The organism is Stenotrophomonas sp. STEN013, assembly GCF_056760355.1.
Genome location: NZ_JBRREO010000007.1, coordinates 1 through 103,726, shown reverse-complemented (window position 1 = coordinate 103,726; position 103,726 = coordinate 1). Strand labels below are relative to the sequence as shown.

The 103,726-nt window shown below is 67.1% G+C and carries 100 protein-coding genes, 1 other RNA gene, 3 pseudogenes and 2 riboswitches; of the genes and pseudogenes, 41 read left to right on the top strand and 63 right to left on the bottom strand.

Annotated elements, in window-relative coordinates:
• The first annotated feature begins 160 nt into the window (after positions 1–160).
• The 3 genes from ACVOMH_RS13690 to ACVOMH_RS13680 all read left to right on the top strand — a co-directional run bounded on the left by ACVOMH_RS13690 (position 161) and on the right by ACVOMH_RS13680 (position 2,673).
• Positions 161–1,075 carry a LysR substrate-binding domain-containing protein gene (locus tag ACVOMH_RS13690; protein WP_481552309.1) on the top strand — a complete coding sequence of 305 codons (915 nt, stop codon included), beginning with the start codon at positions 161–163 and terminating at the stop codon, positions 1,073–1,075.
• A gap of 170 nt (positions 1,076–1,245) precedes the next feature.
• Positions 1,246–1,671, top strand: coding sequence for a nucleoside diphosphate kinase regulator (rnk, locus tag ACVOMH_RS13685; RefSeq protein WP_054660658.1), 426 nt, complete (start codon positions 1,246–1,248; stop codon positions 1,669–1,671).
• 36 nt (positions 1,672–1,707) lie between these two features.
• The gene (locus tag ACVOMH_RS13680; protein WP_481552308.1) at positions 1,708–2,673 is read left to right on the top strand and encodes a transaldolase; all 966 of its coding nucleotides are present in this window, start codon (positions 1,708–1,710) and stop codon (positions 2,671–2,673) included.
• Between the two features lie 93 nt (positions 2,674–2,766).
• On the opposite strand, the gene ACVOMH_RS13675 is transcribed toward ACVOMH_RS13680, so the two are convergent.
• Genes ACVOMH_RS13675 through ACVOMH_RS13660 form a run of 4 tightly spaced genes read right to left on the bottom strand, consistent with a single transcriptional unit; the run spans position 2,767 to position 4,461 of the window.
• Complete coding sequence (locus tag ACVOMH_RS13675; RefSeq protein ID WP_481552307.1) at positions 2,767–3,276, bottom strand: flavodoxin family protein; 510 nt, start codon at positions 3,274–3,276, stop codon at positions 2,767–2,769.
• Between the two features lie 4 nt (positions 3,277–3,280).
• Positions 3,281–3,931, bottom strand: coding sequence for a peptide-methionine (S)-S-oxide reductase MsrA (gene msrA / locus ACVOMH_RS13670; protein ID WP_481552314.1), 651 nt, complete (start codon positions 3,929–3,931; stop codon positions 3,281–3,283).
• A 30-nt stretch (positions 3,932–3,961) separates the two neighbouring features.
• Positions 3,962–4,228 (bottom strand): putative signal transducing protein, encoded by a 267-nt coding sequence (locus ACVOMH_RS13665; RefSeq protein WP_481552306.1) that lies wholly within the window; start codon positions 4,226–4,228, stop codon positions 3,962–3,964.
• Positions 4,219–4,461, bottom strand: coding sequence for a hypothetical protein (locus tag ACVOMH_RS13660; protein ID WP_481552305.1), 243 nt, complete (start codon positions 4,459–4,461; stop codon positions 4,219–4,221). The genes ACVOMH_RS13665 and ACVOMH_RS13660 overlap by 10 nt, the downstream gene beginning before the upstream one ends.
• 100 nt (positions 4,462–4,561) lie before the next feature.
• Between ACVOMH_RS13660 and ACVOMH_RS13655 the strand changes: the two genes are divergently transcribed.
• The 7 genes from ACVOMH_RS13655 (at position 4,562) to ACVOMH_RS13625 (ending at position 11,108) form a co-directional block, all read left to right on the top strand.
• A complete protein-coding gene (locus ACVOMH_RS13655) occupies positions 4,562–6,319 on the top strand; it encodes a glutamine--tRNA ligase/YqeY domain fusion protein (RefSeq protein ID WP_481552304.1) in 1,758 nt (585 codons plus the stop codon).
• Between the two features lie 91 nt (positions 6,320–6,410).
• Positions 6,411–6,797 (top strand): hypothetical protein, encoded by a 387-nt coding sequence (locus ACVOMH_RS13650; protein WP_481552303.1) that lies wholly within the window; start codon positions 6,411–6,413, stop codon positions 6,795–6,797.
• A complete protein-coding gene (locus ACVOMH_RS13645; RefSeq protein WP_481552302.1) occupies positions 6,797–7,357 on the top strand; it encodes a nucleoside deaminase in 561 nt (186 codons plus the stop codon). Before ACVOMH_RS13650 ends, ACVOMH_RS13645 begins: the two co-directional genes overlap by 1 nt.
• A gap of 71 nt (positions 7,358–7,428) precedes the next feature.
• Positions 7,429–8,481, top strand: coding sequence for a 23S rRNA (cytidine(2498)-2'-O)-methyltransferase RlmM (gene rlmM / locus ACVOMH_RS13640; protein WP_481552301.1), 1,053 nt, complete (start codon positions 7,429–7,431; stop codon positions 8,479–8,481).
• Positions 8,482–8,584: 103 nt separating this feature from the next.
• Entirely contained in the window at positions 8,585–9,505 is a 921-nt protein-coding gene (locus ACVOMH_RS13635) for an SMP-30/gluconolactonase/LRE family protein (RefSeq protein WP_481552313.1), read from the top strand.
• 64 nt (positions 9,506–9,569) lie between these two features.
• Positions 9,570–10,292, top strand: coding sequence for a hypothetical protein (locus tag ACVOMH_RS13630; RefSeq protein WP_481552300.1), 723 nt, complete (start codon positions 9,570–9,572; stop codon positions 10,290–10,292).
• Between the two features lie 420 nt (positions 10,293–10,712).
• Positions 10,713–11,108, top strand: coding sequence for an EF-hand domain-containing protein (locus tag ACVOMH_RS13625; protein ID WP_481552299.1), 396 nt, complete (start codon positions 10,713–10,715; stop codon positions 11,106–11,108).
• Positions 11,109–11,241: 133 nt separating this feature from the next.
• Here the strand turns inward: ACVOMH_RS13625 and ACVOMH_RS13620 are convergent, their stop codons facing one another.
• The gene (locus ACVOMH_RS13620; protein WP_481552298.1) at positions 11,242–12,420 is read right to left on the bottom strand and encodes a UbiH/UbiF family hydroxylase; all 1,179 of its coding nucleotides are present in this window, start codon (positions 12,418–12,420) and stop codon (positions 11,242–11,244) included.
• The gene (gene ubiH / locus ACVOMH_RS13615) at positions 12,417–13,628 is read right to left on the bottom strand and encodes a 2-octaprenyl-6-methoxyphenyl hydroxylase (RefSeq protein ID WP_481552297.1); all 1,212 of its coding nucleotides are present in this window, start codon (positions 13,626–13,628) and stop codon (positions 12,417–12,419) included. Before ubiH ends, ACVOMH_RS13620 begins: the two co-directional genes overlap by 4 nt.
• 117 nt (positions 13,629–13,745) lie before the next feature.
• Here ubiH and ACVOMH_RS13610 point away from each other — a divergent pair, with 117 nt between their 5' ends.
• The 9 genes from ACVOMH_RS13610 (at position 13,746) to ACVOMH_RS13570 (ending at position 22,919) form a co-directional block, all read left to right on the top strand.
• Positions 13,746–14,327: a hypothetical protein gene (locus ACVOMH_RS13610; RefSeq protein ID WP_054659135.1), complete on the top strand. Its 582-nt coding sequence runs from the start codon at positions 13,746–13,748 to the stop codon at positions 14,325–14,327.
• Between the two features lie 12 nt (positions 14,328–14,339).
• Entirely contained in the window at positions 14,340–14,894 is a 555-nt protein-coding gene (locus ACVOMH_RS13605) for a cob(I)yrinic acid a,c-diamide adenosyltransferase (protein ID WP_054659133.1), read from the top strand.
• 59 nt (positions 14,895–14,953) lie between these two features.
• Positions 14,954–15,874 (top strand): histone deacetylase family protein, encoded by a 921-nt coding sequence (locus ACVOMH_RS13600; RefSeq protein WP_481552296.1) that lies wholly within the window; start codon positions 14,954–14,956, stop codon positions 15,872–15,874.
• A 99-nt stretch (positions 15,875–15,973) separates the two neighbouring features.
• Positions 15,974–18,352, top strand: a complete 2,379-nt coding sequence (lptD, locus tag ACVOMH_RS13595) for an LPS-assembly protein LptD (protein WP_481552295.1) — start codon at positions 15,974–15,976, stop codon at positions 18,350–18,352.
• On the top strand, positions 18,349–19,686 hold the full coding sequence (locus ACVOMH_RS13590) for a peptidylprolyl isomerase (protein ID WP_481552294.1): 1,338 nt from the start codon (positions 18,349–18,351) through the stop codon (positions 19,684–19,686). Before lptD ends, ACVOMH_RS13590 begins: the two co-directional genes overlap by 4 nt.
• 3 nt (positions 19,687–19,689) lie before the next feature.
• The gene (pdxA, locus tag ACVOMH_RS13585) at positions 19,690–20,670 is read left to right on the top strand and encodes a 4-hydroxythreonine-4-phosphate dehydrogenase PdxA (RefSeq protein ID WP_481552293.1); all 981 of its coding nucleotides are present in this window, start codon (positions 19,690–19,692) and stop codon (positions 20,668–20,670) included.
• Positions 20,667–21,479 carry a 16S rRNA (adenine(1518)-N(6)/adenine(1519)-N(6))-dimethyltransferase RsmA gene (gene rsmA / locus ACVOMH_RS13580; RefSeq protein WP_481522778.1) on the top strand — a complete coding sequence of 271 codons (813 nt, stop codon included), beginning with the start codon at positions 20,667–20,669 and terminating at the stop codon, positions 21,477–21,479. The genes pdxA and rsmA overlap by 4 nt, the downstream gene beginning before the upstream one ends.
• 49 nt (positions 21,480–21,528) lie before the next feature.
• On the top strand, positions 21,529–21,912 hold the full coding sequence (apaG, locus tag ACVOMH_RS13575) for a Co2+/Mg2+ efflux protein ApaG (RefSeq protein ID WP_054660314.1): 384 nt from the start codon (positions 21,529–21,531) through the stop codon (positions 21,910–21,912).
• Positions 21,912–22,919 (top strand): symmetrical bis(5'-nucleosyl)-tetraphosphatase, encoded by a 1,008-nt coding sequence (locus tag ACVOMH_RS13570; protein WP_481522777.1) that lies wholly within the window; start codon positions 21,912–21,914, stop codon positions 22,917–22,919. The genes apaG and ACVOMH_RS13570 overlap by 1 nt, the downstream gene beginning before the upstream one ends.
• Positions 22,920–22,987: 68 nt before the next feature.
• Here ACVOMH_RS13570 and ACVOMH_RS13565 read toward each other — a convergent pair whose 3' ends face one another.
• The 10 genes from ACVOMH_RS13565 to ACVOMH_RS13520 all read right to left on the bottom strand — a co-directional run bounded on the left by ACVOMH_RS13565 (position 22,988) and on the right by ACVOMH_RS13520 (position 30,878).
• A complete protein-coding gene (locus ACVOMH_RS13565; RefSeq protein WP_481552312.1) occupies positions 22,988–23,479 on the bottom strand; it encodes a dihydrofolate reductase in 492 nt (163 codons plus the stop codon).
• Between the two features lie 8 nt (positions 23,480–23,487).
• Complete coding sequence (locus tag ACVOMH_RS13560; protein ID WP_481552292.1) at positions 23,488–24,282, bottom strand: thymidylate synthase; 795 nt, start codon at positions 24,280–24,282, stop codon at positions 23,488–23,490.
• Positions 24,279–25,181, bottom strand: coding sequence for a prolipoprotein diacylglyceryl transferase (gene lgt / locus ACVOMH_RS13555; RefSeq protein ID WP_481552291.1), 903 nt, complete (start codon positions 25,179–25,181; stop codon positions 24,279–24,281). Before lgt ends, ACVOMH_RS13560 begins: the two co-directional genes overlap by 4 nt.
• A gap of 64 nt (positions 25,182–25,245) precedes the next feature.
• Complete coding sequence (locus ACVOMH_RS13550) at positions 25,246–25,737, bottom strand: TPM domain-containing protein (protein ID WP_481522775.1); 492 nt, start codon at positions 25,735–25,737, stop codon at positions 25,246–25,248.
• The gene (locus ACVOMH_RS13545) at positions 25,737–26,627 is read right to left on the bottom strand and encodes a TPM domain-containing protein (protein WP_481552290.1); all 891 of its coding nucleotides are present in this window, start codon (positions 26,625–26,627) and stop codon (positions 25,737–25,739) included. Before ACVOMH_RS13545 ends, ACVOMH_RS13550 begins: the two co-directional genes overlap by 1 nt.
• Before the next feature lie 10 nt (positions 26,628–26,637).
• Positions 26,638–27,270, bottom strand: coding sequence for a LemA family protein (locus ACVOMH_RS13540; protein WP_054658090.1), 633 nt, complete (start codon positions 27,268–27,270; stop codon positions 26,638–26,640).
• Between the two features lie 149 nt (positions 27,271–27,419).
• On the bottom strand, positions 27,420–28,169 hold the full coding sequence (locus ACVOMH_RS13535; RefSeq protein WP_054658088.1) for a TerC family protein: 750 nt from the start codon (positions 28,167–28,169) through the stop codon (positions 27,420–27,422).
• Positions 28,170–28,223: 54 nt separating this feature from the next.
• Positions 28,224–28,604 (bottom strand): diacylglycerol kinase, encoded by a 381-nt coding sequence (locus ACVOMH_RS13530; RefSeq protein ID WP_057505922.1) that lies wholly within the window; start codon positions 28,602–28,604, stop codon positions 28,224–28,226.
• A 144-nt stretch (positions 28,605–28,748) separates the two neighbouring features.
• Positions 28,749–30,023: a sensor histidine kinase gene (locus tag ACVOMH_RS13525; RefSeq protein ID WP_054658086.1), complete on the bottom strand. Its 1,275-nt coding sequence runs from the start codon at positions 30,021–30,023 to the stop codon at positions 28,749–28,751.
• 141 nt (positions 30,024–30,164) lie between these two features.
• Positions 30,165–30,878, bottom strand: a complete 714-nt coding sequence (locus tag ACVOMH_RS13520; protein ID WP_481522771.1) for a response regulator transcription factor — start codon at positions 30,876–30,878, stop codon at positions 30,165–30,167.
• 175 nt (positions 30,879–31,053) lie between these two features.
• Here ACVOMH_RS13520 and ACVOMH_RS13515 point away from each other — a divergent pair, with 175 nt between their 5' ends.
• The gene (locus ACVOMH_RS13515) at positions 31,054–31,407 is read left to right on the top strand and encodes a DMT family protein (RefSeq protein ID WP_054658082.1); all 354 of its coding nucleotides are present in this window, start codon (positions 31,054–31,056) and stop codon (positions 31,405–31,407) included.
• Between the two features lie 52 nt (positions 31,408–31,459).
• On the opposite strand, the gene ACVOMH_RS13510 is transcribed toward ACVOMH_RS13515, so the two are convergent.
• The 4 genes from ACVOMH_RS13510 to ACVOMH_RS13495 all read right to left on the bottom strand — a co-directional run bounded on the left by ACVOMH_RS13510 (position 31,460) and on the right by ACVOMH_RS13495 (position 36,148).
• Complete coding sequence (locus tag ACVOMH_RS13510) at positions 31,460–32,392, bottom strand: DUF6607 family protein (RefSeq protein WP_481552289.1); 933 nt, start codon at positions 32,390–32,392, stop codon at positions 31,460–31,462.
• A gap of 107 nt (positions 32,393–32,499) precedes the next feature.
• The gene (locus ACVOMH_RS13505; protein WP_481552288.1) at positions 32,500–34,683 is read right to left on the bottom strand and encodes a TonB-dependent hemoglobin/transferrin/lactoferrin family receptor; all 2,184 of its coding nucleotides are present in this window, start codon (positions 34,681–34,683) and stop codon (positions 32,500–32,502) included.
• A 147-nt stretch (positions 34,684–34,830) separates the two neighbouring features.
• Positions 34,831–35,025, bottom strand: a complete 195-nt coding sequence (hemP, locus tag ACVOMH_RS13500; protein WP_054658092.1) for a hemin uptake protein HemP — start codon at positions 35,023–35,025, stop codon at positions 34,831–34,833.
• Between the two features lie 151 nt (positions 35,026–35,176).
• Positions 35,177–36,148: a potassium channel beta subunit family protein gene (locus ACVOMH_RS13495; protein ID WP_481552287.1), complete on the bottom strand. Its 972-nt coding sequence runs from the start codon at positions 36,146–36,148 to the stop codon at positions 35,177–35,179.
• A gap of 201 nt (positions 36,149–36,349) precedes the next feature.
• On the opposite strand from ACVOMH_RS13495, the gene ACVOMH_RS13490 reads away from it, so the two are divergent.
• From ACVOMH_RS13490 to dusB, 3 genes are all read left to right on the top strand, one after another.
• Positions 36,350–37,648 (top strand): NupC/NupG family nucleoside CNT transporter, encoded by a 1,299-nt coding sequence (locus tag ACVOMH_RS13490; RefSeq protein WP_481522766.1) that lies wholly within the window; start codon positions 36,350–36,352, stop codon positions 37,646–37,648.
• A 29-nt stretch (positions 37,649–37,677) separates the two neighbouring features.
• Positions 37,678–38,628, top strand: a complete 951-nt coding sequence (locus ACVOMH_RS13485) for a ribokinase (RefSeq protein WP_481552286.1) — start codon at positions 37,678–37,680, stop codon at positions 38,626–38,628.
• Positions 38,629–38,730: 102 nt separating this feature from the next.
• The gene (gene dusB, locus ACVOMH_RS13480; RefSeq protein WP_481552285.1) at positions 38,731–39,729 is read left to right on the top strand and encodes a tRNA dihydrouridine synthase DusB; all 999 of its coding nucleotides are present in this window, start codon (positions 38,731–38,733) and stop codon (positions 39,727–39,729) included.
• Positions 39,730–39,852: 123 nt separating this feature from the next.
• Here dusB and ACVOMH_RS13475 read toward each other — a convergent pair whose 3' ends face one another.
• The 8 genes and pseudogenes from ACVOMH_RS13475 to ACVOMH_RS13440 all read right to left on the bottom strand — a co-directional run.
• The gene (locus ACVOMH_RS13475; RefSeq protein WP_481552284.1) at positions 39,853–40,452 is read right to left on the bottom strand and encodes a nitroreductase family protein; all 600 of its coding nucleotides are present in this window, start codon (positions 40,450–40,452) and stop codon (positions 39,853–39,855) included.
• Between the two features lie 140 nt (positions 40,453–40,592).
• Positions 40,593–41,666, bottom strand: coding sequence for a metal-dependent hydrolase (locus ACVOMH_RS13470; protein WP_481552283.1), 1,074 nt, complete (start codon positions 41,664–41,666; stop codon positions 40,593–40,595).
• A 28-nt stretch (positions 41,667–41,694) separates the two neighbouring features.
• Positions 41,695–42,807, bottom strand: a complete 1,113-nt coding sequence (locus ACVOMH_RS13465) for an ABC transporter permease (protein WP_481552282.1) — start codon at positions 42,805–42,807, stop codon at positions 41,695–41,697.
• The gene (locus tag ACVOMH_RS13460; RefSeq protein WP_481552281.1) at positions 42,804–43,967 is read right to left on the bottom strand and encodes an ABC transporter permease; all 1,164 of its coding nucleotides are present in this window, start codon (positions 43,965–43,967) and stop codon (positions 42,804–42,806) included. Before ACVOMH_RS13460 ends, ACVOMH_RS13465 begins: the two co-directional genes overlap by 4 nt.
• A complete protein-coding gene (locus tag ACVOMH_RS13455) occupies positions 43,952–44,962 on the bottom strand; it encodes an HlyD family secretion protein (RefSeq protein ID WP_481552280.1) in 1,011 nt (336 codons plus the stop codon). The genes ACVOMH_RS13460 and ACVOMH_RS13455 overlap by 16 nt, the downstream gene beginning before the upstream one ends.
• On the bottom strand, positions 44,959–46,290 hold the full coding sequence (locus ACVOMH_RS13450; protein ID WP_481552279.1) for a TolC family protein: 1,332 nt from the start codon (positions 46,288–46,290) through the stop codon (positions 44,959–44,961). Before ACVOMH_RS13450 ends, ACVOMH_RS13455 begins: the two co-directional genes overlap by 4 nt.
• 123 nt (positions 46,291–46,413) lie before the next feature.
• Positions 46,414–46,743, bottom strand: a pseudogene (locus ACVOMH_RS13445) (UDP-2,3-diacylglucosamine diphosphatase); the annotation flags it as partial.
• A gap of 110 nt (positions 46,744–46,853) precedes the next feature.
• Positions 46,854–47,087: pseudogene (locus ACVOMH_RS13440) on the bottom strand (bifunctional ornithine lipid synthase OlsF); the annotation flags it as partial.
• Positions 47,088–47,574: 487 nt separating this feature from the next.
• Here ACVOMH_RS13440 and metK point away from each other — a divergent pair.
• The 4 genes from metK to ACVOMH_RS13420 all read left to right on the top strand — a co-directional run bounded on the left by metK (position 47,575) and on the right by ACVOMH_RS13420 (position 51,389).
• The gene (gene metK / locus ACVOMH_RS13435; RefSeq protein WP_481552278.1) at positions 47,575–48,810 is read left to right on the top strand and encodes a methionine adenosyltransferase; all 1,236 of its coding nucleotides are present in this window, start codon (positions 47,575–47,577) and stop codon (positions 48,808–48,810) included.
• 126 nt (positions 48,811–48,936) lie between these two features.
• Positions 48,937–50,496 (top strand): SDR family NAD(P)-dependent oxidoreductase, encoded by a 1,560-nt coding sequence (locus ACVOMH_RS13430; RefSeq protein WP_481552311.1) that lies wholly within the window; start codon positions 48,937–48,939, stop codon positions 50,494–50,496.
• A gap of 18 nt (positions 50,497–50,514) precedes the next feature.
• Positions 50,515–50,757, top strand: a complete 243-nt coding sequence (locus tag ACVOMH_RS13425) for a phosphatidate cytidylyltransferase (RefSeq protein WP_481522760.1) — start codon at positions 50,515–50,517, stop codon at positions 50,755–50,757.
• A gap of 113 nt (positions 50,758–50,870) precedes the next feature.
• Positions 50,871–51,389, top strand: a complete 519-nt coding sequence (locus ACVOMH_RS13420; protein WP_481552277.1) for an acyl-CoA thioesterase — start codon at positions 50,871–50,873, stop codon at positions 51,387–51,389.
• Between the two features lie 53 nt (positions 51,390–51,442).
• On the opposite strand, the gene ppc is transcribed toward ACVOMH_RS13420, so the two are convergent.
• Together ppc and ACVOMH_RS13410 are read right to left on the bottom strand one after the other, a co-directional pair.
• Positions 51,443–54,154: a phosphoenolpyruvate carboxylase gene (ppc, locus tag ACVOMH_RS13415; protein ID WP_481552276.1), complete on the bottom strand. Its 2,712-nt coding sequence runs from the start codon at positions 54,152–54,154 to the stop codon at positions 51,443–51,445.
• 177 nt (positions 54,155–54,331) lie between these two features.
• Positions 54,332–56,842, bottom strand: a complete 2,511-nt coding sequence (locus ACVOMH_RS13410; RefSeq protein ID WP_481552275.1) for an alpha/beta hydrolase family protein — start codon at positions 56,840–56,842, stop codon at positions 54,332–54,334.
• A 114-nt stretch (positions 56,843–56,956) separates the two neighbouring features.
• Positions 56,957–57,051, top strand: a riboswitch (S-adenosyl-L-homocysteine riboswitch).
• A 32-nt stretch (positions 57,052–57,083) separates the two neighbouring features.
• Between ACVOMH_RS13410 and ahcY the strand changes: the two genes are divergently transcribed.
• The 3 genes from ahcY (at position 57,084) to ACVOMH_RS13395 (ending at position 59,474) form a co-directional block, all read left to right on the top strand.
• Positions 57,084–58,532 carry an adenosylhomocysteinase gene (ahcY, locus tag ACVOMH_RS13405; protein WP_057506081.1) on the top strand — a complete coding sequence of 483 codons (1,449 nt, stop codon included), beginning with the start codon at positions 57,084–57,086 and terminating at the stop codon, positions 58,530–58,532.
• 184 nt (positions 58,533–58,716) lie between these two features.
• On the top strand, positions 58,717–59,076 hold the full coding sequence (locus tag ACVOMH_RS13400) for a hypothetical protein (RefSeq protein WP_481552274.1): 360 nt from the start codon (positions 58,717–58,719) through the stop codon (positions 59,074–59,076).
• A 44-nt stretch (positions 59,077–59,120) separates the two neighbouring features.
• Entirely contained in the window at positions 59,121–59,474 is a 354-nt protein-coding gene (locus tag ACVOMH_RS13395) for a TfoX/Sxy family protein (RefSeq protein ID WP_054659659.1), read from the top strand.
• A 59-nt stretch (positions 59,475–59,533) separates the two neighbouring features.
• Here the strand turns inward: ACVOMH_RS13395 and ACVOMH_RS13390 are convergent, their stop codons facing one another.
• Both ACVOMH_RS13390 and ACVOMH_RS13385 read right to left on the bottom strand, forming a co-directional pair.
• Positions 59,534–59,941, bottom strand: coding sequence for a ribosomal maturation YjgA family protein (locus tag ACVOMH_RS13390; RefSeq protein ID WP_481552273.1), 408 nt, complete (start codon positions 59,939–59,941; stop codon positions 59,534–59,536).
• Positions 59,938–60,492, bottom strand: coding sequence for a DUF3228 family protein (locus ACVOMH_RS13385; protein WP_481552272.1), 555 nt, complete (start codon positions 60,490–60,492; stop codon positions 59,938–59,940). The genes ACVOMH_RS13390 and ACVOMH_RS13385 overlap by 4 nt, the downstream gene beginning before the upstream one ends.
• Before the next feature lie 579 nt (positions 60,493–61,071).
• On the opposite strand from ACVOMH_RS13385, the gene ACVOMH_RS13380 reads away from it, so the two are divergent.
• The 3 genes and pseudogenes from ACVOMH_RS13380 to ACVOMH_RS13370 all read left to right on the top strand — a co-directional run bounded on the left by ACVOMH_RS13380 (position 61,072) and on the right by ACVOMH_RS13370 (position 63,497).
• Positions 61,072–61,836, top strand: coding sequence for a COG4705 family protein (locus tag ACVOMH_RS13380; protein WP_481552271.1), 765 nt, complete (start codon positions 61,072–61,074; stop codon positions 61,834–61,836).
• A gap of 142 nt (positions 61,837–61,978) precedes the next feature.
• Positions 61,979–62,821, top strand: a pseudogene (metF, locus tag ACVOMH_RS13375) (methylenetetrahydrofolate reductase [NAD(P)H]); the annotation flags it as partial.
• Positions 62,822–62,885: 64 nt separating this feature from the next.
• The gene (locus ACVOMH_RS13370; RefSeq protein WP_481522749.1) at positions 62,886–63,497 is read left to right on the top strand and encodes a DUF4124 domain-containing protein; all 612 of its coding nucleotides are present in this window, start codon (positions 62,886–62,888) and stop codon (positions 63,495–63,497) included.
• Here the strand turns inward: ACVOMH_RS13370 and ACVOMH_RS13365 are convergent.
• The 3 genes from ACVOMH_RS13365 to ACVOMH_RS13355 form a co-directional block, all read right to left on the bottom strand.
• Positions 63,487–64,440: a Nudix family hydrolase gene (locus tag ACVOMH_RS13365; RefSeq protein WP_481552270.1), complete on the bottom strand. Its 954-nt coding sequence runs from the start codon at positions 64,438–64,440 to the stop codon at positions 63,487–63,489. The two genes, ACVOMH_RS13370 and ACVOMH_RS13365, sit on opposite strands and share 11 nt — an antisense overlap.
• A gap of 119 nt (positions 64,441–64,559) precedes the next feature.
• Entirely contained in the window at positions 64,560–67,295 is a 2,736-nt protein-coding gene (secA, locus tag ACVOMH_RS13360) for a preprotein translocase subunit SecA (protein WP_054657655.1), read from the bottom strand.
• Between the two features lie 155 nt (positions 67,296–67,450).
• The gene (locus ACVOMH_RS13355) at positions 67,451–68,401 is read right to left on the bottom strand and encodes a M23 family metallopeptidase (RefSeq protein WP_481552269.1); all 951 of its coding nucleotides are present in this window, start codon (positions 68,399–68,401) and stop codon (positions 67,451–67,453) included.
• A gap of 12 nt (positions 68,402–68,413) precedes the next feature.
• Here ACVOMH_RS13355 and ACVOMH_RS13350 point away from each other — a divergent pair, with 12 nt between their 5' ends.
• Positions 68,414–68,848 carry a DciA family protein gene (locus ACVOMH_RS13350; protein WP_057506083.1) on the top strand — a complete coding sequence of 145 codons (435 nt, stop codon included), beginning with the start codon at positions 68,414–68,416 and terminating at the stop codon, positions 68,846–68,848.
• Between the two features lie 228 nt (positions 68,849–69,076).
• On the opposite strand, the gene lpxC is transcribed toward ACVOMH_RS13350, so the two are convergent.
• The 15 genes from lpxC to ACVOMH_RS13275 all read right to left on the bottom strand — a co-directional run bounded on the left by lpxC (position 69,077) and on the right by ACVOMH_RS13275 (position 85,593).
• Positions 69,077–69,988 carry a UDP-3-O-acyl-N-acetylglucosamine deacetylase gene (lpxC, locus tag ACVOMH_RS13345; RefSeq protein ID WP_054657659.1) on the bottom strand — a complete coding sequence of 304 codons (912 nt, stop codon included), beginning with the start codon at positions 69,986–69,988 and terminating at the stop codon, positions 69,077–69,079.
• A 278-nt stretch (positions 69,989–70,266) separates the two neighbouring features.
• Positions 70,267–71,496, bottom strand: a complete 1,230-nt coding sequence (ftsZ, locus tag ACVOMH_RS13340; RefSeq protein ID WP_054657673.1) for a cell division protein FtsZ — start codon at positions 71,494–71,496, stop codon at positions 70,267–70,269.
• A gap of 207 nt (positions 71,497–71,703) precedes the next feature.
• Positions 71,704–72,939 carry a cell division protein FtsA gene (gene ftsA / locus ACVOMH_RS13335; RefSeq protein WP_054657661.1) on the bottom strand — a complete coding sequence of 412 codons (1,236 nt, stop codon included), beginning with the start codon at positions 72,937–72,939 and terminating at the stop codon, positions 71,704–71,706.
• Positions 72,936–73,664, bottom strand: coding sequence for a cell division protein FtsQ/DivIB (locus ACVOMH_RS13330; protein WP_481522746.1), 729 nt, complete (start codon positions 73,662–73,664; stop codon positions 72,936–72,938). The genes ftsA and ACVOMH_RS13330 overlap by 4 nt, the downstream gene beginning before the upstream one ends.
• Before the next feature lie 91 nt (positions 73,665–73,755).
• On the bottom strand, positions 73,756–75,192 hold the full coding sequence (gene murC / locus ACVOMH_RS13325) for a UDP-N-acetylmuramate--L-alanine ligase (RefSeq protein WP_481552268.1): 1,437 nt from the start codon (positions 75,190–75,192) through the stop codon (positions 73,756–73,758).
• A 43-nt stretch (positions 75,193–75,235) separates the two neighbouring features.
• Positions 75,236–76,333 carry an undecaprenyldiphospho-muramoylpentapeptide beta-N-acetylglucosaminyltransferase gene (murG, locus tag ACVOMH_RS13320; protein WP_481552267.1) on the bottom strand — a complete coding sequence of 366 codons (1,098 nt, stop codon included), beginning with the start codon at positions 76,331–76,333 and terminating at the stop codon, positions 75,236–75,238.
• The gene (gene ftsW / locus ACVOMH_RS13315; RefSeq protein WP_481552266.1) at positions 76,333–77,640 is read right to left on the bottom strand and encodes a putative lipid II flippase FtsW; all 1,308 of its coding nucleotides are present in this window, start codon (positions 77,638–77,640) and stop codon (positions 76,333–76,335) included. Before ftsW ends, murG begins: the two co-directional genes overlap by 1 nt.
• Complete coding sequence (gene mraY / locus ACVOMH_RS13310) at positions 77,640–78,725, bottom strand: phospho-N-acetylmuramoyl-pentapeptide-transferase (RefSeq protein WP_481522743.1); 1,086 nt, start codon at positions 78,723–78,725, stop codon at positions 77,640–77,642. Before mraY ends, ftsW begins: the two co-directional genes overlap by 1 nt.
• Positions 78,715–80,109, bottom strand: coding sequence for a UDP-N-acetylmuramoyl-tripeptide--D-alanyl-D-alanine ligase (locus ACVOMH_RS13305; protein WP_481522742.1), 1,395 nt, complete (start codon positions 80,107–80,109; stop codon positions 78,715–78,717). The genes mraY and ACVOMH_RS13305 overlap by 11 nt, the downstream gene beginning before the upstream one ends.
• A complete protein-coding gene (locus ACVOMH_RS13300; protein WP_481552265.1) occupies positions 80,106–81,641 on the bottom strand; it encodes a UDP-N-acetylmuramoyl-L-alanyl-D-glutamate--2,6-diaminopimelate ligase in 1,536 nt (511 codons plus the stop codon). The genes ACVOMH_RS13305 and ACVOMH_RS13300 overlap by 4 nt, the downstream gene beginning before the upstream one ends.
• Positions 81,638–83,500 (bottom strand): peptidoglycan D,D-transpeptidase FtsI family protein, encoded by a 1,863-nt coding sequence (locus ACVOMH_RS13295; RefSeq protein ID WP_481552264.1) that lies wholly within the window; start codon positions 83,498–83,500, stop codon positions 81,638–81,640. The genes ACVOMH_RS13300 and ACVOMH_RS13295 overlap by 4 nt, the downstream gene beginning before the upstream one ends.
• Complete coding sequence (gene ftsL, locus ACVOMH_RS13290) at positions 83,497–83,760, bottom strand: cell division protein FtsL (RefSeq protein WP_054658861.1); 264 nt, start codon at positions 83,758–83,760, stop codon at positions 83,497–83,499. Before ftsL ends, ACVOMH_RS13295 begins: the two co-directional genes overlap by 4 nt.
• Positions 83,757–84,725: a 16S rRNA (cytosine(1402)-N(4))-methyltransferase RsmH gene (rsmH, locus tag ACVOMH_RS13285; RefSeq protein WP_481552310.1), complete on the bottom strand. Its 969-nt coding sequence runs from the start codon at positions 84,723–84,725 to the stop codon at positions 83,757–83,759. Before rsmH ends, ftsL begins: the two co-directional genes overlap by 4 nt.
• A gap of 14 nt (positions 84,726–84,739) precedes the next feature.
• Positions 84,740–85,186, bottom strand: a complete 447-nt coding sequence (gene mraZ, locus ACVOMH_RS13280; protein WP_054658865.1) for a division/cell wall cluster transcriptional repressor MraZ — start codon at positions 85,184–85,186, stop codon at positions 84,740–84,742.
• A 209-nt stretch (positions 85,187–85,395) separates the two neighbouring features.
• A complete protein-coding gene (locus ACVOMH_RS13275) occupies positions 85,396–85,593 on the bottom strand; it encodes a hypothetical protein (RefSeq protein ID WP_481552315.1) in 198 nt (65 codons plus the stop codon).
• Between ACVOMH_RS13275 and ACVOMH_RS13270 the strand changes: the two genes are divergently transcribed.
• Positions 85,516–86,286 carry an NRDE family protein gene (locus tag ACVOMH_RS13270; protein ID WP_481552263.1) on the top strand — a complete coding sequence of 257 codons (771 nt, stop codon included), beginning with the start codon at positions 85,516–85,518 and terminating at the stop codon, positions 86,284–86,286. The genes ACVOMH_RS13275 and ACVOMH_RS13270 overlap by 78 nt on opposite strands.
• Positions 86,287–86,484: 198 nt before the next feature.
• Here the strand turns inward: ACVOMH_RS13270 and rnpB are convergent.
• From rnpB to rsmI, 3 genes are all read right to left on the bottom strand, one after another.
• An RNA gene (gene rnpB, locus ACVOMH_RS13265) (RNase P RNA component class A) lies at positions 86,485–86,837 on the bottom strand.
• A gap of 60 nt (positions 86,838–86,897) precedes the next feature.
• Positions 86,898–87,620, bottom strand: coding sequence for a hypothetical protein (locus ACVOMH_RS13260; RefSeq protein WP_481552262.1), 723 nt, complete (start codon positions 87,618–87,620; stop codon positions 86,898–86,900).
• A complete protein-coding gene (gene rsmI / locus ACVOMH_RS13255) occupies positions 87,613–88,449 on the bottom strand; it encodes a 16S rRNA (cytidine(1402)-2'-O)-methyltransferase (RefSeq protein WP_481552261.1) in 837 nt (278 codons plus the stop codon). Before rsmI ends, ACVOMH_RS13260 begins: the two co-directional genes overlap by 8 nt.
• 82 nt (positions 88,450–88,531) lie before the next feature.
• On the opposite strand from rsmI, the gene ACVOMH_RS13250 reads away from it, so the two are divergent.
• The 4 genes from ACVOMH_RS13250 to ACVOMH_RS13235 are packed head-to-tail and all read left to right on the top strand — an operon-like array spanning position 88,532 to position 92,535.
• The gene (locus ACVOMH_RS13250) at positions 88,532–90,256 is read left to right on the top strand and encodes a penicillin-binding protein activator (RefSeq protein ID WP_481552260.1); all 1,725 of its coding nucleotides are present in this window, start codon (positions 88,532–88,534) and stop codon (positions 90,254–90,256) included.
• Positions 90,246–90,620: a YraN family protein gene (locus ACVOMH_RS13245; protein WP_481552259.1), complete on the top strand. Its 375-nt coding sequence runs from the start codon at positions 90,246–90,248 to the stop codon at positions 90,618–90,620. The genes ACVOMH_RS13250 and ACVOMH_RS13245 overlap by 11 nt, the downstream gene beginning before the upstream one ends.
• On the top strand, positions 90,620–91,162 hold the full coding sequence (locus tag ACVOMH_RS13240; protein ID WP_481552258.1) for a metal-dependent hydrolase: 543 nt from the start codon (positions 90,620–90,622) through the stop codon (positions 91,160–91,162). Before ACVOMH_RS13245 ends, ACVOMH_RS13240 begins: the two co-directional genes overlap by 1 nt.
• A complete protein-coding gene (locus ACVOMH_RS13235; protein WP_481552257.1) occupies positions 91,159–92,535 on the top strand; it encodes an FAD-binding oxidoreductase in 1,377 nt (458 codons plus the stop codon). The genes ACVOMH_RS13240 and ACVOMH_RS13235 overlap by 4 nt, the downstream gene beginning before the upstream one ends.
• A gap of 18 nt (positions 92,536–92,553) precedes the next feature.
• Here ACVOMH_RS13235 and thiL read toward each other — a convergent pair whose 3' ends face one another.
• The 5 genes from thiL to ACVOMH_RS13210 all read right to left on the bottom strand — a co-directional run bounded on the left by thiL (position 92,554) and on the right by ACVOMH_RS13210 (position 96,322).
• Positions 92,554–93,528 (bottom strand): thiamine-phosphate kinase, encoded by a 975-nt coding sequence (gene thiL, locus ACVOMH_RS13230; protein WP_481552256.1) that lies wholly within the window; start codon positions 93,526–93,528, stop codon positions 92,554–92,556.
• An 89-nt stretch (positions 93,529–93,617) separates the two neighbouring features.
• Positions 93,618–94,097, bottom strand: coding sequence for a transcription antitermination factor NusB (gene nusB / locus ACVOMH_RS13225; RefSeq protein WP_481552255.1), 480 nt, complete (start codon positions 94,095–94,097; stop codon positions 93,618–93,620).
• Positions 94,094–94,561 carry a 6,7-dimethyl-8-ribityllumazine synthase gene (gene ribH, locus ACVOMH_RS13220; protein WP_481522732.1) on the bottom strand — a complete coding sequence of 156 codons (468 nt, stop codon included), beginning with the start codon at positions 94,559–94,561 and terminating at the stop codon, positions 94,094–94,096. The genes nusB and ribH overlap by 4 nt, the downstream gene beginning before the upstream one ends.
• Positions 94,562–94,619: 58 nt before the next feature.
• The gene (gene ribB, locus ACVOMH_RS13215; RefSeq protein ID WP_057506092.1) at positions 94,620–95,723 is read right to left on the bottom strand and encodes a 3,4-dihydroxy-2-butanone-4-phosphate synthase; all 1,104 of its coding nucleotides are present in this window, start codon (positions 95,721–95,723) and stop codon (positions 94,620–94,622) included.
• The gene (locus tag ACVOMH_RS13210; RefSeq protein WP_481522730.1) at positions 95,720–96,322 is read right to left on the bottom strand and encodes a riboflavin synthase; all 603 of its coding nucleotides are present in this window, start codon (positions 96,320–96,322) and stop codon (positions 95,720–95,722) included. The genes ribB and ACVOMH_RS13210 overlap by 4 nt, the downstream gene beginning before the upstream one ends.
• A 73-nt stretch (positions 96,323–96,395) precedes the next feature.
• A riboswitch (FMN riboswitch) is annotated at positions 96,396–96,558 on the bottom strand.
• Positions 96,559–96,716: 158 nt separating this feature from the next.
• Here ACVOMH_RS13210 and ACVOMH_RS13205 point away from each other — a divergent pair.
• Positions 96,717–97,337, top strand: a complete 621-nt coding sequence (locus ACVOMH_RS13205; protein ID WP_481552254.1) for an outer membrane beta-barrel protein — start codon at positions 96,717–96,719, stop codon at positions 97,335–97,337.
• 81 nt (positions 97,338–97,418) lie between these two features.
• Here the strand turns inward: ACVOMH_RS13205 and ribD are convergent, their stop codons facing one another.
• The 5 genes from ribD to ACVOMH_RS13180 all read right to left on the bottom strand — a co-directional run bounded on the left by ribD (position 97,419) and on the right by ACVOMH_RS13180 (position 101,728).
• Positions 97,419–98,507: a bifunctional diaminohydroxyphosphoribosylaminopyrimidine deaminase/5-amino-6-(5-phosphoribosylamino)uracil reductase RibD gene (gene ribD, locus ACVOMH_RS13200; RefSeq protein WP_481552253.1), complete on the bottom strand. Its 1,089-nt coding sequence runs from the start codon at positions 98,505–98,507 to the stop codon at positions 97,419–97,421.
• A gap of 96 nt (positions 98,508–98,603) precedes the next feature.
• Positions 98,604–99,071 (bottom strand): GNAT family N-acetyltransferase, encoded by a 468-nt coding sequence (locus tag ACVOMH_RS13195; RefSeq protein WP_481552252.1) that lies wholly within the window; start codon positions 99,069–99,071, stop codon positions 98,604–98,606.
• 67 nt (positions 99,072–99,138) lie between these two features.
• Positions 99,139–99,672, bottom strand: coding sequence for a transcriptional regulator NrdR (gene nrdR / locus ACVOMH_RS13190; protein WP_054658776.1), 534 nt, complete (start codon positions 99,670–99,672; stop codon positions 99,139–99,141).
• Between the two features lie 171 nt (positions 99,673–99,843).
• Positions 99,844–101,097 (bottom strand): serine hydroxymethyltransferase, encoded by a 1,254-nt coding sequence (gene glyA, locus ACVOMH_RS13185; protein WP_481552251.1) that lies wholly within the window; start codon positions 101,095–101,097, stop codon positions 99,844–99,846.
• Positions 101,098–101,257: 160 nt separating this feature from the next.
• On the bottom strand, positions 101,258–101,728 hold the full coding sequence (locus tag ACVOMH_RS13180) for an RcnB family protein (protein WP_481552250.1): 471 nt from the start codon (positions 101,726–101,728) through the stop codon (positions 101,258–101,260).
• Positions 101,729–101,945: 217 nt separating this feature from the next.
• Here ACVOMH_RS13180 and ettA point away from each other — a divergent pair, with 217 nt between their 5' ends.
• The gene (gene ettA / locus ACVOMH_RS13175) at positions 101,946–103,610 is read left to right on the top strand and encodes an energy-dependent translational throttle protein EttA (RefSeq protein WP_054658780.1); all 1,665 of its coding nucleotides are present in this window, start codon (positions 101,946–101,948) and stop codon (positions 103,608–103,610) included.
• The last annotated feature ends 116 nt before the right edge of the window (positions 103,611–103,726 follow it).

The following is a 103,726-nucleotide window of genomic DNA, read 5'->3' as shown; positions in this document are numbered from 1 at the left end:
TGTGGTGGGGGGGTTTCTGATCGCGCTCCCGGCCGTTCTTCACGGCGGCGGGGGGGGCCTTCGGGGGGTTTCTAAGCCCCATACCCCCGCCGGCGCCCCCCCGGGGGGGGCGTCGCTCTGTCGGCGCCGGCACCCGGCGCCCACGTGAACGGAGTCCACTGTGAACCTGCGTGACCTCAAGTATCTGGTGGCGCTGGCCGAGCACAAGCACTTCGGCCGCGCCGCGGCGGCGTGTTTTGTCAGCCAGCCCACCCTGTCCACCCAGATCCGGAAACTGGAGGAGGAACTGGGCGTGTCGCTGGTCGAACGGGCGCCGCGCAAGGTGATGCTGACGCCGGCCGGGCGCGAGGCGGCGATGCGGGCGCGCAGCATCGTGGCCGAGGTCGAGCAGATGAAGGAAGCCGCCCGCCGTTCGCGCGACCCGGAAGCCGGCACCGTGCGGCTGGGCATCTTCCCCACGCTGGGCCCGTACCTGCTGCCGCATGTGATTCCCGGCATCCGCGAACGCTTCCCGCAGCTGGAGCTGCTGCTGGTGGAGGAAAAGAGCGACGTGCTGCTGGCGCAGCTGCGCAACGGCCAGCTCGACGCGGCGCTGCTGGCGCTGCCGGTCAACGACGAGCAGCTGCACACCGAGTTCCTGTTCGAGGAACCGTTCGTGCTGGCCGCCCCCGAAGGCCATCCGCTGGCCGCCCGCACCTCGCTGCGCCTGGATGATCTGGCCGAACAGCGCCTGCTGCTGCTGCAGGACGGTCACTGCCTGCGCGACCAGGCACTGGATGTCTGCCATCTGGCCGGCGCGCTGGAAAAATCCGAATTCCAGGCCACCAGCCTGGAAACCCTGCGACAGATGGTCGCGGCCAATGTCGGCGTGACCCTGCTGCCGATGCTGGCGGTGAAGCCGCCGGTGGCCCGCTCACCCAACATCCGGCTGGTCCCCTTCGACGGCACGCCGCTGCCCAACCGCCGCATCGCCATGGTCTGGCGCCGCAGCTCGGCCATGGCCGCGTTCCTGCAGAAACTGGCCGCGGTGTTCAAACAATTGCCGGCCGGACTGCTGTGCGCCGACCCTGACTGAACAGGCGTCCAGACTGAATCGCGACCCGGCCTGCATTGCATCCGGGCCTGAGCGGCCCCATGATCGTTGCAGGGTCGCTTTCTGGCCCCCGATACCAGCACAATAGTGCCCGGGCGGCGTCGACAAGACGTCGCCTTTTGCTTGTTTTTTCACCAGATAAGGAATATCCCATGACCAGCCACAGCGGTCTGCCGCCGTCGATCATCGTTTCCGTCCGTGACATGGCCCGCCTCGAGGCCCTGCTCGATTCCCCGGCCCTGAGCCGGCACCCGGCCGCCATCGCCCTGTCCCAGGAGCTGGAGCGCGCCCAGGTACTGCCGCCGGAAGAAATTCCCGAAGGCATCGTCACCATGCATTCGCGCGTCGACTGCGAAGACGAGCTGAACAATGAAACCCATTCCCTGACCCTGGTCTATCCGCACGAAGCGGATTTCGACAAGGGCCGCGTGTCGGTGCTGGCACCGGTCGGCAGCGCCCTGCTGGGCCTGGCCATTGGCCAGACCATCGACTGGACCGCCCCGGGTGGCCGCCAGCTGCGTCTGCGCGTGACCGCCGTCCACTACCAGCCCGAAGCCGCTGGCGACATCCACCGCTGAGCGCCCCGCGCCGGCACCGCTGTACAGGAACATGCAATGACCCAGGCCCCCTCCAAACTCGCCCAGCTGCGCGAACTGTCCGTCGTCGTCGCCGATACCGGTGATTACGAGGCGATCAAACGCCTGCAGCCGGTGGACTGCACCACCAACCCCACGCTGGTGAGGAAAGCCCTCGACCTGCCGGTCTACGCCGGCCTGATCGAGCGCGAATTGCAGTGGGGCCGAGCTCAGTCCGGTGACGTGCAAGACGTGGCCAAGGCCGTGGTCGACCGCCTGACCGTGGGCGTGGGCACGATGCTGGCCGAGCTGGTCCCGGGCCGCGTCTCCACCGAGGTCGATGCCGACCAGGCGCACAACACCGAAGCGACGATTGCCAAGGCGCGCGAGTTCATCGCAATGTACGAGGCGGCCGGCGTGCCGCGCAGCAAGGTGCTGATCAAGATCGCCGCGACCTGGGCCGGGGTGGAAGCCGCGCGCGTGCTGCAGGCCGAAGGCATCGACTGCAACCTGACCCTGATCTTCAACCCGACCCAGGCGCTGGCCTGTGCCGAAGCCGGTGCGTTCCTGATTTCACCGTTCGTCGGCCGCATCCTGGACTGGTATGTGGCCAACGGCCAGACCCCAGCCAGCATCGACGAGGACCCGGGGGTGAAGTTCGTGCGCGGCGTCTACGCCGAGTTCAAGCGCCGCGGCTCGCCGACCGTGGTGATGGGCGCCTCGTTCCGCTCCACCGCACAGATCGAGGCGCTGGCCGGTTGCGACCGCCTGACCATTTCCCCGGATCTGCTGGAAACGCTGGATGCCGATTTCGGCGAGCTGCCGCGCAAGCTGGTTGCTGGTGCTGCGGAAGCGGTGAATGCCGCCGCGATCGACCAGGCCCGGTTCGACGCCGATCTGGCCGCCGATCCGATGGCCACCGAAAAGCTGGCCACCGGTATTGATGCGTTTGCGAAAGATCTGCAGACGCTGCGCCAGCGCATCGCCGACGAACTGGCCCGCTGAGTCCAGGCAACACGCTGCATCAAGGAGCGGTGTGGGTTGCGGCGACCTGGCTGACAGGTCCGCGCGCAGCACACATCGCTTTTTGTTTGCCCGCTAGAAAATTCCCAGTTCCAGCCCGGCTCCCAGCAGCGCGCCCAGTTCATGGCCCCGCGCCAGCTGCTCTGCAGGCAGCGTCTTGGCCGCGTTGATCGCCTCGGCGGTCTGCGCCTGTGTGCATACCCGCAGCGGTTCGGCCACTTCGCGCAAGCGCAATCCCAGCGCGATACGGCGCAGCTGGGCGATGGTCGGATAGCCGTCGGAACCGGCGCAGACCAGCAGCGCATACGGCTTGCCGTCGCAGCGGCCCAGCAGCGGGTAATAGCTGCGATCGAAGAAATCCTTCATCGCCCCGCTCATCGAGGCCAGCGTCTCGGGCGTGGCAAACAGCACCGCATCGGCGCTCAGCACATCCTCAGCGCCGGCCTCGGCCGCGCGCAAGGAACGCACCTGTAACGCATCCCCGGCCGCCTCGTGCGCGCCGGCGGCCACCGCTTCCACCATCGCCTGCGTGGCCCCGGTGAAGGAATGCCACACCACCAGCAGCTGGCGCGGCGCCGCGCCCATCAGCTCACAGGCCCAGCCCGAGCGGGCAGCTCACGCCGGTACCGCCGATGCCGCAATAGCCGCCCGGATTCTTGGCCAGATACTGCTGGTGGTAGTCCTCGGCGTAGTAGAACGGCGGCGCCGGGAACGCGATCTCGGTGGTGATCGGGCCATAGCCGGCCGCGTCCAGCTGCTGCTGGTAGGAATCGCGGCTGGCCAGCGCCAGTTCGAGCTGCACCTGGCTGTGGCAGTAGATCGCCGAGCGGTACTGGGTGCCGGTATCGTTGCCCTGGCGCATGCCCTGGGTGGGGTCGTGGTTCTCCCAGAACGTGCGCAGCACCTTCTCCAGCGACACCTGCGCCGGATCGAACACCACCCGCACCACCTCGGTGTGCCCGGTCAGCCCGGAGCAGACCTCCTCGTAGGTCGGATTCGGAGTGACGCCGCCCTGGTACCCGGCCGCGGTGGTGACCACGCCCGGCAGCTGCCAGAACTTGCGCTCGGCGCCCCAGAAACAGCCCAGGCCCAGGTCCAGCACGTCCAGACCGCTGAAGTCGGCCTGCAACGGCTGGCCGTTGACGAAATGCACGTTGTGCAGCGGCAGCGGCGCATCACGCCCCGGCAGTGCCTCTTCCGGACGCGGCAGCCGCTGTTTGAACGCGCCGATCCCCAACAACCCCTGGCCGATTCCCAACATGTCCACTCCTCAGGCCGGGAGGAATCCCGGCGCTTCATCGTTATCACCAATGGGGTCAGCAGGACCTTCGTCCAAGCCCAGCGCGCTGACGATCGCCGCGGCCTCGGGCCGGGCCGAATCGGGCACACACACGCGCAGCACGCCAAACAGCGGCAGCTCGCCGCCAGCGCCCAGCAGCGATTCGCCGAACACGAACGCCGGAATCCCCACATCCTCCAGTGCATGCTTGACCAGATGCGCGTCGAACAGGTTGTTGGTCTGGTAGATCAGTTGCATCGTCCTCTCCGTTCCACGTGGCCGGCGCAGCGGTGGCCACCAGCCGTCCGGTTTCCCCGGCCGCACGCGGCGCCCCCGCAGCCGTCAAAGGGCGCCCCGACCGGGGTGAACACCGCATCGACGATGCCCAACCCGCCAAACCCGAACGCACCGCCCGCCCCGCCGGCATATCGCAACCGCAGCGACCGGGTCGCGCGGTGCTTGCTGCCAATCACCAGCAGGGAGCGATCCATGGACTTTCCGTGGTGGCGGGAAGCTCCAGCATAGGCCTTCCCGCGGCAGGCGGCGGCCGGCTCGGCTAAACTTGCCGTCTCCCAAAACCGCTGTGCCTCCATGTCCGAGAACCTGCATCCCACCGCCGACGCCACGCCGGAGAACGCTCCTGCCGAAAAGCGGGACTTCATCCGCCAGATCGTCCGCGAGGACCTGGCCAGCGGCAAGCACACCGCGATCAAGACCCGCTTCCCGCCCGAGCCCAACGGCTACCTGCACATCGGCCATGCCAAGTCGATCTGCCTGAACTTCGGTATCGCCGGCGAGTTCTCCGGGGTGTGCAACCTGCGCTTTGACGACACCAATCCGGCCCGCGAAGACCCCGAATACGTGGCCGCGATCCAGGACGACGTGCGCTGGCTGGGCTTTGAATGGAACGAGCTGCGCCATGCCTCCGATTACTTCGAGGCCTATTACCTGGCCGCCGAGAAACTGATCCGCGACGGCAAGGCGTTCGTGTGTGACCTGTCGGCCGAGGAAGTGCGCGCCTACCGCGGCAACCTGACCGAACCGGGCCGCAACTCGCCCTACCGCGAGCGCAGCGTCGAGGAAAACCTGGACCTGTTCCGGCGCATGCGCGCCGGCGAGTTTCCCGATGGCACCCGCACCCTGCGTGCCAAGATCGACATGGCCAGCGGCAACATCAACCTGCGCGACCCGGCGATCTACCGGATCAAGCACGTCGAGCACCAGAACACCGGCAACGCGTGGCCGATCTACCCGATGTACGACTACGCGCACGCCCTGGGCGACGCGCTGGAAGGCATCACCCACTCGCTGTGCACGCTGGAATTCGAAGACCACCGCCCGCTGTACGACTGGTGCGTGGACAATGTCGACTTCGCCCATGACGACGCGCTGACCCAGCCGCTGGTGGACAAGGGCCTGCCGCGCGAAGCGGCCAAGCCGCGTCAGATCGAGTTCTCGCGCCTGAACATCAACTACACGGTGATGAGCAAGCGCAAGCTGATGGCGCTGGTCACCGAGAACCTGGTCGATGGCTGGGACGACCCGCGCATGCCGACCCTGCAGGGCCTGCGTCGCCGCGGCTACACCCCGGCGGCGATGCGCCTGTTCGCCGAGCGCGTGGGCATCTCCAAGCAGAACTCGCTGATCGATTTCAGCGTGCTCGAGGGCGCCCTGCGCGAGGTGCTCGACAGCGCCGCGCCGCGCCGCATGGCGGTGATCGACCCGCTCAAGCTGGTGCTGACCAATCTGCCCGAGGGCCACGCCGAAACGCTGACCTTCAGCAACCATCCCAAGGACGAGAGTTTCGGTACCCGCGAGATGCCGTTCGGCCGCGAGCTGTGGATCGAGCGCGAGGACTTTGCCGAAGTCCCGCCCAAGGGCTGGAAGCGGCTGGTACCGGGCGGCGAGATCCGCCTGCGTGGCGCCGGTATCGCCCGCGTCGATGAGGTCATCAAGGACGCCGACGGCAACGTGGTCGAGCTGCGTGGCTGGCTGGACCCGGAATCGCGTCCGGGCATGGAAGGCGCCAACCGCAAGGTCAAGGGCACCATCCACTGGGTCAGCGCGCAGCACGCGGTGGAAGCGGAAATCCGCCTGTACGACCGCCTGTTCTCGGTGGAGAACCCGGATGACGAATCCGAAGGCAAGACCTACCGCGACTACCTGAATCCGGAATCGCGCAAAGTCGTCACCGGTTACCTCGAGCCGGCCGCGGCCGGCGCCGCACCGGAGCAGTCGTTCCAGTTCGAGCGCACCGGCTACTTCGTCGCCGACCGCCACGACCACACCGCGGCCAAGCCGGTGTTCAACCGCAGCGTGACCCTGCGCGACACCTGGACCGCCGGCTGAGTTGCATGGACCGGTCACCGCCCTGACGCGGCGACCGCTTCCTATGCCGCGACGGGGCTACCATGGCCCCGTCCTGGAACAGGAAGCCGCCATGGTCCGTCTGCCCGTCCTGCTCATTCTGCTGCTGTGGGCGCTCGCCGCCTGCAGCGCCCCGGCCACCACCCAAACCCTCCCGGCCCGTCCCCAGGCCTCGTCACCGCCTGCCGTGGTTATCGACCGCAGCTGCCGCGGTGACGCCGATTGCACGGTCAAGAATGTCGGCAACTGCTGCGGCGCGTATCCGGCCTGCGTCAATGTCGCCAGCCCGGTCGATCCGGCCGGGGTTCAGGCGCGCTGTCAGACACAGGGCATGATGGGCGTGTGTGGCTTCACCGAAATCCAGGGCTGCCGCTGCATCCAGGGCCAATGCCGGAGCAATCCGGCCCCGGCCGATGCACTGCGCCGCCCGCTCACGACCAACCCGGAAACCGACCACTGATGCTGTACGCGCAAGTCCACCTCACCCTTCCCGCCTGGATCCACGAAGCCATCGACAGCGAGCGCGCCTATCCCGGCGACGAAGCCAAGGTCGCCCTGGCGATCGAGCTGTCGCGTCTGAACGTGGAGGCGGAAACCGGCGGCCCGTTCGGCGCGGCGGTGTTCGGTCCAGATGACCGCATCATCTCCGCCGCGGTGAACCGCGTGGTGCCGCACAGCACCTCGCTGGCCCACGCCGAGAACATGGCCTACATGCTGGCCCAGCAGCGCCTGCAGACCCCGCGCCTGAACGCGGTGCTGTCGCCGGTCACCCTGGCCACCTCCTCGCAGCCGTGCTGCCAGTGCTACGGCGCCACCGTGTGGGCCGGCATCGACCGCCTGCTGATCGGCGCCAACTCGACCGATGTCGAGGAGCTGACCGCGTTCGATGAAGGCCCGCTGCCGGCCGACTGGGTGGGCGAACTGAACAGGCGCGGCATCGAAGTCGTGCAGGGCCTCAACCGCGAGGCCGCCCGCGCGGTGCTGCACCGCTATGGCCTGAGCAACGGCGCGCATTACTGAGCACGCCCTCCTGCCGGCGCCGCCCTCTGCCGCGCCGGCAACCCCCACCCCCGCATCCCCAAGGAATCACAATGACCGGCCTGCTGTGCTATTGCCGTCAGGGCTTTGAACCGGAACTGGCCGGAGAACTCACCCAGCGCGCGGGATTGGCCGGCATTGCCGGTTACGCGCGCACCCAGCGCAACGACGGCTATGTGGTGTTCGTCACCGACGACGCCGAAGCGCTGGACCAGCGCCTGGCCTGGCGCGAGCTGATCTTCGCCCGGCAGAAACTGCGGGTGCTGGCCGAACTGCCACAGCTGGACCCGGCCGACCGCATCACCCCGATCATCGCCGCGCTGGACGGCCAGCCGCGCTTTGGCGACCTGTGGGTGGAACATCCCGATTCGGACGCCGGCAAACCGCTGGCCGGCTTGGCCCGCAGCTTCGGCAATGCGCTGCGCCCGGCGCTGCGCAAGGCCGGCCTGCTCACCGACAAGCCCAACGGCAAGCTGCCGCGCCTGCACATCGTGTTCGTCGACGGCACCCACGCCTTCGTCACCGTCGCCGATACCCACGACAGCGCGCCGTGGCCGCTGGGCATTCCGCGCCTGAAACTGCTGCCCGATGCGCCCTCGCGTTCGGCACTGAAGCTGGACGAGGCCCTGCTGACCCTGCTCACCCCGGAAGAGCGCGAAGCGCTGGTCAAACCCGGCATGCGCGCGGCCGATCTGGGTGCCGCCCCCGGCGGCTGGACCTGGGTGCTGACCCGTCAGCACCTGAAGGTGACCAGCATCGACAATGGCCCGCTGCGCCAGCACGTGCTCGACACCGGCCTGGTCGAACACCTGCGCGCCGACGGCTTCCACTGGAAGCCGGAAACCCCGCTGGACTGGATGGTCTGCGACATGGTCGAACAGCCGCGCAAAGTGGCCGAACGCATGGCCACCTGGTTCCGCGAGGGCTGGTGCAGGCACGCCATCTTCAATCTCAAGCTGCCGATGAAAAAGCGCTGGGACGAGACCCAGCTGTGCCTGGACCTGTTCGCCGACCAGGCCGGCAGGCCGCTGACGATTCGCGCCAAGCAGCTCTATCACGACCGCGAAGAGATCACGGTGTTCGCCACCCCCGCGTCGCGGCGCTGAGCCGGCCACTGGCGTGGGCGCGCACGGTTGCCGGCGTAACCGCGTTCGGCAGCGCCTCACGCCTCTGGCACACTCGGCCTCCTGTTCTGAGGAGGTCGCCGCCATTTCCCGCATCGCCCTGTTTCGCCCCGCCGCCGCCCTGCTCACCTTCAGCCTGAGCGCCTGCGCTCTGGCGGCCACACCGGCATTCGTGGCCCGCGACCACGTCGCCGAGGGCGTTTTCACCGCCGGTATCGAAGGCCCGGCGACCGGCCCTGATGGCGCGCTGTACGTGGTCAATTTCGGCCGCGACGGCACCATCGGCCGTGTCGATGCACAGGGCAACGCCGAACTGTTCGTCGAATTGCCCGACGGCAGTGTCGGTAACGGCCTCCGCTTCGGCGCCGACGGCACGCTGTACGTGGCCGACTACCCGCGCCACAACATTCTGGCGATCGATCCGGCCAGCCGCGCGGTGCGCGTGTTCGCCCACCTGCCCGCCGCCCACCAGCCCAACGATCTCGCCGTGGCGCCGGACGGCACGCTCTACGCCAGCGATCCGGACTGGACGAAGGTCGACAACGGCCAGCTGTGGCGGATCGACCGCGACGGCCGCGTGCAGCTGCTCGAGGCCGGCATGGGCACCACCAACGGGGTGGAAGTCAGCCCCGACGGCCGCCGCCTGTACGTCAACGAAAGCGTGCAGCGCAATGTCTGGGTCTATGACCGGGATGCGGCCGGTGCGCTCTCCAACAAGCGCCTGCTGATCCGCTTCGACGATCACGGCCTGGACGGCATGCGCTGCGATGCCGCCGGCAACCTGTATATCGCCCGCTATGACGCCGGGGTGGTGGCGGTGGTCTCGCCCGAGGGCGCGCTGCTGCGCGAAGTGCCACTGACCGGTCGCAAGCCCAGCAACGTGGCCTTCGGCGGCGCCGATGGCCGCCAGGTGTTCGTCACGCTGCAGGATCGCGGTGCGGTGGAAACCTTTCAGGCCGACCAGCCCGGGCGTGAACACGGACAGCAGCCGGCCCCCCATCGCTGAACGCGGCGCCGTCTCAGCCTGCGCAACGGCGATCGGGCATGCTGCCGGCCATGGGAGAGAACCAATGCATGCGATCGAACTGAACGACCCGGCCGCTTTCGGCACCGAATTCCTGCGGCTGACGCTGCTGCAGGGCTTCCAGTCGCTGACCAAACGCGATCTGGAACTGCTGATCTTCATCCTGCTCGAACGCGATGGCGCGATCGCCCGCAGCGACTCCAACGCCACCGTGGCGCTGCGCTTGCGGGTCACCCCGGCCAAGGTCAAAGGACTGCGGCGCGACGGCTACGCGCGCTGGCGGGCGCTGGTGCCCGAGGAAGGCGACGCCGCATTGCAGCGCATCGTCGCCACGGTGCTGACCGAAGAGAATCTGCGCGCCGGCACCCGGCATGTCACCGAGCGCAGCCGCAAGGAGGGCTTTCTGGCCATCCGCATCGAACATCCCGACGATGCGCAGCGCTTCGAGCAGGCCATCCTCGAGGTCGGCGCCATTCCGGTGTACGAACGCAACCGCGAGGTGGTCGCGGTGCGTTTTGACACGCTGCTGAAGATCGCCGAACGCTGGAACTACCTGCAGCCCGATCCGCAGGCCACCCTCGCGGCGCTGGAAAAACTCGCGCCAACCGCCGAGGAAGTGGCCGAACTGCTGAAGAAGGACATCACCCAGCTGCGCTGGGACGATGTCCGCCGCGCGCTCAACAGTCTCGGTGCCAAGGCCATCGCCAGCACCGCCGAGGGCGGTCTGAAAGGCCTGCTGAAACTGGTATTCCCGTTCATTCCGGGCTGAAACGCGGCACCGCCTTTTTTGCAGTGCAGGGGCCGTTGCCTGCCGCAGATGGGCCCCACCGGCCACTCCACCAGGGCGTCATGCGATGCACAGGCCACCTCGGGTACTTGCCGCTGCGCGGCTCCCCAGCGCCAGGCCGGCAACATCACCCGCGCCGGGAATGGCGCACCGGTCCTGTGGACCTGCGCCGCCCGCATTCCCGCAGGGGCGGCTACCATAGCGACTTCGCCACGCTGGACCGCAACCACGGTGGCTTCATCCGCCGCGAGGACGCCAAGGCAACCCTCGACCGCGCGCGCGGTCGATACGCTCGACACCTCCACACCGGCCGCCCGGGCAAGGCGCCGCGGGACGGCCGGATGGAGCCGATCACGCAGGTGCGGAACGCGGGCACCGTTCCCCTATCGCGATGAGGTGTGCATGTTCCGGATTTCCTGCCTGTTGACGCTGCTGCTGGCCCCGCTTTGCTCTGCCCACGCGCAGAACGTTGCGCGGGACCCGGCAATCACTGCGCCACTGCGGTCCGACCCGTCGGCCAATGTGCGCCGCCAGTCCCTGGCCAGCGGCGAGGTCACCCACCAGGTGCAGGTGCGCACCACCCCGGACCAGGCACAGGTCATCGTCCGCTCGATCCAGCCCGACAGCGTGATCGGCGACTACCGCATCGACTTCGAGGCGCTGGATACCGATGGCGACGGCTTCATCAGCCGTGCCGAAGCCAAGGCCCATGCCACCCTGGATGCCGAGTTCAACGCACTGGACAGCAGCCGCAGCGGACGTCTGGACCGCGCCCAGCTGGCCGGCTGGCTGCGCTGAGGCCACGCCCCCGACGCGCGCTTCCAATCCTCGGTTGGACGGCGTCCGGGCCGCCCGCCGGAAGGGGCTTCGCCGCCGATGATCCAACGGCGGAGCCGGCTGTTGACTGCGCTCCCGGCAGGCGCAAGGCCGGCTAGACGCCGGCGGCGCGCTTCCACAGCATCGACAGCAGCGGCGGCAGCCGCCCGGCCAGGCCAAGCACGGTGCCGCGCGCCAGGGTCAGGTGCATCTCGTCGTTGGAGAACAGCGTGTTGATCGCATCGAAACTGTAGGCGGCAACCGTGTTCTCGCTGCGACGGGTGCGCGCCCAGCGTTGCAGGCGGTGCGGTGTGCTCCAGTCCTGCCGGCGCTGCCGGGCCTGACGCACCAGATCACGCAGCCCGGCCACATCGCGCAGGCCCAGATTCACGCCCTGCCCGGCCAGCGGATGCACCACATGCGCGGCATCGCCCAGGGTCAGCACGCGGCCGGCGACATAGGCCTTGGCCAGCTGCCGGCGCAGCGGGAACGCCGCACGCGGCGAGACCGGTGTCATCGGCCCCAGCCGTCCGGCGAAGGCGTTGGTCAGTTCGCGCCCGAACGCGGCATCATCCAGCGCCAGCACCCGCTCGGCCTCGGCATCGGGCAGGGTCCAGACAATCGAGCTGCGGTACTTTTCATACGGCAGCACCGCCAGCGGACCGGTATCCAGGAAGCGCTGCCAGGCGGTGGCCTCATTGGGCCGCTCACTGTCGACGTAGCCGACCACGCCGCGCTGGCCATAGTCGTGCCTGCTGACCTCCAGTCCGGCCAGCGTGCGCAGAGTCGATTCGCCGCCATCGGCGGCAATGGCGATGGCCGCTTCGACGCGGCGGCCATCGTCCAGGCGCAGCCGCACGCTGTGCGCGTCCTGCTCCATCGATTCCACCCGTGCCGGGCAATACACCTGCACTCCGGCCGCCGGCAACGCCGCCCACAGCCGGTCCACCAGCAATCCGTTCTCGACGATCCAGCCCAGCTCGCGCCGGCCCAGGGTGTCCGCATCGAAGGTGAGATCGCCGCCACCGGCGGCATCCCAGACCGACATGCGCCGGTACGGGCACACCTGCGCGCGCTCGATCTGTGCCCACACCCCCAGCGCCTGCAGCAGCGCGGCGTTGTCGGCGGCAAAGGCGAACACGCGCAGATCCGGCCGCTGCGGCGACCACGGCGACGGCTCGCGGCCTTCCACCAGCGCCACCTGCAAGCCCTCACCGGCCAGCGCCAGTGCGCAGGCCGCGCCAACCACACCGCCACCGACCACCACCGCATCCCATTGTCCACGCCGGCTCATCGCCCTTCGCTCCTGCACAGTTCCGGCACGTGGCCACGGAATCCCATCGCCCCGCCAACCAGGAACGACTGCACCGCACTGGCCTGCGCCGCCGCGACCAGCCCAAGGCTGCGCAACGGACGCAACAGCGGCGTGGCGTTGCTGGTCAGTCGCGCCAACCCGTCGGAAAAGGCCATGGTCTGTTCACGGTCCGGCGCACGCCGTTGCACGTAGGCCGTGAGCAGCGCATCGCTGCCCGGATCCAGCATGCCGTCGCCGATCAGCTCGGCCAGCGTCAACGCATCGCGCAGGCCGAGGTTGAAGCCCTGCGCACCCAGCGGGTGGATGGTCTGCGCCGCGTTGCCCAACAGCAGCGCACGCTCGCCCACCAGCCTCTGTGCCAGCACCTGGATCAGCGGATAGGCGCTGCGCGGACCGCTTTCCAGCAGGCGCCCGGCGCGCCAGCCCATCGCGTCCTGCACCCGTGCCAGCCAGGCCGCCTCGTCCAGCGCCATCACCGCCTCGGCCTGCGCGCGCGCCACGCCATGGACCACGCCGTAATGGCGGTCGCCACGCGGCAGCAACGCGGTCGGGCCGGTATCGGTGAAGCGCTCGTAGGCGCTGCCATCCGGCGGTTTGGCCGCACGGATCCGCGCCACCAGCAGGGTCTGCCGGTAATCGTGCTCGCTGACCTCGATACCCAGCGCCTTGCGCACCGCGCTGCGGGTGCCATCGGCGCCCACCACCAGCCGCGCGCGCAGGCGCTGCTCGCCGGCATCGCCGGCAATCACCACCTCGCGGCGGCCGTCAGCGCAATCCCCCAGGCCGACAAACTTCGCCGGGCGGTAGCGGGTCAGCTGCTTCAGCGCGCCCAGCCCGGCTTCCAGGGCATCACCGAAATCGCGGGCCACCACCACCTGGCCGAACGCCTCGCGGCCGTAGTCCTGGGCACGCATCACCACCCGGCCGAAATCACCGGCACGGCTGACATGGATGCGACGGATCGGCCCGCCCGGATTGACCAGCCGCTGCATCACCCCCAGCCCGGTCAGCGCGTTGACCGTGGCCGCGGCAAAGCTGAGGTTGCGCTGGTCAAACACCGCCGGCAGCGCGCCGGCGGGCGTGGCCTCGACCAGGCCCACATCCAGCCCCAGCCGGTCCAGTGCGATGGCCAGACTGGCACCGACCAGTCCGCCACCGACGATCACTACGTCATGGTTATTGCTCATGGCGCAATGATAAAGCGTTCGCTCCGGCGGTTCGCCGCGCCGATGCGGCGCCGCAACCGCAGCTTCCCGCCACAGCGGCTAGAATGGCCGTCTGATTAACGGAACCCGATCATCGACATGACCGCCAACGTCCAACGCGCCCTCATCCTGTCACTGCTCGTGCTGCTGATGGCCGGCACCCGCATCAACCATTTCGCACCGGTCCCGGATGCCTCGTGGGCGGTGTTCTTCATCGGCGGCTTCTACCTGCGCAGCTGGACCCGCCGGGCGTTCCCGGCGCTGATGGCGCTGGCCGTGGCCGTGGACTGGGCGGTGATTTCCAGCCAAGGCATGAGCTTCTGGCAGCACTACTGTGTCTCGGCCGCGTACTGGATGCTGATTCCGGCCTATTTCGCGATGTGGGCCGGCGGCATGCTGCTGCGCCGCGGCTACGCGGGTACCAGCTGGAAGTCGCTGGGCCTGCTGGCCGGCACCCTGATCGGCTCGGTGGCGCTGTGCCACCTGATCGCGCAGGGCAGCTTCTACTGGATCAGCGCCGCGGTCAGTGAACCGACCTTCGCCGGCTGGGCCAAGAACTACACCGACTGGCTGCTGCCGTACCTGCGCACCGCCGCCCTGTACACCACCGGCGCTGCCGTGGTGCAGGCACTGGTGGAGGTGGCCGGCAGGCAGCCGGCCGCCAACCGCGCCGCGCACTGAGGGCGCCGGACAATGGGCAACCGTCTTTCCAAGATCTACACCCGCACCGGCGACGATGGCAGCACCGGTCTGGGCGATGGCAGCCGCACCGGCAAGGATTCGCTGCGGGTCAACGCGTACGGCACCGTCGACGAGGCCAACTCGGCCATCGGCGTGCTGTTGGCCGTGCAGATTCCGGACGATATCCGGTCACTGCTGACCACCGTGCAGCACCAGCTGTTCGATCTGGGCGGCGAGCTGTGCATTCCCGGCCATGCCGCCATCCATGCCGCCGACATCGACGCGCTGGAACAGCACCTGGACCGCTACAACGACGACCTGCCGGCGCTGAAGGATTTCATCCTGCCGGCCGGCGGCGAAGGCGCGGCACGCTGCCATCTGGCCCGCACCATCGTCCGTCGCGCCGAGCGCGAGACCGTCGCCCTGGCCCGGGTGGAGGAGGTGCGCGGTGAAGCCGTGCGCTATCTCAACCGCCTGTCGGACCTGCTGTTCGTGCTGTCCCGTGTCCTGGCCCGTGCCGACGGCCATGGCGAAGTGCTGTGGAATCACGAGCGCCGTCGCGGCTGATTCCCGGCCCACCCTTCTGACGCCGCGCATTGCGCGGCGTCGACCGTTACAGTGCGGACATGCTGGTATTCACCCACCCCGCCTGCCTTGAACACAACCCCGGTATCGACCACCCCGAGTCGCCGGAGCGCCTGCGCGCGGTGATCTCCGCCTTGCAGGACGCATTCCCGCATCAGCTGCAATGGCGCGAGGCGCCGGCCGCCAAACTGGGCGAGCTGTCCGCCGTGCACAGCCGCGAGCTGATCGACAACATCCTGCAGGTGCAGACCGCGCCACTGCGACGCATCGACCTGGACACCTTCGCCTCTTCCGGCTCGGCGGGCGCGGCCGTCCATGCCGCCGGCGCCGGAGTGGCCGCGGTCGATGCGGTGATGCTGGAGCGCGACCACAACCGCGCCTTCTGCGCGGTGCGCCCGCCCGGGCACCACGCCACCGCCGATACCGCGATGGGCTTCTGTCTGTTCAACAATGTGGCCGTCGCCGCTGCCTATGCCCGCGACAAATACGGCCTGGAGCGCATCGCCATCGTCGATTTCGACGTCCATCACGGCAATGGCACCCAGGCCATCTTCGAAGCCGATCCGAAGGTGGCCTACTACAGCACCCACCAGTCCGGGCTGTTTCCCTACTCGGGCAACATGCGCGAACGCGGAGTCGGCAACATCTGCAACATCCTGCTGCCGCCGGGCAGTGACAGCTTCCGCTTCCGCAACACCTGGGCCGACGACATGCTGCCGCAGATCGACGCCTTCCGCCCGCAGCTGCTGCTCATCTCGGCCGGCTTCGACGCCCACCGGGGTGACCCGCAGGCCGACCTGATGGTCGAGACCGAGGATTTCGCCTGGCTGACCACCGAGCTGGTCACCATCGCCAACCGCCATGGCGGACGCCGGGTGGTGTCGATGCTGGAGGGCGGCTACGACCTGCAGGCCCTGGGCGAATGCAGCGTGGCCCATGTCGGGGCCCTGCTGGCCCCCTAGCCCACGCATGAACCCTGCCCGGCTCTGCGCGACACTCTTCATTGCCCCCATGCAGGTGATGCGGCAAGCTAGCGGCCGTTTTCTTTGAAATCGAACCGCGTGCGCCGAGCCCTCCGTCTGCTGCCCCTGCCCCTGAGCATCGCCATCTGTCTGCCTGCAATGGCCGATGACAAGCCGGTGAACTGGGGCCTGTGCCCAGCCACCGAGGTGTTGCCCGCCTTCAACGAAGCCCCGCAGGCCGACAAGGCCGCCGCCGCGGCCCGCGAGCAGCTGCCCACCGACATCGAGGGCAACGAGCTCACCGGCACCAGCACGGTCCCCCAGTACCAGGGCAACGTGATCCTCAAGCGCGGCGACCAGTTCATGGGCACCGACAACCTGCGCCTGGATACGGAGACCGGCAATTACATCGCCGAGGGCAATGTGCGTTATTCGGATTCGTCGATCCGGATGGTGGCCGAGCGCGCCGAGGGCAACCAGGAAAGCGACACCCACAAGATCAGCAACATCCAGTACCAGCTGGTGTCGCGCCGGGGCAATGGCGGTGCCGAATCGATCGACCTGCAGGGCGCGATCGGGCAGATGCACCATTCCACCTACACCACCTGCGATCCCTCGCAGCCGATCTGGAAACTCGTCGCGCCACAGATCGAAGTGGACAATGACGAGGGCTTCGGCACCGCGCGCAACGCGGTACTGAGGATCGGCAAGGTGCCGGTGCTGTATGCGCCCTACTTCAAGTTTCCCATCGATGACCGCCGCCAGACCGGTCTGCTCTATCCCAAGCTGAGCCTGTCCGGCCGCAACGGCTTCGATTACGCCCAGCCGATCTACTTCAACCTGGCGCCGAACTACGACGACACCCTGACCCCGCGCTACATGAGCAAGCGCGGGCTGATGCTGGACAACGAGTTCCGCTATCTGTACTCCGGCGGCCGGGGGCAGCTCGATACCGCTTACATGCCCAATGACTCGCTGCGCGACCGTGATCGCGGCAAAGTGGAGTTCAGCGGCTACCACAACATCGATACGCATTGGCAGGCGCGCTCCAGCCTGGCCTGGGTCAGCGACGAGCGTTACCTGGAAGACTTCGCCAACCGCCTGCTGGGTGTCACCGCCTCCAACCTGCAAAGCACCGCCGGCATCTACGGTACCGGCCGCACCTGGACGGCCGGCCTGATGGCCGACCACTGGCAGCTGACCGACTACACCCTGACCGAGGCCTCGCTCCCCTACAGCCGCCAGCCGCGCCTGTACGCGACCTGGGACGACAGCTTCGGCCGCTGGTTCGAAGCCGGGGTCTATGCCGAAGCGGTGCGCTTCACCCATGACGACATCCATGGCAAGTTCGGCGCGGACCGCGAATACGAGCGCGATGGCAGTGTGTCTGAAAGGCCCGGCGGTTCACGCCTGGACATCAAGCCCTATGTCTCGATGCCGCTGGCCGGCGCGTCCTGGTACATCACCCCGACCCTGGCCTGGCGCTATACCGCCTACCAGCTGGACAGGAAGCTGGCCGACGGCCTCAGCGGCGAGCGCAACCCGACCCGCAGCCTGCCGATCACCACCATCGATGCCGGGCTGTTCTTCGACCGCGAGACCACCCTCGGCGGCAAGTCCTATCTGCATACCCTGGAACCGCGGGTGTTCTACCTGAACACGCCTTACCGTGACCAGAGCGACATACCGCTGTTCGACACGCGCGCCTTCACGTTCAGCTGGGGTCAGCTGTTCCGCGACTCCCGCTATACCGGCGCCGATCGCCAGAACGATGCCAACCAGCTGACCACGGCGCTGACCACGCGCCTGATCCGCCAGGCCGATGGTCGCGAGAAGCTCTCGGCCAGCATCGGCCAGATCAGCTATTTCGACGATTCACGGGTCACGCTCAATCCCAATGACCCGGTGCTGGACCAGGGTAAATCGGCCTGGGTGGCGGACATGAACTGGGCAGTGACCGACCGCTGGACAGTCGGCACCAGCTACCAGTGGAATCCCAAGTTCCGCAAAGAGGACCTGGCCAGCCTGCGCGCGCGCTACCTGCTTCCGGACGACGGCGTGGTCAACGTGAACTACCGCTACCGGCGCAATCCCGGTAATGGCTCGGACCAGCTCAAACAGGTGGACTTCTCCTTCCTGTACCCGATCAATCCGCGCTGGAGCGTGGTCGGACGCTACTACTATTCGCTGCTGGATACCGATCGCAAGCCGCTGGAAATCATCGGTGGCGTGCAGTGGGACAGCTGCTGTCTGGCGGTGCGTGCACTGGCCCGTCGCTACGTGAAGAACCGCGAGGGGGATCTCAACAACTCCTTCCAGATCGAGTTTGTGCTCAAGGGGTTGAGCTCGGTCGGGCAGGACACGGACCGCACCTTGCGCCGTGCTATTCTCGGCTACAACCGAGACGACCTGTACCTCGTTCCGCCCAGCAACATCGAAGCGAACGACGACGACTACGATCCGAATCTGATTCCATGACCAAAACCCTACCTGCAATCCTCGCCACGCTGCTGGCGTTTTCCGGCGTGTCCGCCCCCGTGATTGCCCAGCAGTTGCAGCCACTGGACCGTATCGCCGCCATCGTCGACGAGGATGTGGTGCTGCAGAGTGAATTGCAGCGCGCGGTCAACAACATCAAGAGCCAGTACGCCGGCCGTGAAGTCCAGTTGCCGCCCGATGCGGTGCTGGAGCGCCAGGTGCTGGAGCGTCTGGTACTGGTCAAGCTGCAGGCCGCCCGCGCCGAGGGCAGTGGCATCCGGGTCAGCGACCAGGAACTGAACCAGGCCATCGGCAGCATCGCCCAGCAGAACGGCACCTCGCTTGAGGGCCTGCGCCAGCGCTTGGCCCAGGACGGCATTTCCTTCGAGGACTTCCGCAAGTCCGTTCGCGAGGAGATCATCGTGCAGCGCCTGCGCCAGAGTTTTGCGCAGAGCCGCATCAGCGTCAGCGAAGGGGAAGTGGACGCCGCCCTGGCCCAGCAGAACGCCGGCGGCACCCAGTACCATTTGGCCCACATCCTGGTGGCCTTGCCCGAAGGCGCCACCGCCGAGCAGATCAGCACCGGCCAGAGCAAGGTCGACGGCATCAAGAACCTGCTGGACAAGGGCGAGCTGGATTTCTCCGCCGCGGCCGTGCGCTATTCCGACAGCCCCAATGCGCTGGAAGGCGGCGATCTGGGCTGGCGCAGCGCTGACGAGATTCCCAACGCGTTCGCCAACCAGATCAAGACGCTGAAGCCGGGCGATGTGCTCGGCCCGATCCGCGGCCCCAGCGGCTTCCAGCTGCTGAAACTGGTGGAAGTGCGCGACAGCAACGCCGGCGACACCCGCACCGTGACCGAGTTCCACGCCCGCCACATCCTGGCGCGGGTGACCGAGCAGCAGGACGAGGCCGCCGCCAAGGCCAAGATCGAAACCCTGCGCGCGCGCATCGTCGGAGGCGCCGATTTCCAGGCCGTGGCCAAGGAATCCTCCGATGACGCCAACAGCCGGGGGCAAGGTGGCGATCTGGGCTGGTTCCCGGCCGATGCGTTCGGCCCGGACTTCGGCCAGCAGGTCGAAAGCCTGGCCGACAACGGGGTCAGCCAGCCGTTCCGCACCGATGCCGGCTGGCATATCGTGCAGCGCGTGGCCTCGCGCCAGACCGATGTGACCGATGACAACAAGCGCGCCCAGATCCGCGAAACCATCGGCCGCCGCAAGCTGGAAGACGAGTACAACCGCTTCCTGCAGGAGTTGCGTGGCGAGGCCTATGTCAGCTTCCGCAGCGGTGACCGTGCCGAAAACACGGCCGAAACCCCGCAGCAGCCCTGACCGATGATTCCCCAGCTCGCTCTGGTTCCGGGCGAGCCCTCCGGGATCGGCCCGGAACTGTGCATTCGCCTCGCCCAACAGCCGCGCAGTGATTGCCGGCTGTTGGCGTTTGCGGACCCCGAGACGCTGCGTGCGGCCGCCACCGCGCTCGATCTGCCGCTGCAGCTGCTGCCCGAACAGGCCCAGGCGTCACGGCCCGGCGATCTGCGCCTGCGCGAGATCCGCAACGCGGCGCCATCGCGGTTCGGCCATGCCGATCCGCGCAACGCCCGTGCGGTGATCGATGCCCTGCTGGGCGCCGGCCAGGCCTGCCTGGACGGCACGCTGGACGGGGTGGTCACCGGTCCGGTGCACAAGGCGGTGATCAACCAGGGCGGCATCGCCTACAGCGGCACCACCGAACTGCTGGCCCACCAGGCCGGCGTGGAGGTGGTGATGATGCTGGCCAACGACATCGTGCGCGTGGCGCTGGCCACCACCCATCTGCCGCTGCGTCAGGTCGCCGACGCCATCACGGCCCAGAGCCTGCGCAAGGTCATCACCACCACCCATGCGGCGCTGCGCCGCGATTTCGGCCTGCCGCGGCCACGGATCGCGGTGCTCGGATTGAATCCGCATGCCGGCGAGAACGGGCACCTGGGGCACGAGGAGATCGAGGTGATGATCCCGCTGCTGGAACAGCTGCGTGGCGAAGGCCTGGACCTGATCGGCCCGTTGCCGGCCGATACCGCGTTCCTGCCGGCCAAGCTGGCCGGCTTCGACACGGTGCTGGCCATGTACCACGACCAGGGCCTGCCGGTACTCAAGTACAGCGGCTTCGAACAAGCCACCAATATCACCCTGGGCCTGCCCTACCCGCGTGTGGCCGTGGACCATGGCACCGCATTGGACCTCGCCGGCAAAGGCGTGGCCGATCCTTCCAGCCTGTTTGCCGCCACCGCGCTGTGTGCCCGGCTGGCTGCACAACGTAAAATCGCCCGATGAATTCCCCACATTCCCCGCGCAGCGGCACCGGCTTCACCGCTCCTGCGAAAAAGCAGCTCGGCCAGCACTTCCTGGCTGACAAGCACTACGTCGAAAAGATCGTCATGGCGGTCAACCCGAAAGCCGGCGACCGCCTGGTCGAGATCGGCCCGGGCCAGGGCGCCATCACCTTCCCGCTGCTGCGGCGCCACCCGAAGCTGACCGTCATCGAGTTCGACCGCGACCTGATCGCGCCTCTGACCGAGGCCGCCGCGCCGCTGGGTGAGCTGACCATCGTCCATCGCGACGTGCTGCAGGTCGATTTCACCGAACTGGCCGCCGGTGCGCAGATCCGCCTGGTCGGCAACCTGCCCTACAACATCTCCTCGCCGATCTTGTTCCACGCGCTGGAACACGCTGCGGCGATTTCGGACATGACCTTCATGCTGCAGAAGGAAGTGGTCGATCGCATGGCCGCCGGCCCCGGCAGCAAGGTGTATGGCCGCCTCAGCGTGATGCTGCAGGCCTCGTGCGAGGTGACCTCGCTGTTCGTGGTACCGCCGGGCGCCTTCCGGCCACCGCCGAAGGTCGATTCGGCCGTGGTGCGGCTGGTGCCACGCGATCCGTCCAGCATCGGCATCGACGACCACAAGCGTTTTGCCGAGGTGGTCAAGGCCGCCTTCGGCCAGCGCCGCAAGACACTGCGCAACGCCCTCAACGGCGTCTGCGACGAGGCCCAGTTCGAAGCGGCCGGCGTGCGCAGCGATGCCCGCGCCGAACAGCTGGAAGTGGCCGACTTCATCAAGCTTGCCAATGCGCCGCGCGTCTGACCGCACGGTTCGGGCAATCCGACCACCTGCTTTTGCTTACACTCCCCGCATGGAAGATTCCCGCCACTACGCGATCGAGATCGAGGTGACCCCCCGGTTCATCGACGACCAGTCGGCCCCTGAAGACGGGCGCTTCGCGTTCGCCTACACGATCCGCATCCACAACCGGGGCACCGTGCCCGCAAGGCTGATCAGCCGCCATTGGCGCATCACCGATGGCGAAGGCCGGGTCGAACATGTCGATGGCGACGGCGTGGTCGGCGAACAGCCGCGCCTGCGTCCCGGCGAAGAGTTCCGCTACACCTCCGGCATCATGCTCGGCACCGAACGCGGCACCATGCAGGGCCATTACGACATGGTCGCCGATGACGGCACCGAGTTCACCGCGCCCATCGCGCCGTTCGTACTTTCCATTCCCAGGACGCTGCACTGATGGCGACCTGGGCAATTGGCGATCTGCAAGGCTGCTACGACGTCACCCAGCGCCTGCTGGAAAAGATCAACTTCGATCCCGCCGCGGACAGGCTCTGGTTCTGCGGCGATCTGGTCAACCGCGGCGGGCAATCGCTGGAGACGCTGCGACTGGTGCATTCGCTGCGCGAGCACAGCGTCACCGTGCTCGGCAACCATGACCTGTCGTTGCTGGCCATCGGCGCGCGCAGCGAGGAGGAACAGCGCAAGGTCAATCCGGACCTGCAGCGCATCGTGCTGGCCGAGGACCGCGACGTGCTGCTGGAGTGGCTGCGCTCGCAGAAGCTGCTGCATGTGGACCGCGAGCTGGGCTGGATGATGTTCCATGCCGGGCTGGCGCCGAAGTGGACCGTGGCGCTGGCCGAAAAGCACGCCCGGGAAGTCGAACAACAGCTGCATGGCAACGGCTACCGCAAACTGTTCCGCAACATGTACGGCGACAAGCCGGCGTGGTCGCCGGGCCTGAGCGGCTATGACCGCTCGCGCGCGATCATCAACATCTTCACCCGCATGCGCTACTGCACCCCCAGCGGGCGTATCGGCATGGAAGACAAAGGCACGCCCGGCACCCAGGCGCAGGGCATGTATCCGTGGTTCGAGGTCCCGGGCCGGGTCGAGCGCGAGCTGAAAATGGTCTGCGGTCACTGGTCGGCTCTGGGCCTGACCATCACCCAGGGCGTGCATGCGATCGACACCGGCGCGGTGTGGGGCGGCAAACTCACCGCGCTGCAGCTGGACAGCGAAGAACTGCGCGTGGTGCAGGTTCCCGGCCGCGATGTACCGGCGCCGGTACCGGGCGCGCAGCCGCCACGCAGGCCGCAACCGGAGCGGCGTGTCGAGCCGCGCCCGGAGGCCGGCGGCAACCACGAGCGCGCCGAGCAACGCCGGCGTCCGCGCCGGCATCGTCCGCGTGGCGGTGGTACCAACCACCCTGGCGGCAATCCGCACAAGCCCGCCCCGGGCGAATGAAGCGCGGACCATCGGCGCAGCCGCCGATGGTCACGCAAAGGTCGCGGCGTTTCCCACGGGTCTGTTGATCAGCGCCGAACGTAGTGCGCGAACCGGAAGGCGAAGGCATGCCGCTCGTCGGCCGCGTGCGGCTGGCTGTCCACTTCCTGCCACTGCGCCGGATCCACTTGCGGAAAATGCGTATCGGCCACCACCGCGGTGTCCACCCAGGTCAGATACAGATCACTGGCCTGGTCCAGCAACAGGCGATAGACCTCGCCGCCGCCGATCACGCACAGCTCCTGCGCACCGTCGCCCCGGGCAACCGCCTGGGCCTCATCGAGTGAAACCACCGCACGCATCCCTTCGAACGGCACCTGTCCGCTGCGCGTCAACACCAGGTTGGTGCGACCGGGCAACGCCCTACCCAGCGACTGCGCGGTCTTGCGCCCCATCAAGATCGGTTTGCCCAGGGTCAGCGCCTTGAAGTGCTTGAAGTCATCCGGCAAGTGCCAGGGCATCGCGTTGTCACAGCCGATCCCGCGATTGCGATCCAGCGCGGCGATCATCGACAGCTTCATCGCTGCACTCACACGGCCACCGGCGCCTTGATCGCCGGATGCGGGTGATAGCCGTCGATGCGGATGTCATCGGAGGTGAAACCGAACAGGTCGGTCACTTCCGGGTTCAACCACAGCGTCGGCAGCGCGCGCGGTTCGCGTGCCAACTGCTCCCGGGCCTGTTCGAAGTGGTTCGAATACAGGTGCGCATCGCCCAGCGTATGCACGAAATCCCCCACCCCCAGCCCGGTGGCCTGCGCCACCATATGCGTGAGCAGCGCATAGCTGGCGATGTTGAACGGCACGCCGAGGAAGATGTCGCCGCTGCGCTGGTACAGCTGGCAGCTGAGCTTGCCGTCCACCACGTAGAACTGGAACAGGTTGTGGCACGGCATCAACGCCATCTGCGACAGCTCGCCCACGTTCCAGGCGCTGACCACCAGCCGCCGCGAATCCGGATTGCGTTTGATCTCTTCCACCAGCCACTGCATCTGGTCGATCTCGCGGCCGTCGGCGGTGGCCCAGCTGCGCCACTGTTTGCCGTAGACCGGACCGAGATCGCCGTTGGCGTCGGCCCACTCGTCCCAGATCCGCACCTGGTTGTCCTGCAGATAGGCGATGTTGGTGTCACCTTTCAGGAACCACAGCAGCTCGTGGATGATCGAGCGCAGGTGCAGCTTCTTGGTGGTGACCAGCGGGAAACCCTGGTTGAGATCGAAGCGCATCTGCCAGCCGAACACGCTGCGGGTGCCGGTACCGGTGCGGTCGGACTTCTCGCTGCCGTGCTCGAGCACATGCTGCAACAGCTCCAGATACTGCTTCACGCCTTTTCTCCCGCCACTGCCGGCTGCAATACCGGCGCGCGCCGCGACAGGGCCAGCAGCACCAGCCCCAGCCCGATCAACGGCAGGCTCAGGATCTGCCCGCGGGTCAGCCAATCGAACGCCACGTACACGCCGTTGTCGGGCATGCGCACGAACTCGACCAGGAAGCGGAAGCTGCCATACAGCAGCGCGAACAGACCCGACACGGCATAGCGCGGGCGCGGCGTCCTGGAATACAGCCACAGCACCACGAACATCACCAGCCCTTCCAACAGTGCTTCATACAGCTGCGAGGGATGGCGCGCGTACTGGTTGAGCAGACCGGCGGCGTAATCCTGCTGGATCTGCGCGGCCGACATCAGCTGCTGCATGCTCGGCAGGCCGGCGGGCACATCCTTCAGCGGCGCATGCGGAAAGATCACGCCCCAGCCGGCATGGGTGAACTTGCCGAACAGCTCGCCACCGATGAAATTGCCCAGCCGGCCGAACCCCAGGCCCAGCGGCACCAGCGGCGCGACGAAATCGATGGTGTCGAAGAAGTGCAGCCGGTGCTTGCGGGTCCACCACCAGCCGGCGATCAGCACGCCCAGCAGGCCGCCGTGGAAACTCATGCCGCCTTCCCACACCCGCAGCAGGATCATCGGATTGGCCAGCCATTCGGCGCTGGCGTAGAACAACATGTAGCCGATGCGCCCGCCCAGCACCACGCCAAGCATGCTGTAGAACAGCAGGTCGGAAAAACCGTTCATGTACACGCCCGGCAGACGTCCGGCGCGGATGCGCACGCGGCCCAGCCACCAGGCGGCGGCGAAACCGAGCAGGTACATGATGCCGTACCAGTGCACCTTGATCGGCCCCAGCGAGAAGGCGACGGGGTCTATGTCGTGTAGGTAGATCATGTGGGCACGCAGTGGCAGACAAGCCCCTATTCTCGGGGCTGCATCCCCCGCGTCAACCGCCGGCTCAATCGAGCAGCTGCGGCCGGTCCGGCAGTTCGTTGCCCGCACGCCGGGTCGGATCCGCTGGAAAGTGCGCGGCCAGCAGCTGCGAGACTTCAGCCACCGCCGCCAGCACCGCCGCTTCACGGTCGCCGTTGCGCAACTGCTCGCGCAGGTGATCGCAGATCCTCTGCCATTGCGCGGCCTCGATCACCTCGCGCAGGCCCCGGTCGGCGACGATTTCAATGGCCCGGTCGGCCAACAGCAGATAGATCAGCACGCCGTTGTTGGCCTGCGTATCCCAGGTCCGCAGCAGGGCGAAGGCGTGTTCGGCGCGCTGGCGGGGCGTGACACCGTTCCACAGCGCCGCCAACGACAGGTCCGATTCGACCGCGAACATCACCTGCCCGCCATGCAGGCGCTCGCCGGCGGCGATGGCATGGGCGATCCGGTCCAGACTCGCTTCCGGGAACGCGGCCTGCGCCGAGGGCGAGAACAGATGGCGCAACCAGCGCATCACCAGCTCCCCGAGGCGCCACCGCCTCCCGAGCGACCACCGCCGCCGCCCCAGCCCCCTCCGCCGAAACCGCCCCCGCCAAATCCGCCGCCTCCGAAACCACCTCCGCCCCAACCGCCACCGCTGGCGAAACCGCCGCCGGACGTCTTGCCGAAGGACAGCAACAGCGCGGCCACGGCGGCGATACCGCCGCCGAGCATCGACAACAGCACCCAGCCAATACCACCGGCCACCAGGCCCGCTGCCAGCCCACGCGCCGGACGCGGCAGTCGGGAGAGCAACAGCCGCATGAAACCTGCTGCAAAGACGCCGATCATGATCGCGAAGAAGAAGGTCTGATCGCCATTGCCCTCCTCGTTGTTGCGGTTGCTGGCCACCGGCGCCGGCAGCGCCTCGCCCTCGATCAGCCCCACCAGTACCGCCGTGGCGGCGGTAATACCGCCGGCATAATCGTCCTGGCGGAAATGCGGCACCAGATACTCCTGGATCACCCGGTTGGCGATGGCGTCGGGAATGGCCCCCTCCAGCCCGTAGCCCGGCTCGATCCGCACCCGCCGGTCATCCCTGGCCACCACCAGCAGCACGCCATCGTCCACGCCCTTGCGGCCGATGGCCCACTGGTCGAACACCCGGGTGGTGTACTGGGCGATATCCTCCGGCTGGGTGGTCGGCACGATCAGCACCTGCAGCTGGCTGCCCTTGCGTTGCTGCAGGGCCAGGGCCTGCTGCTCGAGCGCCTGCTTCTGTGCCATATCCAGAGTGCCGGTGGTATCGACCACCGGCGAATCCAGCGGCGGGATCGGCGCCAGTTGCTGGGCCGGCAACGCGCCCGCCCAACCCAGGCCAAGCAGGCATAACAACAGGCCAAAGCGCTGCAGCAATGCGCTCATCGCGCGCGGCTCACTGTGCCGATGCGGGCTGAGGCGGCGTCTGCTGCGGCGCAGCCGGCTGGGTGCCGAAGTTCACCGCCGGCGGCTGCGCGATCTGCGCCTCGTTCTCGACCGTGAAATTGGGTTTGGCCTTGTAACCGAACAGCTTGGCGGTGATCACCTGCGGGAACGAGCGGATGAACGTGTTGTAGTCCTGCACCAGCTGGATATAGCGGCCACGGGCCACGGTGATGCGGTTCTCGGTGCCTTCCAGCTGCGCCTGCAGGTCGCGGAAGTTCTGGTCGGACTTCAGCGTCGGGTAGTTCTCGCTGACCACTAGCAGCCGCGACAGCGCGCTGCCCAGTTCACCTTGCGCCTGCTGGAACTGCTTGAGCGAATCGGCGTCATCGGCATTGACCTGGATCTGCCCGACCTTGGCACGGGCATTGGTGACCTCGGTCAGCACCTGCCGTTCCTGCTGGGCATAACCCTGCACGGTGTTGACCAGGTTGGGAATCAGGTCGGCGCGACGCTTGTACTGGTTCACCACCTCGGACCAGCCGGCCGTGACCGCCTCGTCCTTCTGCTGGATGGCGTTGTAGCCACACCCGGAAATCGAGATCGCCGCGACGACAAGCAACATCAGGCGGAGGTACTGGCGCATGGTCGGATCCTTTGACGGCAGAAGCGCCGAGCATGCCACGGCCGGTGTTCAGCGTGTGCATACGGAAAAGGCCGGCAATGCCGGCCTCTCCGCTCCCTCTTCCGGCCAGTTGGCGGCGAGGGCGATCCTGTCCGGGCTATGCCGGAGACTTACCAGCTGTCCGCGCCCGGCACGTGATGGGCCTTGGCGTTGCGGCGCATCAGCAGGTTCAGCCACTCCACCAGCACCGAGAAACCCATCGCCGCGTAGATGTAGGGCTTGGGCACGTGCACGTCCAGGCCATCCAGCACCAGCACCGCACCGACCAGCAGGATGAAGGCCAGCGCCAGCAGCTTCACGGTCGGATTGGCGTCGATGAAGCGGCCCAGCGGATTGGCCGCCAGCAGCATCACCGCCACCGCCAGCAGCACCGCGCAGACCATCACCGGAATGTGGTCGGCAATGCCCACGGCGGTGATCACCGAATCCAGCGAGAACACGATGTCGATCACCGCGATCTGCGCGATCACCATGCCGAACGTGGCCGACGCCTTGGTGGTCGTCGGGTCGGCATCCTCACCGCCGCTGACCAGCTCGCGGATTTCGGCCACGCCCTTGTAGAGCAGGAACAGGCCACCAATGATCAACACCAGATCCCGGATGGAAATGCCCATCCCGGCAATGTTGAACAGGTTGTTCTCCATATGCGCCAGGAACGCCAGCGACACCAACAGCAGGATGCGGGTGACGCACGCCACCGCGATACCGACGCGACGGGCCAGCGGACGCTTTTCTTCGGGCAGACGGCCGACCGCAATGGAGATGAACACCAGGTTGTCGATGCCGAGCACGATTTCCAGTGCGCTGAGCATGAACAGGGTGACCCAGACGTTCGGGTCGGCAAGAAGCTCAAAAGACATGCAGAAAATCCTTCAATAAAGCCATAGCGTCACCGCCGCCCGGCGGATGACTTGTCAGAAAAGACGGGGCACCAGGATCAGGCCCCAGCACAGCAGCACATTCATCATCAGCACGAACACGGCCGCCGATCCCATGTCCTTGGCGCGTCCGGCGAGCACGTGATACTCCGGGCCATAACGCTCGATCACCGCCTCGATGGCCGAGTTGGCCAGCTCCATGGCGATGACCAGCAACATCGAGCCGACCAGCAGCGCGCGCTCCACCGGCGTCTGGCCCAGCCACAGCGCCAGCGGCGCCAGCACCACGAACAGGCACACTTCCAGGCGGAACGAGGATTCATGCATCCAGGCTGCGCACAGCCCCTGCCAGGACCACTTGGCCGCCTTCAGGATACGGGCCGGACCACGGGGCATATGCCCGATCCCATCAGCCATGAGAGCCAGCTCCCACCGCGCGGCGGCCGACGGACTGCAGAAAAGAAGAGGGCATCACAGCGGGAGCACCGATGTATGTGGATGGCGACCGCGCATTCTGCCACAAGCTCCCGGGCACTTCCCGGGAACCGCCGGCCGGCGCTGTCAGCCGAAGTGGACGGTAGCCGTGGTGCCCTGCCCCGGCGCGCTTTCCAGTTCGATCCGCCAGCCGAAGCGCTCGCACAGCCGGCGCACGATCGACAGTCCCAGCCCGGTCCCCAGCGGACGGGCCGGCTCAGCCCGGAAGAACGGCTCGAACACCCGCGCCAGGCTCTCTTCCGTCATGCCGATGCCGCTGTCGCGCACCACCACCCGGTCATTGCCCACTTCCACCGCGATCGTGCCGGTATCGGTATAGGCGCAGGCATTGCGCAGCAGGTTGCTGACGACAACATGCATCACCCGCGGCGGCGCCAGCAGCAGGTGGTTGTTGCCCACCACTTCCAGCGTCAGCTCGACCGGTCGCCCGGCCAGCATTTCACGGGCATTGTTGACTTCATAACGGACGATATCGGCCACATCGAACCATTCGGCCTGCGGCTCGATATCGGCCTCGCGCGCCAGGATAAGGAAAGCGTCGATCACCGCTTCCATATCACGCCCGGCCCGCTGGATACGGCCCAGACTGCGCTGCAGGCGTGGATCCAGCTCCGGCGTACTCAGCGCCATGTCGCTGGCCATGCGGATCACGGTCAGCGGGGTACGCAGTTCATGGCTGGCGTCGCGGGTGAAGTTCCGCTCGCGGGCGACATGCTGCCCCACCCGGCTGGCCAGCGAATGCAGTGCGGCCGCCAGCTGGCGAGCTTCGCCCTGCACATCGGCCGGCAGCCGCTCCGCCGCCAGTTCGCTGGCATCGGGGTACCGCGGATCCCATTGCGACACCCGCCGCGCCAGCCAGTTGACCGGCGAGACGATCCGCCACGAGGCGCGGTAGGTGAGCCACGACGCGCCGTAGATCCCCAGCAAGGTGATCAATACCGGGACCACGCCAAACCAGAATGCGGCCCGCTGCGCCTGCGAGCGCAGGAACACCAGGTACAGCCGTCCGGCCGGGCGTTGATCGACCAGCACCAGCTGGTCGGCCGCTTTCAGCTCATGGAAGCCGGGTTCCAGCGGGCGCAGGTCCTTGGGCAGGCTCAGACTCGACTGCCCGGTTTCCAGCAGGTAACCGCGGATATTGCGCGTGTTGGGCGGCGGCTGCACCGGCGAGGCCTCGTGCAGCTGCCAGTAGTAATCGGCCTCTTCCTGCAGCACGACATGGACCAGTCCGTGCTTGATGACCAGCGACACCAGATAGCCGCCCAGCAGCACCGCCAGACTGGCCAGCAGTGCCTGCACGATAAAAGCGATCCTGATCTTGCGCGGCAATCCGTGCGCCATTACGGCTCCCGCCGCGAAACGTCGCGACTACCGCCATCGACGGTACTTCCCGGCCGTAACAGAGCACCGGTAAACGCTGTCGCACACGGGGTACGACAGCGACTCCTGGTTGCCACTACACGTCCCTCTGCCACCCGCCGGTCAACTCATCGGCTGGGCGATGTCGGCGATGCGGTAGCCGGCGCTCTGCACGGTGTGCAGCAGCGGATGGTCGAAAGGCTTGTCGATGATCTTGCGCAGGTTGTACAGGTGGCTGCGCAGGGTATCCGAATCGGGCAGGCCGTTGCCCCAGATCTCCCGCTCGATCTCCTGCCGGGTGACCACCCGCGGCGACTCGCGCATCAGGATGGTGAGCAACCGCAGGCCGATCGGCGACAGCTGCAGTTCGCTGCCGGCGCGGGTGGCGCGCATGCTGACCGGGTCCAGCACCAGGTCGGCGACCTTCAACACCTCGGCCCCGACCTGGCGGCGCTCGCGGCGGATCAGTGCCCGCAGCCGTGCTTCCAGCTCCTGGATCGCAAAGGGTTTGGTCAGATAGTCATCGGCACCGTAGCCCAGCCCGGTGAGCTTGTCGTCCAGCGTGTCGCGGGCGGTCAGCATCAGCACCGGCGTGGATTTGCGCGCTTCATTGCGCAATTTGCGGCAGACCTCGATGCCGTCCAGACGCGGCAGCATCAGATCCAGTACCACCACGTCGTAACTGTTCTCGGCCGCCAGCCGGTAGCCGTCCAGGCCATCGACCGCGTAATCCACTTCGAACCCTTTGCTTTCCAGGTACTCGCCGATCATTTCGGAAATATTGCGGTTGTCCTCGACGACCAGCACCAACCCGGACGATTCCTTTGTCTGTCGCATGGAGCCTCCTAATCTTCAGCTTTGTGAAACATGCCGCATCCGGAGTAGAAAGCGTGTGAAGACCGCCGCAATTCGTGATCACAAAGGTCGCCGGGACCGGAATCTGTCCGCGATCAGGCACTCCCGGACCGTGCGACCGCCCTATGCTGTGGACCCCCGCCACGCTCAGCGCCCTATGCCCGGCATGCCGATCACCGCCTATCTGTACCCCGTCCTGCTGCTGGTCGCCAGCAACGTCTTCATGACGGTGGCCTGGTACGGCCATCTGAAATTCAAATCGGCGCCGCTGATGACGGTGATCCTGGTCAGCTGGGGTATCGCCTTCTTCGAGTACTGCCTGCAGGTGCCCGGCAACCGCCTGGGCAGCGCGGTGTATTCGGCGCCGCAGCTCAAGGGCATGCAGGAGGTGATCACGCTGGTGGTGTTTGCAGTGTTCTCGGCCACCTATCTGGACCAGCCGCTGAAGTGGAACCACTGGGCGGCCTTCGCGCTCATCGTGGTGGCGGCGCTGCTGATGTTCAAGGAATAGCGCCACCACGCTGCCTGACAGGGAAAGGCCCCGCAGTGCGGGGCCCTCCGGATTACTTGATCGACGCCGGCTCAACGAACCGGGCGAATACCGTGTTGATTTTCGCCTCATCCACCGCCGCCCCGCCCTGCACGGTCTCGGCCTGCTCGAACAGCGGGATGATCATCGCCATGCCATCGAGTTTTGTTTTCAGATGCACGCCCGGGGCCTTGCCCAGCCATCCCTCCCAGCGCTGGCGCACCTGTGCCCAGAACCCGGCCGTCGCGTTCCAGTAGCTTCGGGCCGGGGTGAAATCGACCTCGCTGGTTTTCAAGTAGTCGTTGAAGCCGAATTCGCGGGCGATCTCCACCTGGCGGCCATCGGCATTGCGCTGCACCTTGGTGTTGAACTGCTCATGGGTCCAGCCACCCGGCGTGAGCGTGTGCCGGTTGATCACCGCCAGCGCGTTGTAATCGCTGCGCCGGGTGTATTCGCGACGTGGCAGCGGCCGCCAGCTCAGGTCGCTGGTCCAGGTCGGCACGTTGTTGGCGTAGCTCCACCGGCCGGTGCCGCAGTAACGCGGCGCATCGCTGACCTCGTACACGCACTGGGTCCAGGCGCCTTTGTTGACCGCCGCCGGAATCGTGCGCACCACCCAGGTCTGCTCGGCGCTGAACTCGAACCGGTGGGGCGCTTCATACACCCAGTCCTGCCGCCAATGCTTGGTGACGTGGCCGCTTTTCCCATCCACCAGCAGATGCTGCAACACGATGCGCTGCGGGCTGTCTTCCACCACGATCACCACCTCGTTGCCACTACTGCGCATGGCCGGGGCGCGCTCGTAGCCGGGTTTGAGCAGCACGGTTTCATCGAAGGCGAAATCCACCGTGTATTCGCCCTGCATCGCCAGGATGCTGGCGCGATCACACGCGGTGTCCACGGACTGGGCGCTGGCTGCGCCGCTGCTGGCCAACAGCAGCAACGCGCCGGCGGAAAACAGTTTCATGTGTCGTTCCTTTGTGAGGGGTAGCAGAAAGAGAGGGGCCATCCGTGGCCGGGAAAGATCCGTTTGTGGCAGCACTGCTGCGTGCCGGCGCTATCAGCGCAGCGACATCACCAGGCGACCGCTAGGCTGGCCGACACCGTGCGGCCGGGATTGCTGTAGCGATCCAGCACCGGGCTGTTGCCGGCCAGGTTGGCGGTGATACCCGACCAGTCGATGTACTTGCGGTCGCCCAGGTTGAACACACCGACATTCACCTTCGCACCGGGTGCGAACTCCCAATGCGCCATCAGATCCAGTACGCCGTAGCCGCCGGGGCGATAGGCCGTGGCGCTGGCGATACGGTCCTTGCGGCGCGCGAAGGTGCCGGCCAGCTCCATGCCCCACGCATCGCGGTCGTACATCAGCCCGATGCTGCCGCGCAGCGGATCGATCGAGTCCAGCGGCACGTCCTCGGTGCGGTTGTCACCGCGCGACCACGCCACCGCGCTGCGCAGCGAACAGCCTTCCAATGCATCAGCCAGTTCGCCGAAATCCACCCCGGCCTTCATCTCCGCGCCATAGATCCTGGCGTCGGCGATGTTCTGCGACTGGAACACCATCAGCCCCTGCGCGTTGTTGCCGACATAGCGCTGCGATTCGATGAAGTCACGGTAGTCGTTGTAGTAGCCACTCACGCTGACGTAGGCCGCCGGCGCGATGAAGCGCAGCCCCAGCTCCACGCCATCGCTGGTTTCCGGTTTCAGGTCCGGATTGGGAATGGCGGTGTAGCCGAACATCACGTTGGTGAAACCGAGATTGACGTCGTTGTATGGCGGTGAACGGAAGCCGTGCGAATAGCCGGCGAATAGCGACCAGTGCTCGTCAAAACGCCACACCGCACCGAACTTCGGCGACACGCGGGTCTTGGTCAGCGAGGCCACCGCCATGCCCGGATTGTCGGCGGCAAAAATCGCATCCAGCTCCGGCTTCAGCCGGTAGTGATCCACACGGATGCCCGGCACCAGCGACAGCCGCCCGTCGGCCAGGCGCATTTCGTCCTGCGCATACAGCCCCAGCTCGGTGGTCTTGCTGATCGGGAAGTCACGCACCGGGAACACGTCCGGCAGGATCGTGGTGCTCACCGTGCCATTGGCCAACACCTGGAAGCCATCGCGCTTCTGGCGGATCTCCGTCCATGCGCCGTCCACACCCCAGGTCAGCGCATGCGCCACGCGGCCGGTCTCGAAAGACTTGTCCAGCACCGCCTGCAGGCCGTAGACACGCTGGTCGAAATTGAACTGGCGATGGCGGCGGCTGCCATTGGCGCGCTGCTCATTGGTGACCTGCGTCGTTTCGCTATCCTGACGATACAGCTGCCAGCGCAGACTGTCGGCGAACGCGGTGTCGAGCGCATCCATTTCATGGGCGAAGGCCACGCGCGCGCGGGTCTGCGTGTCATGCGCGGTCATGCCGGTGGTCGTGGTGCGATCGATCGCCGAATACACATCGGTATCGGTGCGGTCCTCGTTGCCTTCCACGGTCAGGCGGAACCGCTGGTTCTGGTCGGGGGCATAGACCAGCTTGGACAGTACGCTGCGGCCATCGCGCTGCTGCGGGTTGGCGGCGGTGCGGGTGTTGTCACGGCTACGCAGCTCGCCCTGGTTGGAGGTTTCCTGGCCTTGCCGGTGGTTGACGTTGACCATGCCGCTCCAGCGCTGGCCACCGAAAGCGGTAGTCGCGCTGCCCAGCAGGCCCTGCCAGTCGCCGTCGAAGCCGAACTTCAGACCAACGTAGCTGTTTTTGCCTTCGCCCAGATAGTCGGCCGGGTCCTTGGTGACGAACGCGACCACCCCGCCCAGCGCATCGGAGCCGTACAGCGAGCTGGCCGGCCCGCGCACGATCTCCACCCGCTTGAGCGTCTCCAGATCGGTGAAATCGCGGTTGGCATTGGCGAAGCTGCCGATGTTGAAGCTCTTGGGCATGGCGATGCCGTCGGTCTGGATCAGCACACGGTTGCCATCCAGCCCGCGGATGCGGAAGCCGTCCAGGCCAAACCGGGTCGCGCTGCGGGTTACCGAAATACCCGGCTCGTAGCGGACCAGATCGCGGATGTCGTGCACCAGCTGGTTATCCAGCTGTTCGCGGTCGATCACATCAACCGTGGCGGCGACATCACTGACCGCCCGCGCGGTCCGGGTGGCAGTGACCTGGACGCGGTCGAAATCACGCACATCGGCCGAGATGGCGGTTTCAGCGTGCGCAGGAGATAACACCGCCCACAGGGCGGCGCTCAGAACAGTTGGACGGATCATGGGTGCCTGGAATCAATCGTAGGAACAGAGCCCGCGGACACAGCAACCGGGTTGCCGAAGCAGGCCGGTGGTGGCCAAGGGAGAGGGGTCGATTCAGGCGGGCATGGCACCAGGACAGGCGCCGGCTGGCAGGAACGTGCTGCGGAATTACTTGGTCAGGATCAGCTTGTCATTGCTGGTATGGCGCAGACGGTAGAACGTGTCGCCATGCTGGATCAGGATTTCGCGCTGCCCCTTGAGCAGCGCGCCGCTGTCCAGGATTCCTTCACCGGACATCAGCTGGACAGGGCGTTGCGGCAGATGCAACGTGCGGGAGCGGAGCAGGACAGGTTGGGCGGACATCATCGTGATTCCGTGTTGGGGACGGAGTTGATGATAATGATTCTCAATATCAATGCAAGCATTGGCGGGCGACCCCTTCCATCCCGCCCGACCTGCAGCCCTCAGCAGCGGCGTGCGCCCATCTCGCGCACGCTCCGCCGCCTGACGGGCCTCAGGCAAAGGCCGCCTCGATCTTTTTCCAGGCCGCATCCTCCACCCGTGCGATCACATCCAGCGCGCGCAGGTTCTCCTCCAGCTGGCTGACCCGGCTGGCGCCAAGGATCACGCTGGACACGTTGGGATTGCGCAGGCACCAGGCGATGGCCAGCTGGGCCGGCGACTCGCCCAGCTCTGCGGCCACCGCGGTGAAACGCCGGACCTTGCCCAATCGGTCCTCGGCCGGATCCCCGAGTACGGCCGCCTGCAACCAGTCCATCGACGAGGTCGCCAGACGGCTGTCGGCGCCGATACCCTCGTTGTACTTGCCGGTCAGCAGGCCCGACGCCAGCGGCGACCAGATCGTGGTACCCAGCCCGGCGTCGCTGTACAGCGGCGCGTATTCCTCCTCCACCCGCGTGCGATGCAGCAGGTTGTACTGCGGCTGCTCCATCACCGGCGCATACAGATGATGGGCGCGGGCGAAGGCCACCGCCTCGGCGATCTGCGCCGCCGACCACTCCGAGGTGCCCCAGTACAGCACCTTGCCCTGGCGGATCAGGGTGTCCATGGCCAGCACGGTTTCGCCGATCGGCGTGTCCGGATCCGGGCGGTGGCAGTAGTACAGGTCCAGATACTCCACGTGCAGGCGTTTGAGCGCGGCGTGGCAGGCGTCGATGACATGCTTGCGCGAGAGCCCGCGCTGCAGGGGATTGGGCGAGGGCACCGCGCCGAAGAACACCTTGCTGGAGACGCAATAGCCATCGCGCGGCAGGCGGAGGTCGCCGATCACATCGCCCATCACCTCCTCGGCGCGTCCCTGGGCGTAGACCTCGGCGTTGTCGAAGAAATTGACCCCGTTGTCCCACGCCGCCGCGATCAGGTTGCGGGCCTCGCTGCGCCCGATCTGGCCACCGAAAGTGACCCAGGCCCCGAACGACAGGGCGGAAAGCTGCAGGCCGGACGAGCCGAGACGACGGTATTGCATGGCGGACTCCTGGGATTTCTGGCGCACCAACCGGCGCGAACGGCCCAGAGTGTAACGGGCCGCGGATACCAGGCCAGGCCGCGAACCTTGCCGAGATCGGCGCAATCGCCGCAATTGCAGGCGCATCCCCTGTTAATTCTTGCCCGACATAGGCCGCTGCTCTAGGCTTGCGTCTTTTGCGGGCACGCCCGGGGATTACTCATGGTCGAAGGTTTTGGCAGGATCGGCTTCGGCCTGTTCGGCCTGGCGGTGCTTCTGGGCATCACCTGGCTGTTTTCCAACAACAAGAAAGCGGTGGACTGGAGGCTGGTGGCCACCGGTATCTCGTTGCAGGTGGCCTTTGCCGCACTGGTGCTGCTGGTTCCCGGCGGCCGTGACGTGTTCGACTGGCTGGGCCAGGGCTTCGTCAAGATCCTGAGTTTCGTCAATGAGGGCTCCAGCTTCATCTTCGGCAGCCTGATGGATGTACCCAAGTACGGCTTCATCTTCGCCTTCCAGGTGCTGCCCACGATCATCTTCTTCTCCGCGCTGATGGGCGTGATGTACCACCTGGGCGTGATGCAGGCCATCGTCAAGGCCATGGCCTGGGCCATCACCAAGATCATGCGCGTGTCCGGCGCCGAAACCACCAGCGTCTGCGCCAGTGTGTTCATCGGCCAGACCGAAGCGCCGCTGACCGTGCGCCCGTACATCTCCAAGATGACCCAGTCCGAACTGATCACGATGATGATCGGCGGCATGGCGCACATCGCCGGCGGTGTGCTGGCCGCCTACGTGGGCATGCTGGGCGCGGGCGATCCGGCGGCGCAGGCGTTCTACGCCAAGCATCTGCTGGCCGCCTCGATCATGGCCGCCCCGGCCACGCTGGTGATCGCCAAGGTGCTGATCCCAGAAACCGGCACCCCGCTGACCCGGGGCACGGTGAAGATGGAAGTTGAGAAAACCTCCTCCAACATCATCGACGCCGCCGCCGCCGGTGCGGGCGATGGCCTGCGTCTGGCGCTGAACATCGGCGCGATGCTGCTGGCCTTCATCGCCCTGATCGCGCTGCTCAACGCGCCACTGACCTGGGTCGGTGAAGTCACCGGTCTGGCCCAGATGATCGGCAAGCCGACCAACCTGTCCACGATCTTCGGCTACGTGCTGGCGCCGATCGCCTGGGTGATCGGCACCCCGTGGGCCGATGCCACCACGGTCGGTTCGCTGATCGGCCAGAAGCTGGTGATCAACGAGTTCGTGGCCTATCTGGAGCTGTCGGAGATCATCAAGGGCAACGTCGCTGGCGTGGTCCTGAGTGATGAAGGCCGCCTGATCGCCACCTACGCGCTGTGCGGTTTCGCCAACTTCAGCTCGATCGCCATCCAGATCGGCGGTATCGGCGGACTGGCCCCGGAGCGTCGCCAGGACCTGGCCAAGTTCGGCCTGCGCGCCGTGCTCGGTGGCACCATCGCCACCTTGATGACGGCCACCATCGCCGGCGTGCTGACCCATTTCGGCTGATCCCCAGCCACTTTCGAGATATGGATTCCATGAGTTCTGTAGTTGTTGCCGGTTCCTTCAATGTCGACCACGTCTGGCGCTGCGATGCCCTGCCCGCGCCAGGGGCGACCATTGCCGGCCGTTACAGTACCGGTCCCGGCGGCAAGGGTTTCAACCAGGCCGTTGCCGCGTGCCGTTCCGGCGCGGACACCCACTTTGTCTGCGCCTTGGGCGAGGACGCCGGCGGAGCCCTGGCGCGCCAGCTGGCCGCCGCCGACGGCCTGGCACTGGTGGCAGAAGCCAGCAGCGAGCCCACCGGCACCGCCGGCATCTATGTCGATGCGCGCGGCCGCAACTCCATCGTCATCGGCGCCGGCGCCAATGCCTCGCTGAGCAGCGGGTTCATGGCCACCAACCGCGCCCTGATCGGCAACGCGAAGGTGCTGCTGGCGCAGCTGGAATCACCGGTGGAATCGATCGAATCGGCACTGGGCATCGCCCGCGAGAGCGGCGTGCTGACCGTGCTCAATCCGGCTCCGGCCAATGCTCCCTCGAGCATCGGCCTGCTCAAGCTGGCCGACGTGCTGACCCCGAACGAGACCGAGTTCTCGGCCCTGCTCGGCCGCCATGTGGGCGAGCGCGTGGAGGCCGACGACGTGGCCACGCTGGACGGCGCGCGTCTGCACGCCCTGTGCCGGCTGCTGTCGGGCGGCACCGTGGTGGTGACGCTGGGCGCGGTGGGCGTGTTCGTCTCGCACGATGAGGACACCATGCGCGGCGATACCCAGCCTTATTACCGCATCGGCGCCGAATCGGTGCAGGTGGTCGATACCACCGGTGCCGGTGATGCGTTCAACGGCGCGCTGTCCTCCTCGCTGGCACAGGCGCCGGAAGCGGCGTTCATGACCCACGTGCGGTTTGCCAACCAGTACGCGGCCCGCTCCACCGAGAAGGAAGGCGCCGCGCTGTCGATGCCACGGCTGACCCCAGCCGAGGCCTGAGCGGCCTGAAGGTTGCACCCACAACGGCCCGGCGACGGGCCGTTGTGCTGTCCGCCCCGGCGTTCAGCCACCGCCCCACGGCCCACCACCTACAATAGCCCCATGCAGATTGGCCCCTACACCATCGCACCGAACGTGGTGCTCGCGCCCATGGCCGGCGTCACCGACAAGCCGTTCCGGCAGCTGTGCAAGCGCCTGGGCGCGGGCCTGGCCGCCTCGGAGATGACCATCTCCGATCCGCGCTTCTGGACCACCCGCAAGTCGATCCACCGCATGGACCACGCCGGTGAACCGGCGCCGATCAGCGTGCAGATCGCAGGTACCGAGCCTGCGCAGCTGGCCGAGGCGGCACGCTACAACGTCGACCACGGCGCGCAGATCATCGACATCAACATGGGCTGCCCGGCCAAGAAGGTCTGCAACGCCTGGGCCGGCTCGGCGCTGATGCGCGACGAGGCGCTGGTGGCGCGCATCCTGCAAGCGGTGGTGGCCGCGGTGGACGTGCCGGTGACGCTGAAGATCCGCACCGGCTGGTGCGCGCAGGTGCGCAACGCCCCGGCCATCGCCCGCATCGCGCAGGACAGCGGCATCAAAGCGCTGGCCATCCACGGCCGCACCCGCGACCAGCACTACACCGGCACGGCCGAGTACGACACCATCGCCGCGATCAAGGCGATGCTGGACATTCCGGTGCTGGCCAATGGCGATGTGGATTCGCCGCACAAGGCCGAGCAGGTGCTCAAACACACAGGCGCCGATGCGGTGATGGTTGGCCGCGCCGCGCAGGGCCGGCCGTGGATCTTCCGCGAGATCGCCCACTACCTGGCCACCGGCCAGGAGCTGCCGCCGCCGTCATTGGCCGAGGTCCGCGGCATCCTGCTGGGGCATCTCACCGACCTGCACGCTTTCTATGGCGAACAACAGGGCGTACGCATCGCCCGCAAGCATCTGGGCTGGTACGCCAGGGACCGCCCGGAGAACACGGCTTTCCGTGCGGTGGTCAACGCCGCCGAGACCGCCGATGCACAGCTGCGCCTGACCGGCGACTATTTCGACGCGCTGATTGCCGGCGAGCGGCCGGCCCTGTCGCCAGCGGCCTGATCCGGCGCAGACCGGGTCAGCGCGGGGCGCCAGAGGTTCACCCATGAAAAAGCCCGCCAGCAGGACTGGCGGGCTTCCGGCAGGGACATCAGCGCGCGGGGGAGAGAAACGCGCTGCGGTCGATCAGCCGAACACCTTGAAGCGGGCTTCGTCCTCGATATAGCTCTTCTCGCCGAACGCGGCTTCATGGGAGCCGAACGGCATCTGCGCACGCAGGATCCAGCTGGCCGGAATGCCCCAGTGCTCGCGCACCGCCTCGTTCACCAGCGGGTTGTAGTGCTGCAGGCTGGCGCCGATACCGGCGTCGGCCAGCGCGGTCCACACGGCGAACTGGGCCATGCCGTTGGACTGCTCGCCCCAGATCGGGAAGTTCTCGGCATACAGCGGGTACTGCGCCTGCAGGCCCTTGACCACGTCGCTGTCGACGAAGAAGAGCACGGTACCGGCACCGGCGGCGAAGCTGTCGATCTTGTTGCTGGTGCCCTCGAAGGCCTCGGCCGGCACGATCTTGCGCAGCTCGTCCCGGGTCAGGTCCCAGAACTTCTGGCTTTCGGCACCGAACAGGATCACCGCCCGCGCCGACTGCGCATTGAACGCCGACGGCGCTTCACGCACGGCGTGCTTGATCAGGCTGGCGGTGTCGTTCTGGCTGATCGGCAGGGTCTTGCCGAGGGCGTATTGCGAGCGGCGCTTCTTGTACAGGGAGATGGCTTGGCTGTTCATGGTCGGTTCCTTGGGAGAAGCGGACCGGCACCATCGCCGATTCCTGCTTGATGGCCCCCATTTTATTTGCCAGCAAAATCAGAACAATCACCCTAAAAGGCATAATTTGTTTCAAATTCAGAACGCGAGCCGGTGACTGGCTACCTGACACGCTCCGCCACCCCGGGGCCAGCCGCTTCCGCCACCGGTGGAGCCGTCCAGATCCGCTGCCACGCCTCGCCCAGGCGCTGTTTCAGCAGCGCACGCCCACCCTGCTCCCGGTAGACCGGCCTGAGCTGGCGCGGCGCAATCGCCTGCCAGCCCTCCCCATCAATCCGGGCCACGGCGAACGTGAAGTTGTAGTCCGGCTCCAGGCCCATGCGCAGATCGCTGAGCACCAGCTCCCCGCCCTGCACCTGCGCGCGCATGAAGCCGCGGTTGAACCAGTTCAGGCGCTGCACCGCCGGCACCTCGCCGGCCTGGCGCAAAGCCTGCACGTTGGAGGGGTAACCGCTGAACTGCATCGGCCCGTGGTCGGCCCACAGCGAGCGGTCACCGACCACATAGCCGCCGGGGGTCATCGCCACCACCCGCCACAGCAGGGTGTTGAACGGCATTGGCACCGAGAACCGCGGCGCATCGGCCAACCCCATACCTGCCAGCGCCTGTTCGGCGGCACGGTCCACCTGCGCCTTGGCCACCAGCGACCAGCCCAGATACCCGGTGCTGAGCAGCAACCCCGCCAGCAGTGCCCGCTGTGCCAGCGGCCGCACGTGCGCGAACCAGGCGATCACGCAGGCCAGCAGCAGCCACACGGTGTACAGCGGATCGATGATGAACACGCTCGACCACATCGCCGGTGCCGGGGTCAGCGGCCACCACAACTGGGTGCCGTAGACGGTGAAGGCATCCAGCAGCGGATGGGTGACCAGCGCCAGCACGATCGCACACCACCAGCGCACCGGGGCTGCGGCCACCCGGCCTTGGCCGAAGCGGTGGTACAACCACCAGATCAGCGTGCCCAACAGCGGCAGCACCAGCAGCGAATGGCTGAAACTGCGGTGCACCGTCATCAATGTGACCGGATTGTCGGTGAACGCCGCGATGAACAGGCCATCGAGGTCGGGCAAAGTGCCCAGTGCGGCACCGGCCAACAAGGCCGCGCGGCGATGGCCGGCGGGCGCGACAGCGGCAGCGACAGCGCCGCCGAGAACGATCTGACTGAGGGAATCCATACGCCGATGCTAGCAGCCGGCGCTGCGCTCAGCCCTGCCGCCGGCCATGCAGACGCCACAGCATCAGCCCGCTGTACAGCAAGGCCAGAAACAGCAGGTTGAGCAGCTCGCCACCGATCTCAGGCAGGCGCGCGCCCAACTGCTGGGTGCGGACGATGGCATTGATGCCGGCGGTGGTAGGCAACAACTTGGCCAGCGCCACCAGGGTTGGCGGTGAGGCGATGGCCGGCCACGATAGGTTGGACAGGAAGAACAGCGGGATCGAAACCGCGGTGACGTATTGGAACGCCCGCTCGCGGGTGTCGAAGAAGCTGGCGATGAAAATCCCGAACGGCACCGTCGCCAACGCGAACAACAGCACTGCCAACAGCAGTCCGGTGATGTTGCCGCCGCGCGGATAGTCCTGCGCCCAGGCAGTGAAACCGACGTAGTACAGCAGCCCGCACACAGCCACCACGGTAAAAGCCATGGCCATGCCCAGCAGGGTCGGCAGGTCGAACTGCAGCCGCCTGCCCAACTGCGCACGACGGCTGCCCAGCAGTACGCCGATGCCGAGCAACAGCGTCTGGTGCACGATCAGCTCCGATACCCCGGGCACCACGCTGCTGCCATAGCCTTCGCGGGTGTTGTACAGCGGCCGCTGCACCAGCTGTAGCGGTGCCGCCGGCGGTGCGCCCATGAAGGCCGCCTGGCGCATCGCCTGTTGGCGACCAAAGCCGGTGATGCCGTCGGCCAGCCCATTGAGGATGGCGCTGGCCCGACTCAGGTAGGCACCATTTCCCAACAACACCACCTGGCCGCTGCCGCCACGCAGGATGTCGCGCTCCAGCCGTTGCGGGATCAGCACGATTCCATCCACCTGGCCAGCCAGCAGCTGCTGCCGGGCCTGGCCCAGATCGGTCGGCTGGCTGACCACCCGCACCGCGCGCAGCGCATCCACATGCCGGATCAGCTCGCGGCTGGTCGCACTGTGGTCAGCATCCACCACGGCGACCGGCAGGTCACTGGCAACCTGGTGACGGTAGGCCGCCGGGTAGAAGAACGAGTACAGCAGCACCGCGCCTATCATCACCGTGCGCGCCGCCGGGTCGGCGAACATCGCCTGCAGGGTGAGCCGGAAGCTGGCCATGAAGCCGCTCACGCGCGCGCCTGCTGGCGTGCCGCACGCAGCAGCAGGCCTGCACCCAGCCCGCCGGCCAATACTGTCATCAACAGCAATATCGTCAGCGGGCGCAGCGATACCTGCCACGGCGCGCCCATGAACAACTGCTGCATCTGCACCTGCACATAGGCGGTGAGCGGCAGCAGCATGTTCCAGACACGGGTGAACAGCGGGGCTTCGACCACCGGAAAGGTGGCCCCGGAAAACGCCAGCGCGGTACCGATGGTCAGACCGACCGCCGACAGCCCGGTGCACATGTCACGGGTCACCGCGATGAACAGCAGCGCGAAACTGCAGCTGGCCAGGTAGAACAGCGGTTGCGCCAGCAACATCAGCCACAGGCTGCCAGCCACACCATCGCCGCGCACATAGGCCTGGTACATCACCCCCAGCGCGCCGTACAGCGAGAACAGCGCGACATAGGGAAAAAGTTTGCCGACCATAGCCGCCCACGGCCGCTGCTGCAGCCAGCCGCCAAGCAGGCCGTCGCGCTGCTCGCGACCAAACGCGGCACCGGCCGACAGCGCCGCCAGCAACGACAACATGGCCGGGAAAATCAGCGGCAGCAGGAACAACTCGTAGCTGCGCGCCGGATTGTACAACACCGTGGCCTGCACCGTGACCGGTGCGCCGCGCAATTTTGCCGGGCCAACCTGCAGGCCGATCTGCCCGGTAAGCAGGCGCGCGTTGTAGGCACTCACCGCGTCGGCGATATCACGCCCGGCCGATTGCCCGGTGGCCATGTAGGTGGCGTTGTAGAACGCATAGACCGGCGCCGGTTCACCGCGCAGCGCGCGCCGGCTCAGGTCGCGCGGCAGCAGCACGATGGCAAACACCTCCAGCGCGCGCAGCTGTGCCTGCGCCTGCTGCAGCGATGCCGGCTCGGTTGCCACCTGCACACCAGGGCTGTCGTCGATGGCGCGGGCTAGGCCACGACTGATCGGGCTGTGGTCCAGGTCAACCAAGGCGATCGGCACCTGCCGCAGCACAGAGCCGGAGAACAACCACATCATCAGCGCCATCAGCAGCAGTGGCAGCACCGTCACCAGCGCCAGCTCCCAGCGCTCGTTGCGCCAGTGCTGCAGCTCGCGTCGCAGCGAGGCGGCGAAGGCCTTGCCTGGTGTCAGTCCTGCGGCCATGCAAACAGCACGCTCATGCCCGGCCGGAACCCCTCGATCGGCTGCTGCGGCCGCGCCCGCACTTCAAAACTACGCACGTCATAGCCCGACGACTGACGGGTGCTGCGCCAGGTAGCGTAGTCACCGGCCGGGCTGATGAAGTAGACCTCGAACGTGGCAGTGCGTCCCTGCAGTGCCGGCATTGTGCCGTGCAGGCGGGCGCCCGGCTTGAGCCCGTTCATCTGGTCCTCGCGCAGGTTCAGCGCCACCCACATGTGGTCGATGTCGACCAGGGTGAACACCGGATAGCCGGCCGGCACCAGCTCGCCGATGTCGGCCATGCGCTTGCCCACCTCGCCCGCCAGCGGTGCGCGGCCCTCGGTTTCCTGGCGGGCCGCGTCAACCTCCGCCTTTGCACCTTCGGCCTGCCGTACCTGCGCCTGCGCGGCCTCCTTGTCCTCGACCCGTGCACCGGCCAAAGCCTGGTCATACTGCGCCCGCGCCGCCCGCGCCAGTTCGTTGGAACTGCGCGCCTGGGCCTGCGCCTCGTCGCGCTTCTGCCGGCTCACCACGCCCTCGGCATACAGGTTGTCGAGCCGCCTAAACGTGCTGGTGGCCAGCTCCGCGCCAGCCACCGCGCGCTTCCAGTTGGCCTCGGCCGCACGGATGTCCTCGCTGCGCGCGCCCTCCTCGGCCTTGGCCGCCATCGCCTTGGCCGCGGCCACTACCGCATCGGCCTGGCGCTCCTTGGCCGCCACCTCCGGGCTGTCCAGTTCAAACAGCACCTGCCCGGCGCTCACCCGGTCGCCTTCGCGCACATGCAGCTGCCGCAAGCGCGCGGTAACCTTGGCGGCGACATTGACGTTGTCGGCATCGGCCATGCCCTGCACCTGGTCCGGCGGGCTGCGCAGGCCCAGCCACAGGCCGACTGCCACCAGCACCAGCAGTACCACGCCGGCAATCAGAAGCACGCGGCGCTGCCGCGGGCTGGTTTCCACCTGCAGCGAATCGCTCATTCCAGCACCTGGTCCGCGCGTTGGCGGTAGTCATCAAAACGTTGCAGCTGCCCGCTCACTTCCAGCAACTGCGCCAGCGCCACGTCGAATTGATAGGCGGCCTGCGCCCGTTCCACCTGTGCGCCGCCCAGCGCCAAGCGCGCGTCGATCACGTCTAGCGAGGTGGACTGGCCTTCACGGAAAGACAGCTCCTGCAGCCGCTGGTTCTCCTCAGCCTGGGCGATGCTGCTGTCCAGCAGCTGGAACTGCGTGCGCGCGGTCTCCAGTTCGTTCCAGGCTTTGCCTACGCCGAGCTGCAACTGGTTCTCCACTTCGCTCAGCCCCGACTGCGCCTGATCCAGCTGCGCGCGCGCCGCACTGACCTGCAGCGGCCGCGCCGTCGGCGACAGGAAGGTGTAGCGCAGGCCGATGCCGAACGCCCAGTCGGCATCGGTCAGCAGCGCGTCGCGACGGCGCAGGTCGTACTGGCCGAACAGATAGATCTGCGGCTTGAGCTTGGCCTGCTGCGCACGCACACCCTGCTCGGCCTGTGCAGTCAGTGCGCGCAGCCGGCCGATCTGCGGATGCCGCTGCTGCGCGCTGCGCTCGAACTCCTCGCGCGCGCCGACCGGGCCGTTGATCACGAACAGCGGCGAGGTGGTGGCGACCGCGCCACCGCTGCGCAACAACGTCGCCAACGCCTGTTGCAGGGTCGACAGATCGTTGACCGCCTTCTGGTAGTCACGCTCGGCCTTGTCGCGAGCGACATTCGCCTGCAACCGCTGCGCCTTGGTGGCGAAGCCCTCGCGTTCGAGCTTCTGCGCATCTTCCAGATGCCGCTGCAGGCCATCACGCACATCGCGACGCACCTGCACCGCCTGCTCGGCCAGCTGCTGGCCGAAGTAGGCCTGCACCAGCTGCAGCGACAGCGACTGCCGCTGTAGTTCACGATCGGCCTGTGCCAGTTCAGTGGCTGCCTGCGCGGCCCCCTGCGCGGCGGGTATCAAGCCACCGCTGTACAACGGCACGCTGGCAGTGACGATAGGGCGGGTACGCCAGTCACGCTCGCCGAACTGCAGCGGCGACTCGATGCCGAAGGCCTCGGCAACCGGCGCCAACGAGCCCAGCGGCAGGCTCAGGGTTTTCCGGAACTGCATGCGGCGCACGTCGGCGGTGATTTCCGGCAGCCGCAGGTAACGGCTGGCGTCCTGCAGGTCCTGCTTGTTGCGCACCCCGGCATCGGCGGCGGCCAGCGCATCGGATACCTGCTCCAGCCGCTGCCGCGCCTGTTCGTAACTCAACGCGGGCACCGCTTCGGCGGCCGCTGCCGGCAGCGGCGCCAGCAGCATCCAAAGCACACACAACCCTATCGCGACCGATGCTGGTTGCTTGCCTGCCACCCCGATACTCCCTGCTCGCTGGCTGGCCCCAGCATAGCCGCCCACCGGGTGAGGAAGAAGTCAGCCGGGCACTCAGGACGCCTGCGCCAGCCTCACAGCTCCCGGCAGGCAGGCGAGGCTGCGCCCGGAATGATCGCGCAGGCGCAGACTGCAATCCGGGTCCTCGGCCAGCACAGTCAGGCTTTCCACCCAGTCGCCGTCATTGGCGTAGATCAGGCCAGCGCGCTCAACCAGCGCTGCGCGATGGATATGGCCGCAGTCAATCCCGTCCAACACGCCCCGGCGCACGTCGGCCAGTCCGGCCTGCACGAAACGCGCGATATAGCGCTCGGCCGCACCGCTCTGCCGCTTGAGGAACTCCGGCAGCGACCAGTAACGCAAGCCAAGCCGACGCCGCGCAGCGGTCGCTTGCGGCGGGCAAGCATCTCCCGCGCCAGCAAGGCGGTACAGGCCGGCTTGAACAGCGCCGATGCACCGTGGAACAAGAGCGAATTGCGCGCCTGCACCCGCACCGGCAGCACCGGCGTGTCGCAGGTACGGGCGAAATGGACGAAACCGCGGTTCCAGCGGCCGTCGCGGATGCCCTGCCGTGACAGCCGGGAGACTTCGCCGGCCGGGAATACGATCACGCACTGTTCGGCCTGCAGCGCCTGTTCCACCCCCTGCAGTCTGGCCCGCTGGGGCACAGCCGCCGAGGATGCGACCGGTAGCAGCAGCTCGCGCAGCGGCTCCAGCTCCAGCCGCATGCCGTTGGCGATGAACCGCACGTCGCTGCGCCCACCGCGTCCAGCAGGGCCAGTGCGTCCAACGCACCGGACGGGTGATTGGCGACGATCAGCAGCCTCCCGCTGGCCGGGATCAGCGCCGAGCTGACGAAGGCCAAGCCCTGCAGCCCGGCACTGCGCTGCAGGAAGGCGCCCAGCCACTCAAAACGTGACCAGCGTTGCATTGTGTGTAATAGCGGCTTGGCCAGATGCCGGCGCGGGCCGTGGAGCCCATCGGGATAGCGTTGCTGCAGGCGATGCGCGGTCTGCTGCAGGGCGAAGTCTCCCTGACGGCCGAGTGGCCGGGAGCCTGCGCCCGCCACAAGGCAGGCCGATTGCAGTTTTGCGGCCGTTCGGTGACCCCGCCTTAACCGGATGGCAACGGCGGTAACGGCACTATTCCGTCACCCGACCAACCGTGTATCATCCGCGGCCATCTTTCCATCCGAATCAAGGGATATATAGCCCGATGTCCAGCTACCTGTTCACCTCCGAATCGGTCTCCGAAGGCCATCCGGACAAGATTGCCGACCAGATCTCCGACGCGGTGCTGGACGCAATCCTGACCCAGGACAAGCGCGCCCGCGTGGCCTGCGAAACCATGGTCAAGACCGGTGCGGCCATCGTCGCCGGCGAAGTCACCACCTCGGCGTGGGTCGATATCGAAGAACTGACCCGCAAGGTCATCAACGACATCGGCTACAACAATTCCGACGTCGGCTTCGACGGCCACACCTGCGCGATCATCAACATGCTCGGCAAGCAGTCGCCGGACATCGCCGCCGGCGTGGACGGTTCGGGCAAGAAGACCAAGAAGCCGGAAGAACAGGGCGCCGGCGACCAGGGCCTGATGTTCGGCTATGCCTGCAACGAGGCGCCGGAATTCATGCCGGCCCCGATCTACTACTCGCACCGTCTGGTCGAGCAGCAGGCCAAGGTCCGCAACAAGAAGAACTCGCCGCTGCCGTGGCTGCGCCCGGACGCCAAGAGCCAGGTCACCCTGCGCTATGGCGACAACGGCAAGATCGAAGGCCTGGACGCGGTGGTGCTGTCCACCCAGCACGACCCGGGCGTGAAGCAGAAGGACCTGATCGAGGCCGTGCGCGAGCACATCCTCAAGCCGGTGCTGCCCAAGGCGTGGCTGGACGCGCTGCCGAAGAACAAGATCCACATCAACCCGACCGGCATCTTCGTCATCGGCGGCCCGGTCGGCGACTGCGGCCTGACCGGCCGCAAGATCATCGTCGACACCTACGGCGGCATGGCCCGTCACGGTGGCGGTGCGTTCTCGGGCAAGGATCCGTCCAAGGTTGACCGTTCGGCCGCCTACGCCGCCCGCTACGTGGCCAAGAACGTCGTGGCTGCCGGCCTGGCGGACAAGTGCGAAGTGCAGGTTTCCTACGCCATCGGCGTGGCCGAGCCGACTTCGATCTCGGTCACCACCTTCGGCACCGGCAAGGTCGCCGACGCGCAGATCGAGAAGCTGATCCGTGCGCACTTCGACCTGCGTCCGTACGGCATCATCAAGATGCTGGATCTGATCCACCCGATGTACCAGCAGACCGCCGCCTACGGCCACTTCGGCCGCAAGCCGAAGGAATTCAGCTACGTCGATGGCGAGGGCAAGAGCCAGACCGCGACCGCCTTCTCCTGGGAGAAGACCGACCGCGCCGAGGCGCTGCGCAAGGCCGCCAAGCTGAAGTAATAAACTGGCACTGCCAGTGACCGGAACGGGCCGCGCAAGCGGCCCGTTTTTTTGGCCCGCAACTGAACTGCCGTACAGGATCCCCCCGTGAGCGAATGCACCGACCCGCACCACCCGCCGACCACGCTGCCGCCCGCCAGCGACAGCGCCGCTCCCGACACGGACGGACTGCTGGCTGTGCTGGAAACCGTCGCCGAGGACCGTACCGTGCTCGATGCATGGCCGGCCGAGCAGCGCGCGCGGCTGTACAAGGCCGTGGCCAGCATCGCCAACCCGGCGCCGAAGTTCCGCCGCCAGAAGGCCAAGCTCGAACAGCGCGCGCAGCATGCCGAGAAACTGCGCAAGGCCGATGCACTGCTGGAACAGACCGGCATCCGCACCCTGCGCAGCAAACCGGTGTTCAGCACGCCGAACTATTTCCCGCCGCAGAATTTCGACCAGCAGAACCGGCTGGCGCACGATCCGCGCGAGCCCGAACGCGAACCGCTGGAATCCCCGGAGCTGCGCCACTGCTATGTGTGCAAGCAGAAGTACACGCGGCTGCACCACTTCTACGACCAGATGTGCACACGCTGCGCGGACTTCAATTTCGCCAAGCGCACCGAGCTGGCCGATCTGGGCGGGCGCGTGGCGCTGCTCACCGGTGGCCGGGTCAAGATCGGCTTCCAGGCGGGTCTGAAGCTGCTGCGTGCTGGCGCGCACCTGATCGTCACCACCCGGTTCCCGCGCGATTCGGCCGCCCGCTATGCGCAGGAACCGGATTTCGCGGTGTGGGGCCATCGCCTGGAGGTATTCGGGCTGGATCTGCGCCATACCCCCAGCGTGGAAGCGTTCTGCAGTGAAGTGGCCGGCAAGTATTCGCGGCTGGACTTCATCATCAACAACGCCTGCCAGACCGTGCGCCGCCCGCCGGAGTTCTACGCGCACATGATGGAGGCCGAAACCGCCAGCATGGCGCAGACACCCGAACACGTGCGCAAGCTGCTGGGCAATTTCGAAGGGCTGCGCAGCCACGACCTGCTGCCCGAAGCCACCGCCCTGAGCTCGGCCGCGCTGCACGGCCTGTCCGAGGCCCCGGGGCTGACCCACGCACCGGCGCTGTCGCAGGTGCCCTTGCTGGCCGAGGAACTGCTGGGCCAGAAGCACCTGTTCCCGGAAGGCCGGCTGGACAAGGACCTGCAGCAGGTCGATCTGCGCGGACGCAACTCCTGGCGTCTGCAGATGCACGAGGTGCCGGCGGTGGAACTGCTGGAAACCCAGCTGGTCAACGCGGTGGCGCCGTTCATCCTCAATGCGCGGCTGAAGCCGCTGATGCTGCGCACGCCCAATCGCGACAAGCACATCGTCAACGTCTCGGCGATGGAAGGGCAGTTCTACCGCAACTTCAAGACCACCAAGCATCCGCATACCAACATGGCCAAGGCCGCGTTGAACATGATGACGCGCACCGCGGCGGCCGATTACCACGGCGACGGCATCCATATGAACAGCGTGGATACCGGCTGGGTTACCGACGAGGATCCGATCGAGCTGGCCACCCGCAAGACCGCCGAGGAGCGCTTCCATCCGCCGCTGGATATCGTCGATGGCGCCGCGCGCATCGTCGACCCGATCATCCACGGCTTCAACACCGGCGAGCACGTGTGGGGCCAGTTCCTGAAGGACTACCAGCCCACGCACTGGTAAGCGGCCGCCGGCGCCGCGGTGGTGCTGGACGGGCCGGGCCTCCGGCCGGCTCGCCTGCGCCACCGGCAATGGCCGTCGGCCACGCGGTCGCTGCGGATCGTGCAGCGCGGCGTCCCTGGCGGATCGGCGCTCAAGCGCAGCCTCGACGCCAGGCACCGGGGACAGAGGATCGAGGGCCCGGGCGGCATGCTGGACCGGCGGGACACGCTGCGGTTCGCCACGCCGGGGGGCTTCCACGGGGTGCGCCGCCACTTCCAGTGACGGTGGCCGCTGCGTCGGGACAGGGGCTGTGACACCGCCCTCTTTCCGCGCCGGATTACCCGTCCCGCGCCCGGGTGGAGTAGCCTGCGGGCCCTGTCGTCGCGGTGCCCACCATGTCCGAACCCATCTCCCACCAGTTGTCGATGACCGTGCTGATGACCCCGGAGATGGCCAACTTCTCCGGCAAGGTGCACGGCGGCGCGGTGTTGCGCCTGCTCGACCAGGTCGCCTATGCCTGCGCCAGCCGCTATGCCGGCAACTACGTGGTCACCCTGTCGGTGGACCAGGTGACGTTCCGCCAGCCCATTGCCGTCGGCGAACTGGTGACCTTCCTGGCCTCGGTGAACTACACCGGCACCTCGTCGATGGAGGTGGGCATCAAGGTGGTGGCCGAGGACATCCGCAAGGCCAGCGTGCGCCATGCCAACAGCTGCTTCTTCACGATGGTGGCGGTCGATGACGAGGGCCGGCCGACCCCGGTGCCGCCGCTGCAACCGGAAACCAGCGATGAGAAGCGCCGCTTCGCCGCCGCACAGCTCCGCCGCCAGCTGCGCCAGGAGATGGAGCAGCGCCACCTGGAGCTGCTCAAGCACAATCCGTCCGGCGCCGCCGACCTGGCGGTGGAGGCTTAAAAACCGGAACGCCGACCGGAACTGCTACCCGGCCGGCGCCTTCCGGCGATGGATCAGCCGGTGTTCTGCACGCCTTGGGAAACGCCGTTGACGCAGGCCACCAGTGCGCGCAACAGCGCCTCGTCCTCGCGCCCGCTCTCGCGCCAGCGCCTGAGCAGATCCACCTGCAAGGCGCTGATCGGGTCGATGTAGGGATTGCGCAGGCGGATCGACAGGGCCAGCCGCGGATCGTGCTCGAGCAGTTCCTGCTGCCCGCTCAGGCGCTTGACCCAGTGCGCGGTCAACGCCAGCTCCTCGCGGATCAGCGGGAAGAAGTGCCCGTGCAGCGGCCCGGCCAGCTGCGAGAACTGCTCGGCGATATGGATATCACCCTTGCTCAGCACCATCGCCATGTCATCAAGGAAGGTCTCGAAGAACGGCCAGTCGTGCGCCATCTCGCGCAGCCGCTCCTCATGGCCGGCATCGGCGGCGGCCTGCAGCCCGCTGCCCACGCCGAACCAGCCGGGAATCACCGCGCGCGCCTGGCTCCAGGCGAACACCCACGGAATCGCCCGCAGGTTGGACAGCGCCGCGTCCTGGCCCAGCCGCCGCGACGGCCGCGAGCCCAGCGTCATCCGCTCGATCACATCGATCGGCGTCGCATTGCGGAAATAGTCCATGAACCGCGCATCGCCAACGAAGGCGCGGTAGGCGCGCGAGCTTTCAGCCGCGACGGTCTCCATCACCGGGATCCACTGCGCCTCGCGCGGTTCGCCCGCACGCGGGCGGAGGCTGGCGCGCAGCACCGCGCCGGCCGACTGCTCCAGCGAGCGCAGCGCCAGCGCGCGGATGCCGTACTTGCGATGGATCACCTCGCCCTGCTCGGTCACCCGCAGGCGGCCATCGATGCTGCCGCGCGGCGAGGCGTTGACCGCATGCGTGGTCCTGGTGCCGCCGCGGCTGATCGAACCGCCACGGCCGTGGAAGAAGGTCAGCTTCACGCCGTAGGCGGCGGCGGCTTCGAGCAGGTCCACCTGCGCCTGTTGCAGGCCCCAGCGCGACGCGGCGATGCCGCCGTCCTTGCCGCTGTCCGAATAGCCCAGCATCACCATCTGCACGTCATCACGCGCCGCCAGATGGGCGCGATAGACCGGATCGGCCAGCAGGTCGCGCAGTGTCGCGGTACCGCGCTGCAGATCGTCCACGGTCTCGAACAGCGGCGCGATATCCAGCGGCACCGCATCTTCCGCATCGACCAGACCGCCGCGCCGGGCCAGTGCCAGCACCGCCAGCACGTCGCCGCGGTCGTGCGCCATGGAGATGATGTAGCTGCCCAGCGCATCGGCGCCATGGCGACGGCGGGCATCGGCCAGCGCGGCGAACACCTTGTCTAGGCGCTGCCCGGCCTCATCACCGCCGCGCTCCAGTGAGGCACTGCCAGCCGCATAGGGCGAGAGCAGCGCCGCGCGCGCGGCATCGTCCAACGCATCGAAACGGTCTTGACCACCGAGCACGTCGGCCAGCGCACGCGCATGCACGCTCGATTCCTGGCGCACATCCAGCCGTGCCAGATGGAAGCCGAAGGTACGTACCCGCCACAGCAGACGGCGTACCGAGAACCAGCCGGCGTGCTTGCCCTTGTTGGCCTCCAGACTGTCCAGGATCAGCTGCAGGTCGGCGGCAAATTCCGCCGGCGACGCATAGGCGCCGGGTGCATCTTCCAGCGTGGCCTGCAGCCGCGCCCGCATGCGGTCGTTGAGCAGCCGGTACGGCATGTCGGCATGGCGCGGGCGCGACTGCACCTGCGGCAGCAGCTGGTGGTACTGCTCGACACGGGCCAGCACGTCGGCGCTGACGCCGACCAGGTCGGTGGACTGGCTGAGCAGGCTGGCCAGCGCCAACATGTCCTTCAGATACAGGCCGAGCACGGCGTTGCGCTGCGCGTTCAAGGTGGCGGTGATGGTGGTCGCATCCACATTGGGATTGCCGTCCATGTCGCCGCCGACCCAGGTGCCGAAGCGCACCAGCCGCGGCAGCGGCAACGTGCGGCCCCAGGTGTCCAGCAGCGCCTGTTCCAGCGACTCGTAGAACACCGGCATCACCCGGTACAGCACCCGGGTGAGATAGAAACCGACATGCTCGCGCTCGTCATCCACGCTCGGCCGCACCGGCGAGGAATCGGCGGTCTGCCACGAGGCGGTCAGCGCCATGCGGAAGCGCGCGGCATCGGCGGCCTGCTCGCCGGGCGTGCGCTGGCCATCGAGGTTGTCCACCAGCGCGGCCACCATCAGCTGTTCTTTTTCCAGCAGCGCGCGGCGCACCGCCTCGGTCGGGTGCGCGGTGAAGACCGGCTCGATATCGATCCGCGGCAACCACTGCGCCAGCTCCTCCAGCGACACGCCCTGCGCCTTGAGCTGCAGCAGCGCATCGTGCAGGCCATCGGGCTGCGGACGCTTGGTGCCGGCACGCTGGTAGTCGCGGCGGCGGCGGATGCGGTGTACGCGCTCGGCGATGTTCACCACCTGGAAGTAGGTACTGAACGCACGCACCAGCGCCTCGGCCTCGCGCGGTGCGCGGCCCTGCAGCTGCGTGCTCAGTGTTGCCAGCGGGCCCTGGCTTTCACGACGCGCGATCGCCGCCGTGCGCACCGCTTCCACTTCATCAAGAAAGTCCGGCGATACCTGCTCGGACAGAAGGTCGCCGACCAGGGCACCGAGGCGGCGCACATCGTCGCGCAACGGCAGATCGGGGGTGGCGAAGACAACGCTGCTGCGGTACTCGTTCATCCTGGGACGTGGAGCCTTGAGAGCGGAAACGCCCCAAGCCTACCCCAAAAAATCGCCGGTTTTTGCAGTGCATCATGGCTGAAACAGTTGCATCTGCACCTTGTCCAGCCACTGTCCCGGCAGACAGCACAACGGGGCGCAAGCGCCCCGTTGTGGACATCCGCTGTCGCTGGAACGTCAGCGTTTCTTGCCACCGGTACTGGCCGGCGCGGCCAGCCACTTGTCCAGCCACTCCTCGCTTTCCGCCAGCATGGTCATGATCGATTCGCGCGCGCGGTAGGCGTGCGATTCATTGGGCAGCATCACCAGCCGCGAGGTGCCCCCCAGCCCCTTCACCGCGGCGAACATGCGCTCGCTCTGCAGCGGGAAGGTGCCGGAGTTGTTGTCCTCGGCCCCATGGATGAACAGGATCGGGTCCTTGATCTGTTGCGCGTAGTTGAACGGCGACATCTTCAGATACACCTCCTGCGCCTGCCAGTAGTTGCGCTCTTCGGCCTGGAAACCGAACGGGGTCAGCGTGCGGTTGTAGGCACCGGAACGGGCGATACCGGCCTTGAACAGACGCGTATGCGCGAGCAGATTGGCGGTCATGAACGCGCCGTAGGAGTGCCCGCCGATGGCGATACGTTCGCGGTCGGCGACACCGCGTTTGACCACCTCGTCCACCGCCGCCTGCGCGCTAGCCACCAGCTGCTCGATATAGGTGTCGTTGGGTTCGGCATCGCCCTCGCCGATGATCGGCATGGTCGGTGCGCTGAGCACCACGTAGCCCTTGGCAAGGAACGCCTGCGGCCCCCAGTAGCTGACCGCGTTGAAGCGGTGCGGCGAACCGGTGACCTGGCTGGCGTCCTCGGCCGATTTGAACTCGGCCGGGTAGGCCCACATCAGCAGCGGCCGCGGGCCATCCTTCTTCGGGTCGTAGCCCGGCGGCAGCAGCAGGTCGCCGGTCAGTGCCACCCCGTCGTTGCGCTGGTAGCGGATCTGCTCCTTCTTCACCCCACGCAGAGCCGGCAGCGGGTGCGCGAAGCGGGTCAGCTGCCGCGGCGTGGCATCGGCGTCCAGGCCACGGGCGAACAGGTTCGCCGGCACGTCGTTGGATTCGCGGTAGCTCAGCACACGCGGGCTTTCACCGTCGATCAGCGCCAGCGGCATCTCGTAGTACGGCGCCTGCGAGTGGAACAGACGCTCGGCCTTGCCGCTGTGCAGGTCCACCTTGTCCAGGAACGGGCGATCGCCCTCGGCCGAGGCGCCGGCACCGATGCGGTAGAAACTGTTGCCATCGGCGCTGAGCTGCAGCCGCGAGCGGCCGGCCGCATCGGCCTGCAGCACCGGCTCGCCCGGATCGCCGTAACGGTCATCGTCCGAACGCGCCGACAGCAGCACCGGGGCCTGTTCGGGATGGTCCGGGGCGATCTTCCACTGCTTGACCTGGCGGGTCTTCCACCACGATTCGTCCAGCAATGCCAGGTCGCCACGGCCCCAGGTGATACCGGCATAGCGCGAGCCCAGCTGCGCCAGCGTCACCGGCGGCTTGTCGAACGGCGCGGCCTGCATCAGCACTGCATCGCGGATCGCCGTGTCACGCGACGGATCACCGCCATCCTGCGCCTCGGCCCACACCAGCGTGGCCGCCGCATCGGCACGCCAGCTGATCGAGCGCACGCCGGTGGGCACCGCGTCATTGCCGGTGGGCAGGCCATCGACCAGTGGCAGCCGCGCCACGGTATGCACCAGCTTGCCCTGCGCATCGAGCACTTCGATGTTGCGCGGGAACCGGCTCACCGGCACCGCGTAGGAGAACGGCCGCTGCACCCGCTGGCTGAGCAGGTAGTTGCCGTCCGGCGAGGCCGCCAGGCCCAGATAGATGCCCACCGCGCCGACCGGGGTGGCCTGGCCGTTGATCGCCACCCGCATCGGCTGCGCCTGCAGGTAGTACTCGAACAGGCGCGCGTCGTCCTCGTTCTTGAGCAGGTCCTGGTAGGTGCGCACCGAGCGCACGCCCTGCCCGGCCTCGGTCTGCTGCACCGCCGGGCCGGTCGGAACGCCATCACTGGCCGGCGGCGCGCCGCGCCCGGCCGGACGCTGCATCACCAGCAGTTCCGTGCCACCCGGCAACCACGCATAGCCGTTGCCGACGATGCTGTTCAGATCCTGCGCCACCCGGCGCGCGCTGGCCGTGCCTACATCCACCAGCCACAGCTCGTTGGCACCGCTGGCCGGATCGACCTGGTTGAACGCCAGGTACTTCTGGTCCGGCGACCACGCCAGCGAGGCCACCGACAGCGGCTGCGGCAGGCCACTGATCTGGCGCTCGGCGCCGTCCACGGTGGAGATCAGCCACAACTTGCTGCCGAACGAGAAGCGGCTGTCAGACACCGTCTTCGGATTGATCCGCAGCCCAGCCAGCTTCAGCTCCGGGGCCGCCACCTGGGCGATGGACGGCAACGGCGGGGTCTGCAGCATCGCCGCCAGATCGCGCCTGGGCGACAGGCTCAGGGTCGGCGCACGCGGGGCATCCACCACCGCCTGCAAGGCGGCCGACGGGAGCCGGTAGCCCTCGCCCTGGGTGGCCTTCTGCGCCGGCGGAGGGGCCAACGCCATTACCGGCGGTACCGAGAGCAACAGGCCGGCGCACAGCACCAGCACGGCCGAAGCGCGCTTGGCGCGGCGGGCGGGGGATTTGGTCATGACAATCCTTAACAACAGAGGCGATCAGACAACTTAACAATCTCTGTCGCCGTTCTCCCCTGCCTTTGGTTGGGCTGCCGGCGCGACGACCGCGCCGCGATATAATCGCCCCCCCGCTCCGAGGGGCGCTGCGACCGTACCGACCCCACCGGGGCTCGCGTCACGGCCAGGCTCGGGCGGCTTCCATGCAACAACGGCGCCCGGCGAACGCGAGCCTGCTCGCACCACACCGGAGCTCTACATGAACGCTGTTGCCAAGACCTTCTCACAGGAAGGCGATTACAAGATTGCCGATATCGCGCTGGCCGACTGGGGCCGCAAGGAGCTGGATATCGCCGAGCACGAGATGCCGGGCCTGATGTCCATCCGCCGCAAGCACGCCACCACCAAACCGCTGGCCGGCGTGCGCGTGACCGGCTCGCTGCACATGACCATCCAGACCGCGGTGCTGATCGAGACCCTGAAGGACATCGGCGCCGACGTGCGCTGGGCCTCGTGCAACATCTTCTCCACCCAGGACCAGGCCGCCGCCGCCATTGCCGCCACCGGCACCCCGGTGTTCGCGTGGAAGGGCGAAACCCTGGAAGAGTACTGGGACTGCACCCTGGACGCGCTGACCTTCACCCTGCCCGACGGCACCCTGACCGGCCCGCAGCTGGTGGTGGACGACGGTGGCGACGTCACCCTGCTCATCCACAAGGGCTATGAGCTGGAACAGGGCGATGACAGCTGGGTCAACTCCGCCTCGGGCAGCCACGAGGAACAGGTGATCAAGAACCTGCTCAAACGCGTGGCCGTCGAGCGCCCGGGCTACTGGACCCGCGTGGTCGCCGACTGGAAGGGCGTCTCCGAAGAGACCACCACCGGTGTGCACCGCCTGTACCAGCTGGCCGAACAGGGCAAGCTGCTGATCCCGGCGATCAACGTCAACGACTCGGTCACCAAGAGCAAGTTCGACAACCTGTACGGCTGCCGCGAGTCGCTGGCCGATGGCCTGAAGCGTGCGATGGACGTGATGCTGGCCGGCAAGGTGGCCGTGGTCTGCGGCTACGGTGATGTCGGCAAGGGCTCGGCCGCGTCGCTGCGCAACTACGGCGCGCGCGTCATCGTCACCGAGATCGATCCGATCTGCGCACTGCAGGCGGCGATGGAAGGCTACGAAGTCAACACGGTCGAATCCACCCTGGGCCGTGCCGACATCTACGTCACCACCACCGGCAACAAGGACATCATCACCGCCGCGCACATGCAGGCGATGAAGGACCAGGCCATCGTCTGCAACATCGGCCACTTCGACAACGAGATCCAGGTCGATGCGCTCAAGGCCCTGCCGGGTCTGGTGCACACCAACATCAAGCCGCAGGTGGACAAGTACACCTTCGCCAATGGCAACAGCATCTTCCTGCTGGCCGAAGGCCGTCTGGTGAACCTGGGCTGCGCCACCGGCCACCCGAGCTTCGTGATGTCCAACAGCTTCGCCAACCAGACCCTGGCGCAGATCGACCTGTGGGCCAACAAGGACAGCTACGAAAACAAGGTCTACATCCTGCCCAAGCACCTGGACGAGGAAGTGGCGCGCCTGCACCTGGAAAAGATCGGCGTGAAGCTGACCACCCTGACCAGGGACCAGGCCGACTACCTGGGCGTGCCGGTCGAAGGCCCGTACAAGCCGGACCACTACCGCTACTGATCGCCCTGCCGGTCACTGCGTGAGACACGGAACGGGCGCCGCCAGGCGCCCGTTTTTTTGCCTGTTTCCTCGAACCGCGTCCCTGCCGGCGCCAGCTCAGGCACCCCCGCAGCGGACCGGTCACACGCCGGACGCCGTTTCGCTCTACGCCCGTGCGTTGCCCCAAGACGCCGGGTCACCCGGGATGGCGCAGAAGTTCGAGCCGCTCCGCATCAAACGAACCGCGCTGCGCACAGCAGCACCCGCCACTTCCCAACCCGCCACGGCGTGGGGATACTCGAAGCCAGACCGTTCCGTCACCGACTGGGGAGTTTTGATGGCAAGGCGTGCTCGATATCTGCTGGCGGCGGCCTTGGTCGCTTCTTCATCCACGGCGTTCGCACAGAGTGACGCGTACAAAGCCGGTTACAGCGTTGGCCGGCAACTGGGGCGTTTCATGGGACTGGCCTTGCCCGGGGCGGCAGCCGCTGTCGGCGTCGTTGTCGCGCTGCTGGTCTTGCGCGCATGGCGCAAGCGCCGCACTGCCGGTGACAGGCGGGCCTGACATCCCCCCGCCTGGATGGCGCATCCGCCACGGCAGCTATCGGCATGAGTACCGACCGCGACTTCATCGACTATGTCGCCGAGCAGATCGGCCTGGGCAGCCGCCTGAGCCACAGGAAGATGTTTGGCGAGTACGCGCTGTATGTCGATGGCAAGGTGGTGGCCTTCGCCTGCGACAACAGCCTGTTCGTCAAACCCTCCGCTGCCGCCACCGGACTGGCACCGCCGCTGCCGCAACGCCCACCGTATCCCGGCGCCAAGGACTATCCGGTAGCCGATGAGCTGCTTGATGACAGCGAGGCGCTGCGCCGGCTGATCCTGCAGACCGCCGAGCTGATGCCGCTGCCGAAGCCCAGGAAAGTCGCCGCCAGGCGCACGCCCCGCTCCGCAAAGCCCTGACGGCTCCCATCAGCGCACGGTGGATGGCCGCCACCACCAGCCGTCACACCGCCGCGTGGCTACCGTTTGAACAACGCCAGCCCTCCGGCCACCACCGCGCAGCCGATGGCGTAGCAGGCGATATCGGCCCACGAGAAGGTGTTGCCGATCAGCGTGTACATCACATCGCCGCGCACATAGCCCAGCCGTTCGGCCAGCGCGAAGTACTGGGCCACTTCCATCGCGCAGGCGAACCCGAACACGCCCAGCAGCAGCGCATGGTCATCGACCCCCACCACGCTGCGGATCGCCGCGTACAACAGCACCACCACCAGCACATCGCCCAGATAGGCGCGTATCCACGTCACCTGCGACAGCTGCGTGGCGATCACCACTTCCAGCAGGAACAGGGCGATGGCCAGCAGCATGTGCCGCGGGCTGAACGCGAACACGCCCCACCCAGCACGCGCCTTCAGATAAAGACTCATCGCCAGTTGGCGTTGCTGTCCCAGAACGCCACCGCGCGCGCATAGGCGCCACGGTCGATGGCCACGCCCGAGCCGCCCTCCTCCACCCCGAGCGCGTTGCGCATCATCGTGATCGGCGCCATCGGCACTTCCTCGGGCTCGGCGGTGTAGAGGCAGCCGACCACGCCCCAGTCGGCCTCGATCGGCACGCCTTCCTTGGCAAGCTGCTCGGCGCTGTACAGGATCACCACCAGGTACTCGGCCACCGGCGGCTCCACGCCCTCGAACCAGCGCACCAGCACCGGCAGCTCCTCGCGGGTGCGCGCCTCGTAGCCCGAGCGCAGCAGATGGCGGTTGTCATCGGTTATCGGCACGGTCAGGCAGCGGGTGGAGGTCCAGTTGCGGTGCACATGCAGCTTGCAGAACGGCGCGTAGCCGTCGAGCACCTTGTACGGCGCATGGGCGTTGAGGTGCTGCTCGAACTGCTCCGGCGTGCAGTCCTGGATGGTGTTGGCGCGCGGCGTGCGCGGGAACAGCCGGGTGCGGGCGAAGGGGGTGAGATAGATCGACATCAGACCGCTCTTAACAAAGTTGAGCGCGCATTCTCCGCTATCGGCACCACGCCGCGCCCGGCTCCACCGCAGAGTTGGGCCTCGGCGGCGTGGGTGGCGCTGGACGGGCGGCCACCGGCGACGCCGCGACGGGCACGGCGTTGGCCGGCATTCCCTGTCGGGGTGCGCAACAGCGACGGACATATCGCAGCGTTGCCCCACGATTGAATACATTTTCAGGGCAATCGAGCAAGAATCGGTAGACGTCGAACATAGATCGCTCGTGCACGACCGGAAAATGGTCGGCACCGGCCGGAAACAGATCGTCGCAGGGCGACTTGGGGCATTGGCCAGCGCAGCACGCTCGCCATCGACCGGGAAACGCTGATCGGCGTTCGTACCCCGCGCCTGGCGATCAGCGGCAGCCGCTGCTCATCCACCGCCGCGCGCCTGCCGCCCGCGCGGTCGAACTCCCGCCCGCCGCGCGCCCGATCACGGGCCCGCATCGGCCACCGACAATCTTCAGACCCGGACCGGCCCAGCATTCCCCTCGATTCCACGTCAGGGCCACGCCCTGCCCGGTCCGACACGGAGAAGGCCATGCACCTGCGCGATGACACCCCCCGGGCACTGGCCAAGGTGCCGGCGCTTACCTTTGGCTTCTGGGTGATCAAGGTGCTGGCCACCACGCTGGGCGAAACCGGCGGCGATGCGGTATCGATGTCGCTGGGGCTGGGCTACGCGGTCGGCACGGCGATCTTCATGGTGATGTTCCTGCTCGCGGTCGCCGCGCAGATCCGCGCCAGCCGCTTCCGCCCGGCGCTGTACTGGCTGACCGTCATCGCCTCCACCACCGTGGGCACCACCCTGGCCGACTTCGCCGACCGCTCGCTGGGCATCGGCTATGCCGGCGGCAGCACGCTGCTGCTGGGTTTGCTGCTGGCCACGCTGTTCACCTGGCACCGCACGCTGGGCTCGATCGATATCGGCACCGTGGCTAGTCCGCGCGCGGAGGGGTTCTACTGGCTGACCATCATGTGCTCGCAGACGCTGGGCACGGCGCTGGGCGACTGGACCGCCGACAGCGCCGGGCTGGGCTACCTCGGCGCGGCGGCGGTCTTCGGCGGGGCGCTGGTGCTGGTGGCCGCCGCCTGGCACTGGAGCCCGATCTCGCGCGCGACACTATTCTGGACCGCCTTCGTGCTGACCCGGCCGCTGGGCGCGGTGGTCGGCGACTTCCTGGACAAACCGCTGGCTCACGGCGGACTGGCCGTGAGCCGCTACGGCGCCAGCGCGGTGCTGCTGGTGGCCATCGGCGTATGCGTGGCGGTATTCCCACAGCGCGCGGCCGCGCGGCCGCACTGAACCCGCCGCGCCCCCGGCCCAGCATCGCGATGGCGGAAGGTTACCGCCCGGCCCGACTCAAGGCCGGGCCACGGCATGGTCACAGGCGAAACCCTTGAACATCCATCTTGATGAAAAGATATAATGGCCCGCATTCCAGCATGCCCGGCGCCCCATGACCGCGATCAGCTTCGAGTTCTATCCCCCCAAGACCGATGACCAGCGTGCCCAGCTGGACCGCACCGCGGCCAGGCTCAAGGCCTACGCGCCGGAGTACGTGTCATGCACCTTCGGCGCGGGCGGTTCGACCCTGAGCTACACCTCCGAGACGGTGCGCCATCTGAACCAGCACCATGGCCTGCAGGCCGCGCCGCACCTGTCGTGCGTCGGCGGCACCCGCGAGGAGATCCGCGAGCTGCTCAAGCTGTACCGGGCCATCGGGGTCAAGCGCATCGTCGCCCTGCGCGGCGACCTGCCCTCGGGCATGGGCTTTCCCGGCGATATGCGCTATGCCTCGGAACTGATCGCCTTCATCCGCGCCGAACATGGCGACGCCTTCCGCATCGAGGTCGGCGCGTATCCGGAAACCCACCCGCAGGCGTCCTGCGCGCTGGCCGACCTGCGCCACTTCAAGACCAAGATCGATGCCGGCGCCGATGCGGCGATCACCCAGTACTTCTACAACGCCGACGCCTATTTCCACTTCGTCGAGGCGGTGCGCAAGCTGGGCGTGGAGGTGCCGATCATTCCCGGGATCATGCCGATCTCCAACTTCAGCCAGCTACGGCGTTTCTCCGAGCAGTGCGGCGCGGAGATCCCGCGCTGGATCAGCAAGCGCATGCAGGCCTTTGGCGATGATGCCGAGTCGGTGCGCACGTTCGGCGCCGATGTGGTGGCCGCGCTGTGCGAGCGCCTGATCGCCGCCGGGGTGCCGTCGCTGCACTTCTACACACTCAACCTGGCCCGGCCGACGCAGGCGGTGCTCAGGCGCCTCGGACACGCCTGAACCGGGCGGAAGCACCTCACTTCCGTCACTTCCTGCCCGCTGATCCAGCCACTACCCTTGGACGATGCGAATCGCCCTGCTGCTGTTGTTGTCCGCCATTGCCCTGGGGGCGTTCGATCTTCACGCGCAGCAGATCAACCGTTGCACCAACGCGCAGGGCCAGACGGTGTACGGCGACAAACCATGCGAGGCGATGGGCGCGCGCGCGCGGCTGCTGCCCGGCGGCCGGGCCACCGGTGGCAGCGGCCTGTACCACGACAGCTGCGCGCGCCGGCTCAGCGAGGTGGTGGCGCAGATCCAGCGTGCGGTGGACGCCCGCGATGCGAACCGGCTGTCGGGCATCTATCTGTGGAACGGGCTTTCTTCGGCTGCGGCCACCCAGGTGATGGACCGCCTGGACGCCATCGTGCAGCGGCCACTGGTGGATATCGCGCCGGTGTTCCCCCCCGAACCCGCGTACGAGCCGGCACCGCCGCAACCGTTCACCTATACCGATGGCAGCCCGGTGGATCCGCAACAGGCCCCTGTCCCGGAAGTGGGGGTCAGCCCCCCGCCCGCGCCGCCGCGTCGCCCGATCGGACTGCGGCTGGAGCAGACCCTGGCCAACAGCGCCACGCCTTCGCGCACCGTGTTCAACCTGCGCCGCCAGTACAACTGTTTCTGGATCACCCTGTAACCGGACGCGGCCACAGCCCGCGGATCGCAGCGATGCCCTGCGCGCCGGCGCGCCGGGCGCGACCGATATCCTCCGCGGTCAGCCCACCGATGGCGTAGATCGGCAGCGACACCTGCTCACGCAGGTATTCGAACTGCTCCCAGCCGATACCGGCCGCCTGCGGATGGCTGGCGGTGACCTGCACCGGACCGAGCACGGCAAAATCGCAGCCCAGCGCCTGGGCGGCGCGCAGCTGCGGCAGGTCGTGGCAGGAGGCACCGACCAGCAGATGCGGCGGCAGCGGCCGGGTATCCAGCTGCAGCAACTGCTCGGCGCCCAGATGCACGCCGATCTCCAGCGCACGCGCCAGTTCGATATCGCGGTTGAGCAGGAAATCGGCATCACGGCCAAAACGCGCAACCGCCTGCCGGGCAAGCGCGGTGCGCTGCGCGCAGGCCGGGGTGCGCAGCTGCACGCGGCGGATGCCGCTGTCCAGTGCGTCTTCCAGCCCGCCGAGCCAGGCCTCGGCATCGTCAGCGGGCTCGGGCGTGACCAGGTAGCAGTCGGGCTGGCGCAGCGCCGCCACCACCGGCAGATCGGCCGGCGGCATCGAATAACGGGAGAGTTTGTCCGGGGTCACCCAGGTGATGGCCTGGCCTTCGCGGCCACGTGCCACGCCCTTCCACTGCCGCACCCTGCGCACCTCCAGACGCAGGCGCTTGTCCGGATACAGCTGCGGCACGTCCATCACCCACTCGCCGATCTCGGCCTCGATGCCGAGCTCCTCGTGCAGCTCGCGCGCGAGCGCCTGCTCGGAGCTCTCCCCGGGCTCGCGCTTGCCACCGGGGAACTCCCACAACCCGGCCATGTCACTGTCGCCGCTGCGGCGATTGAGCAGGATGCGGCCGCGCGCGTCGGTGATGACGGCGGCCACGACGTGGATCGAGCGCAAGGGGGAAGTCATGGGCTGAGAATGCCGAAAACCCGCCCTTCGGCGCAACATTCCGGTACCGGCCGCACCCGCGTGCCAGCGGTGGAGACCGGGCCAGAAAAAAGCCCCGCACGGGGCGGGGCTTTGATCGATCAGCTCAGCTGGCCGTGGCAGTGTTTGAACTTCTTGCCGCTGCCGCACGGGCATGGATCATTGCGGCCGACCTTGGGCTCCTCGCGGGTGATCTGGGCCACGCCCTGCGGGCCGGCCTCCACCTGCGCGGCTTCCTCATCGGCGCTGTAGCCACCGCTGTCCTGGTGCTGGAACTGCGACATCTGCAGACGCGCTTCGGCCTGCTGGCGTTCCAGCGCCTCCATCGCGGCCACTTCCTCCTCGCTGCGCACGCGCACGCGCGAGAGCATGGTGATCACTTCGCGCTTGACGTCTTCGAGCATCTGCGAGAACAGCTCGAAGGCTTCCTTCTTGTACTCCTGCTTGGGCTGCTTCTGCGCGTAACCACGCAGGTAGATGCCCTGGCGCAGGTAATCCATACGTGCCAGATGCTCCTTCCAGCTCTGGTCGAGCACGGTCAGCATCACGTGCTTTTCCAGCGCGCGCATGGTTTCGCTGCCCACGGCCGCTTCCTTCTGCGCGAAGTGCTCGTCCATGAAGTCGATCACCTTCTGCGCGATCGCCTCGGCATCGAGTTCCTCGTGCGCCTTGACCAGGCCGACCACGTCCATCTGCACGCCCAGCTCCGATTCCATCGTCGCCTGCAGGCCAGCCAGATCCCACTGCTCGTCCACCGAGTTCGGCGGCACGAAGCGGGTCACCAAGTCATAGATCACATCGCCACGGATGCCGTCGATATTGTCCTTGACCGACTCGGCGTCCAGCAGCTCGTCGCGCTGGGCATAGATCACCTTGCGCTGGTCGTTGTTGACGTCGTCGAAGTCCAGCAGGTTCTTGCGGATGTCGAAGTTGTGCGCCTCGACCTTGCGCTGCGCCTTCTCGATCTGACGGCTGACCATGCGGTCTTCGATGACGTCGTCTTCCTTCATGCCCATCATGCGCATCGCCTTCTGCACCCAGTCCGAGGCGAAGATGCGCATCAGGTTGTCTTCCAGCGACAGGTAGAAGCGGGACGAACCCGGATCACCCTGACGGCCGGAACGGCCACGCAGCTGGTTGTCGATACGACGCGATTCGTGGCGTTCGGTGCCGACAATGTGCAGGCCGCCGGCCGCCTTGACCGCTTCGTGGCGCGCCTGCCAGGCGGCCTTGACGGCGGCCTTCTGCTCGTCGCTGATCTCGTCGCCCAGCTCGTGCAGCTCGGTTTCCAGCGAACCGCCGAGCACGATGTCGGTACCGCGACCGGCCATGTTGGTGGCGATGGTCACCGAGCCCGGACGGCCGGCATTGGCGACGATGGTCGCTTCGCGGTCATGCTGCTTGGCGTTGAGCACTTCATGCTGCACACCGGCCTTGCGCAGGTGCTCGGACAGCATCTCCGAGGTTTCGATCGAGGTGGTACCCACCAGCACCGGCTGGCCGCGCTTGGCGCATTCCTCGATGTCGGCCAGCACCGCGTTGAACTTGCCGGTGCGATTGAGGAACACCTGGTCGGGGTGGTCCTTGCGCACGGTCGGCTTGTTGGTCGGGATCACCACCACTTCCAGGCCGTAGATGCTCTGGAATTCGAAGGCTTCCGTATCGGCCGTACCGGTCATGCCGGACAGCTTCTTGTACATGCGGAACAAGTTCTGGAAGGTGATGCTGGCCAGCGTCTGGTTTTCCCGCTGGACCGGTACACCTTCCTTCGCTTCCACCGCCTGGTGCAGGCCGTCGGACCAGCGGCGGCCGGCCAGGGTACGGCCGGTGAATTCGTCGACGATCACCACTTCGCCATCGCGCACGATGTAGTCCACATCGCGCTGGTAGATGGCGTGGGCGCGCAGCGCGGCGTTGAGGTGGTGGACGACGGTCAGGTTCTGCGCGGCATACAGGCCGCCTTCGTTGTCGGCACCGATGATGCCGGCTTCGCGCAGCAGTTCCTCGGCGTGCTCCATGCCCGCTTCGGACAGGTGCACCTGCTTGCCCTTCTCATCGACCCAGTAGTCGCCCTCGCCGTCCTCGGCTTCCTGCTTGATCAGGCCCGGCACCACGCGGTTGACGCGGATGTACAGCTCCGGGGAATCGTCGGCCGGGCCGGAGATAATCAGCGGGGTACGCGCCTCGTCGATCAGGATCGAGTCGACCTCGTCGACGATGGCGTAGTGCAGGCCACGCTGGTAGCGATCCCCCCTGGTCAGCGCCATGTTGTCGCGCAGGTAATCGAAACCGAACTCGTTGTTGGTGCCGTAGGTGATGTCGGCGGCATAGGCCTCGCGCTTGTCGCTGTGCGGCATGCCCGGATAGACCACGCCCACGCTCAGGCCCAGCCAGTTGTACAGCTTGCCCATCTGCGCGGCGTCGCGGCGGGCCAGGTAGTCGTTCACCGTGACCACGTGGACGCCCTTGCCTTCCAGCGCGTTGAGGTAGACCGGCAGCGTGGCCACCAGGGTCTTGCCCTCACCGGTGCGCATTTCGGCGATCTTGCCCAGGTGCAGGACCATGCCGCCAATCAGCTGCACGTCGTAATGGCGCATGCCCAGCACACGGGTGGAGGCCTCGCGGCAGACCGCGAAGGCTTCCGGCAGCACCTTGTCCAGGGCTTCGCCGCCGGCGATGCGTTCACGGAATTCGGCCGTCTTGGCCTTCAGCGCGTCATCGGAGAGCTTCTGGATCTCCGGCTCCAAGGCATTGATCTTGGCGACGATACGGTTGAGCTGGCGAAGCTGGCGCTCGTTACGGCTGCCAAAAACGCGGGTAAGCAGGCTGTTGATCATTGAAGGAACCGGTTTGAATGAAATGCCGTACGACCGTACCGCCCCCTGGGACTGCCGGTCACAAACAGAACAGGGCGCAATGCGCCCTGTCGATGGCAACGCCTATTGTAGCTTGGGGCGGGGGCTTGGCGATTCAAGCGTCCGCCCGCCGCCGGTCAACCGCGGCTGCGACGCCCCACCGGGGTGTTGCCGCCTTCACCGAGAAACTTGCGCGGATTGACTGCATTACCGCGTTCCCAGACCTCGAAATGCACGTGCGCACCGGTCGAACGGCCGCTGGAACCGGCCTTGGCCACTTCCTGCCCGGCGCGCACCAGATTGCCTTCGCGCACGGTCAGGCGCGAATTGTGCGCATAACGGGTCACATAGCCATTGCCGTGATCGACATCGACCACGTTGCCGTAGCCGCCCTTCACGCCGGCGAAGCTGACCACACCATCGGCCACGGACATCACCGGATCACCGACACGGGCGTGGAAATCCATCCCCTTGTGCGTCGCCCGGCCGCGCCCGAACGGATCGGCGCGGGTGCCGAAGTTGGAGGTGATGTAGGTGTTGCTGATCGGCATGCGCGAAGGCACGGCGTTCTGCTCCAACTGGTGGTCGAACAGCAGCGACTCCAGCACCGAGAGCTGCTTGCCTGAAGCAGCGAAGCGCTGCTCCAGCATCTGTAAGTCGCTGTTGACCGCACTGACCGGAATGTCCTGGGTAGGACCGGGCTCGCCGTCACCCATACCCGGGGTTTCATTGAAATCGAACTCGCCGTCTTCCAGCTTGCCCATCTGGGTCAGGCGTTCGCCCAGCGCATTGAGCCGCGTGGCCTGGGCCTGCAATTCGCCCAGTCGCGCTGCCAGCGCGTTGACCTGGGTCTGGGCGTCGGCGCGGACCTTGGCCAGTTCCTGTTCCTGCCGATCCACCTTGGCTTGCAGGGCCGAATCGCCCACCATGCCGATGGCCAGGCTCAACGCCACGCCCATCAGGCAACCGATGCCAAGCACGCTGCCCAGCAGGGCCTGCGGACGATCCTCGAAAAACATCTGAACGCGGGCAAACGGCGTCTTGGCCTTTTGTTCACGCGTTTTGATTACGATCTTTTTAAATGCCATTGAAAATTTCTTATGTCTGAGCCGAAATCCAGTGTTCGATCCCGCTCCGTGCCCAAACTGGCACTGGAGACGGTGATGGCGGACAAAGCAGGAAATCCGTTGCGCCGGGCTCTCTGGCTCGATGCGATGGACCGGCAATTGCGCCCCCATTTGCCGCCTGCGCTGGCAAACCGTTGCCGGCTGGCCAATGTGGACGGCGAACACCTCGTTTTTCTCGTCGATTCCCCGGTCTGGCATGCCAAAGTGCGGCTTGCCGAAGACCAGTTGCTCGACGCGGCCCGATCCATCGGGCTGAAGGCCACGCGGGTGACCGTCAAGACTGCAACCGCACCGCCGCACTCCCCAGTGCGTGAAAATCAGCGCAGTACCGCAGTTTCGGCAGCCACGCACAAAGGTCTGCGTGATGCCTTGGATGCCCTTCAGGATGTGAAATCCACCCGCTCCTGAGCGCAAACGGGGCGTCCCCACCCCAGCTGTCCTGAAGCGACCGGCGACGCGGTCACCACAGGAGGCCGGCAGGAATCCTAGCCGCGTACGAGGCCGCAGGAGTTAGCGTTTTGTTAATTTAAGGTTAAATTAAGGCTGGGACCCACTGCGGATTCACATTTTCATGACGCAGCCGACAGTTGCCGGCGCAAGGCGCCAGCCCCTCTTACGGTCAAACTGCGGTTCCGCTCAGGCGTACGCCGGGGTTCCATAGACCACCGGATCGGTGGCTGCTGGGGAGTCATAGCTCGCCCATTCCCATGCGCTTTCATCGGCCAGCAGCGCACGCACCAGCTTGTTGTTGAGCGCGTGGCCGGATTTGTAGCCCTCATAGGCCGCCAGCACCTGGCCACCGGCCAGATACAGGTCACCGATCGCGTCGAGGATCTTGTGGCGCACGAATTCGTCGGTGTAACGCAGGCCGTCGTCATTGAGCACGCGGAACTCGTCCAGCACGATGGCGTTGTCCATCGAGCCGCCCAGGCCCAGATTGCGCTCGCGCATGTATTCCAGATCGCGCATGAAGCCGAACGTCCGTGCGCGCGCGATTTCCTTGATGTAGGCCGTGGTCGAAAAGTCGATCTCCACGCGCGACTGCTTGGCCGGGATCATCGGATGGTCGAACTGGATGGTGAAGCCCAGCTTGTAGCCTTCATAGGGCTCGAAACGGGCGACCTTGTCGCCATCGCGTACTTCCACCGTCTTGAGGATGCGCAGGAAGCGCTTGGGTGCGTCCTGCTCCACTACGCCCGCGGACTGCAGCAGGAACACGAACGGGCCGGACGAACCATCCATGATCGGCAGCTCGGCCGAGGACAGCTCGACAATGCAGTTGTCCACCCCCAGCCCGGCCAGGGCCGACATCAGGTGTTCAACGGTCTGGATCTTGGCGCCTTCGCAGGTCAGCCCGGTGCACAGGGTCACCTCGGTGACCAGATCCGCACGCGCCGGCACTTCCACCACCGGTTCCAGATCCACCCGCCGGAACACGATGCCATGGTTCACCGGCGCAGGGCGCAGGGTCATGTAGACCTTGTCACCGCTGTGCAGGCCGACACCGGTGGCGCGGATCGTGTTCTTGAGGGTGCGTTGCTGGATCATGGATGTGCAGTTCGAAGCTGCCGCGCAGACGCGGCTCTGAGCAAACAAGAATAACACGCGTTAACAGCCGGCCCGGCCCACATCCAGGGCGGGGCTGTGCAACAGTCCGGTGCGGAAAATGCCGCCGGGCCGATCCTGGCCCGGCGACAAAGGACATGGCATTCCCCCTGGAGTGGACAGCTCCAGGGTCACTTGCTGCATCGATTACCGTCCGCCCGGAGCCCCCGCGACCGGTGCACCCGGAACGCGTTGGCACTGGCCTCCGGCAACGAGGCCGCTCAGTCCGCCTGACGGCGCAGGAACGCCGGGATGTCGAGGTAATCGCTGGGCAGTTCGGCGGCAACGGTGGACGAGGCCGTCGGCGCCGAAGCCCCCACGGTGTCCGAGCTCGGACGACGCAGGCCCATGCCCATGGTATTGCCCACGGCCTTGGCCACGGCGTCGGCCGGGCTTTCGTAGTCGTCGAACTCGGCCTGGCCGGTGGTGGCGTTGCGCACCAGCTTGATCGGACCCCGCTCGCCCGGACGCTGGGCGTTCTTGGACACGGCGCGGTTCAGACCGGTGGCGACCACGGTCACCTTGATCTCGTCGCCCAGATCCGGATCGATCACAGTGCCGATGACCACGGTGGCGTCTTCCGAGGCGAAGGCGTGCACGGTGCGGCCGATCTCGTCGAACTCGCTCATGGTGATGTCGGTGCCGGCGCTGATGTTGACCAGAACGCCATTGGCGCCGGCCAGGTTCACATCATCCAGCAGCGGATTCTGGATGGCGGCTTCGGCGGCAGCCTGGGCGCGGTCATCGCCGCGGGCGGTGCCGGTGCCCATCATTGCCAGACCCATTTCCGACATCACGGTACGCACGTCGGCGAAGTCGACGTTGATCAGACCCGGACGCACGATCAGATCGGCGATGCCCTGCACCGCGCCCTGCAGCACGTCGTTGGCGGCGCGGAACGCCTGCACCATGGTGGCGTTGCGGCCGAGCACGGTGATCAGCTTCTCGTTCGGGATAGTGATCAGCGAATCGACGTGCTGGCTCAGCTCCTCGATGCCCTTCAGCGCGACCTGCATGCGGCGGCGACCTTCGAACGGGAACGGCTTGGTGACCACGGCCACGGTCAGGATGCCCATTTCCTTGGCCAGCTGCGCCACCACCGGTGCCGCGCCGGTGCCGGTGCCACCGCCCATGCCGGCGGTGATGAACACCATGTCCGCGCCCTGCAGCGCGTCCATGATGCGCTCGCGGTCTTCCAGTGCCGCCTGGCGGCCGACTTCCGGGTTGGCGCCTGCGCCCAGGCCCTTGGTCACGTTGGTCCCCAGCTGCAGCTGCAGCTTGGCACCGCAATTCTTGATCGCCTGCGAATCGGTGTTGGCGGTGATGAACTCCACGCCATCCACATTGGTGTTGACCATGTGCGCCACGGCGTTGCCGCCGCCGCCGCCCACGCCCACCACCTTGATCACCGCGTTGGGTGCCATCTTTTCAATCAGTTCGAAATGCGCCATGTCCATGTCCTCTCTATTGCCGTGATTGGTGTGGGCATTCGGGAGATCCGTTCTCCTTCCGTGCCCACCCGCACCGGCGAGTTTTAGTTGGTGTACCGGTTCGGGATATCCCTCACCGGCGGTTGTTGCCTACTTCAATGACCGCGTTACTGCACTTCGTCTTGCCCTGCTGTTTGTCGCACTGCACTTGCTGTCCCGGTCCGGCGGTCAGAACTCCCCGCGGAACCAGGTTTTCAACTTCTTGAACAGACTGCCGGCGCGACCGGCCGGCAATGATGGCCGCCGCGGGTGTTCGATCTGGCTGCCCATCAGCAGCAGGCCCACGCCGGTGGCATGCACCGGGTTGCCGACCACTTCGCCCAGCCCGGTGACGTGCTGGGGAATACCCACGCGTACCGGCATCTGCAGCATTTCCTCGGCCAGCTCGACCACACCTTCCATCTTCGACGCGCCGCCGCTGAGCACCATGCCGGCGCGCACCATTTCCTCGAAACCGGAGCGGCGCAGTTCGGCCTGCACCATTTCGAAAATCTCCTCGTAGCGCCCCTGCACCGCTTGCGCCAGCGAATGACGCGGCATGCGACGCGGCGGGCGATCGCCCACGCTGGGCACCTGGATGCTTTCTTCGGCCGTTGCCATCTGCGCCAGCGCGCAGGCGTAACGGACCTTGATCTGCTCGGCTTCGGGCGTCGGCGTGCGCAACATATGCGCGATATCGTTGGTGACGTGATCACCGGCGATCGGCAACGAGGCGGTGTGGCAGATCGCCCCCTGCACAAACACCGCGATGTCGGTAGTCCCGGCGCCGATATCGACCATCACCACGCCCAGCTCGCGCTCATCGGCGGTCAGCACCGCCACACTCGAGGCCAGCGAGGACAGCACCAGGTCGTCCACCTGCAGGCCGCAACGCTGCACGCACTTGCTGATGTTGGCGGCGGCCGACTGCGCGCACACCACCAGGTGGGCATGTACTTCCAGACGCACGCCGGTCATGCCGACCGGATTACGGATGCCTTCCTGCGAGTCATCCAGCACGTACTCGCGCGGGATCGCATGCAGGATTTTCTGGTCGGCCGGAATCGCCACGGCCTTGGCCGCTTCCAGTACCCGGTCCAGATCGCCCCAGCTGACTTCGCCTTCGCGGATCGGGGTGATGCCCTGCGAGTTGCGGCATTGCACATGGTTGCCGGAGATGGAGGCGTAGACCGAACGGATCTCGCAGCCGGCCATCAGTTCGGCTTCCTCGATCGCCCGCTGGATCGACTGCACGGTGGATTCGATATCCACCACCACGCCGCGCTTGAGCCCGCGCGATTCATGCGAGCCGATGCCGATCACCTCGATTGGGCTGCCTGGCGAATACTCGCCCACCAGCGCCACCACCTTGGAGGTGCCGATATCGAGACCGACGATCAGTGATTTGTCACCCTTGCGATTCATGTCCTGTCCTGCGTCTGCTTTGTTGCCGGCGGTGGGGTTCCCCAGCTCAGCGTGAAACCGTTGGTGTAGCGGAGATCGGCGCGCACGATCGGCACCTGGGTGCGGGTGAGCTGCGGCAGCACCCGCACGAAGCGGGCAAGGCGCGACCGCGCATCGGTGCGGCCGATGACCACTTCGGTGCCGTTGTCCAGCGCCAGCAACCAGCTGCCGCGCGCATCCAGCACCACTTTTTGCACGTCCACGCCGGCTGGCGCGAACAGGGCGCGTGACTCGTTGTAGAGCTCGACCACTTCGCCGGTCATCGCGTCCGGGCCCTCGAGCTCCGGAAGCGGCGCGTTTTCCAGCCCGTGGGGCACGGCGAACAGACGCCCCTGCTCGGACAGCAGCCGGTCTTTGCCCCAGCGCGCGAAGGGCTTGTGCTCGACGATGTGCACTTCCAGCACATCCGGCCACTGCTTGCGCACCTGGGCGCTCTCCACCCACGGCAGCGCTTCGATCGCGCGCTGCGCATCCTGCAGTTTCACCGCGAAGTAGCCAGAGCGCGCATACGGCAACAAGGCTTGTTGCAGATCCTCGGCCGGCACCCGCTTGAATTCGCCGTGTACGCGCAGCTTGGCCAGCGGCCAGCGCTCGGTTCCCACCCAGCCGTTGAGCACCGCCACTACCGGCAGCACCACCAGGGAGATGGCCAGCAGCCAGGCGAGCATCCGCAGCAGCGCGTTCATGGTGCCACCTTCACCGCAGCCCACGCACGCGCTGACGCCGCTGCCGAAAAGGCAACCGCGCGGGCATCAGCAGACGGGAGCACGATGAGGATCATTTGTCCGCCGTCTCCTTGAAGCCGTCGGTGATGATCTGCTGGGCGATATGGCCGATGTCACCGGCGCCCATCATCAACAGCAGGTCGCCGTCCTGCAGCACATCGGGCAGCACCGAAACCAGATCGGCCGCACTGCCGACCACCACCGGCTCGCTGCGACCGCGCGCGCGGATCGCGCGGGCCAGCGATCGGGAGTCGGCACCAGGAATCGGCGCCTCGCCGGCGGCATAGACCTCGCTGAGTACCAGCGCATCGACTTCGGACAGCACTGCCGCAAACGCGTCGAACTGGTCGCGGGTACGGCTGTAACGATGCGGCTGGAAGGCGACCACCAGACGCTGGGTCGGCCACCCCCCGCGCGCGGCGGCGAACACCGCTTCCAGCTCACGCGGATGGTGACCGTAGTCATCGATCACGCGGACCTTGGCGCCCTTGTGGGTGGTGACTTCGCCCAGATCGTTGAAACGGCGGCCCACACCTTCGAATTTCTCCAGTGCGATGGCAATCGTCTCCGGCGCGACCCCCAGCTGCCAAGCCACCGCCGCGGCGGCCAGCGCATTGAGCACGTTGTGCCTGCCGGGCAGCGCCAATGTCACCGGCACGCTGCTGCCTTCGGGCAGGCGCAGGGTGAAGCGCATGCGCGGGCCATCCTGCATCACGTCTTCGGCGCGCACATCGGCATTGCTGCTCAGGCCGTAGCTCATCACGTGACGCGGCGTCTTCGCCGCCAGCGCGGCGACTTCCGGATCATCGATGCACAACACCGCCAGGCCATAGAACGGCAGGCGCTGCAGGAACTCGGCAAAGGCGGCCTGCACGCGGGCGAAGTCGTTGCCGTAGTTTTCAAGATGGTCGGCGTCGATGTTGGTAATCACCGCCACCAGCGGATTCAGGCGCAGGAAGCTGCCATCGCTCTCATCGGCTTCGGCCACCAGCCATTGGCCACCGCCGAGCCTGGCGTTGGCGCCGGCGGCCAGCAACTGACCGCCGATGACGAAGGTCGGATCCATTCCGCCTTCGCTCAGCACCGCGGCGGTCAGCGAGGTGGTGGTGGTCTTGCCATGGGTACCGGCCACGGCGATGCCACGACGGAAGCGCATCAGCTCGGCCAGCATCGCCGCACGCGGCATGATCGGAATGCGCTGGCTGCGCGCTTCCATCAGTTCCGGGTTGTCTTCACGGATGGCGCTGGACACGACAATGCAGTCGGTGCCGAGCACGTTGGCCGCCGAATGGCCCCGCATCACGCGCGCGCCCAGCCGGGCCAGACGGCGCGTGGCGGCGTTGTCGGCATTGTCCGAACCGGAGACCTCGTAGCCCAGCGTCAGCATCACTTCGGCGATGCCGCTCATGCCGGTGCCGCCGATGCCGACAAAATGCACGCGCGGGAACGCGCGCACCAGATCGGTGGTGTCGTGAAGGCGGCGGATCATGCCCGGCCTCCGGTGTGGCGGGCGCGGGGGCGCGATGCCGTTTTCATACTGCTTCCTCAAGAATGATGTCTGCGATGCGTTCGGCCGCATCGACCTTGGCCAGCGCACGCGCGGCGTGCGCCATCTGCATGCGTCCGGCGGGATTGGTGGCCAACGTGCGCAGCACGTCCTCCAGATTGATCGCCAGCGCGTCGTCCTGCCTGAGCAGCTCGGCGGCACCGCGTTCGACCAGGTATTCGGCGTTGCGGGTCTGGTGGTCGTCCACCGCGGCGGCAAACGGCACCAGGACGCTGCCGATCCCCACCGCGCACAGTTCGGCCAGGGTCGAGGCGCCGGCACGGCACACCACCAGATCGGCCCAGCCGTAGGCGGCCGCCATGTCCTTGATGAACATGTCGACGCGGCCTTCCACCCCCGCTGCGCGATAGGCCTGCAGGGCTTCTTCGTGCAGCTTCTCACCGCACTGGTGCCAGACCTCGAGGGCGACGCTGTTGCCCAGCGCGGCCAGGGCCTTGGGCATGGCATTGTTCAACGCGCGCGCCCCCTGGCTGCCGCCCAGTACCAGCACCCGCATCGGTCCGATACGACCGGTCAGACGCTGCTCCGGCGCCGGCAATGCGGCGATCTCGGCACGCACTGGATTGCCAACCACTTCTTCCCGCCCACCGGCGAAGCTACCCGGGAAACCCGACAGCACACGGCGCGCAAAGCGCGACAGGATGCGGTTGGTCATACCCGGTGCGCGATTCTGTTCGTGCACCAGCAGCGGCAGGCCATGCAGGCGCGCGGCCATGCCGCCCGGGCCGGAGGCGAAACCGCCAAAAGCCACCACCGCGCGTGGATTGCGGTCACGCAGCACATAGCCGGCACTGCGGATCGCACGCATCACCCGCAGCGGCGCGCCCAGCAGGGCCAGCTTGCCCTTGCCGCGCAGGCCACTGATGGCAAGCGTATCGATAGGGATAGCGTGCTGCGGCACCAGCCGGGTTTCCATCGCGCCCTCGGCACCCAGCCAGGTCACCGGAATCCCGCGCTCGCGCAGCACTTTGGCCACCGCAAGACCCGGGAAAATATGACCACCGGTGCCGCCGGCCATGATCATCACCGGGCGTGCGTCCTGCGAGGTGTTCGGCGCGGCCATCACGCGATCCTCCCGAAGGTCGGTTCGACCCGCTGCGGCATGCGACTGGTACCACGCGGGGCGCCGGTCTGCATGGCCGCGGCAATGGCCGTTGCCGTGGCCGGTTCGCCGGCCGGTGGCGCTTCGGTCAGGACCGCATCGGCCAGATCGATGTCCTCGCGCACTTCCTGGCGACGCACCACGCGGTTGTATTCATAAGACACGCGCAGCAACAGGCCCATCGCCACGCAGGTCATCATCACGCTGGAACCACCGGAAGAAATCAGCGGCAGCGTCAGTCCCTTGGTCGGCAGCATGCCCAGGTTCACGCCGATCGAGACGAACGTCTGCAGGCCGATCCACAACGCGATGCCGAAGGCGATATAGCCGGCGAAATGACGGCGCATCTCGATGCAGCGTATGCCCAGCCAGAACGCACGCCCCACCAGCAGCGCATACAGCACGATGATCGTGCACACGCCCAGGAAGCCCAGCTCTTCGGCGATCACCGAGAAGATGAAGTCGGTGTGCGATTCGGGCAGGTAGTTCAGTTTCTGAATCGAGGCGCCCAGACCGACGCCGGTCCATTCGCCGCGGCCGATCGCCATCAACGCGTTGGACAGCTGGTAGCCCGAGCCGAGCTGGTCCACCCATGGATCCATGAACGAGGTGACGCGGCGCATGCGATACGGCTCGAAGATCACCAGCAGCACCAGCGCCGGCAGCATCAGCAGCACCGGCAGAATGATGCGCTTGATCTGTGCGCCACCGAGCAACAGCATGCAGGTGGTGATGCCCAGCAGCAGCATCGAGGAACCGAAGTCCGGCTGCAGCAGCAGCAGCACCACCAGCACGCCGACCACGCCCACCGGCTTGAGCATCGCCAGCCAGGTGGCGTTGACCTCGTCGCGGAAGCGCACCAGATAACTGGACAGCCAGACGATGTAGAGCACCTTCACCGCCTCCACCGTCTGGAACTTGGACACGCCCAAGTTGATCCAGCGCTGCGCGCCGTTGACGCTGCTACCCAGGCCGGGAATGAACACCACGATCAGCAGGGCGAAACAGCCCAGCAGCAGCAGCTGGTTGTACTTCTCGATTTCCTTCAACTCCACCCGCAGCACCACCGCCGCCAGCACCACACCGATGCCGATGAACAGCAGGTGGCGGGTCAGGTAGTAGAACGGACTCTGCGTCAGCGCGATGGAGCTGGACGCCACCATCACGATCCCGATCGATGCCAGCGCCACGGCCGCGCCCAGCAGCCACTTGTCGTAGCTGCCGCCGATGGCTTCGAGCCGGGTTGCCTGACGCGAGTGGTCGTCCATCAGCGCACCTTCAAGGTTGCCAGGCCGATCAGCACCAGCACCACCGAGATGATCCAGAAGCGCACGATCACGCGCGGCTCCGGCCAGCCCTTCAGCTCGAAGTGGTGATGGATCGGCGCCATGCGGAACACGCGCTTGCCGGTGAGCTTGAACGAGGCCACCTGGATCATCACCGACAGCGTCTCGATCACGAACACGCCGCCCATGATCACCAGCACCAGTTCCTGGCGCACGATCACCGCGATGGTGCCCAGCACCGCGCCCAGCGCCAAGGCGCCGACATCGCCCATGAACACCATCGCCGGATAGGTGTTGAACCACAGAAAACCCAGACCGGCACCGGCGATCGCCGCGCAGATGATGACCAGCTCACCGGCGCCGGGGATCTGCGGAATCTGCAGGTAGCTGGAGAACACCGCGTTGCCCGAGGCGTAGGCGAACACGCCCAGTGCACAGGCCACCAGCACCGTCGGCATGATCGCCAGGCCATCCAGGCCATCGGTCAGATTGACCGCATTGGAGAAGCCGACAATCCAGAAGTAGGCGATGGTCACGAAGCTGATGCCCGCCAGCGGCAGCGCGATCGACTTGAACATCGGAATATAGAACGTCAGCGCGGCCGGCACGTCGGCGGTGTAGAACAGGAACAGGCCCGCGGCCAGACCGAAAATGGATTGCAGCAGGTACTTCCAGCGCGACTTCAAGCCATTGGGATCGCGCCTGGCGATCTTGATCCAGTCGTCGTACCAGCCGATCGCGCCGAAGCACAGCATCACCGCCAGCACCAGCCACACGTAACGGTTGCGCAGATCGCCCCACAGCAATACCGAGATCAGCACCGTGGTCAGGATCAGGCCGCCGCCCATGGTCGGCGTGCCGGCCTTGGAAAAATGCGACTGCGGGCCATCCTTGCGGATCGGCTGCCCCCCCTTGAGCTGTGCCAGGCGGCGGATGGCCGCCGGTCCCAGCCACAGCGACAGCGACAGCGCGGTCAGCGCCGCCAGGATGCCGCGGAAAGTAATGTAGTTGAACAGCCGGAACAGATCGTCCAGCTGCTGCAACCAACGGGCCAGTTCAAGCAACATGCGGTGTGTCCTCGCCACGCTGCAGCAGCGTGGTCACAATCTTGTCCATGGCGCTGCCGCGCGAGCCTTTGACCAGGCAACGCACGCCAGCATGAAGTTCGGTTTGCAGCGCGGCAGCCAGCGCGGCATGGCTGTCAAAATGACGCCCGCCCTCGCCGAACGCCTTCGAGGCCGCCTCGCTCAGCGGTCCCAGCGTGTACAGCCGCTTGATGCCGGCCTCGCGGGCGCGCTGCCCGGCCTGCGCGTGCAGCGCCTGCGCGCCCTCGCCCAGTTCGCGCATGTCGCCCAGCACCAGCCAGCCCTCGTCCTTGCCGGCGGCCAGCGCGGTGATCGCCGCAGCCAGCGAGCCGGGATTGGCGTTGTAGCTGTCATCGATCAGCACCGCACCCGTGGCCAGCGTGTGGGCGATCTGTCGGCCGGCCACTGGACGCGCCTGCGCCAGGCCTTCGACCACCTGGGGCAAGGCGATGCCGGCGGCCAGCGCCAGCGAAGCGGCTGCCAGCGCGTTGAGCACGTTGTGGCGACCGGGCAACTGCAGTGCCACCGCGGCCTGGCCCTGCGGTGTTACCAGGGTGAAGCGCGAACCCTCGGCGGCCAGCACGATCTCCGTGGCACGCACTTCGGCACTGTGTTCCAGGCCGAAGCGCAGCACCTGGCAGCGCGCCGGGGTACCGAGGAAATGCTGCTCGAAGAACGGTGCGAACGCATCGTCGGCATTGATCACCGCCACGCCCGCTTCCGGCAGCGCCGCGTAGATGGCGCCCTTGGTGGTAGCCACGCCGAGCAGGCTGCCCATGCGTTCCAGGTGGGCGGCCGCCACGTTGTTGACCAGCGCGTAGCGCGGACGGGCGATGTCGGTGAGATAGGCGATATCACCCGGCTTGCCGGCACCCATCTCGTAGACGGCGTAGTCGGCATCTTCCGGCGCATCGATCACCGCCAGCGGCAGGCCGATCTCGTTGTTGCGGTTGCCGGGAGTGGCGTAGACCTGACGTTGTTCCACGGCCTGGACATGCTGCAGGATCGCCAGCAGCAGCGCCTTGACGCTGGTCTTGCCGTTGCTGCCGGTGATGGCGAACACGCCGGTGTCGCGCCCCTGCTGCATGGCCGCGGCGATTTTCGCCAGCGCCAGCTCGGTGTTGGCAACCACGACCTGCGGCACGTCCAGCGGCTGCAGGGTGTCGACCAGCAGCGCGCCGGCCCCGGCGGCCAGCGCATCGGCCGCAAACGCGTGGCCGTCGAAACGCTCGCCGCGCAGCGCCACATACAGGCTGCCCGGCGCCAGCGTACGGGTATCGTTGCCGACAGCGTCGATGCTCACGTCATCGCCGTGGATTTCGCCGCCGGCCCAATGGGCGATCAGCGACAGCGGGGTGCGCTTCATGCGTTCACCTCCCCGTTCGCCGAACGTGCCTGCAGCGCGCGCGAAGCCACTTCGGTGTCATCGAAAGGATGCTTGATGCCCGCGATCTCCTGATACGGCTCATGGCCCTTGCCGGCGACCAGCACGATGTCGCCGGGGCCGGCCTGCGCGACCGCGGCGCCGATGGCGCGGGCGCGATCGCGCACCACGTTGATCTCGGCAAGGCGTGGTGCTCCTTCGCGTCCTGCGACCGCACCACTTGTGCCTCCGTGCACGGCGAACCCGGCCATGATGTCGGCGACGATCACGTCGCCATCTTCGCCACGTGGATTGTCGTCGGTGACGAACACCACGTCGGCCAGTTCCTCGGCAATGGCCGCCATCTGCGGCCGCTTGCCGGTATCACGCTCGCCACCGCAACCGAACACGCACAGCAGGCGGCCGTCGAGATGGCCGTGCAGGCTGCGCAGCGCCTGTTCCAGCGCGTCGGGAGTGTGGGCGTAATCGATGACCACGGTCGGCTCGCCCTGGCCGCCGAGGCGGTTCATGCGGCCACGGATCGGCTGCAGCTGGCCCAGCACCCGGGCGATGGTCGCCGCCGACTGGCCCAGACCATGCAGCGCGCCGGCCACCGCCAGCAGGTTGTCGACGTTGAAGCGGCCCAGCAGCGGCGAGCGCAGCGCATGGCGTTCATCGCCGATGAGCAGATCGAAGCCCAGCCCCTGCCCGTCCAGCACAAGGTTTTCGGCACGGACCGTGGCGCCGGCCTGGCCGGTCGAGCTCAGCCCAATGGCCTGCACGCCGGTCGCCAGGGTGCTGATCAGTTCGCGGCCGAACGCGTCGTCCAGATTGACCACCGCCGCCTTCAGGCCCGGACGATGGAACAGCCTGGCCTTGGCCGCGCCATAGGCTTCCATGCTGCCGTGGTAATCCAGATGGTCGCGGGTGAGATTGGTGAACACCGCCACATCGAAATGCACGGCATCCACACGGCCCTGGTCCAGCGCATGCGAGCTGACTTCCATCGCCACCGCCCTGGCACCGCCATCGCGCAGCTGGGCCAGCACTTCATGCATCTGCAACACCAGTGGAGTGGTGAAGCCGGTCGGCACCACATCACCGTACAGGCCCACGCCCAGCGTGCCGATCGAACCGCTGACAATGCCCAGCAGCTGCCAGGCCTGGCCCAGCAGCTGCACGGTCGAGGTTTTGCCATTGGTGCCGGTGACACCCACCATCGTCATCGCCCGCGACGGCTGGCCGTGGAACTGGTCGGCCATCGCGCCCATGCGCGAACGCAGGTCGGGCACGGCGATGGCATCGGCCGGGGCCGGCAGTTCGGCCGGCGCCGGTGGATCGAACAGGATCGCAGCCGCACCGGCGGCCCTGGCCTGTTCGACAAAACCCAGCCCGTGCGCGCCGAAACCGGCAATGGCCACAAACGCATCGCCAGCGCGCACATGGCGCGAATCCAGCACCAGACCGCTGATCTGCGGGTCCTGTGCCAGGGGCAGATCGGGCAACAACTGCGACAGCTTCATGGTGCGGCTCACGGGCGTACCTCCGTGGTGGCAGGTACCTGGGCACTGGCGCTGGGCAGTGCGGCGTCGAATTCGGCGGTGGCGTTGGGAGTATCGGCAGCATCCTGCGGGATGGGCAGGGGCACGGCGCTGCTGCCCGGCTTACCGCCGACCTTGCCGGCGGCCTGCGCGGCCAGCCACGACTGGATGTCGTCCGGCGGCACGTCCATCAGCCGCAGGGTGCCCTCCATCACATGGTGGAATACCGGGGCGGACACCAGTCCACCGTATTGCAGCGCGCCGCGTGGGTCGTTGACCACGATCACCGCGGCAAAGCGCGGTGCAGTGGCCGGCACCACGCCGGCGAACAGCAGGTTGTAGTGCCCGCGCTCGTAGCCGCGTGGACCGTTCTTGCGCGCGGTACCGGTCTTGCCGGCGACGTGGTAGCCCAGGATCGCCGCCTGCTTGGCGCCGCCGTTGGTGACCACCGTTTCCATCATCCGCACCACTTCCTGCGCCACGTTCGCATCCAGCACCTGCCGTGCCTCGTTGCGCTGACCTTTGACGAAGGTCGGTGTGATGACCTGGCCGCCGTTGGCCAGCGCCGAATAGGCCTGCGCGATCTGCAGCGGCGTCACACTCAGGCCATAGCCGTAGGACATCGTGGTCTTGGTGGTGCCATACCAGCCGGGGCTGCCCGGCACCGGCACCAGCCCGGAGGATTCGCCGGGGAAACCACTGCCCGGTGCCGCGCCGTAGCCAAAGGCACGGACCGAGTTGTAGAACACCTGGTCCGGAATCTGCGCGGCGATCTTGGCCGCGCCGATATTGGAGCTGCGGGTGATCACGCCGGTGACGTTGAGCACGCCGTTGTTCCGCGGTACGTCCCGGATGGTGTAGCGGCCCAGCGACATGTAGCCCGGATTGGTGTCGATGACCGTATCGGGTGTCACCACCTGGTTCTGCAAGGCGGTGGCGATGGTCAACGGCTTCATCGTCGAGCCCGGTTCGACCAGATCCGTCACCGCCCGGTTGCGCCGGGTGTCCGGGGTCGCGCCGCCGACCGAGTTCGGGTTGTAGGTGGGCAGGTTGGCCATGGCCAGCACTTCGCCGGTGGCCACATCCATCACCACGATCGAGCCGCCGGCCGCCTTGTTCTGGGTGACGGCATTGCGCAGCTCGCGCATGGCCAAAAACTGGATGCGGCGGTCGATGCTCAGGGTCAGGTCCTTGCCCGGCTCGGCGGCGCGCACCAGATCGATGCTTTCCACGATAGCGCCCTTGCGGTCGCGGATCACCTTCTTGGCGCCGGGCTTGCCACGCAGCCATTCGTCGAAGGCCAGCTCGAGGCCTTCCTGGCCGTGGTCGTCGATATTGGTGAACCCCAGCACATGCGCCATCGCCTCCCCCTGCGGGTAATAGCGACGGAACTCGCGCTGCGAGAACACGCCGGGAATCTTCCGCGCGACCACCTGCTCGGCCACGTCCGGATTCATGCGCCGGCGCAGGTACATGAATTCCTTGTCGGCCTTCTGCGTCAGTTTGGAGGTCAGCTCGTCGGCCGACAGCGACAACGCCTGCGCCAGCTCGGGGATGCGTTCGGGCGCGCGCAGCAGCTCCTGCGGATTGACCCAGATCGAGGCTACCGGCGTGGACACCGCCACCGGCTCGCCATTGCGGTCGGTGATCATGCCGCGCGAGGTGGCGATCGGCACTTCGCGCAGGAACCGCGCCTCGCCCTCGCGCTGGTAGAACTCGCTGTTGACCAGCTGCACATAGGCCGCACGGCCCACCAGCGCCACCGCGCAAAGACCCAGGCCAGCGCCCACCATCAACATGCGGGTACGCAGGTTGAACTGGCTGCGATTGCGGTTGCGCACGGGCGGGTTCATGGGCGGATCACCACGATGTCGGTGGCTTCCGGAAATTTCATGCCGAGACGGCCACGCGCCTCCTGGTCCACCCGCGTGGCCTGGGCCAGCGTGGCCTGCTCCAGCTGCAGACGGCCGAACTCGATGTTGAGCTCGTCGCGGGCGTGTTCCAGCCGCGACAGTTCCACAAACAGCTGCCGATGGCGGTGGCGCATGAACACCACCCCGATCGCCGAAGCGATGGTGCAGGCCAGCAGCACGATCAGCAGCAGGCGGCTCATGCGGCCACCTCACGTTTTTCGGCCACGCGCAGCACCGCGCTGCGCGCGCGCGGATTGACTGCCAGCTCGTCGTCCTCGGCCTTGATCGCACCACCGATCAGATCCAGCGTCGGCACGAACACACTGGCTTCGGGCAGACGGCGATTGGCCGGCGGCGCCTTGGCGTGGCGGTTCATGAACTGCTTGACGATACGGTCTTCCAGCGAATGGAAGCTGATCACCGCCAGCCGGCCACCGGGCTTGAGCCGCGCCATCGCCGCCTCCAGCCCGGCCTCGAGGTCGGCCAATTCGCGGTTGATGTGGATGCGGATGGCCTGGAAGCTGCGCGTGGCCGGGTGGATCTTGTCCTTGCCGCGTGGCATCACCGAGGCGATCAGCTCGGCCAGCTCGGCGGTGCGGCTGAACGGCTGGGTCGCGCGGCGGGCCACGATCGCACGGGCGATGCGGCGGCTCTGCCGCTCATCGCCATAGTTGAACAGCACATCGGCGATTTCGCGCTCTTCGGCGCGGTTGAGCCACTGCGCCGCGCTCTCGCCCGAATCGGGGTCCATGCGCATGTCCAGCGGACCGTCCTTGCCGAAGCTGAAACCGCGCTCGGCCACGTCCAGCTGTGGCGAGGACACGCCCAGATCGAACAGCACACCGTCCAGACCGGCGGCGGTTTGCTCCCAGTTCAACAGATCGGCGAAGCTGCCACGGTAGATCGCCACGCGGCCATCGGGCAGGAAATCACGCTCGGCCACGGCAATGGCCTCGGGATCCTTGTCCATCACCAGCAGGCGTCCATTCGGACCGAGCAGGCGCAGCACGCCGCCGGCGTGACCGCCGCGACCGAACGTGCCATCCAGATACGTACCATCTTCGATCACCCTCAGGCCCTGCAGGACCTGGGTGTACAGCACCGGCAGATGAGCCGCCGGCGGCTGCGACACCGGAGGGTGACCGGCTTGCGCTTGACCGCGCACCCGGGCACCCCGGCTCACAACTTCAGGTCGAGCAGCCCATCGCCCAGATCCTCGTCAGACAACGTCTGCTGGATCAGTGCGCGATGCGCTTGCTCGCTCCACAATTCGAACTTGTCACCCATTCCCATCAATACCGCCTTCTTTTCAATGCCCACCGCGCTGCGATGGCTCGACGGAAGGCTGATGCGGCCGTTGCCATCCAGTTCCAGATGGGCAGCGGAACCGACAAGTTTCTGTTGCAGGGTGCGCACCACGCGCTGGGTATTGGGTTTGGCCATCACATCGTCCCGCACCCGTTCCCACTCCTGCTCTGCGTACAACCACAGGCAACCGGCCTCGAACGGGTTGTAGGTCAGCACAAGACGGTTGCCGCTGGCACGCGCGACCAGGTCGCGGTAGGCGGTGGGCACCGCCATGCGTCCCTTGTCGTCAACCGTGATGGCCGTCTCACCCTGAAACACCCGAATGCACCCGTTCGTCTGCTTGCGTATGGGGAAATCATTGAACCACGAAAAACCACAAAAAACCCGGTTTTTCCTCTGATGCCCACCTTAGCAGTGGCCATCCGGTTGTCAACAACTTTCCACACACAAAATCGTCAGCCGCATCAATGGTTTGCGGCGATGTTTAGAGACTTGTTCAAGGTTTATCCACAAGTGGCTGTTTCATTTCAAATTTTAAGATTTTCATAAAATTCAGCACTGTAGAGATCGCGTGAAAAGCGACCGCCAACTACACCACCATTCAGCCTGGGATAGCTGGAAACTGCGCGACGCGGCACACTGGCGCCATGTGCCTTGTCGCCCTTGCCTGGAAATGCCATCCCCGCTGGCGCCTGCTGATGGCCGGCAACCGCGATGAATTCCATGCACGCCCGGCCGCCCCCCTGCAGCACTGGCCAGAACCACAGGCCGACGTGATCGCGGGACGCGACCTGCGCTCGGGCGGCAGCTGGATGGGGGTCAACCTGCGCGGCCATGCCGCCGTGGTCACCAATGTGCGTACCCCCAGCGCCCAGGCCGATGGACCTTCGCGTGGCGAGTTGATTGCCGGTTATCTGGCCGATCCCCGAAACACCAGCCATTACGCGAACGCGCTTGCCGCCCGCGCCCCGGCCTTCGCCCCGTTCAACCTGCTGGTGGCAGATGCCGACACCTGCTGCTATCTGGGCAACCATCCGCCGGCAGCACGGATATTGACGCCCGGCATCCACAGCATGTCCAACGGCGCCCCGGACACCCCTTGGCCGAAGACCCGGCGCCTGGCCAATGCCGTTGAAGGATGGGTGGCCAGCAGCGGCACCACGCTGGACCCGATCTGGAGCGCACTGGCCGACGAGCATCAGCCCGCCGATGCCGAACTGCCGGCAACCGGGATGCCACTGGAGCTGGAGCGGCGCCTGGCGCCCGCCTTCATCCGCGGCCAGGACTACGGCACCCGCGCCAGCACCGTGATCGCCATCGACTATGACGGCCGCGGCTTCATCCACGAGCGCCGCTTCGGCCCGCACGGCCGGTTCACCGGGGAAACGCGACTGGAGATTCCGCTCGCCGGGGAATGACAAGACCGGCACGGGGAGGGCCGCATCCGCCAGCACTCCGTATATATCGAATGCCGAAAGACGACCAGGAACTGTGTCGACGGGCAAGCCTCACCGGCAGAACCACAGCGGAATCCGGGGGCCGGTGCCATGCGCAGCCCGCCAACACGGACGCCGCGGATCGGGCAGAGCCGAGCTTGCGCAGGCACGAGAGGAAAGTGGCGGAGCCGGCCGATAAGCCGGGTTCTGTCGTGGACAGTCATTCCTCTAGGCGCACCGTCACCGATACGCTCAAGCAACCTACCCGGACCCGACGCGGGCCACGCCATTAGGTCCCTATTTGGTCTTGCTCCAGGTGGGGTTTGCCGTGCCGGTCTGTTGCCAGACTCGCGGTGCGCTCTTACCGCACCATTTCACCCTTACCACGCATCCCGAAGGACCGTTCGGCGGTATCTTTCTGTTGCACTTTCCGTCGGCTTGCGCCGCCCAGGCGTTACCTGGCACCTTGCCCTGTGGAGCCCGGACTTTCCTCGGCATCCCCGAAAGGATGACGCGACTGTCTGGCCGACTCCGCCGCGCGCATTGTCGCACGGCGCGCCCGCATTTGACCCACCATCGGCGCAACGGCCCGATCAGGCACGTTCCAGCGCCGCGACCCCATCAGCCTGCAACTGCCACACCACCGGCGCCTGCACGATCGCCACCTGCTGCCAGTCCGAAAACGCCGACTCCGCCTGCAGGGCCTGCTGCAAACGCTCCATCAAGTGCTGCCAGCGGGTTGCCGCCGCTCCTTCATACAGGCGCACGCAGGGCATGGCTGGCAACGGCCAGTTGTCATGCAGCAACAGCACGTTGCACGACTGCCGCGCAAAGCCATGGCGGGCGATGACCTCGCGCTTCTTGGCCACCGCCCAACGCATCACCGCCAACCACAGGCCCTGCGGATCCTCGTCATCGAAGCCGGGGCGGCCGCCCCTGGGCGCAAGCAGCCGCTGCAGCAGCGGGTTGGACCAGTCCCAGTCATGCTGGCCCGGCGCCAGCACCGGCTGCACCCAGCCGGAGTTGATCTCACGCAGCTGCGGCTGCAGCCGCTTCAGCTCCTCCGGCACCACCTCCATGCACTCCACACCGATGGCCATCCCGGGGGCGGAGAGCAGGAAGTCCGGACGCTCACTGCCGTGCACCCGCAGCGGATAGGCCAGCGTGCCGGCATTGACCGCCAGCCACGCCGCCATCAGCCAGCGCTCACGAGGCTTCTTCTCCAGCAGCGCAGCCTGCTCGGCCGGCAGTCCCTCCAGCCCCAGTTGCGCCTGCAACGCGGCCGGAGAATCGGCCCGCCAGCTCAGCTCACTCATTTCCTGTCTGGCCGTACAGCGCCTTGCGCGGCGCACCGCTCAGTTCGGCGGCCAGCTTGGCGGCGGTGGACGGCGGCAGGTGCTCGTTGAGCCTGGCGTACAGGCGACGGCCTTCGGCGACCTTGCCCGCCTCATCGTCACCGACGCCCTGCACCATCACCACGAACTCGCCCTTGCGCTGGTTGGGATCGGCCTGGACCTGCGCCAGCAGACCCGCCAGATCGCCATCAAGCACGGTCTCGAACAGCTTGGTCAGCTCGCGGGCGATCACCGCCGGACGCTCGGCACCAAAGACGGCAACCATGTCGGCCAGCGACTCTTCGATACGGTGTGAAGACTCGTAGAACACCAGCGTGGCCGTTTCCCCGGCCAGCCGCTGCAGACGATCGCGCCGCGCCGCACCCTTGGCCGGCAGGAAGCCCTCGAACAGGAAGCGGTCGCTGGGCAAGCCGGCCACGCTCAGCGCGGCGATCGCCGCGCAGGCACCCGGCACCGGGCTGACCTTGATTCCCGCCGCACGCGCGGCGCGCACCAGCCGGAAGCCCGGATCGCTGACCAGCGGCGTACCGGCATCGCTGACCACCGCCAGCGATTCGCCGCCCTGCAGACGCGCCACCACGCGCTGCGCCATCGCCTCTTCGTTATGGTCGTGCAGCGCCACCAGCGGCTTGCTGATCCCGAAGTGCGACAGCAGCTGGCCGGTATGGCGCGTGTCCTCGGCGCAGATCGCCGCCACCGTGCGCAACACCTCCTGCGCGCGCGGGCTCAGATCGGCCAGATTGCCGATCGGCGTGGCAACGACATACAAGGTGGCAGCAGCGGTACTCATCATCGGTATTTCCATGGGCCAAGGTTAGAATCGTACCGTTTCCCCAGCCCGGCACTGCCGCGCCCTGTCGAACGGACCCCAAATGAACAAGCCAGTCGCACGGATTTCCGCCCTGTCATTGTCGATGCTGCTGTTCGTGGGCTGCGCCACCACCAGCGTGGCCCCCACCAGCTCACCGGCCCAGCAGGCGGCCATCGCCCTGCTGGAACAGGGCAAACCGCGCGAGGCGGCGCAGCAGCTGGAAGCCCAGGCCGGCGCAGCCCGCGGTGCGGCCAAATCACAGCTGCTGGCCGACGCCGCCTTCGCCTGGCACGAAGCCGGTGACAGTGCCCGCGCACGCATGCTGATGGCGCAGGTGCAGATGCGCCAGCTCGGCGGTGCCAGCCGCCAGCGTTTCAGCCTGCTCGGTGCCGAACTGGCATTGCAGGACAAACAGCCGGCCGCCGCGCTGCAGGCGCTGGGCGAACGCCCGGAACAGCTGCCGGTCGCGCTGCAGGCGCGCTGGCACCTGGCCCGCGCCCAGGCCTTTGAAGCCTCCGGTGACGCCTTCAATGCCGCGGCCGATCGCGCCCGCGCGGCAGTGGCGCTCAGCGGCAGCGCACGCGCCGACAACCAGCGCGCCATCACCCGCCTGCTGGCCGGCCTGGACGATGCCACCCTGGGCAGCCGCACCGCCGCACTGCCGGCCGGCGATCCGCTCTACAACTTCGCCGGCCGCGCCCTGATCGCCCGCGGCCTGCCGCTGCCGCGCCCGTTCGACCGCGATGCCGCCTGGCAGCTGGATACCGGCAAGCGACCGCCGGCCGAGGCCGATGGCTACCGGCCGCCGCTCAAGCTGGCGGTGCTGCTGCCGCTCAGCGGCAACATGGCCACCGCCGCCGCACCGGTGCGCGACGGCCTGCTGGCCGGCTACTACGGTGAAACCCGGCGCCGTCCGCAGATCGATTTCCTAGACACCAAGGGCACGGCCGCGGGCGCCAGCGCCGCCTATGACAAGGCGGCAGCAGACGGGGCCGATTTCATCGTCGGCCCGCTGGGGCGCGAGGAAGTCGATGCACTGTTCCAACGTGACCAGCTGCCGGTGCCGATGCTGGCCCTGAACCGCGGCAAGGACACCCCGCCGCCGGGCAACGCCGCCTTCTCGCTGGCCCCGGAGGACGACGGCATCATCGCGGCCGAATACCTGCTCGGCCGCGAGCGCGGCAACGTGCTGATCATCGCCAGCAACGACGATGCCGGGCGTCGCGCCAGCGCCGCCTTCAAGGAGCGCTTCAACGAGCGCGGCGGCAAGGTCACCGCCAGCATCAGTGTGGGCGATGCCCCCGGCGATATCGGCGCCCAGCTGCGCCAGGCCAACGGCGTAGACGCGGTGTTCCTGGCGGTCAAGGGCAACCAGGCGCGCGCACTGGCGCCGCAGCTGGCGCTGGCCGGCCTGTCGGCGGTGAGCCGCATCGGCACCTCGCAGCTGCTCAGCAATACCGGCAAGGCCGAGGAAGACAGCGCGCTGGATGGCATCGTGTTCCCGGGCGAAGCCTGGACCGCGCGCGGCGTGGCCGGCCTGCCGGCCGCCAGCAGCCTGGCGGCCACGCTGCCCACCGCCCGCGGCGGCGCCGCGCGCCTGTTCGCCTTCGGCCATGACGCCTGGAAGATCAGCGCCTATCTGGAGAAGCTGGCCAACGCTACCCAGGGCGGACTGCAGGGCGCCACCGGCAGCCTGCTGCTGGACGGCTTCGGCAATGTGATCCGCACCCCGGCCTGGTCGACCTTCAGCGGCGGACGGCCGGTCGCAATCGGTGATGGCCGCTGAGCCGTCGCAACGCGGCGCGGCGGTCGAAGCCGCCGCCCGGGCGCTGCTGGAGGACGCCGGCCTGCGCTGGCGGGCCAGCAATGTCCGCTTCCGCGGCGGCGAACTGGACCTGGTGATGCACGACCCGGTCGGCGACAGCGTGGTGTTCGTGGAAGTGCGCTATCGGCGCTCGGCCGCCTTCGGTGGCGGCGCGGCCTCGGTCGACACCGGCAAACGCCGCAAGCTGCTGCATGCCGCACAGCTGTATCTGGCCAGCCAGCCGGCCTTGGCCCAGGCAGCCTGCCGCTTCGACGTGGTTGATGCCAGCGGCGAGCCACCCCAGCTGCACTGGATCCGCGACGCTTTCCGCGCCGACGACTGCTGATGCCCAGTGTTTTCACCCATGCCGCAGTTCCGTTGGCGCTGTGGTGCGCCAGTGACCGCGGCCGCCTCCCGCCAAGGCTGCTCGCGGCCGGCCTCGTCGCGGCGATGCTGCCCGATGCGGACGTGCTCGCCTTCGCGCTGCAGATCCCCTACGCCGATGCGCTCGGCCATCGCGGCGCCAGCCATTCGCTGCTGTTCGCAGCCCTGCTGGGTTTCCTGGCTCTGTTGGGCGCACGCGCATTGAATGCCGGGCGGTTGCAGGCCGCTGCCTTTGTCCTCATCTGTGCACTGTCGCATCCACTGCTTGACGCGCTGACCTCCGGCGGCCTGGGCGTCGCCCTGTGGTGGCCGTGGAGCGACGCGCGCCTGTTCGCGCCGTGGCGACCGATCCGGGTCTCACCCTTCGCCAACCAGTTCTTCAGCGCCCGTGGTCTGCAGACCGTACTCTCGGAGCTGCGCTGGGTGTGGCTGCCGCTGTTTCTCTGCGTGTGCGGCTGGCGCCTGGTCCAGCAGCGCGCCCCTGATTTGAGCCAACGCCCATGAACTCGCTGCCTGCCGCCTTCCACCAGATCCTGACCCAGCTGCTCGGCGAGGCCTGGCGCACCGATGCCGCCGCACTGGAAGCCCATGCCCGGGACAACTCCTGGCGCCACGCGCTGCCACTGGGCGTCGCCCTGCCGAGCACGCGCGAACAGGTACAGGCCATCGTCCGCGCCTGCCGCGAGCACGGTGTGCCGCTGGTCGGGCGCGGCGCCGGCACCGGCACCACCGGCGCGGCGGTGCCCACCGCCGGCGGCATCGTGCTGTCGTTCGCACGCATGAACCGCATTCTCGAGATCCGCCCCGGCGACCGCTGCGCGGTGGTCGAGCCGGGCGTGCTCAACGGCGACCTGCAGCAGGCGCTGGTGCCGCACGGCCTGTTCTGGCCGCCGGACCCGTCCAGCGCCGAGATCTGCAGCATCGGCGGCAACCTGGCCTGCAATGCCGGCGGTCCGCGCGCGGTCAAATACGGCACCAGCCGCGACAACGTGCTCGGGCTGGTGGCCATCACCGGCAGCGGGGAGTTGATCCAGTGCGGTGGCGCCTATACCAAGGACGCCACCGGTTACGACCTGACCCATCTGATCGTCGGCAGCGAAGGCACGCTGGCGCTGATCGTCGAAGCCACGCTCAAACTGGCCCCGCGCCCGCGCGCGCAGGCCGGGCTGCGGGTGCTCTATCGCGATGCCAGCGCGGCCGCGGCCGCGGTGTCGCGAGTGATGGCGCAGCCGGTCACCCCGACCATGCTCGAATTCATGGATGCGCGAAGCCTGGAGCTGCTGCGCCGCAATGGCGCGCAGGTGCCCGAGGCCGGCGCGATGCTGCTCATCGACGCCGATGGTGATGATGACACCCTGCCCTACGTGCTCAATGCCTTGGCGCAAGCCGCCGAAGGCGATGGCCTGCTGGCACTGGATGTCGCCACCGACGGCAGCGCGCGCGACAAACTGTGGGCCGCGCGCCGGGCGCTGTCACCGGCGCTGAAAAGCATCGCCCCGGGCAAGATCAACGAGGACGTGGTGGTGCCGGTCTCGCGCATCCCCCACCTGGTGGAAGGTGTGCAACGGCTTTCGCTCGAGGCCAAGCTGCCGATCGTCACCTTCGGCCATGCCGGCAACGGCAACCTGCACGTCAACATCCTCTACCACCCGGACGATGCCGGCGAGAACGCACGCGCCCATGCCGCCCTGCCCAAGGTGTTCGCACTGGCACTGGAACTGGGCGGAACGCTGTCCGGCGAGCACGGCATCGGCGTGGCCAAGCGCGACTTCATGGCCCAGGCGTTTTCACCGGCCACGCTGGCGACAATGCGCGCGATCAAGCAGGCCCTGGACCCGGACGGCATCCTCAATCCGGGCAAGGTGCTGCCGCTGTAGGCGCAGTGCAGGAGCAGGCTACCCGATGAAATGCCGGTAGCCACTGGCGCGCGCGCCGTTGGCATCACCTTCGCAGCGGACACCCCGGCCTGCGACGATCACACCGATACGCGTCAGCGGCAGCGCAAGCCGCGATGCCACCGCTTCCAAGGCCGGGCGCTGTTCCGGCGCGGCGGTGAAGCACAGCTCGTAGTCGTCGCCACCACGCAACGCGCAGTCCAATGCGGCAGCGGCCCCAAACGCGCGGCGCAGGGCGGACGACAACGGCACCGCCTCGCCCTTCACTACAGCCTCCACGCCGCTGCGTGAGGCGATATGGCCGAGGTCGGCCAGCAGGCCATCGGACACATCGGCCGCCGCATGGGCCAGCCCGCGCAGCGCCAGCCCCAACTGCAGCCGTGGTGCCGGCCGCTGCAGGCGCTGGCGCAGCCGTTCGAGATCGCCGTCGACCGCGGCGGCGCGCACGTCCAGACCGCCCTGCTGCCAGAGCTGCAGCGCACCGGCGGCCTCACCGGGATGGCCACTGACCCAGACATCGTCGCCCACCCGGGCAGCGTCGCGCCGCAGCGCCTGGCCTGCCGGCACCCAGCCCATCGCGGTGATCGAGATCGACAGCGGACCGCGCGTGGTATCGCCGCCGATCAGGGCGATGCCATGGGCATCGGCCAGAGCGAAGAAGCCATCGGCAAACGCCTCGATCCAGTCCGGATCGGCCTCTGGCAGCGACAGGGCCAGCGTGCACCAGGCCGGCTGCGCGCCCATCGCGGCCAGATCGGACAGGTTCACCGCCAGCGCCTTCCAGCCGATATCGGCCGGCAGCGTCTCGGGCGGGAAATGCACGCCGGCGTTGAGCGTATCGGCGGTCACCACCAGCTGCTGCCCGGGCGGCAGCTGCAGCAGCGCCGCGTCATCGCCGATGCCCAGCGCGATGTCCGCGCGCGCACGGGTACGCGCGGCGATCCGCTCGATCAGGCCAAACTCGTCAAGGCTCACTTCATCAACTCCCGCAAACGACAACGCCGGTGCCGATGATGCCGGCCCCGGCGCGTTCAGGGTGAACCGGCGGCACCGCCGCCGTCGGCTTACTGGCCCGATTCGGTCTTGCGCCATTCCAGCGCGGCACGGTCGAGCACGCCGTTGACGTAGGTGTGGCCGTGTTCGGAACCGAAACGCTTGGCGGTTTCGATCGCCTCGTTGATCACCACCCGGTACGGCACGTCCAGGCGGTAGCGCAGCTCGTAGGTCGCCACGCGCAGCACCGCACGTTCGATCGCATCGACTTCTTCCACCCCACGGTCGACAAACGGCGCCAGCGCCTCATCGATGTCGCGGCGGTTGTCCAGCACGCCACGCAGCAGGTTCTCGAAGTACGCCAGATCGGCGATTTCATGGGCCTGCTCGTGCGCGAACTGCGCCAGCAGCGAGTCGGCGTTGCCACCGGAAATCTGCCAGGCGTAGATCGCCTGCAGGGCGCGGCGGCGTGCGCGCGAACGCAGCACCGGATCGATACCGTCGCGACGGACCGGCTTTCCGGCGGGCCTGCCGTTGTTCTTGTTGTTCATGGCAGCTGTTCCAGAAGATTGACCATTTCCAATGCCGCCAAAGCGACTTCCTCCCCCTTGTTGCCGTGGCTGCCGCCGGCGCGCGCCTCGGCATCCTCCACCCGCTCCACCGCCAGCACGCCATTGAGCACCGGTACGCCAAAGTCCAGCTGCGTGCGCATCAGGCCCTCGGCACAACGGTCGGCCACGTGTTCGTAGTGGCGGGTATCGCCGCGGATCACACAGCCCAGGGTGATGATCGCCGCATGCTGGCCGGCGGCCGCGAGCCGCGCGGCCACCAGCGGGATTTCCCACGCGCCCGGCACCCGCACCACATCGATGGCGTCCTCGCCGATACCGTTGCCGGCCAGGCTCTGCCGCGCACCGGCCACCATCGCATCGGTGATGCGGGCGTTCCAGCGGCTGGCGATGATGGCAAAACGGGCCGATCCGGCCGGGCGGAGGTCGCCTTCGTAGTGGCTCATGGGGTGCGGGGGTCCAAAAGGTGGGTAAGTTTAACGCGTCAGTACCGCTTGCCGGCCGTTACGGGACCGGCACCTGCACGGTTTCGACGATTTCCAGGCCATATCCGGCCAGTCCGATCTGCCGGCGCGGGGTGCCCAGCACCCGCAGCTTGCCCAGACCGAGGTCGGCCAGGATCTGCGCGCCGGCGCCATTGCGCCGCCACTGGCCGACATCCTTGCTCTTGCCTGCGGTTTCATCCTGGGCGCGGATCCGGGCCAGCAGCGCATCGGTATCGCGCGGTGCCGAGAGCACCACCATCACCCCGCTGCCGGCCGCATCGATCGCGCGCAGCGCATCGGTATTGGCCACGCCGAAGTCCTCCCGCCGCCAGTGCAGCAGGTCGGCCAGCGGGTTTTCCACCTGCACCCGCACCAGGGTCGGGGTGGCCTTGTCCGGGGTGCCGCGGACCAGCGCGAAATGCAGGTCGTGGGCGATCCGGTCACGGTAGGTGATCAGCTGGAACGGGCCGAACTCGGTGCTGATGCCGCGCTCGTCCACGCGCTCGACGGTGTGCTCGGTGGCCAGCCGGTAGGCGATCAGGTCGGCGATCGAGCCGATCTTCAAGCCATGCTCGCGGGCGAACACCTCCAGCTCCGGGCGGCGCGCCATGGTGCCGTCGGCATTGAGGATTTCCACCAGCACGCCGGCCGCTTCGAGCCCGGCCATGCGCGGCAGGTCACTGGCCGCCTCGGTGTGGCCGGCGCGGGTCAGCACGCCACCGGGCTGGGCGGTCAGCGGGAAGATATGGCCCGGCTGGGTCAGGTCCGACGGCCTGGCGTTGGGCTGGATCGCGGTGCGGATGGTGTGGGCGCGGTCATGGGCGGAGATACCCGTGGTCACGCCTTCGGCCGCCTCGATGCTGACGGTGAAATTGGTGTGGAACTGGGCGGTGTTCTTCTGCACCATCGGCGTCAGACCCAGCTGCGCGGTGCGCTCGCGGGTGACCGACAGGCACACCAGGCCCCGGGCGTGGGTGACCATGAAGTTGATATCCGACGGCCGGACCAGCTCGGCGGCCATGATCAGGTCGCCCTCGTTCTCACGGTCCTCGTCATCGACGATCACGACCATGCGGCCGGCGCGGATTTCTTCCAGCAGTTCGGGGATGGGGGCGAAACTCATGACGTGGCTCCTTGGCCCAGCAGGCGCTCGACATAGCGGGCGACCAGATCGATTTCCAGATTGACCGCACTGCCCACGGTGGTGGCGGAAAAAGCGGTATTGGCGACGGTGTGCGGAATCAGCGCGACTTCGAAGCCTTCGTCATCGGCCTCGTTCACCGTGAGGCTGACGCCATCGACACAGATCGAGCCCTTTTTGACGATGTACTTGAGCAGCGCCTTGGGCGCGGCAAAACGCCAGCGCAGCGCGCGCGCGTCCTCGTGGATGGACAGCACCTGGCCCAGGCCATCGACATGGCCGCTGACCAGATGCCCGCCGAGGCGGTCGGTCGGGCGCATGGCGCGTTCCAGATTGATCACGGCCCCCTCGGTCAGCACACCAAGCGTCGTCAGCGCCAGGGTTTCAGTTGAGGCATCGGCCTTGAAACTGCTGCCGTCAAAGTCGATCACAGTCAGACACACGCCATTGACGGCAATGCTCTCGCCCAGCTGCACGTGATCGAACGGCAGAGTGCCCACGCTGAAGGTGAAGCGGACATCGCCGCCGAGGGGTTCGCGTGCGGCCAGCCGGCCGACGCCTTCGATGATTCCAGTAAACACTAACGTTCTCCGCGAAAAGTGAGCGAAAAACGCCGCAAGGCATGCAGGCGCACGGACCCGTCAGGGCCCGCAACACCGTCTTCTTTCATCCGGACTATGACCGTCGGCTCCGGCATCTGACCGGATCTGCTGACCTTCAACGCATCTATCTGGAGGACAGATGGACAAAGCGCTCGCGGGCTCGGGCTTGCACCCCTACCGCCGGTGGGGAATTGCACCCCGCCCTGAAGACGTTTGTGAGTGCCGGAAAATCCGGCGTGCGCATTGTACCAGCCCGGCCTGAAGCTCGACCTTTGTAATATGAATGTTAAAATCTGCGTGCACGACACGAAGTCGCGCGATCGGCCCGCAACCGGCCGACTGAAACGGACATCACTTCTTAGAGAGGAATTCCATGCGTAAGACCCTGATTCTGGCTGCCCTGCTGGCGGCCACCCCGTTCGTCGCTTCCGCTGACGAGATGAGCTACACCTATGTGGAAGGTGGCTGGACCCAGGTCCAGATCAACGACGATCTACTGGACGACCCCAAAGGCGACGGCGGCTACATCCGCGGCTCGTTCGCGATCGCTCCGCAGGTCCATGTGTTCGGCGGCTATTCGACGGTTTCCAAAAGCTATTCCGCTGCCGGCGCGCGCCTGAAAGTCGATCTGGCCCAGCCGGAACTCGGTATCGGCTACCACATGAACATGAGCGAGCGTGTGGACTTCACCGCCGACATCGCCGCAGTACGGATTAACGCCAAGGTGAAGATCTCCGGCCTGCCGGACTTCAACGGTACCGGCAAGGATCACTCCACCGCCGGCCGCGCTACCGTCGGCGTCCGCGGCAAGCCCTCGGCCCGCACCGAAGCGTGGCTGAAGGCCGGCGTCATGGATGGCAGCGACATGGACAGCACCTTCGTCGGCAACCTCGGCGGCCAGGTCAGCTTCAACAAGACCTGGGGTGTGGTGGGCGAAATCCAGTTCATCGAAGACACCACCCAGTACATGGCCGGCGTCCGCGCCAGCTTCTGATCCGCGTTACAGCGCCTCAGATCCAGCGGGAGCCCTCGGGCTCCCGTTTTCATTCGCAACGGCCGCGCTGGTTACGCCTGCTCAGACCGGACGCAGCAACAGCCGCAGGTCCTTGCCCAGCATGCGCACATCGGCCAGCTCCAGCGGCACGGTCTGGGCCATCGTCGCGATCCCCAGCCCGGCCAGCAACGGCCGCGCGGCATCGCCCATCAGCAATGGCGCGATGTAGAGCAGCAGTTCGTCGACCAGCCCGGCCTGCAGCAGGGCACCACACAGGGTCGGCCCGGCTTCGACATGCACCTCGTTGATACCCCGGGCAGCCAGCAGCGCCATCACCGCCGCCAGATCGAAGCGGCCATCGGCCTGCAGCGGCGAGGGCACGAACTCGACCCCGGCCAGCGCCGGTGCGGCCAGTGCCGGGCCATGCAGATACAACGTCGGCGCCCCGCCCTCACGCACCCGCACGCAATCCAGGGTGCGCAGCCGCGCGTCCAGCACCACCCGCAGCGGCGGCAGGAATTCGCCGTGTTCGGGCCGTGCGGTCAATGCCGGATCATCGGCCAGCACGGTCGCCGCACCGGTCAGGATGGCACCGGCCCGCGCCCGCCAGTGCTGCACGTCGGCCCGCGCCGCCTCGCCAGTGATCCATTTGGATTGGCCATCGGCCATGGCGGTGCGCCCGTCCAGACTGCCGGCCAGTTTGACCCGCACCAGCGGCCGGCCACGTTCGATCCGCGACAGGAAGCCGGCATTGAGCACGCGCGCCTGAGCGGCCATCAAACCCACCTCGACCGTGATGCCGGCCCGCCGCAGCAGGGCGAAGCCGCCGCCATCCACATCGGGAAACGGATCGGCCATCGCCGCCACCACCCGTGACACGCCCGCCTGGATCAGCGCCAGCGCGCACGGCGGCGTGCGCCCGTAATGCGCACAGGGCTCCAAGGTCACGTAGGCGGTGGCACCGCGTGCGCGCTCGCCGGCCTGGCGCAAGGCGAACACTTCCGCATGCGGCCCGCCGGCACGCTGGTGCCAGCCCTCGCCCACGACCTCCTCACCCTGCGCGATCACACAACCGACCATCGGATTGGGCCGTGTCGTCCACGCAGCGCGTTCGGCCAGACGCAGCGCGCGGGCCATCAGCAGGTGATCGGTGGCGGTGAAGTGGCTCATCGGGGACCTCATTACGTCAGCGGCCCATTGCCAGATGCGACAACGGACGAGGGGGCAGTGTATGCGCCGGCAGACCGTACTTGCAGTGCGGCGCGTCTAGCGGCGACCGGTCTCCACCGCCATCACCGTGACCGCGAGCGGGCCCAGCGGCAGGCGGGCATGCACCTGCCAGCCCAGCGAGCGGTACCACGCCACCATCGGTGCTTCGCAGTACAGGTACAGCTCCGCAACGTCGAAAGCGGCGGCCTGGACGATGGCATGTTGCACCAGCGCCGCACCTACACCCCTGCCACGCGCCTCGGGTTTCACATACAGCGAGGCCAACCACGGCGACCAGCCGCGGATCTGCTCGTGATCGTCGTGCAGCAGGCTCACCGAGCCGAGCCAGTTTCCGGCGTCCATCGCCAACCAGGTGCAGGGAATGGCGTCGCGTTGCTGCGCCCGCAACTCGGTTTCGGCCTGGGCCACGCTCCAGTCCGGCAACAGATTGCCAAAGGCCTGGACGTGCGCGGCGGCCAGCGCCGGCACCAGAGCGGGGTGATCACGCAGATTGACGGTCAGCATCCGGATTCACGACCCGCCGTGACGCGCGGCCACGGCCACACCCGCGCTACGCCGCCTGGCACCGGATTCAACGTTTGGCGGGCTTGGCTGGGCGTCCATCCGCCGATGCGCCGTCTTCCAGCAGCGGGAGCTGGCCGTCAGCGGCCGGCATATCGCGTTCGAGCTTCTCGATCTCGTCGCGGAAATCGGCCACATCCTCGAAGCTGCGGTAGACCGAGGCGAAGCGCACATAGCCGACATGGTCGAGCTTGCGCAGCTCATCCATGACGAAACCACCGACCTTGATCGACGGCACTTCGCGCTCGCCACACATGCGCAGCTGATGCACCACGGCACGGACCGCCGCTTCGATCCGCTCCTCCGAGACCGGCCGCTTCTGCAGCGCGCGGTCGAACCCCACCCGCAACTTGCGTGCATCAAACGCCTCGCGCCCGCCATCGCTCTTGATGATGACCGGCAGTTTCAGCTCGATGGTCTCGATCGTGCTGAAACGTTCACCGCACGCCTCGCAACCGCGGCGACGGCGGATGGTCGCGCCGTCTTCGGAAACGCGTGAATCGATCACGCGGGTGTCGTTGTGCTGGCAGAACGGGCAATGCATCTCTCTGGCCTTCAACATCGGGCGCCGGCAACGCGGCGCGGGAACCACTACAACGCGGATACAGCAAACCCCGGGAGGGAGCAAGGCTGCCCGGCCCGGGGTTTGGCCACCATCACAGTGGCGATCCCTGCAATGACACAGCGCCGGCAAACCTCCGGCACCGGCGGCACATCAACCGTAGACCGGATACTTCTTGCACTGCGCGCTGACCGCATCGCGCACGCGGGCAATCACCGTCTCATCGGCCGGCGCATCGAGCACGTCGGCAATCCAGTTGGCCAGATCCACGCAGTCCTGCTCGAGGTAACCGCGGGTGGTCACCGCCGGCGTGCCCAGGCGCAGGCCCGAGGTCACGAACGGCGAACGCGGGTCGTTGGGCACCGAGTTCTTGTTGACGGTGATGTGGGCCTTGCCCAGCGCGGCTTCCGCGTCCTTGCCGGACACGTCCTTGCCGATCATGTCCACCAGCATCAGGTGGTTCTGGGTGCCACCGGAGACGATCTTGTAGCCGCGGGCGATCAGGGTGTTGGCCATCGCCTGGGCGTTCTTCACCACCTGCTGCTGGTAGGCCTTGAATTCCGGCTCCAGCGCTTCCTTGAAGGCCACCGCCTTGGCCGCGATGACGTGCATCAGCGGACCGCCCTGGATGCCCGGGAACACGATCGACTGCAGTTTCTTCTCGATCTCCTCGCCGGCGCCCTTGGCGATGATGATGCCGCCGCGCGGGCCGCGCAGGGTCTTGTGGGTGGTGGAAGTCACCACGTGGGCGTGTTCGATCGGGTTCGGATACACACCGGCGGCGACCAGACCGGCGACGTGCGCCATGTCCACGAACAGGTAGGCACCGACCTTGTCGGCGATAGCGCGGAAGCGCGCCCAGTCGACGATCTGCGAATAGGCGGAGAAACCAGCCACCACCATCTTCGGCTTGTGCTCCAGCGCCAGGCGCTCGACTTCGTCGTAATCGATCAGGCCCTGCTCGTTCACACCGTACTGGACGGCATTGAAGATCTTGCCCGAGGCATTGACCTTGGCCCCGTGGGTCAGGTGGCCACCGTGGGCCAGGCTCATGCCCAGGATGGTGTCACCCGGCTGCAGCAGCGCGAAGTACACGGCCTGGTTGGCCTGCGAGCCGCTGTGCGGCTGCACATTGGCGTAATCGGCGCCAAACAGCTGCTTGAGGCGGTCGATCGCCAGCTTCTCGGCGATATCCACGTACTCGCAGCCACCGTAGTAGCGCTTGCCCGGGTAGCCCTCGGCGTACTTGTTGGTCAGCTGGCTGCCCTGCGCTTCCATCACCAGCGGGCTGGCGTAGTTCTCGCTGGCAATCAGCTCGACATGGTCTTCCTGACGCTGGCACTCATCGGCGATGGCCTTGGCCAACTCGGGATCATAGGACTCGATACGGGCATCACGCGGGAACATCACAGCTCCTGGTACGGGGCGAGGGAGCTGCCGATTGTAGCGCTTCCGCCACCGCCACCGCCCGCCACCGGCGGTCCCGCCTGCAACCATTTCCCCTTCCCGCCCTACATGAAGAAGGCGCCCCTGCGGGCGCCTTCCTCTAACCAGACCGGGACAAGGCTCAATGGTTGAGCACGATGTCGGCGATGATGCCGGTGGCCATGGCCACCATCAGCATGTTGCCGCGGTCGTCGCGGATCCAGTGGTGGCCATGTCGCGGGCGGTGCAGGTGGTAGCGGTTGTAGTCATTGACCACATAGACCGGGCCGCCGTAGTAGTTGCTGTAGCGGTGCCCGCGCTCAAAGCCGTACGGGCGGTAAACCACGCGCGGCGGGGCGTGATAGCGGCGGTCATTGCGCCGGGCGTCGCGGTAACCCTCGCGATAGCCGGAACTGTAGTGGCGGCGGTCATCGCGCCATTCGCGACGGTCATGGCCGTGCCCACGGCCGCGGTCATGACCACGGCCACGATCATCCCAGCCATGCCGGCCACGGTCGTGGTCATCGCGATCACCGGCAGCAAAGGCCGGAGCGGTGGCGCCGAACGCCAGCAGGGCGGTCATCGCGGCGACAACAAGGCGGTTCATCTTCATAGCTAGCCCTCGCTGGGTTGGTTGACGCTTCCCATAATGCTCACGTCGTCTGAACGAACTCCGGCTGGAAGCGGCTCCCGGCTTTCGTATTCATAAACCAGCAAGGGATTCCGGCACCGTCGGCCCCATCTGGCTTACGGCTATAATCGCTTATTCCCTTTTGCCTTGGGCCCAGTCCGTCATCGGACCGGGCACGGGCGTGCGCTACGGAGACTTCATGTCCTCGCAATACATCTACACCATGAACAAGGTGTCTAAAGTGGTCCCGCCGAAGCGGCAGATCATCAAGGACATCTCGCTGTCGTTCTTCCCGGGCGCCAAGATCGGCCTGCTGGGCCTGAACGGCGCCGGCAAGTCCACCGTGCTGAAGATCATGGCCGGCGTGGACACCGATTTCGAGGGCGAGGCCCGCCCGCAGCCCGGCATCAAGGTCGGCTACCTGGAGCAGGAACCGCGTCTGGACCCGGCCCAGACCGTGCGTGAAGCGGTCGAGGAAGGCGTTGGTGAGGTGCTGCAGGCCCAGGCCGCGCTGGAAGCCGTGTACGCCGCCTATGCCGAGGAAGGCGCCGACTTCGACGCCCTGGCCAAGGAACAGGAGCGTCTGGAGGCGATCCTGGCCGCTGGCGATGCCCACACCCTGGAAAACCAGCTGGACGTGGCCGCCGACGCGCTGCGCCTGCCGCCGTGGGACGCGGTGATCGGCAACCTGTCCGGTGGCGAGAAGCGCCGCGTCGCGCTGTGCCGCCTGCTGCTGCAGAAGCCGGACATGCTGCTGCTCGACGAACCGACCAACCACCTGGACGCCGAGTCGGTGGAATGGCTGGAGCAGTTCCTGGCGCGCTACACCGGCACCGTGGTGGCCGTCACCCATGACCGCTACTTCCTGGACAACGCCGCCGAGTGGATCCTGGAACTGGACCGCGGCCGCGGCATTCCGTGGAAGGGCAACTACACCGAATGGCTGATGCAGAAGGACGAGCGCCTGAAGCAGGAAGACAACCAGGAAAAGGCCCGCCAGAAGGCGATCCAGAAGGAACTGGAGTGGTCGCGGCAGAACGCCAAGGGCGGCCGTACCAAGGGCAAGGCCCGTCTGGCCCGCCTGGAAGAGCTGCAGAGCGTTGACTACCAGAAGCGCAACGAGACCAATGAAATCTTCATCCCGCCGGGCGAGCGCCTGGGCAACTCGGTGATGGAGTTCAAGAACGTCTCCAAGAAGTTCGGTGACCGCCTGCTGATCGACAACCTGTCGATGATCATCCCGCCGGGTGCCATCGTCGGCATCATCGGTCCGAACGGCGCCGGCAAGTCGACCCTGTTCAAGATGATCACCGGCCAGGAAAAGCCGGATTCCGGCGAGATCGTGGTCGGCCCGACCGTCAAGCTGTCCTACGTGGACCAGAGCCGCGATGCACTGACCGGCAACCACAACGTGTTCCAGGAAATCGCTGGCGGCCTGGATATCCTCAACATCAACGGCATCGAGATCCAGTCGCGCGCCTACATCGGCCGCTTCAACTTCAAGGGCCAGGACCAGCAGAAGATGGTGGGCTCGCTGTCCGGTGGTGAGCGTGGCCGCCTGCACATGGCCAAGACCCTGCTGCAGGGCGGCAACGTGCTGCTGCTCGACGAACCGTCCAACGACCTGGACATCGAAACCCTGCGTGCACTGGAAGATGCGCTGCTGGAGTTCCCGGGCAACACCTTCGTGATCTCCCATGATCGCTGGTTCCTGGACCGTATCGCCACGCACATCATCGCTTTCGAAGGCGACTCGCACGTGGAGTTCTTCCAGGGCAACTACCGCGAGTACGAAGAGGACAAGAAGCGTCGCCTCGGCGACGATGCCGGTCCCAAGCGTCTGCGCTTCAAGGCGCTCAAGTAACACCCGCCGGGCGGGCGCCCCCGGCGGGGGGGCCCGCGGTTTGTGGGCGCCAACCACAACCGCGCCCCCCCAGCCCGGCACACCCCCCCCCGAGAGCAGAGCGCCCCCGGGAAAAA

What these genes read in the sequence shown, in the direction of transcription:
- rnk (WP_054660658.1), top strand. Translation starts at nt 1,246, where the DNA reads ATGACCAGCCACAGCGGTCTGCCGCCGTCGATCATCGTTTCCGTCCGT.
- ACVOMH_RS13680 (WP_481552308.1), top strand. Translation starts at nt 1,708, where the DNA reads ATGACCCAGGCCCCCTCCAAACTCGCCCAGCTGCGCGAACTGTCCGTC.
- ACVOMH_RS13675 (WP_481552307.1), bottom strand. Translation starts at nt 3,276, where the DNA reads ATGGGCGCGGCGCCGCGCCAGCTGCTGGTGGTGTGGCATTCCTTCACC.
- ACVOMH_RS13665 (WP_481552306.1), bottom strand. Translation starts at nt 4,228, where the DNA reads ATGCAACTGATCTACCAGACCAACAACCTGTTCGACGCGCATCTGGTC.
- ACVOMH_RS13660 (WP_481552305.1), bottom strand. Translation starts at nt 4,461, where the DNA reads ATGGATCGCTCCCTGCTGGTGATTGGCAGCAAGCACCGCGCGACCCGG.
- ACVOMH_RS13655 (WP_481552304.1), top strand. Translation starts at nt 4,562, where the DNA reads ATGTCCGAGAACCTGCATCCCACCGCCGACGCCACGCCGGAGAACGCT.
- ACVOMH_RS13650 (WP_481552303.1), top strand. Translation starts at nt 6,411, where the DNA reads ATGGTCCGTCTGCCCGTCCTGCTCATTCTGCTGCTGTGGGCGCTCGCC.
- ACVOMH_RS13645 (WP_481552302.1), top strand. Translation starts at nt 6,797, where the DNA reads ATGCTGTACGCGCAAGTCCACCTCACCCTTCCCGCCTGGATCCACGAA.
- rlmM (WP_481552301.1), top strand. Translation starts at nt 7,429, where the DNA reads ATGACCGGCCTGCTGTGCTATTGCCGTCAGGGCTTTGAACCGGAACTG.
- ACVOMH_RS13630 (WP_481552300.1), top strand. Translation starts at nt 9,570, where the DNA reads ATGCATGCGATCGAACTGAACGACCCGGCCGCTTTCGGCACCGAATTC.
- ACVOMH_RS13625 (WP_481552299.1), top strand. Translation starts at nt 10,713, where the DNA reads ATGTTCCGGATTTCCTGCCTGTTGACGCTGCTGCTGGCCCCGCTTTGC.
- ACVOMH_RS13620 (WP_481552298.1), bottom strand. Translation starts at nt 12,420, where the DNA reads ATGAGCCGGCGTGGACAATGGGATGCGGTGGTGGTCGGTGGCGGTGTG.
- ubiH (WP_481552297.1), bottom strand. Translation starts at nt 13,628, where the DNA reads ATGAGCAATAACCATGACGTAGTGATCGTCGGTGGCGGACTGGTCGGT.
- ACVOMH_RS13610 (WP_054659135.1), top strand. Translation starts at nt 13,746, where the DNA reads ATGACCGCCAACGTCCAACGCGCCCTCATCCTGTCACTGCTCGTGCTG.
- ACVOMH_RS13605 (WP_054659133.1), top strand. Translation starts at nt 14,340, where the DNA reads ATGGGCAACCGTCTTTCCAAGATCTACACCCGCACCGGCGACGATGGC.
- ACVOMH_RS13600 (WP_481552296.1), top strand. Translation starts at nt 14,954, where the DNA reads ATGCTGGTATTCACCCACCCCGCCTGCCTTGAACACAACCCCGGTATC.
- ACVOMH_RS13590 (WP_481552294.1), top strand. Translation starts at nt 18,349, where the DNA reads ATGACCAAAACCCTACCTGCAATCCTCGCCACGCTGCTGGCGTTTTCC.
- pdxA (WP_481552293.1), top strand. Translation starts at nt 19,690, where the DNA reads ATGATTCCCCAGCTCGCTCTGGTTCCGGGCGAGCCCTCCGGGATCGGC.
- rsmA (WP_481522778.1), top strand. Translation starts at nt 20,667, where the DNA reads ATGAATTCCCCACATTCCCCGCGCAGCGGCACCGGCTTCACCGCTCCT.
- apaG (WP_054660314.1), top strand. Translation starts at nt 21,529, where the DNA reads ATGGAAGATTCCCGCCACTACGCGATCGAGATCGAGGTGACCCCCCGG.
- ACVOMH_RS13570 (WP_481522777.1), top strand. Translation starts at nt 21,912, where the DNA reads ATGGCGACCTGGGCAATTGGCGATCTGCAAGGCTGCTACGACGTCACC.
- ACVOMH_RS13565 (WP_481552312.1), bottom strand. Translation starts at nt 23,479, where the DNA reads ATGAAGCTGTCGATGATCGCCGCGCTGGATCGCAATCGCGGGATCGGC.
- lgt (WP_481552291.1), bottom strand. Translation starts at nt 25,181, where the DNA reads ATGATCTACCTACACGACATAGACCCCGTCGCCTTCTCGCTGGGGCCG.
- ACVOMH_RS13550 (WP_481522775.1), bottom strand. Translation starts at nt 25,737, where the DNA reads ATGCGCTGGTTGCGCCATCTGTTCTCGCCCTCGGCGCAGGCCGCGTTC.
- ACVOMH_RS13545 (WP_481552290.1), bottom strand. Translation starts at nt 26,627, where the DNA reads ATGAGCGCATTGCTGCAGCGCTTTGGCCTGTTGTTATGCCTGCTTGGC.
- ACVOMH_RS13540 (WP_054658090.1), bottom strand. Translation starts at nt 27,270, where the DNA reads ATGCGCCAGTACCTCCGCCTGATGTTGCTTGTCGTCGCGGCGATCTCG.
- ACVOMH_RS13535 (WP_054658088.1), bottom strand. Translation starts at nt 28,169, where the DNA reads ATGTCTTTTGAGCTTCTTGCCGACCCGAACGTCTGGGTCACCCTGTTC.
- ACVOMH_RS13530 (WP_057505922.1), bottom strand. Translation starts at nt 28,604, where the DNA reads ATGGCTGATGGGATCGGGCATATGCCCCGTGGTCCGGCCCGTATCCTG.
- ACVOMH_RS13525 (WP_054658086.1), bottom strand. Translation starts at nt 30,023, where the DNA reads ATGGCGCACGGATTGCCGCGCAAGATCAGGATCGCTTTTATCGTGCAG.
- ACVOMH_RS13520 (WP_481522771.1), bottom strand. Translation starts at nt 30,878, where the DNA reads ATGCGACAGACAAAGGAATCGTCCGGGTTGGTGCTGGTCGTCGAGGAC.
- ACVOMH_RS13515 (WP_054658082.1), top strand. Translation starts at nt 31,054, where the DNA reads ATGCCCGGCATGCCGATCACCGCCTATCTGTACCCCGTCCTGCTGCTG.
- ACVOMH_RS13510 (WP_481552289.1), bottom strand. Translation starts at nt 32,392, where the DNA reads ATGAAACTGTTTTCCGCCGGCGCGTTGCTGCTGTTGGCCAGCAGCGGC.
- ACVOMH_RS13505 (WP_481552288.1), bottom strand. Translation starts at nt 34,683, where the DNA reads ATGATCCGTCCAACTGTTCTGAGCGCCGCCCTGTGGGCGGTGTTATCT.
- hemP (WP_054658092.1), bottom strand. Translation starts at nt 35,025, where the DNA reads ATGTCCGCCCAACCTGTCCTGCTCCGCTCCCGCACGTTGCATCTGCCG.
- ACVOMH_RS13495 (WP_481552287.1), bottom strand. Translation starts at nt 36,148, where the DNA reads ATGCAATACCGTCGTCTCGGCTCGTCCGGCCTGCAGCTTTCCGCCCTG.
- ACVOMH_RS13490 (WP_481522766.1), top strand. Translation starts at nt 36,350, where the DNA reads ATGGTCGAAGGTTTTGGCAGGATCGGCTTCGGCCTGTTCGGCCTGGCG.
- ACVOMH_RS13485 (WP_481552286.1), top strand. Translation starts at nt 37,678, where the DNA reads ATGAGTTCTGTAGTTGTTGCCGGTTCCTTCAATGTCGACCACGTCTGG.
- dusB (WP_481552285.1), top strand. Translation starts at nt 38,731, where the DNA reads ATGCAGATTGGCCCCTACACCATCGCACCGAACGTGGTGCTCGCGCCC.
- ACVOMH_RS13475 (WP_481552284.1), bottom strand. Translation starts at nt 40,452, where the DNA reads ATGAACAGCCAAGCCATCTCCCTGTACAAGAAGCGCCGCTCGCAATAC.
- ACVOMH_RS13470 (WP_481552283.1), bottom strand. Translation starts at nt 41,666, where the DNA reads ATGGATTCCCTCAGTCAGATCGTTCTCGGCGGCGCTGTCGCTGCCGCT.
- ACVOMH_RS13460 (WP_481552281.1), bottom strand. Translation starts at nt 43,967, where the DNA reads ATGGCCGCAGGACTGACACCAGGCAAGGCCTTCGCCGCCTCGCTGCGA.
- ACVOMH_RS13455 (WP_481552280.1), bottom strand. Translation starts at nt 44,962, where the DNA reads ATGAGCGATTCGCTGCAGGTGGAAACCAGCCCGCGGCAGCGCCGCGTG.
- ACVOMH_RS13450 (WP_481552279.1), bottom strand. Translation starts at nt 46,290, where the DNA reads ATGCTGCTGGCGCCGCTGCCGGCAGCGGCCGCCGAAGCGGTGCCCGCG.
- metK (WP_481552278.1), top strand. Translation starts at nt 47,575, where the DNA reads ATGTCCAGCTACCTGTTCACCTCCGAATCGGTCTCCGAAGGCCATCCG.
- ACVOMH_RS13420 (WP_481552277.1), top strand. Translation starts at nt 50,871, where the DNA reads ATGTCCGAACCCATCTCCCACCAGTTGTCGATGACCGTGCTGATGACC.
- ppc (WP_481552276.1), bottom strand. Translation starts at nt 54,154, where the DNA reads ATGAACGAGTACCGCAGCAGCGTTGTCTTCGCCACCCCCGATCTGCCG.
- ACVOMH_RS13410 (WP_481552275.1), bottom strand. Translation starts at nt 56,842, where the DNA reads ATGACCAAATCCCCCGCCCGCCGCGCCAAGCGCGCTTCGGCCGTGCTG.
- ahcY (WP_057506081.1), top strand. Translation starts at nt 57,084, where the DNA reads ATGAACGCTGTTGCCAAGACCTTCTCACAGGAAGGCGATTACAAGATT.
- ACVOMH_RS13400 (WP_481552274.1), top strand. Translation starts at nt 58,717, where the DNA reads ATGGCGCAGAAGTTCGAGCCGCTCCGCATCAAACGAACCGCGCTGCGC.
- ACVOMH_RS13395 (WP_054659659.1), top strand. Translation starts at nt 59,121, where the DNA reads ATGAGTACCGACCGCGACTTCATCGACTATGTCGCCGAGCAGATCGGC.
- ACVOMH_RS13390 (WP_481552273.1), bottom strand. Translation starts at nt 59,941, where the DNA reads ATGAGTCTTTATCTGAAGGCGCGTGCTGGGTGGGGCGTGTTCGCGTTC.
- ACVOMH_RS13385 (WP_481552272.1), bottom strand. Translation starts at nt 60,492, where the DNA reads ATGTCGATCTATCTCACCCCCTTCGCCCGCACCCGGCTGTTCCCGCGC.
- ACVOMH_RS13380 (WP_481552271.1), top strand. Translation starts at nt 61,072, where the DNA reads ATGCACCTGCGCGATGACACCCCCCGGGCACTGGCCAAGGTGCCGGCG.
- ACVOMH_RS13370 (WP_481522749.1), top strand. Translation starts at nt 62,886, where the DNA reads ATGCGAATCGCCCTGCTGCTGTTGTTGTCCGCCATTGCCCTGGGGGCG.
- ACVOMH_RS13365 (WP_481552270.1), bottom strand. Translation starts at nt 64,440, where the DNA reads ATGACTTCCCCCTTGCGCTCGATCCACGTCGTGGCCGCCGTCATCACC.
- secA (WP_054657655.1), bottom strand. Translation starts at nt 67,295, where the DNA reads ATGATCAACAGCCTGCTTACCCGCGTTTTTGGCAGCCGTAACGAGCGC.
- ACVOMH_RS13355 (WP_481552269.1), bottom strand. Translation starts at nt 68,401, where the DNA reads ATGGCATTTAAAAAGATCGTAATCAAAACGCGTGAACAAAAGGCCAAG.
- ACVOMH_RS13350 (WP_057506083.1), top strand. Translation starts at nt 68,414, where the DNA reads ATGTCTGAGCCGAAATCCAGTGTTCGATCCCGCTCCGTGCCCAAACTG.
- lpxC (WP_054657659.1), bottom strand. Translation starts at nt 69,988, where the DNA reads ATGATCCAGCAACGCACCCTCAAGAACACGATCCGCGCCACCGGTGTC.
- ftsZ (WP_054657673.1), bottom strand. Translation starts at nt 71,496, where the DNA reads ATGGCGCATTTCGAACTGATTGAAAAGATGGCACCCAACGCGGTGATC.
- ftsA (WP_054657661.1), bottom strand. Translation starts at nt 72,939, where the DNA reads ATGAATCGCAAGGGTGACAAATCACTGATCGTCGGTCTCGATATCGGC.
- ACVOMH_RS13330 (WP_481522746.1), bottom strand. Translation starts at nt 73,664, where the DNA reads ATGAACGCGCTGCTGCGGATGCTCGCCTGGCTGCTGGCCATCTCCCTG.
- murC (WP_481552268.1), bottom strand. Translation starts at nt 75,192, where the DNA reads ATGATCCGCCGCCTTCACGACACCACCGATCTGGTGCGCGCGTTCCCG.
- murG (WP_481552267.1), bottom strand. Translation starts at nt 76,333, where the DNA reads ATGGCCGCGCCGAACACCTCGCAGGACGCACGCCCGGTGATGATCATG.
- ftsW (WP_481552266.1), bottom strand. Translation starts at nt 77,640, where the DNA reads ATGGACGACCACTCGCGTCAGGCAACCCGGCTCGAAGCCATCGGCGGC.
- mraY (WP_481522743.1), bottom strand. Translation starts at nt 78,725, where the DNA reads ATGTTGCTTGAACTGGCCCGTTGGTTGCAGCAGCTGGACGATCTGTTC.
- ACVOMH_RS13305 (WP_481522742.1), bottom strand. Translation starts at nt 80,109, where the DNA reads ATGAAGCGCACCCCGCTGTCGCTGATCGCCCATTGGGCCGGCGGCGAA.
- ACVOMH_RS13295 (WP_481552264.1), bottom strand. Translation starts at nt 83,500, where the DNA reads ATGAACCCGCCCGTGCGCAACCGCAATCGCAGCCAGTTCAACCTGCGT.
- ftsL (WP_054658861.1), bottom strand. Translation starts at nt 83,760, where the DNA reads ATGAGCCGCCTGCTGCTGATCGTGCTGCTGGCCTGCACCATCGCTTCG.
- ACVOMH_RS13270 (WP_481552263.1), top strand. Translation starts at nt 85,516, where the DNA reads ATGTGCCTTGTCGCCCTTGCCTGGAAATGCCATCCCCGCTGGCGCCTG.
- ACVOMH_RS13275 (WP_481552315.1), bottom strand. Translation starts at nt 85,593, where the DNA reads ATGGAATTCATCGCGGTTGCCGGCCATCAGCAGGCGCCAGCGGGGATG.
- ACVOMH_RS13260 (WP_481552262.1), bottom strand. Translation starts at nt 87,620, where the DNA reads ATGAGTGAGCTGAGCTGGCGGGCCGATTCTCCGGCCGCGTTGCAGGCG.
- rsmI (WP_481552261.1), bottom strand. Translation starts at nt 88,449, where the DNA reads ATGAGTACCGCTGCTGCCACCTTGTATGTCGTTGCCACGCCGATCGGC.
- ACVOMH_RS13250 (WP_481552260.1), top strand. Translation starts at nt 88,532, where the DNA reads ATGAACAAGCCAGTCGCACGGATTTCCGCCCTGTCATTGTCGATGCTG.
- ACVOMH_RS13245 (WP_481552259.1), top strand. Translation starts at nt 90,246, where the DNA reads ATGGCCGCTGAGCCGTCGCAACGCGGCGCGGCGGTCGAAGCCGCCGCC.
- ACVOMH_RS13240 (WP_481552258.1), top strand. Translation starts at nt 90,620, where the DNA reads ATGCCCAGTGTTTTCACCCATGCCGCAGTTCCGTTGGCGCTGTGGTGC.
- ACVOMH_RS13235 (WP_481552257.1), top strand. Translation starts at nt 91,159, where the DNA reads ATGAACTCGCTGCCTGCCGCCTTCCACCAGATCCTGACCCAGCTGCTC.
- nusB (WP_481552255.1), bottom strand. Translation starts at nt 94,097, where the DNA reads ATGAACAACAAGAACAACGGCAGGCCCGCCGGAAAGCCGGTCCGTCGC.
- ribH (WP_481522732.1), bottom strand. Translation starts at nt 94,561, where the DNA reads ATGAGCCACTACGAAGGCGACCTCCGCCCGGCCGGATCGGCCCGTTTT.
- ribB (WP_057506092.1), bottom strand. Translation starts at nt 95,723, where the DNA reads ATGAGTTTCGCCCCCATCCCCGAACTGCTGGAAGAAATCCGCGCCGGC.
- ACVOMH_RS13205 (WP_481552254.1), top strand. Translation starts at nt 96,717, where the DNA reads ATGCGTAAGACCCTGATTCTGGCTGCCCTGCTGGCGGCCACCCCGTTC.
- ribD (WP_481552253.1), bottom strand. Translation starts at nt 98,507, where the DNA reads ATGAGCCACTTCACCGCCACCGATCACCTGCTGATGGCCCGCGCGCTG.
- ACVOMH_RS13195 (WP_481552252.1), bottom strand. Translation starts at nt 99,071, where the DNA reads ATGCTGACCGTCAATCTGCGTGATCACCCCGCTCTGGTGCCGGCGCTG.
- nrdR (WP_054658776.1), bottom strand. Translation starts at nt 99,672, where the DNA reads ATGCATTGCCCGTTCTGCCAGCACAACGACACCCGCGTGATCGATTCA.
- glyA (WP_481552251.1), bottom strand. Translation starts at nt 101,097, where the DNA reads ATGTTCCCGCGTGATGCCCGTATCGAGTCCTATGATCCCGAGTTGGCC.
- ACVOMH_RS13180 (WP_481552250.1), bottom strand. Translation starts at nt 101,728, where the DNA reads ATGAAGATGAACCGCCTTGTTGTCGCCGCGATGACCGCCCTGCTGGCG.
- ettA (WP_054658780.1), top strand. Translation starts at nt 101,946, where the DNA reads ATGTCCTCGCAATACATCTACACCATGAACAAGGTGTCTAAAGTGGTC.